Consider the following 110,405-nt stretch of genomic DNA (forward strand, 5'->3'; position numbering starts at 1 on the left):
CTGTGTGGCGTGGTCGCCGGCCCGCGTGCCGACTGTGAACCGGTTCGACTCCACCGCGATCCTCCCGCTCTGGACGACCAGGCACCGCGACGCCATACCGCTGCATTTCCAACGGAAATCCGCCAGGCCCTCTTGCGAGCACCGCCGAACCTGTGGTTAGGTTCGAACCGGTTCACAACCCGAACCGGTTCACACGGACGCAAGGAGGCGCAGTGGTCACCATCGGCGATGTGGCACGGGTCGCGGGGGTCTCCCGCAGCACGGTGTCGTACGCGCTGTCCGGCAAGCGCGCCATCTCCGACCAGGCGCGCCGGCGCGTGGAGGACGCTGTCCGCGAGCTCGGCTACACGCCGAACGCGGGCGCCCGGGCGCTGGCGACGTCGCAGACCATGGTGATCGGCCTGCTCGCCCGCTTCCTCGAGGACGAGTTCGCGCCCGCGATGCTGCAGTACATGCTGGGCGTCTCGAACACGGCCCGGGAGCTGGGCTACGACATCCTCCTGTCGACCGAGGAGGACGGCGCGCGCGCTCTGCGACGCATGAGCGACTCCCGGATGGTCGACGGCGTCGTCCTGCTCAACGTCGCCCACGAGGACGACCGCCTCCCCGTGCTGCGGGCCGCGCCTCAGCCGGGCGCGCTGGTCGGCCTGCCGGGCGACTGCACCGGGGTCGACGTCTTCGACCTCGACTTCGAGGAGGCCGGCCGGCTCATGGTCGACCACCTGTTCCGGCTCGGGCACCGGGAGCTGATCCTCGTGTCCCAGCCGGAGCACGTCGTCGAACGTGGCGGCGCCTACGTGTGGCGCCTGCAGAACGCCGCGCAGGAGGCGGCGCGGGCGCGCGGCGTCACCCTGCACGCGACGTTCGGCTCGTCCCGGCAGCCCGAGATCGGCCGCGACCTGGCCGCGGTCCTCGACGCGCACCCGGGTGCCACCGGGCTGATCCTCAACAACGAGGCCGCCGCGGCCGCGCTGCCCAGCCTGCTGCACGAGCGCGGGCTGTCCGCTCCGCGCGACCTGTCGGTGCTCGGGCGGTACTCGGAGGAGTTCGCCAGCACGTTCTCCCTGCACTACTCGGCCGTCGAGAGCGCGCCGGACCGGCTCGGCCGCATGGCCGTGCGCCAGCTCGTGCGCCGCATCGAGGGCGAGATCGCCCCCGACGACCCGTACGTCGTCCGCTTCGTCTCACCCGAGCTCGTCGACCGGGGCAGCACCGGCGCGCCGCCGGCGCGGGCACCCGGCTGACCCGGAGAGCTTTCCCCGTGAGCACGTCGAGAAGCTCGTGCCCGATTCGTGTTAACGCTCACACCTACTGCGCACCTGCACAACCCGGACCGCCCCACCGGTCCATGTTCAAGGAGGAACACCCATGTACCACCCGAAGCGCGGCATCGCCCGCCCGCTCACGGCCGGCCTCGCCACCCTCGCCGTCGCCGGCGGCCTCGCGGCCTGCTCGGCCGGCGGCGACACCTCCGGCGGTGACGCCGCCGGCGACACCTACACCTGGTGGGACCCCTACCCGCAGCACGAGGAGGGCTCCGACTGGGCCGGGCGCGTCCAGGCCTGCGGCGAGGAGGCCGGGGTCACGATCGAGCGCACCGCCTACGACACGACCGCCCTCACGAACCAGGCCCTGCTCGCGGCCCAGGAGGGCACCTCGCCCGACGTGATCCTGCTGGACAACCCCGCCGTCTCCACCCTGGCGGACACCGGCATGCTCACGACCGTCTCCGAGCTCGGCCTCGACACGTCCGCCATCGACGAGAACCTGCTGGCCGCGGGCGTCGTCGACGGCGAGGCGTACGGCATCCCGATCGGCGCCAACACGCTGTCGCTCTACTACAACGCCGAGATCCTCGACGACGCCGGCGTCGACCCGGCCTCGATCACGGACTGGGAGTCCCTCACCGCCGCGCTCGGCGAGGTGACCGACGCCGGGCACAAGGGCATCACCTTCGCCGGCATCGGCACCGAGGAGGGCTCCTTCCAGTTCCTGCCCTGGTTCTGGGGCGCGGGCGCCGACCTGCGCGACCTCGACTCCCCCGAGGCGGTCGAGGCGCTCGAGCTCTGGAAGGGCTGGCTCGACGACGGCTACGCGCCCGACTCGGTCATCAACAACTCGCAGAACACCGTGTGGGAGGAGTTCCTCACCGGCGACTTCGCGTTCGCGGAGAACGGCACGTGGCAGGTGAACAGCGCCGCCGAGGCGGACTTCGAGACCGGGCTCGTCCAGCTCCCCGCCCGCGACGGCGGCGTCGCGCCCGCCCCGACCGGCGGCGAGTTCATCATCGCCCCGGTCCAGGACGACGCCGACCGCTACGAGGTGACGCGCCAGATCGTCGAGTGCATGACCACGCCGGAGGGCCTGGTCGAGACCGCGAACACGTTCGCGTACTACATCCCGCCGACCGCCGAGGGTCAGGAGGCCCTGCTGGAGGAGAACCCGGACCTCGAGCCGTGGGTCGAGGCGGTGCGCAACGCGAAGGGCCGTACCAGCGACGACCTGGGCACCGACTACCCGAAGATCAGCGAGGCCCTCTGGACCGCCGTCCAGAACGCCCTGTCCGGCGTCGAGACGCCCGCCGACGCGCTCGCCAAGGCCCAGGCGGACGCCGAGGCCGCGACGAGCTGAGCGCACCGGCCCGCCGGACGCACGGATCCGCATCAGCGATCCGTGCGTCCGGCCCGCCGACGAGCCGACCGAACGCAACCGAGCGAGGAATCCCGTGATGACCACCACCGAGGCCCCGGCCCCGGCCGCGGCGGACGCACCCCCGGGCCGGCGGACGCGGCGCCGACGCGGACCGACTGCCCCTCAGTGGGCCGCCGTCGGTTTCGCCGCACCGCTGCTCGTGTACCTGACGCTCTTCTACGCCTACCCGCTGTGGCGGAACGTCGACCTGAGCGTGCACGACTACACGATCCGCGCGTTCGTGCAGGGCGACGCCGAGTTCGTCGGGTTCGACAAGTACGTCGAGGTGTTCACCTCGTCGACGTTCCCGACGGCCCTGTGGAACACCGCCGTCTTCACGTTCGCCTCGATCCTGTTCCAGTACGCGATCGGGCTGGCGCTCGCGGTGTTCTTCCGGTCGGGGTTCCGGCTGTCGCCGCTCCTGCGGGCGATGTTCCTGGTGCCGTGGCTGCTGCCGCTCATCGTCTCGGCGTCCACCTGGGCGTGGATGCTCAGCAGCGAGAACGGCATCGTCAACTCCGTGCTCGGCGCGTTCGGCGTGCCGCAGATCAACTGGCTGACGTCGCCCGGCACGGCCCTGCTCGCGGTCACCATCGCGAACATCTGGCTCGGCATCCCGTTCAACCTGGTCATCCTGCACTCGGGTCTGCAGAGCATCCCGGGTGAGGTCTACGAGGCGGCGTCGCTCGACGGCGCGGGCCCGTGGCGGCAGTTCTGGAGCGTCACGTTCCCCCTGCTGCGCCCGGTCTCGGCGATCACGCTGCTGCTCGGGCTGATCTACACGCTCAAGGTCGTGGACGTCATCTGGGTGATGACCACGGGCGGGCCGGGCGACTCCTCGACCACGCTCGCCATCTGGTCCTACCGCGAGGCGTTCGGCACCGGGCAGCCGGACTTCTCCCCCGCGGCGGCCGTCGGCAACGTGCTGATCGTCATCGCCCTCGTGTTCGGGTTCCTGCATCTCCAGCTCCAGCGCCGTCAGGAGGAGTCATGAGCCGTCGATCGTCGCGCAACCCCTGGTGGAAGACCGCGCTGGGCGTGTTCTTCACGGCCGTCATGCTCTTCCCCGTCTACTGGATGTTCAACGTCTCCCTGACGCGCACCGCGGACCTGCGGGCCGACCCGCCGCACTGGTTCCCCTGGGCGCCCACCACGGAGGGCTACGAGGCGGTGCTCGCCCAGCAGCTCCCCGCGCTCGGGACGAGCCTGCTGGTGGGCCTCGGCTGCGTGGTGCTGACCGTCGCGATCGCCGCACCGGCCGGGTACGCCGTCGCGCAGCTGCGGCTGCCCGGGCGCGGCACGCTCAACTTCCTGCTCCTGGTGGCCCAGATGATCCCCGCCGTGGTGATGGCGATGGGCTTCTACGCGGTGTACGTGCGGCTCGGGCTGCTCAACACCGTGGGCGGGCTGATCGTGGCCGACTCGACGATCGCCGTCCCGTTCGGCGTGCTCCTGTACACGGCGTTCATGGCGGGCATCCCGCGCGAGCTGCTGCAGGCCGCGCGGGTCGACGGCGCGAACACCTGGCGCACGTTCGTCTCGGTGGTGCTGCCGCTGAGCCGCAACGCGACCCTCACGGTCTCGCTGTTCGCGTTCCTGTGGGCGTGGTCGGACTTCATCTTCGCCTCCACGCTCGACCGCAACGGCGACCTCGTCCCGATCACGCTCGGGATCTACCAGTACATCGGCAACAACACGACGCAGTGGAACGCGATCATGGCGACCGCCGTCGTCGCGTCCGTGCCGGCGGCGGTCCTGCTCGTCGTCGCGCAGCGCTTCGTGACGGCGGGCGTGACCGCCGGCGCCGTCAAGGACTGAAAGGGCCAACGTGACCCATACCCAGGCGGCCTCCGCCGCACCCGCTCCCTCACCCGGGACCTCGCGCGACGGCGCCGCATCCGCGGGCGCCGTGGCCGACGACACCGGACGCCTCGCCCGCCCCGTCGCCCCGGCGACGTCCCGGCGCGGCGCGGGCCTCGGCGAGGTGCGGGTCGACGGCGGGTTCTGGACCAGCCTCCTGGAGGTCAACGCCGGCGCCACCCTGCGGCACTGCCGGGACTGGATGGAGCGGCTGGGCTGGATCGCGAACTTCGACCGCGTCGCCGCCGGGACCACCGCCGACGGCGAGCGTCCCGGCTGGCAGTTCTCCGACTCGGAGGTCTACAAGCTGCTGGAGGCCCTGGCCTGGGAGCACGGCCGCACGGGCGACGTCGGCGCGGACGCGGCGTTCGAGGAGCTCGCCGCCCGCGTCGTCGCCGCCCAGGACGACGACGGCTACCTCAACACCTGTTACGGCCACGCCGGGCAGCCTGGCCGGTACACCGACCTGTCCAGCGGCCACGAGCTGTACTGCACCGGCCACCTGCTCCAGGCCGCGGTGGCCCGGATCCGCACGACGACCGGCCCGTCCGCGACCGCCGACCCCCTCGTGACCGCGGCGATCCGCGCCGCCGACCACGTCTGCCGCGAGTTCGGCCCCGGCGCCCGCGAACAGATCTGCGGCCATCCCGAGATCGAGGTGGGCCTCGCCGAGCTCGGGCGCGCGCTCGGCGAGCCGCGGTACACCGCGCAGGCGACGCTCTTCGTGGAGCGCCGCGGTCACGGCACGCTCGCGCCGATCGCGCTGCTCGGCCCGCAGTACTTCCAGGACGACGTCCCGGTCCGCGACGCCGACGCCTGGCGCGGGCACGCCGTGCGCGCGCTCTACCTGGCGGCCGCCGCCGTCGACGTCGCGGTCGACACCGGCGACGACGAGCTGCTGGCCGCCGTCGAGCGCCAGTGGACCCGCTCCGTGGAGCGCCGCACCCATCTCACCGGCGGCATGGGCTCGCGCCACCAGGACGAGGGGTTCGGCGACGACTGGGAGCTGCCCGCCGACCGCGCCTACTGCGAGACCTGCGCCGGCATCGCGTCCGTCATGGTCTCCTGGCGCCTCCTCCTGGCCACCGACGACGTCCGCTACGCCGACCTCGTCGAGCGCACCCTCTACAACGTCGTCGCCACCTCCCCGCGCTCGGACGGCCGCGCCTTCTTCTACGCCAACCCGCTCCAGCAGCGCACGCCCGGCGGCGACCTCCTGCCCGACGAGGTCAACCCCCGCGCCGAGGGCGGCGTCCGCGCCCCCTGGTTCGACGTGTCCTGCTGCCCCACCAACGTCGCGCGCACACTCGCCTCGTGGCCCGCCTACACGGCGACGATCGACGGCGACGTCGTCACCCTCGCCCAGTACGCCCCCGGCGACCTCCGGATCGCCCTGGACGACGGCGGCGCCCTCGGCCTGCGGGTCACCACGCGCTACCCGCACCACGGCTACGTGCGCGCGGAGATCACCGAGGCCCCGGACCGGCCGGTCACGCTCCGCCTCCGCGTCCCGTCCTGGGCCGACGGCGCCACCGTCACCGCCCCGCGCGCCGCGGGCGCCGGCCACGGCGACCCGCACACCGTCCACCCCGGGTGGACCGAGGTGCGCCGCACGTTCACGCCGGGCGACGTCGTCGCCCTCGACCTGCCCACCGCGCCCCGGCTCACCTGGCCCGACCCGCGCGTGGACGCCCTGCGCGGCACCGTCGCCGTCGAGCGCGGCCCGCTCGTGCTCTGCGTCGAGTCGCACGACCTCCCGCCCGGCGCGGACCTCGCCGACCTGCGGCTGGACCCGTCGGTCCCGCCCGTGCCGCACGACGACGGCGCCCGGGTGCGCGCGCGTCTCGTACCGCCCCCGGCCACCCCCGCGGGCAGGCCACCCTTCACGAGCGCGCCGCCGGCCCCGCCGTCGGACACGACCGACGGTGGCACGACCGACAACGGCACGGCCGACGTCGTCCTCATCCCCTACCACCGCTGGGCCGAACGCGGGCCCGCGGCCATGCGGGTCTTCCTGCCGATCCGCTGAACGAACCACGCACCACGAGAAAAAGGGCTCGACGATGAGAACCATCTCGCACCGCTCCCCGCGGCGCACAGCCGCCGCACTCGCGGCGGCGCTGGCGCTCGCGGCGGGACTGACGGCCGGCGCCACCGCGGCGTCGGCGGACGACACGGAGGAGACAGTGCCCCACCTGCACTACACGATGGAGGGCGTCGGCGACGGGATCGTCCCCGACGTCTCCGGCAACGGCCTGGACGGCACGCTCGCGGGCGAGGCGTCCGTGATCGGCACCGACGACGGCGGCGCCGCCCTCGACCTGGCCGGCGGCCCCGGCGGCGGCCACGTGTCGATCCCGCGCGGCGCGCTGGAGGGCGCGACGGACCTGACGGTGTCGGCGCGGGTGCGCTGGGACGGCCAGGGCGGCGCGTGGCAGCGGGTCTTCGACCTCGGCTCGTCGACGGAGCGCTACGTGTTCAGCACGCCGTCGAACGGCGGGGGCGACCTGCGCACCGCCGTGACCACCCGCGGCGGAGGCGGTGAGGCCCAGGTCACCGGGTACGGACCGCTGCGGGCCGGTGAGTGGGCCACGCTCACCACCACGCTCGACACCGCGGCCGGCCGCCTCACGACCTACCTGAACGGCGTAGCGGTGGCGTCGGCGCCGACGGCGGTCACGGCGGGCGAGCTGCTCGACGCGGGTGCCGAGCGAGCCGGCTGGATCGGGAGGTCGTTCTACCCGGACCCGCTGCTCGACGGCGCGATCACCGACTTCCGGATCTACCGGAGCGCGCTGAGCGCCGACGAGGTCGCGGCGCTCGTGGGCGAGGTGCCCACCGCCGTCGGCCCCGTGGACGACACGTACGAGCTGCGGACCCTCGTGGGCGCCGCGCCCGACCTGCCCCAGGCGGTGCGCGCCGCGTTCTCCGACGGGTACGACCGGGACGTGCCGGTCGCGTGGGACGAGATCGACCCGGAGCGGTACGCGAAGCCCGGCACCTACACGGTGCAGGGCCGGGCGGCGGGGGCGACCGTCACGGCGGAGGTCACCGTCACGCGCGGCGAGCTGCGCGTGGACCTCGGCAGCGACACCGGCGCGTTCCACGGGGGCGCCTCGGGGACGCTGTACGGGCTGTACGGGCCGGGGGTGCCGTCGGACAACCTCATCGAGGGCATGAACCTGCGCACGGTGTCGACCAAGGCGCAGGACGGGCCGCAGCACCCGGGCGCCGACGCGCTGGAGGTGGTGCGGCCGCTGGCGGACGCGACCGACGGCGACGTCTACATCTACATGACGGACATCCACCGCGGCTTCCCGTACCAGTGGCCGGGTGAGACGCCGCAGGAGAAGATCGACACCTTCATCGGCAAGATGGCCGTCCAGGTGGACCAGGTGCTCAGCCTGCCGGAGGAGTACCAGGACAACGTCGTGTTCGTGCCGTTCAACGAGCCCGAGGGCAACATGTTCGGCACCGGCGAGTGGTCGTACGACCGCACGAGCTGGCTGAACGACCCGACGGACTACTTCGCGGCCTGGGACCGGGCGTACCGGACGATCACGGAGCGGATGCCGGACGCGCGCATCGCCGGGCCGAACACGAGCATCCTGTACCCGCAGGTCAAGGGCTTCCTGGAGCACGCCGTCGAGGCGGGGACCGTGCCGCAGGTCATCACGTGGCACGAGCTGTCGCACCCGCAGAAGATCCGCGACTCCGTGGCGGAGTACCGCTCCTGGGAGCGGGAGGTGTTCGCCGGCACCGCGTACGAGGGCACCGAGCTGCCGATCAACATCAACGAGTACGCGTTCAACTACCACACCTCGGTGCCCGGCCAGATGATCCAGTGGGTGTCGGCGATCGAGGACGCCAAGGTCGACGCGGACATCGCCTACTGGAACATCGACGGCAACCTGTCGGACTCCGCCGTCGAGGCGAACCGCGGCAACGGGCAGTGGTGGCTGCTCAACGCGTACGGGCAGATGACCGGCCACACCGTCGAGGTGACGCCGCCGTTCCCGGGCGAGAACTACACGCTGCAGGGCGTCGCCACGCTCGACGAGGAGCGGGCCGTGGCCCGCACGATCCTGGGCGGGGCCGACGGCCGCGCGCCCGTCGACCTGGTGAACGTGCCGCGGGACGTGTTCGGCGACGAGGTGCGCGCGTTCGTCCGGGAGATCCCGTGGACCGGGCAGCTCGGCGACTCGGCGCAGCCGCGGCACGTGGCCGAGCTGACGCTGCCCGTGTCGGACGACGGCACCGTGTCGGTCGAGTTCGACGGCGAGACGCTGCCCCTGCTGCGGGAGTCCTCGGCGTACGAGGTGGTCGTGACGCCCGCGGGCGCGGGCACGTCGTCGAGCGCGGCACCGACCCTGTGGGAGGGCAGCTACGAGGCCGAGGACGCCGCGCACACCGGCTCCGGGTACAGCAGGAACGGGCCCGAGGGGTCGCCGTCGGACGTCGGGAAGTTCTACACGTCCGGTGGCTTCGACGTGGGCGGCCTGCGCACCGGGTCCGACGTCGTCCTCGACTTCGAGGTCGACGTACCGGCCGACGGCACCTACGACCTGTCCGTCTTCGCGAACAGCCTGAACACGTACGACCTCGTGGCCGAGCAGGGACCGACCAACGTGTTCGTGCGGGTCGACGGCGCCGCCGAGCAGGAGCTGCACCTGCCGCTCGGGTACAAGTGGGTGGTCTGGGACCACGCGGACACGACGGTGGACCTCACCGCCGGCACCCACACGATCTCGCTGGCCGCGCGCAGCCTCGACGGCTCCCGCACGACCGTGGGTGACGCGATCGTCGACCGGATCACGCTGGCGCTGCCCAACCCGGACGCGGCGACGTCCGTGTACGAGGCGGAGCTCGCGAACCACGACGGCCGGGCGATCTACGACGCGCGCGCGATCGAGCGCGCGGCGGACCGGGCCGGGAGGCCGGGGCGGCACGGGTCCGGCGGCGCCGGATCGGTGTCCGGGTCCGGAGCGGTCGAACTCGGCGCGGGTGAGACGGCGACGTTCTGGGTGTACAGCGCGGTCGACGGCGAGGCGGCGCTCGGCGTCGACGTGCTCGGCGGCAAGGGCGCGGTGGCCGTGAACGGCCGGCAGGTGCTGTCCCTGGCCCGGACGCACGACGCCGCCGTGCACCTGCGCGGCGGCGTCAACAAGATCACGGTCACCGGCGCGGCACGCGGCCTCGTCCTCGACCGGATCACGGTGGCTCCCGGCGCGGGCCTGCTCGACGTCGTCGAGCACCAGGCGGAGGATGCCACGCTCGCCGGGTCGGTCGCGGTCGAGGAGCGTTCGCTGGCCGGCGGCGGGGCCGCCGTGGCGGGGATCGGCGGCGCGCCCGGCAACGGGAACACGCTCCGGTTCGACGTCACCGTGCCCGAGGACGGGACGTACGCGATGGTCGTCCGCTACTCCAACCCGGAGCAGTCGGAGGCGTCGCACTACAACCCGGACCCGCTCGCCCGCCGGGCGGACATCTCGGTCAACTCCGGGCCGGTCCAGCAGGTGCTGTTCCCGCACACGTTCCACGCGAACGCGTTCGCGGAGCTGACCATCGAGGTGGAGCTCGTGGCGGGCGAGAACACGGTGGTGTTCGCGTCGTCGGAGGCGCCGAACTTCGACGGCGAGACCTACGCGAGCGACACGTGGCCGGGCATCCTGCTGCGCTCGTCCCAGGCGCCGATCGTGGACACGATCCGGGTGTCCCCGCTGAGCCGGCCGGTCCCGCCGGCAGGCGGGCGCGGATAAGAATCGCTAAGGCTCCGCCCTGGGGCCGGGTGAATCCTCACCCGGCCCCCGGTCGGGCTGAGCCGGGTTCAGTAGGTTTTCGGATCCATTCAAGAGGGCTCGTGGGTCTGCGCGGCCCTGCTGAACAGCTCGCCAACAGCGCCGGCGGCACCTCAGGTGGCTGCGCCTCAGGCACTCAGGCGGAAGATGGGGAAGACGCGTCCCTCGGCCGTCTTCTCGTACTCGGCGAAGCCGCTCGAGAACGCCTTGAACCGTTCCCACATCGCGTCGCGCTCCTCGCCGGTCAGCTCGGAGACCTTGGCCGCCACGGTCTCGACGGGCTCGCCGGGGATCTCGATGTCGACCGGCTCGGCGGCCTCCTGGGCGCGGCGCAGGCCGTAGACCCACGCCGGGTGCTTGGGCGAGCCGCCCGCCGAGCCCACGACGTGCCACGCGCCGTCCTCCGGGATCGCCGCGAGCGGCGCGATGCGCTCGCCGCCCTCCTTCTTCGGCACGTGCACGAGCACGAGCGCCCTGCCGAAGCGGATCGGCTCGTTGACCTCGCCGCCGTTGGCACGGAAGGTGTCGATGATCTGCTGGTTGAAGTCCATGCCCGGGCAACGCGGCACGCACCCTGCAACATTCCGACCGGAACATCGCGGTCGTGGCATCCGGGCCGTGGCATCCGAACCATGGCATCCCGGGCCGCGGTCGCGGGAGGAGCTGCCCCAGGGACCGGACGGTCTACGCTGCTGAGCATGGACGTCGCCATCGCCGGAGGCCACGGGTTCATCGGGTCGGCGCTGATCGAGGACCTGGTCGACCGCGGACATCACGTGCGGCGACTCGTTCGCCGCGAATCCGTCGCCGGGCGCTCGCTGCCCGACGACGGCCCGGGCGCGGTCGCGGCCGACAGCTCGCACCCAGGCGCCGACCGTCCTCCGGACGGCGGCACAGGCGGCGCTCCCGCCCTCGGCGCCCCGGTCGACGCCGACGCGCGCGGCGCTGAGACCGTCCCAGCCCGCGGCACCGTGCGCGACGTCGTCTGGGACCCGCGGACCGGCGACCTCGACCCCGCCGCGCTGGAAGGGACCGACGCCGTCGTGAACCTCGCCGGGGCCGGCGTCGGCGACCGGCGCTGGACCGCGGCGTACCGGGCGACGATCCGGGCGTCGCGCACGTCGACCAGCGGCCTGATCGCGCGCACGATCGCGGCGCTCGACTCCCGCCCCGCGCTGGTGCAGGCCTCCGCCGTCGGCTGCTACGGCGACCGTGGCGACGAGGCCCTCACCGAGCGGTCGGGCCCCGGGCACGACTTCCTCGCCGGCGTGGTCCGCGACTGGGAGGCCGCCGCCACCCCCGCCGCCGACGCCGGCGCGCGCGTGGTGCTGCTGCGCAGCGGGATCGTGCTGGCCCCGCGCGGCGGCGCGCTCGGCCGGCTCCTCCCCCTTGTCCGCCTGGGTCTCGGCGGCCCGCTCGGCGGCGGCCGCCAGTGGTGGCCGTGGATCACGCTCCCGGACGAGCTCGCCGTCGTCCGCCGCGCGATCGGGGCCGACGACGGCGGCCCGGCGCTGAGCGGTCCCGTGAACGCCGTCGCGCCCGGACTCGTGACGAACGCCGGCCTGACCCGCGCGCTCGCGGCCGCGCTGCACCGCCCCGCCGTCGTCCCCGCTCCGGCCTTCGCGCTCCGGGCCGCCCTGGGCGGCTTCGCCGACGAGCTGCTCGCGTCCCGCCGACTCATCCCGGCGGCCCTCCAGGCCGCGGGCTTCACGTGGCGCCACGCCACCCCGGAGGCGGCGGCCTCCTGGATCGCCTCGGAGTTCAGACGGTCCTGACGTCATACTTCGGGATATGCCGGTCCACGGTCATGAGGGCCACATCCTCGACCTGGGCCTGTGCGACAAGCATCCGGTCGAACGGATCCCTGTGGACCCATGGCAGGTCTCGTAACCGATCGGCATGCTCGGCGGCGAATTCCAGTTCCAAGAATCCCTGGTCGCGTAGCGCGGGCACGATCTCGAACTCGAGTTCGAGCTTGCCGATCGACTGTTTGAGCGCGATCTCCGCGATGCTGATCGACGAGAAGGCAACCAGATCCGCCGGGTTCCCGAGAACTTCGCTGTGCCGTTCCGACAGGCGCTTGGGGTCGAGGAACCACCACAGCAGAATGTGTGTGTCCGCGAGTACTCTCATTCGCCGTACCAGTCGGCGAGCTCGGCATCGGTCATCTCGTCGAAGTCGTCCGCGATCCACCCCTTGCCCTCGAAGGCACCCGGCTTGCGCTCGGCCCGCTGCGGGGCGAGCGGCACGACACGCGCGACCGGCTTGCCGTGCCGTGTCAGCACGGTTTCGGTGCCCTCCTCCGCCAGCGCGACGACGCGCGAGAGGTGGGTCTTGGCCTCGTAGATCGTCATGGCGCGCATGGGATCAGTCTGTCTGGTCTGGTCTGGTCTGGTCAACAGTTCCATGCAGGCTCCTCCTCGGATCGAGATCCGCGAACGGACGGATCACTGCCCGATCCCACTCCGGCAACCGCACGACGCGCCACTCCACGCTCGTCCGAGCCGCTCTGCGCTTGACATGGAGCACTCTCCTGCTCTTGGTGGGCCGCGGAGCCGGCTCGACCGGTGGACGCGCGTCGTCGGTCGCGCCGCGGAATGCGAGGATCTCGCCATGCACATCGCCGCCGACTCCCCCGCGAGCGCCGACGTCCGGGCCCTGCTGGACGAGCATCTCTCGGACATGCACGCGACGTCGCCGCCCGAGAGCGTGCACGCGCTCGACCACTCCGCGCTGCTCGCGCCGTCCATCACCTTCTGGACGGCGCGGGACGAGACGACGGGGGCGCTGCTGGGCTGCGTCGCGCTGAGCGAGCTCACCCCCGCGCACGGCGAGGTCAAGTCCATGCGGACGGCGCCCCCGGCCCGCGGCCGTGGTGTCGGGGCCGCGCTGGTGCGGCACGTCCTGGCCGAGGCCCGGTCGCGCGGCTACGCCCGGCTGAGCCTGGAGACCGGGACCCAGGACTTCTTCGCGCCCGCGCGGCGCCTCTACGCGCGGCACGGCTTCACGGAGTGCGGCCCCTTCGCGGGCTACGGTCCGGACCCGCACAGCACCTTCATGACGCTGGTGCTCTGACCCCGACCTTCCGTTCGTATCTGGAATCGTATATGTTCCTGGGGTAGGCGACGATCCGCGAGCCGACACCGGAGTCGAGCGAGAAGGACAACCCCATGCAGTTCCACCACCACGGATACGTGACGTCCGACCCGCGGATCCAGCCCGCGGCCGGCACCGGCGCCGACCGGCCGGACGACCTGCCCGACGAGGTCGACGTCCTCGTCGTGGGCAGCGGCCCGGCCGGCATGATCGCCGCGGCGCAGCTCGCGCAGTTCCCCGAGATCACCACCCGGATCGTGGAGCGGCGCGGGAGCCGCCTCGAGATGGGCCAGGCCGACGGCATCCAGGCGCGCAGCGTCGAGACCTTCCAGGCGTTCGGCTTCGCCGAGCGGATCACCGCCGAGGCGTACCGCATCACCGAGATGGCGTTCTGGAAGCCGGATCCCGTCCGCCCGGAGAACATCGTGCGCACCGCCCGCGTGCCCGACGACCCGCACGGCATCACGGAGTTCCCCCACCTCATCGTGAACCAGGCGCGCGTCCTGGACTACTTCGCCGAGGTCGCGGCCCGCGCCCCCGCCCGCGTCGCGCCCGATTTCGGCTGGGAATTCGTGGACCTCGCGGTGGCCGACGACGCCGCCCCGCCCACGACCGCCGTCGGCCCCGGCCACCCCGTGACCGTCCGGCTCCGCCGCACCGCCGGTCCCGACGCCGGCACGGAGCGCACCGTCCGCGCGACGTTCGTCCTCGGGGCCGACGGCGCCCGCAGCGCGGTCCGGGAGTCGATCGGGCGCGAACTCACCGGCGACCAGGCCAACCACGCGTGGGGCGTGATCGACGTCCTCGCGGTGACCGACTTCCCCGACGTGCGCACCAAGTGCGCCATCCAGTCGCACGACGGCGGCAGCATCCTGCTCATCCCCCGCGAGGGCGGGTTCCTGTGCCGGTGGTACGTCGATCTCGGCGAGGTGTCCGACGACGACGCCCACGCCGTGCGATCCACCCCCGTCGCCGAGATCGTGGAGCACGCGAACCGCATCCTGCACCCCTACACGCTCGACGTGAAGGACGTGCCCTGGCACAGCGTCTACGAGGTGGGCCACCGCCTCACGGACAAGTTCGACGACGTGCCCGCCGAGCTCACCGGCACCCGTACGCCGCGCGTGTTCATCGCGGGCGACGCCTGCCACACCCACAGCGCGAAGGCCGGGCAGGGCATGAACGTGTCGATGCAGGACGGCTGGAACATCGCGTGGAAGCTCGGGCACGTGCTGACCGGGCGGGCGCCCGCCTCCCTGCTCGACACCTACTCGGCCGAGCGGCAGGTGGTGGCGCGCAACCTCATCGAGTTCGACCGCGAGTGGTCCACCCTCATGGCGACGAGGCCCGAGGACCTGCCCGATCCGTCGGTCCTCGAGGACTTCTACGTGCAGACCACGGAGTTCCTCTTCGGGTTCCGCACCGAGTACGGCGAGTCGATGATCGTGGGGCCGGCCACGCACCAGGGCCTGGCCAAGGGCTTCCCGCTCGGGAAGCGGTTCAAGTCCGCGCCCGTGACCCGGGTCGCCGACGGCAACCCCGTGCACCTGGGACACCACGCCCGCGCCGACGGCAGGTGGCGGATCTACGCGTTCGCGGACGACGGCACGGCCGGCGCCGGCGGAACGAGCGCCCCGGGGCTCGAGCGCTGGGCGCGGTGGCTGGCGACGTCGCCGGAGTCCCCCGTCGTGCGGTACACGCCCGAGGGCGCGGACCCGGACGCGGTGATCGAGGCCAAGGTGATCTACCAGCGCGACCACACCCGGGTGGAGGTGGGCGACGTGCCCGGCGCGTTCCTGCCGCGCGTGGGGCCGTTCGGGCTCGTCGACCACGAGAAGGCGTACGCCGCCGACCCGGCCGACGACATCTTCACCGCACGCGGCATCGACCGCGCCGGTGCCGTCGTCGTGGTCCGGCCCGATCAGTACGTCGCGGCGGTCCTCCCGCTCGACGCGACGGCGGACCTGGCCGGGTTCTTCGACCGCGTCCTGCTGCCGCCGGCCCCGGTCACGTCGTGAAGGCGGTCAGCCGCACCACCAGTTCGTCGCCGTCCTCCCTCAGGACGTCCACGTCGAGGTAGTGGGCGTCGCCGGCCTCCTGGGTCAGGTCGACCTGCACGCAGGCGATCGCCTCGACGCAGGGCTCGGCGGCGAGCTCGGGAGCGCCCGGGAGGTCCGCCAGCCAGGCGTCGAGAGCCTCGCGGGACGTGCGGATCTCGCCGCCGACGTACCAGTCCTGGAAGCCGCCGAGCTCGCAGGGCCCGCCCGTGGAGCCCTCGGGCAGCGCCTCCCGGCCCACCGCTGTCGCGATCTCCACGCAGTCCACGTGCTCCGGACGCCCGGCGTCGGCGAACCACCAGCCGGCCAGGGCGAGCAGTGCCCCGTAGAGCACGATCACGACCGCGACGACGATGCCGGCGATCAGCAGCCACAGGTGCCAGCCCCGCAGCCTCCTGGACGACGAGGTCTCACCGGGCGTCTCGGCGGCGGGCGTCGCGGACTCGGGGGTCGCGCTCTCGGTCGGCACGGTCGTCCTCCCTGGCTCGTCGGCGGGCATGCGCGTGGGCGGGCCCCATCATGCCGCGCCGGACGCCCAGAAGCCAGAAATCACCCGAATCCCCCGGTCGGTCCCGGCCTGCCGCCGAGCGATCACTCGTGCCGCGCCGCGGGGCGATCGGAGGGCTCCCGGGGGCGGCGGGCCGCCAGGGGGATCTCCCAGCGGTAGCGGAGGGAGAGCATCCGCAGCGCGAACACGAGGACCGCGATCCCCGGTCCGGTGCCCGCGTTCGTCCAGCCGAGCGACGCGGCGGCGCTCGTCAGGCCGGCGCCGAGCAGCGCCGCGATGGCGTACAGGCCGCGCGGGTGGAAGAGCTGCGGGTCCTCGTTGGCCACGACGTCGCGGATCACGCCGCCGCCGACGGCACTGATCATCCCGAGGATCGCGGCCGCCACGGGGTTGAGGCCTGCCTCCAGCGCGATGTGGGTGCCGCTGATGCAGAACAGCGCCATCCCGGCCGCGTCGAACGCGGTGAGGGCGTTGCGGTAGCGGTGCTCGCTGGCGGCGAACCGGTACACGAGCACGGTGGCGAGCACGGGCGGCAGGAGGTAGACGGGCGACGCGAACGCGTGCGGCACCCCCTGGCCGATGACGAGGTCGCGCAGGATCCCGCCGCCGAGGCCCACGCAGGTGCCGAGCATCAGCGAGCCGACGACGTCGAACCGCCGCCGGGCCGCCAGCAGCGAACCCGACATCGCGAAGAAGAAGACCCCCGCCAGGTCCATGGCGAGCTGTACCCAGGTCACCGCCGCTCTCCTCTCGGCCCTCTCGGCCCTCTCAACCCTCTCAGCACTCGAACGGCCGGCATCCACGGCCCCCACGATGCTAGGCGCCACGTCTCCGCGGCAGAACCCCGCGGCGGTGTCACGCTCGTCACCCGCCGCGCCGGTACGGCCGAGGCCGGGCAGATCGGCGCGGCCGGGCGAGCGGGACGTACGTAATTCACCCAATGGTGAGCCCCGCGCAGCATCCCTAGCCTTTCACTGACCGGCCAGTCACCTTTCCACCGGTGGCTGCCCGGCGGTCGTGGCCGTACCGCGGTGCGGCCGGCACAGTCCGGGTCCATACCTGCGAGGGAGCAATCCATGCGCGCCAAACCCCGAACCCGCGCGGTCGTCACCGTCGTCACCGCGCTGTCCGCCGTCGCGCTCGCCACCACCGGCGCCGTGGCCGCCGTCAGCTCCGCCGGGAGCGCGATCGACGCCGACGGCGAGACCGGGCTCGCGGCCGCCCAGCTCGTCTGGTCCGACGAGTTCGACGGCGCCGCCGGGTCCGCCCCGGACCCCGCCAACTGGAACCACGAGACCGGTGGCGGCGGCTGGGGCAACAACGAGCTCCAGGTCTACACGAACAGCCGCGCCAACTCGGCGCTGGACGGCAACGGCAATCTCGTCATCACCGCCCGCCAGGAGGGCGGCGGCTACACCTCGGCCCGCATGACCACCAAGGACAAGGTGGAGCCGCGCTACGGCCGCGTCGAGGCGCGCATCCAGATCCCCCGCGGTCAGGGCATCTGGCCTGCCTTCTGGATGCTGGGCGCGCAGTTCCCCGACACGCCGTGGCCGAACTCGGGTGAGATCGACATCATGGAGAACGTCGGCTACGAGCCGCACATCGTCCACGGCACCCTCCACGGCCCCGGCTACTCCGGTGGGGGCGGCGTCGGCGGCGCCTACCAGCACCCGCAGGGCTGGTCCTTCGCCGACACGTTCCACACGTTCGCCATCGACTGGTCCCCCGACCGGATCTCCTGGTCCGTCGACGGCAACACGTACATGACGCGCACGCCCGCGGACGTGCCCGGGACCTGGGTCTACAACCAGCCCTTCTTCATGATCCTCAACGTGGCCGTCGGCGGGAACTGGCCCGGCTACCCGGACGGGACCACCCAGTTCCCGCAGCAGATGCGCGTCGACTACGTGCGCGTCTACGACACCGCGGACGGCGGCGGTGGCGGCGGGACCGGCACGGTGACCGCGAGCAACGGCATGTGCCTCGACGTGGCGTGGGCCGACACCGCGAACGGCACACCCATCCAGCTCGCGCACTGCAACGGCAACGCCGCGCAGTCGTGGACGTTCGCCGCGGACGGCTCCGTGCGCGCGCTCGGCAAGTGCCTCGACGTGGCCGGCGGCGGCACCGCCCCGGGCACGCGGGTCCAGCTCTGGGACTGCAACGGCACCGGCGCGCAGCAGTGGGCCCGCGACGGCGGCGCCCTGCGCAACCCGCAGTCGAACCTGTGCCTGCAGCCCGTCGGCCGGGTGCAGAACGACGGCACGCACACGGAGATCGCCGGCTGCGACGGCAGCGCCGTCCAGTCCTGGACCACTCCCTGACCAGCCGCGCGTCTCTCACCCGGTCGGGTGCCCGGAAGGCCTACGATCGCGCACGTGGACCTTGTGGACCGCGTCGCGCCAGCGACCAATGTGCTCCGGCCGCGCCCCGGGCGGCATCGCCCCGCCCGGGGCGCGGTCGCCGCCGCGCTCGCCGCCCTCCTCGCGTGCGCCGCGTGCACCGGGACGCCCGGTTCCACGACCCCGGAGGGCTCCGCGGCGACGGGCTCGCCCGGGGCGCCGGGAGCCTCCGCGCCTGGGCCGTCGTCGCCCGGCACGTACGAGCGCGGGACGCAGCGCCACGAGAAGCCGGCGCGGTTCACGATCGTCGCCGCGGGAGACGTCCTGCCGCACGGCCCGCTGAACGACAGCGCGACGCGGGACGGCACCGTCGACTACACCCCGCTCCTGGCCGGGCTCGACCCGTGGGTGCGCCGGGCCGACCTGGCACTGTGCCATCTGGAGGCGCCGGTCGCTCCCCCGGGCACCACGCCGACGGGATACCCGGCCTTCGGAGCGCCGAAGCAGCTGATCAGGGACCTCGCGGAGCAGGGGTGGGACGGCTGCTCGACGGCGTCGAACCACTCGATGGACCGCGGCGTCGACGGCGTCGCCGCGACCCTGGCGGCCCTCGACAAGGCCGGCCTGGGCCACGCCGGTACCGCCCGTGAGCCGGAGGAGCGCACCCCGCAGCGCTACACGCTCGACCGCGCCGGGCGCTCGCTCACGGTCGCGCACCTGTCGGCCACGTACGGGCTCAACGGGTTCACGGTGCCGGAGGACCAGCCGTGGACGGTCGACCTGCTGGACGCGAAGCGCGTGATCCGCGAGGCGGCCGCGGCGCGCGCGGACGGCGCCGAACTCGTGGTCGTGAGCATGCACGCCGGCACGGAGTACGTCGCCGAGCCCACCGATGAGCAGAAGGCGTTCGCGCGCAAACTGGCGGCCTCGCGAAAGGTCGACCTGGTCATCGGGCACCACGCCCACATCCCCCAGCGCTTCGCACGGCTCGACGGCGGGCCCGGCGGCTCCGGGATGTGGGTGGCCTACGGCCTCGGGAACATGATCTCCAACCAGAGCGCGGAGTGCTGCGACGCGCGCACCACGAACGGCGTCCTGCTGACGGCGACCGTGACCCAGCCGGCGCCGGGCGCGGCCGCGCGCGTCACCGACGTCACGTGGACGGCCACCACGGTCGACCGGGCGGCGGGCCACCGGCTGCGGGCGCTCGTCGACGCGATCGACGACCCGGGCGCGGGGACCCTCTCCGTGACCGAGCTCCGTCACCGCAGGGACGCGGTCCGCGATGCCGTCGGCGACGCCGCCCCGGAGCGCACCGCGCCGCCCACGCCGACGGGCGGGGAGCCCCGCGTCTCGCGCTGACCCCTTTGCCGGGCATGGGCGACATTCCTTCGCATAAATCGCGTTAACATCTTTTATGTGGAATGAATGCCGCAAAGAGAGTGCGGCACAATTCCTTCGGCGTGCGTTTCCCCCGGGGCGTGTCAAACTCGCCTTTAAAAGCGAGATACGGATATCTGAAACCGGGGGTGGAAGATCATGGAAAAGCGCACCGAAACTCCCTCGCGGACCGCGCTCCCGCAGCTCGCCAAGATCCCGCTGTCGCGCCGGGGCGCCCTCGTTCTCGGCACTGCCGCGTCACTGGTCGTCGCGCACCCCCCGCAGGGTGCCGTCGCGGCCGGGTCGGGCGGCCAGGGCCTGGCCGCCGCCGACCGGTTCGACGACCTGCGGGGACGATGGCTGAACTTCCTCGTCGGCGGCGTGGGACTCGGTGTCGACTCCCCCGCCGTCGCCGACCGGAACCGCCGCCTGTCCGAGTACGCCGCGTGGGCCTACGACAACTCCGACCGCTTCCCGGACCCCGGCGACAGCATCTGGCCCGACCTGCCCCTGGGCGGCCCGGCGAACCTCACCACCACGTTCCGCCGGGTCCTCAAGATCGCCACCGCCTGGGCGACCCCCGGCACCGGTCAGCACGAGGACGACGCCGTCCGGCGGACGCTGCTCAGGTGGTACCGCTACCTGACGGAGCACTGGTACCACGCCGGTGCCGAACCGGCCGGGAACTGGTGGTTCTGGGAGATCGGCATCCCTCGTGTGCTCGGCGACCTCACGCTGATCCTCCAGGACCGCCTCCGGCAGCAGGACCTCGACCGGACGCTGGCCGCCATCCGCTCCTTCACCCCCGACCCGAACCGGATCGAGGCGAGCGGCGGCCCGGCCACGGGCGCGAACCGCGCCGACAAGGTGCTCAGCTGCCTGCTGCGCGGCATCGCCGGCCAGTCGGCCGACGACATGGCCCTCGCCCGCGACGCCCTCCTGGACACCCCCGGTGGCGGGGAGCACAGCCTGCTCTCCTACGCCACGTCCGGGGACGGCTTCTACGCCGACGGCTCCTACATCCACCACCTCGCCCTCCCGTACGCGGGCACCTACGGCAAGGCCGCGCTGGCCGCCGTCGCGCCGGCCGTGATGCTCCTGAACGGCACGCGGTGGAGCATCTCGGCCCGGTCCATGCGGCCGGTCCTGGAGAGCCCGCTGCTGACGTTCGCGCCGTTCATCTGGAACGGTCGCATGATGGAGACCGTGCGCGGCCGCGCCGTGGCCCGCGAGCACGAACGCGACTACCGGGACGCCTGGGGCACGGCGGAGGCCGTCATGCTGCTCGCCGAACACGTGGACGAGCCCTACCGGACCCGCTACCGGGAGCTCGCGAAGGGCTGGCTCGCGCGCTGCGCCGAGGAGTACAAGCCCACCACCGTGTCCGACCTGCGGCGTGCGGAGGAGCTCCTGGCCGACGACACCGTCGCGGCCGCGCCGGAACGTCCCGGGCACGTGCAGTTCGGCGTCCAGGAGCGGATGGTGCACCGCGGCCCGGGCTGGGCGTTCACCGTGGCGACGTCGTCGGACCGCATCGGCCGGTACGGCTGGGGCAACGGCGAGAACCGGTACGGCTGGCACCAGGGCGACGGCGCGTCGTACCTGTACCTCGACAACGACCAGGGGCAGTTCGCGGACGACTACTGGCCCACCGTCGACCCGTACCGGCTGCCCGGCACCACCGCCTCGCTCGCCGAGCGCGCGCCCGGCCCGGACTCCGGCACGCCCGTCCCGCCGGCGCCGAACCGCTGGGGCGGCGGCGTCGCCCTGTCGCGCCGCTGGGGCACCACCGGCATGGATCTGGTCAACGAGCTCGGCGACGTGCGCGGCAAGAAGTCGTGGTTCCTGCTCGACGACTCCGTCGTGGCGGTCGGCTCCGGCATCGTCGTCACGGGCCCCGGCGCCGAGACCACCGTCGAGAACCGGTCGTTCCCCGCGGGTGCCACGCCCGGTTTCGTCGTGGACGGGAGACCCGTCGGCTTCGGCGACCGCCGGAACCTGAACGCTCCCCGGTGGGCGCACCTGGACGGCGTCGCGGGCTACGTCTTCCTCGGCACCTACGCGGCGCGGGCCTCGGTCGCGGAGCGCACCGGCTCGTGGCACGACATCAACTCCGGCGGCGACACCGCCGGCTCCCGCACGCCCCGCACCCGCACCTACGCCACGCTGTCGCTGACGCATCCGAGCGGCACCGGCGGGGACACCTACGGGTACCTGATCCTGCCGGGGGCCTCGGCGTCGCACACCCGCGCACACGCGGAGAGCGGCGCCACGCAGGTGCTCCGCAAGGACCCGCGCGCCCACGTGGTCCGTGCCAGCCGCGGCCGTCGCTGGTACCTCTTCGCCCACCTGTTCGAGGGGGTCGACGACGGCCTGGTGCGCGCCGACGGCCCCTGCGCGGTCGTCGCCACGGGGACCGACGACGTCGCCCGTATCGCCGTGTCCGACCCGACGAAGTCGGACGCCCGCCTCTCGATCCGGCTCGTGCTCGGCGGCTGGTACCCCGCACTCGCCCGGGCCGACAGCAGGCTCACGGTCCGCGCCGGTCAGATCGTCGAGATCGAGGCGAACCTCCGCGGCGCCCGCGGGGCGTCCGCCGAGGCCGTGCTGACGACCTGAGCCCGGCGCCTTGTACGGTGCACCCATGCGACTGGCCGTGCTCGACATCGGATCCAACACCGGGCATCTCCTCGTGGTCGACGCCCACGGCGGGGCCGCCCCGCTGCCGGCGTCCTCGTACAAGGAGCCTCTGCGACTCGCGGAGCATCTCGACGAGGCGGGCGCCGTCACGCCGTCGGGCATCGACGCGCTGGCCGCGTTCACCGCGGAGTCGATGCGCATCGCCGAGGACCGCGGCTGCGCGGACCTGCTGGCGTTCGCGACGTCGGCGGTGCGCGACGCCGTGAACGCCGACGAGGTGCTCGACACCGTCGCCGAGCGCACCGGCACGCGGATCGAGGTGCTGCGGGGCGAGGACGAGGCGCGGCTGACGTTCCTCGCCGCACGCCGCTGGTTCGGCTGGTCGGCCGGGCGGCTGGCCGTGTTCGACATCGGCGGCGGGTCGCTCGAGATCGCCGCCGGCAAGGACGAGCTGCCCGACGTGGCCTGGTCGCTCCCCCTCGGCGCGGCCCGCCTGGCCCGCTCCCTGGAGGAGGCGAGCGGCGAGGGGGAACTGCGGGAGCTGCGCCGCAGGATCCGCGTCGACATCGCGCACGACGCCGGCAACCTGCTGCGCCAGGGTCATCCGGACCGGTCCGTGGCGACCTCCAAGACGTTCCGCTCCCTGGCGCGCATCTGCGGCGCGGCGCCCGCGGCGGAGGGGCCGCTCGCCCGCCGGGTCCTCCCGCTGGACGGTCTGCGCGAGTGGATCCCGAAGCTGGTCGGGATGACGCACAAGCAACTCGGCACGCTGCCGGGGGTGTCTCCCCGCCGCGCCCACCAGATCGTGCCGGGCGCGCTCGTCGCGGAGGCGTGCATGGACATCTTCGACCTGTCCGAGCTGGAGATCTGCCCGTGGGCGCTGCGCGAGGGCGTCATCCTCCAGCGGCTGGACACGATGCCCCACCTCGGCGCCGGGTGATCCGCGAGCCCTACCGGGCGAGCCGGCGGGCCTGCGCGTGCAGGCGCTCGGTCATCGCGGTGATCCAGCCGACGACGGCGGCACGCTGGTGCTCGTCGAACGCGTCGACCAGGGACGACGACGCGCGCTCCAGGGTCGCGACCGCGTCGGCGAGAACGGGGTCGCCCGGCGCTCCGGCGACCGAGATCAGCACGCGGCGCCCGTCCGTCGGGCACGGCTCCCGGCGCACGTGGCCGCCTTCGACCAGCCGATTCACCAGCCCCGTGACCGCCCCGGCGGTGAGCCCGGTCTGCCGGGCGAGCTCGCTCGCGGCCAGCGGGCCGCACCGTTCGATCACGCTCAGGGCCCTGTGGTCACCCGCGGACAGGCCACGCCGGACGCCGATCGCCTCGTGGAACAGCACGAAGGCGTCGGCCAGGTCGGACGCGAGGCGGGCGGGATCTGCCTGGTTCACGCCCTTCACCCTACGGGCGACGGCGGCCCGGGCGGGGCCGGTACTACCTACTGGCGCAAAGCCGTCACCACGATGAAGGCGGTCGACGTCACGCCGATGAGCAGGCACATCAGCGCCAGGAGGCCGAGCATCGCGGCGCCCGGCATCACCGGCTCCGACGGCTGCGAGCCCGCGGCGCGCAGCCGGGCGTCGAGCCTGCGGAAGCGGAGCGTGCCGATCCGCAGCAGGACCAGTCCGCCCACGAGCGCCACCAGGGGCAGCAGCAGGCCGAACACCGGATGGCTCTGGCCCAGGTAGCGCGCCGCGATGACGGTCCCGGCCGTGACCGCCAGGACGGTGCGCCGCCAGGACAGCTCCGCGCGCTCGGGCTGGAGTCCGGCGTCCCACGGCCCGCTCATGACGCGGGCCCGACGATCAGCGCGGCGCCGATCAGCACGGCCACGACGAACAGGCCGATCGCGGCCGGCAGCGCGGTGAACGGCGACGGCAGGGGGCGCTGGTGGCGCAGCGCCTGCTCGGTGCGCATCCAGCCGAACCACGCCTCCCAGACCAGGGCGATCCCCGTGGCGACGAGGATCAGGGACGCGATCAGGCGCAGTGTCGGATCCAGCGGCGTGGCCAGCGCCTCGAGCGCCACCGCGCCGGCGATGAACGCCAGCGCCGTGCGGATCCACGCGAGGAAGGTGCGCTCGTTGGCCAGCGAGAACCGCACGTCGGGCTCGTCGCCGTAGCGGTAGATGCGCCGGGGCAGGCGGCGGTCGGGCTTCACGGGACGTCCTTTCCGCCCGGGGTGACCAGCCCCGTCTCGTAGGCGAGCACGATCAGTGCCGCGCGGTCCCGGGCGTCGAGCTTGGCCAGCAGGCGCGACACGTACGTGCGCGCGGTGGCGGGTGACAGGTACAGCTCGCGGGCGATCTCGTCGTTCGTCAGTCCGCGCCCCACCTGCTCCAGCACCTCGCGCTCGCGCCGGGTCAGGCTCGCGACGCGCGCGGCCAGCCGCTCGTCCGCCGCGCCCGGCGAGTCGGCGACCGCGCGCATGACCGTGGCGGTCACGGCCGGTGACAACAGCGAGTCCCCGTCCGCCACGGTGCGGATCGCGGCCCGCAGCTCCGGCGGCGTCACGTCCTTGAGCAGGTAGCCCGACGCGCCCGCCCGGATCGCCGCGAACACGTGGTCGTCCTCGTCGAACGTCGTCAGCACGAGCACCCGCACGCCGTCCAGCTCCGGGTCGGCGACGATCTCGCGCGTGGCCGCGATGCCGTCGAGCTGCGGCATCCGCACGTCCATGAGCACGACGTCGGGCCGCAGCGACCGCACGAGCCGCAGGCCGGTGCGCCCGGCGGACGCCTCGCCCACCACCTCGATGTCGCCGTCGAGCTCCGCCAGCGGGCGCAGCCCGGCGCGCACGAGCTCCTGGTCGTCGACCAGCACGATCCGGATCATGGGTCCAGTGTCGCCGGTAGCTCGGCCACGACGGCGAACCCGCCGGCCGGTGCGTCGCCCGCGCGGAGGGTGCCACCGAGCAGATGGGCGCGCTCGCGCATCCCCGAGATCCCGGAACCCTCCGACGCCGCGCCCGCGCCGGCGCCGTCGTCGGACACCTCGATCCTCAGCCGGCCGCCGGCCGGGCTGCCGTCGTCGCGCGGACCGCTCGACCCGCCCGCCGCGTCGAGACGGCCCGGCGCGCCCGGCTCCGCGACCGTCACGGCGACACGCGCCCGCCGCGCGCCCGAATGCCGCAGCACGTTCGTGAGCGCCTCGGTCACGATCCGGGAGGCCGCGGCGTCCACCGCGGCGTCGATCGATCCGGGCGGCACGTCCACGTCGACGACGACGTCGAGCCCGGTGGAGCGCGCCGGGGCGACCAGGGCGTCGATCCCGGCCAGGCCGATCACGCCCGTCGTCGGCATCGTGTCGCCGCCGCGCAGCACCTTCACCGTGGCGCGCAGTTCGTGCAGTGTGTCCGACGCCGCGGACCGCACGCGCTCCAGCGCGCCGCGTGCGGCGTCGTCGTCCCGCCCGACCGCCTCGGCGGCGACGTTCGCGTGCAGCGCGACGACGGACAGGTTGTGCCCGACGGCGTCGTGCAGGTCGCGTGCGATCCGCAGGCGCTCGGCCTGCATCCGCCGCTCGGCGGCGCGTGCCTCCTGCGCGGCCGTGAGCGCGCGGATCTGTGCGGCGCGTTCCCGGGCCTCCCGCCCGAGCCGGACGGCGACCCCGAGCGCGACGGCGGCGGCGACGAGGGCCACGTTCGTGAGGAAGTCGTACACCGTCAGGTAGGCACTCGGTTCGGAGCCCGTGACCCGGAAGTACGTCGCGACGGCCAGGAGGACGACGCCGGCCGCGACCGCCCACCCCGTGCGGCGCAGCTCCGCCGCCGAGTACAGGGCGGCCACGGCGGGAAGCGCCATGCCGATCGGGACGAACCCGAGCGTGTAGTAGGCGAAGATCCCGAGCACGGTCAGCACCAGCATGAGGCGCGGGGCGCGCCGGCGCAGCAGCACGAGCGCCCCCAGCCCGGCCGCGAACGCGTAGGCGCCCGGCTCGGCGCTGCCCGCGTTCTCGGTGGCGGCCGCGATGACCACCGCGACGACGAGCGCCATCGCGAGCGCGAGCACGACGTCGGCCACCCATGCGCTGGGCCGCCCGCCACCGGCCGCGGCCTCGGCTGCGCTGTCTCCGGACACGCCCCCAGCGTAGGCGGAGGTGACCGTCGCCCGGGGGCGACAGCCGGCGTCGCCCGACGGCGGGGCCGGGAGACGCTTCGGGGCCGATGTGGCGGAGGCGGCCGGCGGGCGATCGTCGGGACATGACTTCCTACGACACACCTCAGCCCCAGCAGCCGGCCCGGCCGCAGCAGCCCGGGCGGATCCAGTGGCCGCTGATCGGCGGCCTCGCGTGCCTGGCGCTGCTGTGGCCGCTGACCGCGCTCACGGGCCTCGGCTCCGGCGCGCCGCGCGCGCTGGCGATCGTGGGGATCACCGGCGCCGTGTGGATCGGCGTGGTCGGGTTCGGCCGCGTCGCCCGCCCGGTGCTGACCCTCACCCTGACCGGCCTCGCCTTCGGCGTGCTCACCATCCTGCTGTCGCTCGTGTTCGCGGGGATCGACGGCGCCGGGCCGGGCGGCGCCGCGTGGACCGCCCTGCCTGCGCTCGCCATGGACGCGTTCTGGGGTTTCCTGGCCGGGCTGATCGCGCTGGGCATCCAGAGGGCCCGCGGGGACGCACGATGACGCGCGGCCGCGCCGTCCTCGCGGGCCTCACGTCGCTCGGCCTCGCACTGGCCGCGTCCGGATGCGGCGCTCTCGGCGGCTCCGCGACCCCCGTACGCGCCGTGGAGTTCGGCACCGAGCTCGCGATCCCGCCGCTCGCGGAGTCGACCGTCGTCGGCGGCGTGCGCACGTTCGAGCTCACCGCACGTCCCGGCACGCGCGAGTTCCTGCCCGGCGTCACCACGCCCACCTGGGGGTTCGACGGCCCGTACCTCGGCCCCACCCTGCGGGCCGAGCGTGGCGAGCGCGTCGCGGTCCGCGTCACCAACGAGCTCGACGAGACCACGAGCGTGCACTGGCACGGCATGCACCTGCCCCCGGCGATGGACGGCGGGCCGCACCAGCCGATCGCTCCGGGCGACACGTGGGAACCCACCTGGGAGATCGACCAGCCCGCGGCCACCCTCTGGTACCACCCGCACCCGCACGGCGCGACGGAGGAGCACGTCTACCGCGGCCTGGCGGGCCTGTTCCTCCTGGACGACGACGCCTCCCGCGCCGCCGACCTGCCGTCGCGGTACGGGGTCGACGACGTGCCCGTCGTCGTGCAGGACAAGGTGTTCGACGACGACGGCCGCCTGGAGCTGCGGCACGACGGCGGCGAGCCCGGAACGCTCGGCGACACCGTCATGACCAACGGGACCGTGGGCGCGTACCACGAGGTGACGACCGAGCGGGTGCGTCTGCGGCTGCTCAACGGCTCCACGGCGCGCACCTACTCCTTCGGCTTCGAGGATCGCTCCTTCGACCTGGTCGCGACCGACGGCGGATTGCTCGACGCGCCCGTGCGACTCGACGAGGTGCGCCTCGCGCCGGGTGAGCGGGCGGAGATCGTCGTCGCGTTCGAGCCCGGCGACGTTACGCGGCTGCGGTCCACCGAACCGGACCTCGGCGGCGTGGCGGCCTCGTTCGCGATGGGCGGCAACGACGCGTTCGACGTCCTGGAACTGCGGGCCGCGGACGATCTCGCGCCGTCGCCCGCCCCGGCGTGGGGACCGTCGTCCCATGCCGGCGAGGACGAACTGCGGGCCGAGGACGCGACCATGGGCCGGTCGTTCGAGCTGGCCGACCGCATGATCAACGGCGAGCGCATGGACATGTCGCGGATCGACGAGGTCGTCACGGTCGGCGACACGGAGGTGTGGGAGGTGCGGAACGCCCACCCGGTGCCGCACAGCTTCCACGTGCACGACGTGCAGTTCCGCATCCTGACGATCGACGGGCGGGAGCCGCCGCCCGGGCTCGCCGGGCCGAAGGACACGGTCTACCTCGAGCCGCGCAGGACGTACCGCCTCCTGATGCGGTTCGAGGACTACACCGACACGGAGATGCCGTACATGTACCACTGCCACATGCTGCTGCACGAGGACGAGGGGATGATGGGGCAGTTCCTCGTGGTGGAGCCGGGCGAAACCGCCTCTGACCACGTAGGACACTGAGCGACACTTGGCATCATTTTTCGGCCTTGCTCGGCCTCTCGTGTAACGCGTGTGTAACCGGCCGTCATAGCCCTGCGGGCCTGTGACCCGGCCATGTGTCCGGCCTCGGTGTCCCTGTCCTCCGTCGTCCGTTGGCGCGGGGCACGTCTCGGACATCGGTTCTGCCGGCAGGGCAACCCGTCCCGCCGTGACGTGCTCGACGGCGGGTGACTGGTCAACGTGGCGGGACGGGTTGCCCTGCCGGCGGGTTCGGTGTCAGGGTCCCGGTGAAGCCAACGGACGACGGAGGACAGGGACACCGTCCCTCGATCCTCTTGACTCCAGCAGGTGCCCGCCGGAGGCATCACGAAAGGCGACCTCGAACGCGTCGGGGTCGCCTTTGTCGTGTGGGCCGACGGTCTGGAGCGGACGGGTCGCCCGGACCGGGGGTGGGTCGGGTGTAGCCGCTACTCGTAAGGCCCTTCGACTGCAAGCGGGAAGCCGGACGGTAACACTGCGACCAGGCAGGCATGGTGTGCCCAGATGGTTTGGGTCGCCATGCTGTGGGTCCAGGACATGTCAAGGCGGAGGTGCCTCGGGTCGTCGGTAGTCGGTTCGCCACAGAAGGCGCAGAGGTACTCGTCGCTGTTGCTCACTGGCTGATGGTCTTACCTTGCGGATACTTCTGTCGCTCGCGCGGCAGCTCGACCCTGGGTCCGGTCCTTGGCGGCGTGGCCGGTAGGCCGTCAGGGGTGCGCGGTGGGGTGCGCGCAGGGCCGAAGGCCCGGAGCGCGGGGTCCCCGGAGCGCGGGGCCCCTGCCGGCCGGACGGCCCGCGCGCCGCCAGGCGCGCCTTGATCTCTTAGAGGTCAATTCGGCAGTGCCGCCCAGGTCAGACGCGCAAGAGGTCAGATCTGGGAATACGGCAGGATGGCAGCATGTGGGAACCGGACCAGGCACCGCGACTCGCGCGACGCTGCCTGAAAGACCTCGGGCGGCGCTGGCAACACGTGGAAGGCGTGGGTCGGCTGGCGGATCAGCTCGTCGCAGACGTGGGGCTTCCTGAAGACGTCCGTGCGGCAGCGTGGCTGCATGACATCGGCTATGCGCCGGATCTCGCGCTTACCGGTTTTCACCCACTTGACGGCGCGGTCTACCTCAGCGAATGCGGTGCTCCCGAGGAAGTCGTTGGGCTCGTCGCATGGCACACGGGCGCGGTATGGGAAGCCTCCGAGCGCGGGCTCTCGGACAGGTTGGCGAGGATGCCCGAACCTTCAGAGAAGTGGCTTGATGTGGTCACGCTGATTGACCTGGTGACAGGTCCAGATGGGGTCGCGACGACTCCCGACAGGCGCGTCGCGGAGATCCTTGGTCGCTACGACTCGTCCCATCCGGTGCATCGCGCCGTGAAGTTCTCCGGCCCGGAGCTGCTGGCGTCCGCTGCTCGTGCTCGTGCGGCGCTCGGTCTATCCGATGAATGGCCGCTCGGCTCCACTGAGCGCATGTCAGAAGCGGCTGGCCCCTCACCTGCACGCGGCGGTGCGGGGTGCGATCCCTCGGGCCACGATCAAGGCGGTTGCCGCCGGGACCTACTTCGCGGCCTGGTGGCCGCCGGTGGACGTGGAGGTGTACTCGCCCGGAGCGCACCCGCCGGGCCGTCGACGAGATGTTTCGTGTAACCCGTGTGGAACGCAAGCCCGATGGGGACACGAACGAGCAGGTCAGAGCCGCGTAATGGTATGTCCCACTGCCACATGCTGCTGCACGAGGACGAGGGGATGATGGGGCAGTTCCTGGTCGTGGAGCCGGGCGACGCCGGGAGGCCGGCCGTGACCGCGCCGCGCGGCCACGGCCACTGACCGGCGGATGTGTGCCACGTCACGCGGCGCGACGGTCACATCCGTGGGGTCCTGCGGCGTCGTCGGGGCAACGAAGCAGAGACCGAGCATGGGAGAAGCATCATGAGCACGAGGACCGAGGTGGTCGTGATCGGTGCCGGGTACTCCGGCGTTCTCGCCGCCAACCGGCTGACGCAGCGGGACGACGTCGACGTCACCCTCGTCAACCCGCGCGCCGAGTTCGTCGAGCGCATCCGCCTGCACCAGCTCGTCGCCGGGACCCACGACGCCGTCGTCGACCTCGCGGACGTCCTCGCCCCGCGGGTACGCCTGGTCGTCGACGCCGTGGAGCGCATCGACGTCCCCGGGCGGGCGCTGGATCTGGCGTCGGGCGGGCGGATCGGCTACGACCGGCTCGTCTACGCGGTCGGCAGCCGGGCCGCCACGCCGGAGGTTCCGGGGGCCGCCGAGCACGCGCACCCGATCGCGACCGTGGAGGACGCGCGCCGGCTGCGCTCGCTCCTCCACGGCGCCACGCCGGGAGCCCCGGTCGTCGTGGTCGGCGCGGGCCCGACCGGTGTCGAGACGGCCGCCGAGCTCGGCGAGCAGGGGCACGCCGTGACGCTGGTCTGCGGCAAGACCGTCGGGCCGTACCTGCACCCGCGGGTGCGGGACGTCGTGACCGACCGCCTCGACGGGTTCGGCGTGACCGTGCTCCAGGGTCCCGGAGCCACGGTGCGCGAGGTGACACCAGGCGGTGTCCACCTGGCCGACGGGCGGGACCTGACGAGCGCCCTGACGATCTGGACCGCGGGGTTCGGCGTGCCGGACCTCGCGCGGCGCAGCGGGCTGACCACGGACGACGTCGGGCGGCTGATCACGGACGAGACCCTGACCAGCGTGGACGACGACCGGATCGTGGCGGCCGGCGACTCCGCCGCGCCCTCGGGTACGCCCTTCCGGATGAGCTGCCAGGCGGCGCTGCCGCTCGGCGCGATCGCCGCGGACACGGTGCTGGCCCGGCTCGCCGGACGCGCGCCGCGGACGGCGAACGTCGTGTTCGCGGGGCAGTGCCTGAGCCTCGGCCGCACCGCCGGGCTGTTCCAGCTCGCGAGCCTCGACGACCGGTCCACCCGCAGGTTCCTCGGCGGCGGTCGGGCCGGCGCGTGGCTCAAGGAGTTCGTGTGCGCGTCCACGGTCAAGGAGCTCAGGCACGAGGCGCGCAGGCCCGGGCAGTCGAAGCTGCACCGGCTGGTCACCAAGGACGTGCGCAGCCGGTACCTGAGCCCGCGCGCCGAGGCGGGCCTGGTTTCCTGACAGGGACGGGCGGTCACCTCGACTCGAGCACCGCCCGGGCCGCGTTGTGGCCGCCCAGGCCGGAGACGGCGCCGCCGCGGCGGGCGCCCGAGCCGCACAGCAGGACGGCCGGGTGGTCCGTGGCCACGCCCCAGCGGTCCGCCGGGGCCGTGAGGTCGGCGCGGTCGTCGGCCCACGGCCAGGCGAGGTCGCCGTGGAAGATGTGTCCGCCCGGCATGTTCAGGTCCGCCTCGATGTCCTGGGGGATCTTCGCCTCGATGCAGGGCCTCCCGTCCGCGTCGCGGGCGACGACGGAGGCGATCGGATCGATCAGGTGCTCGTCCAGGGACGCGATCGCGCGGGCCACCGCTTCGGCCTTGCGCTCCGCCCGGGTGGCGGGGTCGTCGAACAGGGTGGCCGGCAGGTGCAGGCCGAAATAGGTGAGGGTGTGGGTGCCCTCGGGCACGTCGCCGAGGATCGTCGGGTCGGTCAGGGAGTGGCAGTACACCTCGCCGGGCATGCGGATGGGCACCTGCCCGGCCGCGGCCTGGGCGTAGGCGGTCTCCAGTTCGTCGTAGCCCTCGCCGAGGTGGAGGGTCCCGGCGAACGCGGTCCGCGGGTCGGCACCGGACCGGAGCCGGGGCAGCCGGTCCAGCAGGAGGTTCACCTTGAGCTGCGCCCCGACGGGCCGGGCCGCCGGGTCCGGCGTCTCGCCGAGCAGGCCCGCCAGCACCCAGGGCGCCACGTTCGCGAGCACGAACCGCGTCCGCAGCGTCCGCCCCGCGACCCGCACCTCGGCGCCGCCGTCCTCGGGGCGGATCGCCGTGACCTCGGCATCGGTCACCAGCACCGCTCCCGCCGCCGTGGCGGCCGTGGCCAGGGCTTCCGTGACCGCGCCCATGCCGCCCACCGGCACCTGCCACTCCCCCGTGCCGTTCCCGATCAGGTGGTAGAGGAAGCAGCGGTTCTGCACCAGCGAGCCGGCACGCAGGCTCGCGAACGTCCCGATGAGCGCGTCGGTCGCGACGACACCGCGCACCGTGTCGTCGGCGAACCGCCGCTCCACCGCCTCGCCCAGGGGACGCTCCACCAGGTCCCGCCAGATCCGGGCGTCCACCCGCGCGCGCAGCTCGCCCTCCCGGGGCAGCGGCGCGGTGAGGGTGGGCGCGACCACGCCGGCCAGGTCACCGACCGCCGCGTAGAACGCCCGCCACGCCTCGTACTCGGCGTCGGACCCGGTCACGGAACGGAACGAGGCGGCTGTCGCGGCGCCCTCCGGGCGCTCCACCAGAAGGCCGCCGGGCACGCCGTCGCGCATCACGGGCGTGTACGACGCCGTGACGCGCGGCGCCAGCCGCAGGTCGAGGCCGAGGTCGCGGACCACCTGGTCGGGCAGCAGGGAGACGAGGTACGAGTAGCGCGACAGCCGGGTGGGACGGCCGGGGAACGCCCGGGCGGAGACCGCGGCGCCGCCGGTGTGGTCGAGGCGTTCGAGCACCGCCACGGACAGGCCGGCGCGCGCCAGGTACGCGGCGGCGGTGAGGCCGTTGTGCCCGCCGCCGACGATGACGACGTCGTACTCGGAAGTGCTGACAGAGCTAGTCATATCGTCATTGTCGCGTATCACGGTCGTGGCTTGTCTCACGTGGATTCTGCGTGTACGCCATACTCATTACGTCAAAAATAATGATTGTCGCGCGTTGAGACTGTGAAGCCCCTGAATCATTCCGCGCGCCTAACGTGATATTCGGCGGCGCAGTGTTAATTGCCGTCGTTCCGATACACGAAGGAGATGCATCATGGATATCCTCTCGGGTCTCATCGATGCGATCATGGCCCTGCTCAACAGCCTGGGCCTGGGTCTGCCGCTGCCCGAGCTGCCGGGCCTCCCGCTCCCGGAGCTACCGGGCCTCCCGCTGCCGGAGCCGCCGCTGCCGCTCTGATCCATACCGGCGTCTCCACAGGCGTCGTAGGAAGACAGCGCCCCCGCGGGTGGTCACCCGCGGGGGCGCTGCGCTATTCGCGAGAAGCTCGAGATCAGCTCTCCGGCGGCGTCGTCATGCAGCCGTGCGCCGAGGCCTCGGCGTGACCGATCGTGATGTCGGCCAGACCGTCCAGCTTGACCACGACGGCGGTCACCGCGAGACCGATACCGGTCTCGGTCGGCACCTGCTTGTTGACCGTGATCTCACCACCGGGGATCTGGATCGAGACGTTCGGGTCGTCCACGAGAATGGTCTCGTTGCCGATCCGCAGCGTCAGGTCGACGTCACCCGACACCTTCTCGCACGAGGCCGTGGCGGTCGCCGTCAGGTCCTCGACGACGATCGCCGGCACGCCGAGCAGGTTGACCGAGGCTTCCTCGATCGTGGTCTCGGAGACCACCGTGCCCGCCGCGGTGTCGACGGTCACGCTCGGGCAGAGGACGCCGGCGTCGAGCAGGCTCGACTCCACCGACGCCGTGCAGCCCGCGTCCGCGACCAGGTCCTCGGACGTGGAGACCTCACCGGTGTCCGGCTGGGCCGGCAGAACGACCGCCCCGAGCAGGTCCACGGCAGCGCCGTAGGCCTGGCCGCTGTAGTAGGCGGCCTCCGCCGTGGCGTCGGTCTGGGCGGCCTGCGCCGTTGCCGGCACCGCGGCCCCTGCGACGAGCAGTGCCACGGCCGGCACCAGCTTGATCATTCGCATTCGATATTCCTCCCCATGGAGTTGCTTCCTGCGGACATGCGTCGTGGCGAACCGGGCTTGGGGGGAAACTGGGCAACACATCTTCGCCATGCACACCGCGACTGCCCCACTATCTTCTGACGCGTCATGTTTTTCGCGTATCGCCCGCATGAGTGGACAAACGTCGACACGCGTTGTTGCTGACCTATCCATTCACCGACGCTGGAACGACCATTGCCGCCGCAGCGATCAGGTTTTTCGCCCGGCGGCACCTCCCTCGCCAGGGGGCGCCGCCCGGTAGGTTGACCGCATGAACTTCGACGGCAGAGTGGCTCTCGTGACCGGCGCGGCCCATGGCATCGGCGCCGCGACCGCCCGGCGCCTGCACGACGACGGCGCGACGGTCGTCCTCGCCGACCGCGACGCGGACGCCGCGGGGGCCCTGGCCGGCGATCTCGGCCCGCGGGCCCGCGCGACCGCCTGCGACATCCACGACCGCGAGTCGGTGGACGCCGCCGTCGGCACCGCGCGGGCCGCCTTCGGCCGCCTCGACCTCCTCGTCACGGTCGCCGGCGGATCGATCCCGACGCCAGATCCGGAGCAGCTCACCGACGAGACATGGGAACAGCTCGTCGACCTCAATCTCACCGGCACGATGCGGTGCGTCCGCGCCGCGCTGCCGTCGCTGCGCGAGTCCCCGCGGCCCGCCGTCGTCATGGTCTCCTCGGTGAACGGCCTCGCGGCGTTCGGCGACGAGCCCTACTCGGCCGCCAAGGCGGGCCTGTCGGTTCTCGCGAAGAACTACGCCGTCCGGTACGGCCCGGACGGCATCCGCTTCAACGTGGTCGCGCCGGGCACCGTCCGCACCCGGGTCTGGGACAGCCAGGACGGGGCGCTCGAGCGCCTCACGCCCTTCTATCCCCTCGGCCGCGTCGGGGAACCCGAGGATATCGCGGCCGCCGTCGCCTTCCTCGCGTCGGACGACGCCGCCTGGATCACCGGCGTCACGCTCCCCGTCGACGGCGGCATCCTCGCGGGCCCGCTCCGGACGATGTTCCCGGAGCGGTGATCACCTCCGCTCGAACCGCACGGTCTTGTTGTCGGGGTCGTAGTCGTAGGAGCCGGTGAAGCCCCAATTGATCCAGCCGCCGTCGCCCTTGTTCTTCACGGTCCCCTCGTCCAGGGCGATGACGTCCATGCCATCCACCGTCGCCAGGTGCTCCCACCCCGTGGCGGCCCGGAACGAGAAGTTCTCGAAGTCCTTGACCACGAGGATGTTCTTGTCGGGGAACGCCTTGGAGTACTCGTCCAGCAGTGAATGGACCCGCTCGGCCCGGTCACCCGGCACGTCGCCGTCGTAATTCGTACCGGGGTAGGTGCCCTCGGTGTATTTCGGCGTCTCGTTGGAGTAGTACTCCGCGCCGAGATCGTGCTCGGAATCCGCGTTCGCCGTGGGCGGGTCGGAGAAGTCGTCGGAATAGTAGCCGTCGGGCTGCTCGAAGTCCTCGGCCCGGCACTGCGGCGCGGGCGACGTCTTCTGCTTGTTGCCGTCGACGTCGGTCACCTCGAACGAGGATTCCTTCAGGATCTTCTCCTCCTCGATCTCGGTGAACTCGAGCTTGAACAGGTCCAGGCCCTGCCAGGAGAGCCCGCCCTCGCCGCCCTCGGTGACCTTGCTCGCGTCGTACTCCAGCTCGCGGACGTTCGCGTGGTCCTCCGCGGCCTCGTAGAACTCCCCGCCGTCGGAGTCGTTCCCGTCGATCTCGACGTCGTCCTTGATCAGCCGTCCGTCGTCGTCCCGCGGGAAGACCTCGTCGATCTTCGGGCCGAGCTTCTCGCGCAGCTCGGGGTACTGGTTGAAGTCGATGATCAGCTGGCGCGTGGAGATCGTGCCCTCCTCCTCGGACTTCTTGTACCCGGCGCCCACGGAGAACCCGTACGGCAGCGCGACCTCGACGTCGATGCCGGCGTTGTACAACGTCCGCATCACCTGCTCGTCCATGGTGATGATCAGCTTGGAGAGCTTGCCCTCCTTGTCCCAGGCGACCGTCGTGCTCGTGGTGCCCTTCCACTCCATGCCCACCTTGCCCTTGCCGCCGGCACCGCCGCTGCTGGTGGTCTTGTCGCCGTTCTTGGTGAACGGCTGCTTGCCGCCGAGCTTGGCACCGATGAGGAACCCGCCGATGTCCGACGACGTGTAGGTGGCCGTCTGGCTCCCGTCGGAGAACAGCCGCTCCTCGACCTGGATCTCGCCCTCGTAGCCGCCCTCGACGCTGCCCTTCAGGCTGAACTGCCCGGCCTCGCCCTTCATGCTCAGGCCGCCCTTGAACTTGACCTTCCTGGTGTCGCTCTCGGCCTCGGCCAGTTCGTGGTGCTCCGGCTCCTGCTGGGCGAGCTCGTCGGCGCGCTCCTCGTCGCTGTGATCGCAGTGCACGGCGGGGATGGTGCCCGACGTCCAGCAGTACGGCCGGTTGCCGTTCACGCTGTTGTACCTCTTGTACCAGTCGATCCACTCCTGGGCCTTGCCCATGTCGGTGAACTCGTAGGTCTTGTCCTTCGAGTAGCCCGTGATACCCGCGACGTCGAAGCTCACGGGCGAGCCGCCGACGCCGTCGCCGCTTACGCCCGTGCCGAACTCCACCCCGCGCAGGATATGGATGCGGATGCGCCCGTCGCCCAGCTTCTCGATCAGCGTGCCGTTGCTGCCGCCCCAGCGGAAGAAAAGAAACGAGATCTTGGTCTCGTCCACCCGGCCGGTGGCCTCCACGACGCACGGGGGCTCCATCGACTTGTACGTCTCCGCGACGCAGTTGGCCAGCAGGCCCGACGCGCCCGCGCGCTCCCGCTCCGTGGCCGCGTTCTCGTACTTCTCCCACTCCTCCTCGCACCCCTTGGGCACCGGCCACTCCCGGCAGCCCACCTGCACCTTCGGCGGCGCGTCCGGATCGACCCCGTCACTGGCGGGCACCGCGTTCACGCAGTTCTCGTCGTTGGGGTCGTCGCTCGGCCCGCCGCGGCCGTCGGTCACGCAGTCGACGAAGTCCTGGATCTCGTCCGCCCGGTAGACCCGCTCGTCCTCCGCGCGATCCAGCCAGCCATCCGGCAGGTGCAGGAACAGGCAGCTGAAGGGCACCGGCTGCCATTCGCAGCCGATCTGCACGACGGACGACGTCCAGCCCTCGGTGACGTCGACCCGGTCGAAGGTGACGTCCTGCTCGCAGTCACCCTCGGGAGGGCTGTACTCGTCGCCGGGGCCGTCCTCCTCCCCGGGCGCGCCGGGCCCGCCGCCCGCCGCCGCGCCGCAGTCGTCCTGCCCGTTCTCCTTCACGATCGGGGACACGGCGCAGATCAACTGCTCGCTCACGTCGGCTCCGACGGGCGTGGCCGCGGCGAACACGATCCCCACGATCAGCAGCACCAGCCCGATCACGCCGACGTACTCCGGCAGCGCCTGCCCCGCGTCGCCGCGGCCTGTTCTGGTCACGACCCCCACGCTAGGGATCGTCCCCGCAGGTCACGACGGCCCAGCGACTCATCCTGGGGCCCATCGCGACCGGGCCCTGGGACCTACCCGCTCACGCGGAGCATCTCGTCGACCACGACACGCCAGGCGGCCGGCGGCGGGACCTGGTGGCCCACGCCCTCCAGCGGCACGAACCGTGCGCCGGGGACGGCCTCGGCGAGCGCCTGCCCGTGCGGCAGGAGGAAGAACGGGTCGGCGTCGCCGTGCAGGACCACGGTGGGCGCGCGGAGGTCGGCGAGGGTGCGGCCCGCCGCGAGTGGTTCGCCCTCTGCCAGGGTCCAGTGGTTGCCCGACGACGCCGGGTTCACCGACCGCGCCACCACCTGGCCGGCGATCCGCCGCGCGAACCCCTCGTCGAACCCGGCGGCGGCGTAGACACGCTCCTGCGCGACCAGGTGGTCGACGACGGCGCGGGCGTCGCTCCAGTCCGGATCGGGCGGCGGGTTCGTGAAGAGCTCCCTGACCTCGGGCGCGGACGGCGGCAGCCCGGCGTCGTCCACGGACTTCCCGGGCGCGAGCGGGACGGCAGCCGACGTCGAGACGAGCGTCAGCGAGGCGACCCGCTCCGGCCACTCCAGCGCGATCTCCTGCGCGATCCCACCGCCCGCGGAGATCCCGGCGAGGTGCGCCCGGTCGACGTCGTACGCGTCGAGCACCCGCAGCGCGTCCTCGGCCAGGTCCCTCCCGGTGTACGAGGGCTCGCCCGGCGGATCCGTCCGGGAGGCGCCGGTGTCCCGGTGGTCGTAGCGGATCACGAAGCGCCCGCCGGTCGCGAGGGCCCGGCAGAACCCGGCGTCCCACCAGTCCATCGCCGCGGACAGGCCGCTGATCAGCAGCAGCGCGGGGTCGGCGGGGTCGCCGAACGACTCGGCGCAGAGCTCACCGCCGTCGGCCAGGGGGACACGGCGCTCGGCGCCGCGGTTCTTCGTGCTGCCCGTGCTCGTCGTCTCCATGATCGTCTCCCGTTCTCGTCCCTGTGCCCGGCTGACCACTCCTTGGTACATGACGACGACTGGTAGTTCATAAACGACGACGCCGGCAGGCGCGCCGGGAGGCTTCCGCGGCCCGGGATCCCCTCGGTACAGTCGCTGGATGAAAAAGGACAATGAGGTCACTCCGGATACGGGCGAGGCACGCGTGGGCGGCGCGGTCCCCCGCTGGAGCATCATCGGCCCCGGCATCGTCGTCGCCGCCACCGGCATCGGCGCCGGTGACCTGGTCGCCACAATGGTGGCCGGCAGCCAGTACGGCTACGCGCTGCTGTGGGCGGCGATCGCGGGCGTGGTGATCAAGATCGTGCTGGTCGAGGGTGCCGGGCGGTGGACGCTCGCGACCGGCCGCACGATCTTCGACGGCTGGCGGCAGCTCGGGCTCTGGGCCACGATCTACTTCGGCATCTACATCGTGGTGTGGGGCTTCAGCTACGGCGCGGCCGCGATGTCCGCGACCGGCCTGGCGCTGAACGGTCTGATGCCCGGCGTCGAGCTGCGCTGGTGGGCGATGGCGGCCGGGGTCGCGGGCCTGCTGCTGGTCTGGTTCGGCAGGTACAAGCCGTTCGAGAACCTCATCGCGGTCCTGGTGGGCATCATGTTCGTGACGGTGGTCGGCTCGGCGGTGATGACCGTGCCGAATCTCGGCGGCATCGTGAGCGGGCTCGTGCCCCGGATCCCCGACGGCGGCGTCATCTACACGCTCGGCCTGGCGGGCGGCGTCGGGGGCACGATCACGCTGGCCGCCTACGGCTACTGGCTCGCGGAGAAGGGCTGGGCGACGCCCCGCTGGATGCGGGTCATGCGGATCGACAACGCGTGGGCGTACGTGATGTCCGGGATCTTCGTGATCGCGATGCTGATCGTCGGCGCCGAGCTGCTGTACGCCTCGGGGATCACGGTGGAGGACGGCGGCGCCGGCCTCGTCGACCTGTCCGGCGTCCTCGCGGACCGCTACGGCGACTTCATGGCCCCGGTGTTCCTGATCGGATTCGCGGCCTCCGCGTTCTCGTCGGTGCTCGGCGTCTGGCACGGTGTGTCACTGATGTTCGCCGACTTCGTGGCGACCTCGCGCGGCCTGCCCGCCGACGACCGTCGTCGTGGCGCCGGCGGCCTCTACTACCGCGCGTACATCCTGTGGCTGACGATCCCGCCGATGGCGCTGCTGTTCCTGGACCGGCCCATCGCGCTGGTCATCGCCTACGGCGCGCTCGGCTCGCTGTTCATGCCGTTCCTGGCGATCACGCTGCTGTTCCTCAACAACTCGTCGAGCGTGCCGCGCCTGTGGCGCAACCGCTGGTGGGTCAACGTGATCCTGGTGGCCGTGGCGGCGATGTTCCTCGTGCTCGGCTACGACCAGCTCGCCGGCGCGCTCGAGGCGGTGGTGCCGTTGCCGAGGCCAGGGTTCTGAGCCGGCGCCGGACGCCCCGGCACCCGGACCCGGACGTCCACGCCGGCGCGCACGTCGTCGGCGTCGGCGACGGTGACGCGCACGGAGTAGACGCCGGCCCGACGGTAGGTGTGCTCGCCCACCACCTCGTAGCGCAGTCCCTGCCCGCCTCGCTTCGCCCGCGCCACGGCGTCCTCCGGCTCGGACCCGTCGCCCCAGTCCACGGTGGCGGCGTAGTCCTCCGCGCCGGATCCCGCCCCGCCTGCGAAGCGGGCCAGCACCGACTCCAGCGGCTTCCCCGGCCGGACGGGCCGCACCCGCGCCGGCCGGACCTCCAGCCGCGGCACGGGGGCGGCGAGGGAGAGCTCGTCCACCCAGCCGCGCAGGTAGCCGTCCTGGGCGCCGGGCGTCGCGAACACGTCCCCGGTCGAGAGCGTCAGCAGCACCGTGTCCACGGTCTTGCCCACCGTCTCCTCCGGGAGCGCCACCGAGACGCGGTTCCAGGTGTCCGGTTCGAGGACGGCGCCCTGGGACAGCGCGTCGATCGGTGCCCCGTTCGACGCGACGGCGCCCGTGTCGGACAGCCGGGTCCCGTCGGTGAACAGCAGGTCCACGGCCGCGTACGGGCTGGCGTTCTGCACGTAGTCGCCGAAGGGGCCGCCGTCGCGCTGCGGGCGCAGCGTGTAGGAGAGCGTCTCGCCGCCCTGGACCGGCTCGTCGACGTCGAGCAGGACGTTCGACGCGTGCGCCCCCGCCTCGAGCGCGCGGGCCGAGTAGATGACTGCCTGGCTGCCGTCGCTCGCGTCGCCGCCCTGCACCTTGCTCTCGACGCCGCCGATGCCGCAGCAGTACTCGCCGAACCCGGTGTTCTCGAACGTCTCGTTGAACGGCGCCTGCGGCTGGCCGGGTTCGAACCCGGTGCGCACGAGCGTCCGCACCTGCTCGACGACGTCCACCTGCAGCTCCTGGTCCCGCAGCGCGACGCCGCCCGCCTCCAGGCGCACGGTCACGTCGTAGCTGCCGAGCGCCAGGTCGCGTCCGGCCCGGAGCGTGATCGGGACCTCGCCGGTACCGTCGTCCCCGATCTCGACCGGGGCCGAGGCCTCCAGCGGCGTCAGGCCGTCGGGAGCCTCGATCCGGTAGGTGACCGGCTCGGGCGCGGACGCCGAGCCGGCCCGCACCCCGAGCGTGACGGTCTGCGTGGGCCCGCCGGGCGACGCGGTGGTACGGCCCGACGAGAGGGAGGCCAGGTAGGGCTGCTCACCCTCGCGGTCCGACGGCGGGGCGTCGTCCGGTCCGGTGCCCCACTCCGTCGGGGTCGCCGACAGGTCGAACTCGACGGCCGTGTTCCTCGCGATCGCGGAGGCGGGCAGGTAGGTGCGCGTCGTCGCCTCGCCGTCGACCCGCAGGCCGGCGACGTACGGGGTGTCGACGCCGGCGCCCGGCGCGGAGAGCGTGAGCGTGACGCCGTTCGCGCGGCGGATCTCTGCCCGCTCGAACAGCGGCGCCGCCACGACGAGGTCGGCCCGGGACGGGTTCTGCGGGTACAGGCCGAGCGCGGCGAACACGAGCCAGGACGACATCTGGCCGAGGTCGTCGTTGCCCGGGATCCCGTCGGGGCCGTTCGGCACGCCGTCGGGGCTGACCAGCCAGAGCTGCTTGATCGTCTCCCGCACGGTCTCCTGCGTCCTCGCGGGCTCGCCCGCGTAGTTGTACAGCCAGGGCGTGGCGATCGAGGGCTCGTTGTCCATGTTGGCGTGGACGTTGCCGTCCCACGGGCCGGTGAGGCGCCAGCTGCCGTCGTCGGCGTGGAAGAACCCGTCGAGGCGGCGGACGGCGGTGTCCCGCCCGCCCATCGCGTCGAACAGGCCGGCCGGGTTGTGCTGCACCATCCACACGTACTGGGCCGCGGTGCCCTCGACGAACCCGCTAGACGACGCCGGGTCGAACCCGCCCGTCCACGTGCCGTCCGGCGTACGGCCCTGGAAGTAGCCGGCGGCTCCGGTCGCGTCAGGGCCGGTCGCGTCCGGGTTGAACTGGTTCTGCCAGGACTGGGCGCGCGCCATCAGCTCGGCGTGGTCGGCGTCGCGACCCAGGGCCTCGGCGAGGGTGGCCAGCCCGTAGTCGGCCGCCGCCATCTCCAGCGTCTCGTTCGGGCAGCCCCACGCGTTGCAGCCCTCGGGGTAGTAGCCGTGCTCCAGGAACTGGTCGAGCGAGGGCCGCTGCCCCTCGACGGCCACGTTCCAGCCCCGGCGCGACCGGTCGAGCTCGGTCGGCACCGTGGCGGCCCGGAACAGGGACTCGTACGCCCGCTCCACGGGGAAGTCGGTGCCGCCGAACGCGTGGATCGCGGCGACGGCGATCGCCGACGGGTCCCCCACCATGACGTGGGTCGCGCCGGAGTTGTGGGTCCAGCGGTCCCAGACGCCGCCGTTCTGCTCAGCCTGGTTGAGGAGCGACGCGGCGACGTCGGACCCCCGTCCGGGGTCCAGGAGCGTGAGGAGCTGGATCTGGGACCGGTAGACGTCCCACCCCGAGAACGTGGCGTACTGCGCCTCCTGGCCGTCGGGCACCCGGTGGGTGGCGAGGTCGAAGCCGGTGTACTCGCCGTTGACGTCGCTGGTCACGTTGGGGTGCAGCAGCGCGTGGTAGAGCGCGCTGTAGTAGGTGGTGAGCTCGTCCTCGGTGCCGCCGGCGACCCGGGCGCGGTTCAGCTCGGTGTTCCAGGCGTCCCGGGTCGCCGCGGCGACGCCGTCGTGCGCGGTGCCGTCGGGGATCTCGGCGGCGAGGTTCTCGGCGGCGTTGTCCGCGCTGACGTAGGAGATGCCGACGCGGACGCCGACGTCGGCCCCGTCGCCGTCGTCGGCGAACGACACGTACGCGCCGGAGCCCTTGCCGGCGGGCGGGAAGCCCGCGACGGGCTGACCGCCCCGCGACAGGCCGCCCTGGTATCCCGTGCCGCCCGCGGCGCGGGTGGTCCCGGGCCGCAGCTCGTCGTCCCGCCAGGTGCCCCAGGCCTCGAACGCGGTGTCGAAGACCGCCGTGAAGTGCACGGTGTAGTAGCTGCGCTGGAGGATGCCGTCGCCGGTGAACGGGCCGCAGAAGTTGCCGCTCGTCACCGAGCCGGAAATGGTCCGGGCGGCCGGGTCGATCGTGACGTCGGCGTCGCCGGAGCCGACGAGCGAGTCGGACGTGCGCACCAGCATCGTGGCGGGGTCGCCGGCCGGGTACGTGAAACGTCCCGACCCCGCGCGCGTCGTGGCGGCGAGCGAGACGTCGACGCCGCTGTCGAGCGCGACGTCGTACCGCCCGGGTTCGGCGCGCTCGGCGTCGTGCGAGAACGTGGACTCGTACGGGCGCTGCGCGGCGTCCGCCGCGGGCGGGGCGACGTCGAGCTCGCCCGCCACCGGGAAGAACGGCAGGTCGCCCGAGATCCCGGCGCAGCCGGCGCCGGAGACGTGGGTCAGGCCGAAGCCGCGGATCGTGTCGCGGTCGTACTGGTAGCCGCTGGGTGAGGCCGTGCGCAGCGTGCCGCGGCCGGCGTTCTCCCCCTCGGTGGGGCCGTCGTAGAAGCTCTGGTCCGGACCCCACGCCAGCATGCCGAACGGGGCGACGGCGGCCGGGTGGGTGTTGCCGGCGTTGGCCGTGCCGATGAACGGGTCGACGTGGGCGGCGGGGTCCTCGACCCAGGGCGGGGCGTCGCCGGGTACCGGTCCGGGCGCCGCGGCGGCACCGGGTGCGAGCGCCAGGACGACGGCGAGCGCGGCGGCGGACGGTACGACGGAGCGCAGGCGCATGAAACCCCCAGTGATCAGCGCGAGGGACCGTGCCCACGCGGCGGTGCGGGCGAAGCACGCCCATGCAACCGGACGACTGACACCGCTGTCAACAGGGGTGGGGGCGACATCGGGGAAGCTACGTAGGCAGTTCGTCCCGGCGCGGCAAGCGGGGGTTCACCGCCTCGCCACCCCCTCCCGTCAGCATGGACGCGCACGCCCAGCCCGATCTCGACACGATCTGGAGGAACGATGCCGTCCCACGACGTGCCCACCGCCGCCCCTGCCCGCGGGAACCGAGCCATGACCCGACGCCGGACCGCCGCGGTGACGGTGGCGGTCGCCGCCGCCGTCACGCTCGGCGGCCAGGCGATGACCGCCCAGGCCGCCGCCCCGCCGGACCGCGTGACCCTCAGCCCCACGGCGACCCCGTCCACCAGCCAGACCGTCACCTGGCGCACCGCCACGGACGCCCCGTCCCTCGTGCAGCACGAGCCCGTCGCCGGCGGCGGTCTCGTGACCACCGAGGGCCGCACCACGGGCCGGGCCGGCGGCAGCACCTACCACCGCGCCACGCTGGAGGGCCTCCGACCCGGCACCGCGTACCGCTACCGCGTCGGCGACGGCGACACCTGGAGCTCCTGGACCGAGTTCACCACCGCGAGCGCCGCCGGTGAGCCGTTCCGCTTCCTGTACTTCGGCGACGTGCAGAACGACATCACCGCGGGCGCGGCGCCCGTGATCCGGGCCGCGTACGACGCCGTCCCGGACGCCAAGGTGGCGGTGCACGCCGGCGACCTCATCAACGACGCGGACGACGACGGCCAGTGGGGCGAGTGGTTCGCCGCGCAGGGGTCGCGGTCGGCGTCGGTCAACCATGTCGCGGCGATCGGGAACCACGAGTACGACTCGTGGGACGTGTCGGGGTTCTGGAACCTGCAGTTCCCGGGGACGGGCAACGGCCCCGGTGACGACGACCTCGACGACACGGTCTGGTACACCGACTACCAGGGTGTGCGGTTCGTGGTGCTGAACAGCAACTACACGAACGCGCCCTGGTTCGACGTGCACGACTGGATGGAGGACCAGGAGGCCTGGCTGGAGGACGTGCTCGCGGACAATCCGAACCGGTGGACGGTGGTGGCCTTCCACCAGCCGGTGTTCGCGAACAGCTCGGGCCGTACGGGCGTGGTGGTGCGGGAGTACTGGCTCGACGTGCTGGAGGAGCACGACGTCGACCTCGTGCTGCAGGGCCACGACCACTCCTACGGCCGCGGGAACCTGCGGGCGAACCGCGTCGACGAGCACTCGCACACCGGCCCGGTCTACACGGTGGCGGTGACGGGCCCGAAGTTCTACGACCCGGTCACCACGGACTGGCGGCTCGGCGGCGCCGAGGTGCGGGCGCAGTACGGCGAGACGCAGACGTACCAGGTGGTGTCGGTGACGGACGACGAGCTCGCGTACGAGGCGCGCACGGCCGACGGGACCGTCGTGGACGGGTTCACGGTGGACAGGTCGGACGGCACGAAGGTGGTCACCGACCACTGACGGCGTCCGGTGGCCGTGTCGCCGTCGGCGACACGGCCACCGGACGCACGCGGCGTGACCAGGCCGTCGCGTGGCGGTCCGTTCGTGCGCGTGGTGGGATGGTGAGTGCCGGGCGGGGAACGTCGCCGTTCCACCTCGCCCGCCTCACGGAGGGAGCAGGCGACATGAGCGTCACCGATGTCCACGCGGAGCATTCGCTCGCCGAGCACACGCACGGGCCCGGCTGCGGGCACACGACGGTGCAGCACGGCGACCACGTCGACTACGTGCACGGCACGCACCACCACGCCGAGCACGGCGACCACTACGACGAGCACGAGTCCGTCGCCGAGCACGGCCCCGAGGCGCACACCCACGGCGGGGAGTGCGGCCACGAGACGGTCCAGCACGGCGACCACGTCGACTACCTCCACGACGGCCACAAGCACGCCGCCCACGGGGACCACTACGACGAGCACTGAGAGGTCCCGGCGGGATCATCCCTCCAGGTGGCCCCAGCGGGCGCGGAGTGCGTCCCAGCTGCCCGCGTCCACCTGGCGGCCCTGGTCGAGGACGATGACGTGGTCGGCCGCCCGCAGCGTCGTGGCGCGTGAGGACGAGCCCACGATCGTCGTGCCGGACGACCGCAGGGCCGCCCAGAGCGCCGCCTCGGTGGCGGCGTCCAGCGCGGAGGAGACGTCGTCGACGATCAGCAGGTCGGGCTCGGCCGCGAGCGCCCGGGCGAGGGCGAGGCGCTGCGTCTGACCTCCGGACAGCCGCAGGCCGCGATGCCCGACGACGGTGCCGTGCCCGCCGGCCTCGGCGACGTCCTCGTCGAGCTGGGCGGTGGTCAGGGGCGGCGCCACGGCGCGGTCGTGGTCGAGGTGGACGTTCTCGGCGATCGTGCCGGACACGATCCGCGGCAGCTGGCCGACGAACGCGGTTCTGGTCCCGGCCAGGCCGGCGAGGTCGGTCACGGGCGTGTCGTTCCACGTGACGGCCCCGTCCAGGCGGATGAGTCCGGCAAGCCCGGCCAGCAGCGACGACTTCCCCGCTCCGACACGTCCGACGACGAGAACCGTCCGGCCGGGCCGGAGGTCCAGGTGGACGTTGCGGACGCCGACGGTGCCGTCGTCGTGGACGGCGCTCACGCCGGACAGGCGGAGCCGGGCCAGCGGTCCGACCGGCGCGGTGACGGCCGGGGTCTCATGGGTTCCCCGGACGAGATCGACGTCGGCGGGGACCGCGGCGAGGTCGGTGGTCCCGGCGAGGCGGGCGGCGATCTCGGTCCAGCGGCGGGCGACCGGGATGCGGGTCAGGACGTTCCCGGCGGTGACGCCGGCCCATCCGTAGGCCCCGATCGCCGTGTAGACGACGAGCGTGGTGGTCAGCGACCAGGTGCCGGCCACGTGCAGCCACCACACGACGACGGTCGCGGACCTCGACACCAGCCAGGGCGCCTGCCAGACGAGGTAGGAGACCCGGTCCTCGCGCTGGGCGGCGTCGACCCGCCGGTCGTCCTGCCGGCGCAGGTGGGCGAGCGCGGCGTGGGTGGCACCGGAGAGCTTGATGGTGCGCACCGCCTCCAGCACCGATCCGAGGGCGCGCCCGAACGCCGCGCGGGCGTCGCCGGCGACGCGTGCGCTGTCCCCGACGAGCCCGGCGCCGAGGCCCGCGGACGCGGCCGAGATCGCGACGACGCCGGCGGCGATCGCGACGGCGAGCGGGCTGCCGGACACTCCTCCGAGCACGGCCAGGGTGGTGAGCCCGAACAGGAACTCGCGCGCGGTCCGGGACAGGACCAGGAGCCGGTACTCCTCGAGCGTGCGGGCGGTGACCTCGCCGGGGGACGGCCGCTCGACCGGGGCGTGACCGGTCTGGCCACGCAGGATCGACAACCTGACCCGGAGGCGGCCCTCCGTCCAGAGCATGGTCCGGGGGCGAGCCTCCAGGTAGTAGATCGCGGCGCTGAGCAGGGCGGCGGCGATCACCCCGGCCGCCGGCCACCACGGGTCGCCCCCGGCCATGAGCGCCGTGACGAGCGCGGCCCACACCCATCCGGCGGCCGCGCTGGCGGAGCCGGCGACGTCGTCGAGCCACATCAGCAGCTCGGCCGGGATCCACCAGCGAGGGCGGGCCAGGGCGGCTCGCGTCGCGGTCCTGCCGACCGGGACGCGCGCGGAGCCGGCGGCCGGCCGCGTCGTGTCGCGCGCCCGGGTGTGAGCGGCGCGGTGCACATGCGCGGCCGGGGCGGCGGCGTCGTGCCCCGTCGTGGCGGTGCCGTCGGCCGCCAGGAGGGCGGCGAACCGCCCGTCCCGGGCGGAGAGCTCGTCCCAGGTGCCGTGCTCCACGATCCGTCCGTGGTCGGTCACGGCCACCGTGTCGGCGCCTCGCGCCGTGGCGAGCCGGTGGGCGACGACGACGCCGGTGCGCCCGGCGAGCAGGCCGCGCGCGGCGCGCGTGACGGTCCGGGAGGTGTGCGGGTCCATGCGTGCGGTGGCCTCGTCGAGCACGACGACCCGGACGTCCCGCACCAGCAGCCGCGCGAACGCGACCAGTTGTTCCTCGCCGGCGCTGAGCATCACCCCGCGCGGCCCGAGGACCGTGTCCAGCCCGTCGGGGAGTCCGTCGACCCAGCCGGACAGGCCGAGCGCGCCGATGGCCGCCGTGACCCGCTCGTCGGCGACGTCGCCGAACAGCGTGATGTTCTGCCGCAGCGTCCCGGACAGGATCTCGGTGCGCTGACCGACGACCCCCACCGTGCCGCGCAGGTGCTCGACGTCCAGGTCCCGCACGTCGACGCCGTCGAGGAACACGCTCCCGGCCGGCGGCTCGACCGCCCGGGACAGCACCTTGGTCAGGGTGGTCTTGCCCGATCCCGTGCGGCCCACGAGGGCGACCGTGCTTCCGGCCGGGACGGACAGGCTGATCGGGCCGAGCGTGAACCCGGCGCCGTCCCCGGTCGGGTAGGTGAACGTCAGGTCCCGCAGGTCGATCCGCGCCCCGGCCCCGTCGTCGGCGTCGGGGAGCCGACCGCCGCGGGCCGGTTCCTGCTCGGCGGCGAGCATGTCCCGGACGCGGGCGAGGGTCCCGAGGCCCTCCTGGATCTGCGGCAGCAGGCTCGTCAGCATGTGCAGCCTGCGCACGAACGTCGAGACCAGGAGGAACAGCGTGACGAACCGCGCGACCTCCAGGCCCCCGCTGCGAACCGCCAGCACCCCGCCCAGCACGACCGCCGCCGTCAGGCCTGCCGTCACCAGGGACAACCGCAGGGAGAACCGTGCCGAGAGCATGGACGCGGTGAGCTGGGCGCGGATCGCGGCCGCGCCTGCTCGGGCGAACCGGCGCAGCACGAACGGCTGGCCGCCGACGCCGCGCATGTCGTCGCGCGCGGCCACGGCCTCCTCGAGCTGGGCGGCCGAGTCCGACCACGCCTTCTCCGCCGCCGTCGTCGCCGCCGTGATGCGCGCCCCGGTCCCCCGGACCGCCAGCATCGCGACCGCGCCGACGGCGGGGAACAGCCACCAGGCGGGCGCCCACATCACCCCCGCCGTCACCCACGACACCACGGCCCCGACCAGGCCGTAGAACGCCACCTCTCCGAGCCTGCGGAACACCGAGAACAGCGCGCGCGGATCGTCGTCGGTGCGTTCCAGCAGCGAGCCGATCGCCTGCTCCTCCAGGTCGGGGAGCTTCCGGCGCAGCGTGACCGCCAGGAGCTCGCCACGCAGTCTGGACTCGCCCCGGGCTGCCACCGCCCGCCACCATCCCGTGACGATCACGCCACCGGCGATCGTCGTCGCCGTCAGCCCCGTGAACAGCCAGAACAGCTCCAGCGACGGGCCCGCGACCAGGTCTCCGGTCACCACGGCGAGCCACGCGTCGATGCCCGCCATCACCATCGTCAACGGCACCACGGGCGCCAGGGCCCGCATCAGGTATCCCCGCCACGACCCGTCCTGCCGGCGGGCGGGCCGCGCCCTCTTCGAGTACCTCGGCAAACTCCGTCTCCTTGGTCGCGCGACGCCGTGAACGTTGGGGGGTACGAGGGGCGCCGCCCATTCCAGCGCGGATCTCCGCCGCTGACCAGGGCATTTCTGTGGCACGTCCGTGGCATCCATGTGGTACGCGCGTCCCTGGCGACCTGGGCCCACACCGGCGCGGTGCTCATCAAGGCGGATGAGCCCCAGCGCGTTCGTCAGGCGGCGTGTCGGGCGGGTGTGGGTGGTGGTGGCGCGACCGATTCGTACCGGAGGCCGGTCGGTGTAGTCGTGGTGACCCGGTGGCGTCCGGTGGCCGGGTCAGTGCCAGTGGTGGCTTTCCAGCCGGGTGCCTCTTTTGTCTGGTTGCAGGCCTCGCACAGGCCCTGTCCGTTGCCCAGGACCGTGGAGCCGCCCGCGCCAACCGGTACGACGTGGTCGAGGTGCTTGACCGGGGCGTCACACCAGGGCGTACGACAGATGCCCTGATCCCGCACGCGCAGCAGATCAGCCAGCCCGCCCGCGAAGAACCGCTGCCGGGAGGAAGCGGCCACCAGATCACCCGCCGGGTCTGCATAGACGGCCCGCAGCCAAGCAGCATCGGCATCCAGACCGGCGGCCACAACGTTGCGGGCCACCTGCGCGGGCACGGGACCGAAGCCACGCCCGGACTCGTCGGCCACAACGGCGGGCTCATGCCCAGCCGCGAGCAGCGTGCGGTCGGACACGATCAGGTTCACGGTGACGGGCACTTGATCGGCGATCTCTTGTCCGGTAACACGCTCGACGAGCGCGTCGGCCATGACCTGGCCGCGGGAACGACCCTCACCCTCACCGTCCTCGGCATCACCGGTGCCACCGGCGCGTGCGGCATCGGCCGCCTGCTTCAGGGCCGCGTACACACGCACACCCTCAGCCACCGGCAACAGCGCACCCAGACGCACCATCGCCTCCGGTGCGGGCCGGATCGAGACGTACCGGTCCTTGGCTGCCTTCGCGGCCCGGCGCACCACGGCGGCGGGATCGAGTTCGGCGGCACGCTTCCTGGCACGCGCCTCCAGCTCCCGCGTGCCCACACCCTCCAGCGTGGCCGGGTCGGCACACAGGTCCGCGTCCACGCAGGCACGGTCCTCCGCCTCGAGACACGCGGTCTCCCTGACCAGGATGATCGCCCGCTCCTGCGTGAGCCGTCCGGCACGTAGGGCAGCGAGAGTGTGGGGCATCTCGGTGTGCAGCATCTTGGCCGCCCCGATCAGGGTCCCCGCCCGGTGCGGAGACACGCGCAACGCCAGGGCGACCTCGCTACGCACCGAGCGGGCCGCCTCCCGCTCCGTCGACCGTATGGTGACGGGCACCGACCGGCCGGCGGGGTCTGCCTCGGCGGTCGCGACGGTCTGGTGGGCCTGGTCCCGGACGCTCTGATCCAACTCGACCATCAACTGCGCCTGCACCGCCGCGATCCCACCAGCCAGATCCTCCAACGCCCGCAACATCCCCACCTGATCACGCATCCCGCCGGGCTTGCCCGCAGCCAGCAGCCACTCATGCACCCCAACCACATCAGCCGCCGAGACATCAACGGGCGCCGAGACGCCAGCTGGCGAGAGGCCACCGGACGACACGGTGGCGTGCGCGGGAGTCGCGGCCTGCCCGGCCTCTTCCAGGGAGCCAGGCACAAACCTCACCGCGCGCCGTGTCGTCATGTCCCCATTCTCCCAGCAGAAACAAGCAAACACGAGCCGAAACCCCTATCCACCACCAATCTGTGGAAACATTTGTTCTGCACAGGGTTGCGGTCGGTCTCGCTCCGGCAGAACTCCATCGAGACGGTCCCGCGCTCCAGGGTTGGTGCGCCGATCACGCCCGCGGCCACCCGCTGTCGCTTCGACACGACGGACTCCCTCAGTGCCGGCACGAGGCCGTCCCATCGGAAGGCAGACAGCCGAACCACCCTGACCGAACCTGCCTGCCGAGTACTGTCATCGGAATGGGACGGATCGACTACATCGACGACCCCGATGCCCCGGCGATCAACAGCGTCGTGCCCTCCGTGGTCGCGATCGTGCGCGACGACGAGGGCCGAGTCCTGATGATCCACAAGACGGACAACGACCGGTGGGCCCTGCCTGGCGGTGGACACGAACCCGGAGAGAGCATCTCGGAGACCGTGATCCGCGAGGTCACGGAAGAGACGGGCTACGACGTCGCCGTCGAGACGCTCACCGGCACCTACACCAACCCGAACCACGTCATGGCCTACGACGACGGCGAGGTGCGCCAGCAGTTCTCCCTCGCGTTCCGGGCCCGGCTCCTCGGCGGCGAGCGACGCACCAGCAGCGAGAGTGACAAGGTCGAGTGGCTGCTACCCGGGCAGATCGACGACCTGAACCTTCACCCGTCGATGCAAATGCGAATCGCCCACGCTCTCCAGGAAACCGACCGGCCACATATCGGCTGACCCGAGCCGCGCCCGCGCGCTACCACGACGGCCACAGGTCCGGAGCGCGCCGCTCCACTCGTGCACCCGGGTACTCCTGGGTATGGCGCCGCCGCGCCTCTTCGAGCCCGTACCTCACCTGCTCGTCGAGGAGCACACGGGGCAGCTCGTCCGAGTGGTACACCACTGTCACCACATCGCCGGGCTCGAAACCTGGATAGCCCGTGGTGGCCAGGTACATCTCCTCGCCGAGGGGAGGGCCGGCCTCCAGGCGCACCGGGTTGTGGGCGCGAGCGGTCCCAGGATCGACGGTGACAACGTATTCCTGGATGTGTTCCTCCTCGCGGACCACGGCGCGGATCTCGGTGCCACGATCTCGAAGGACCTTCACGAGCCGAGCGTCCTCCTCCTGTTCCCGGTCTGCCTTCAGCGTCTGACCGGAGATCGTCAGCCAGAAGCCGGTCACGCCGAGCGCGCCGATCAGGAACAGCGTCCCGCACCCCATGCGCGGGGGCTCGTGCTTCGGTTCCCAGGACGTGGACATGCGCTGCCTCCCGACGACGACGTGGCTGATCGTCCAGGTGGGACGGTACTGGCGCCCGGCCGGGAGCGGTCTCGGACGCGAACACACGTATGGTCGCACTTGGGAAACCGTCATCGACATGAACACCTGGAGCTTCTGGTGGGACTGACCGGGTAGCGTCAGCCGCCACCTGCCGAAGGAGACACGCGTGCCGTTCACCGATTCGACCGAGCCCGTTCCCGCGGAGCTGAGAACCGAAGAGTTCGCCCTGCGTCCGATCGTCGCCGACGACGCGGAGCTGGACTATGCCGCCGTCATGGACTCGCGCGAGCACCTGCGGTTGTGGCGACAGTCGACGTGGCCCGAGGATGATTTCACCCTGGAGGCGAACCGGGAAGATCTCATCGACATGGAACAGCGCCATGCCGCGTGGCGCGCGTTCTCGTACACCGTGCTCGACCCGGCCGGCACCAGGTGCCTGGGCTGCGTCTACGTCTTCCCCACGAGCGCCACCTTCCTCGCGAGAGCCACGGTGATCTGGTCAGCGACCGGCGCTCGGTGCCTACGATGGGAGCCATGAGGCCCGCGTTCTCCACCGCCGTCGACGTCGAGCAGGCGCTGCGGGAGGCCGCCGACCCGCGCGAGAAGGCGAAGATCCGCGGCCGTGTCGCAGACGACGAACCCGTGATCGGCGTACGGATGGGCACGCTGTTCGACCTCGCGAAGCGCGCCACCGACCTGCCCGGAGCCGAACTCGACGCGCTGTTCGAGCACCCGGCGTACGAGCCGCGCCTGGCGGCGTTCTGCGTCCTCGACTTCCGCGCCCGGCGGAAGCTCTCCGACGACGAGCGAGCCGGTCTCGCGCGCACCTACCTCGACCGGCACGACGCCATCAGCACGTGGGACATGGTCGACCGCGCCGCCCCGCGTGTGCTCGGCATGCCGATCCTCGCCGGCGCCGTGGACGGCGGCGTTCTCGACGATCTCGCGCGCTCCGCGGACCCGCTCCGGCGCCGGTCGGCGATCACGGCGCCGCTCTGGTTCGTCAAGAAAGGATCCGACGCCGACGTCGAGCGCGGACTCGCCATCGCCGACTCGCTCGCCGAGGACACCCATCCGCGCGTCCGATCAGCGGTGAAGATCTACCGGGCACACGCGGCGAAGCGTCAGGCGAACGCCGGGTAGCCGACGACGGCGACCGACGGCGTCGCGGACGATCCTGCCGGTGCGGAGCGTCAGCGCTCGACCTCGAAGATCTGCTTCTGGATGCCGTTCCGGTAGGCCGCGTGCTCGACCAGCCGGAGCTTCTGGGCCGGCTTGTCGGCGTCGCTGAACAGCGGCTTCCCCTGTCCCAGGAGCACCGGGAAGACGAGCAGGTGGTACGCGTCGATCAGCCCGGCGTCGCCGAGCGCGCGGGTGAGGCTGACGCTGCCGTGCACCTGGATCTCGCCGATGTCGGACTCCTTGAGCTTCGCGACGTCGTCCAGCGAGCGCAGGATGGTGATGTCGCCCCAGTTGCCGACGAGGTCGTCCTCGGTGAGCGTCGTGGAGACGACGTACTTGGGCAGGGTGTTGTACCGCGGGAACTCGTCCATGGTCGGCCAGACCGGCGCGAACCCCTCATAGCTCACCCGGCCCAGGAGCAGCGCTCCGGCCTCCTCCTGCTCGCGGCCCTTGAGCTCGTAGGCATCCATGTCGGGTTCGACGGTCTTGAACGTCCACATCGTGTCGTGCAGCGCGGGGTCCCCGCCGGTCGGGTCGACCTTGCCGTCGAGCGAGACGAAGTGCGTGGCGACGATGGTGCTCATGACTCTTTCCTCCGGTCGTGGTGCTCGCGGCCGCCCGGTGCGGCGCGTCGTGGGTATGGACGAGAGACTCGCACAGGACTCATCGGTGGTCGACCGCCGCGGCGAGGCGCTCCGCGAGGGCGGCGACCGCCGCCCGCAGCTCGGGTCCGCCCTCCACGCGGTACGGGAACGGCACGCTCGCCAGCCACTCCTGCGCGTACATCTCCGGGTTGCGCGTGCTGCCCACGAGCACGCACCGGTCCCCCGCCGCCTCGAGCCTGCCCATCTGCGCCCCGACCCAGGGTTCGACGTCGGCGAGCGGGGCGTCGAACACGACGCGCGTGGCGTACCGCCACCCGGTGCCGAGGTGTTCCTCCAGGGCCGTCACGGGGTCGAGGTCCTCGGGCGGCTCGAACCTGCGCGTGGTCTGCTCGACGGCGAGGACCCGGTCGACGCGGTAGGTGCGCACCTCCCCGGCTCGGTGGGAGTGGCACAGGAGGTACCAGCGCCCGTAGCGGACGACGACGGCCCACGGGTCCACCTCGGCGACCCATTCGCTGCCGGACTCACCCCGGTAGGTGACCAGGGCGCGCCGCCGGGCGGCGATCGCCGTGACGAGCTCGCCGGTGATCGCCGTGTCGGGGCGGGCGGCGAACCGGTCGGGCGCGGCGGCCGCGTGCTCGCGCACCGCCGCCGCCTGGCGGCCGACGTCGCTCGGCAGCGCCCGGATCACCTTGTCGAGGGCGGTGTCCACCAAGCTGTCGCCGCCGTCGGACCCGCTGCCGGAACGGCCGTCGAGCACCGCCATGACCAGGCCCAGCGCCTCGGCCTGGGTGAAGGTGACCGGTGAGAGCCGCGCGTCGCGCCCGAGGCGGTAGCCGCCGTGCGGCCCCCGTTCCGACGAGACGGGGATCCCGGCCTCGCGCAGGATGCCGACGTACCGGCGCGCGGCGCGCTCGGTGACGCCGAGCCGCTCGCCGAGCTCGCCCGCCGTCGTGCCCGGGCGGGTCCGCAGGATCTCGAGCGCGCGGAGCGCGCGGGCGGTCGGGCCGGGATCGGACGACATCTCAGCAGCCTAGACGCCGTCCCGCTCAATCCGGAAGCAGAACGTCCGGAACTCGCCCTACGGTGGTGTTCACCGGCACCGCGCCGGGCCCATCACGACAGTCACAGCACACCGCACCCACGGGAGAGAACCATGGACATCCTGCTCATCGGCGGACTCTGGCTCGACGCCTCGGCCTGGGACGACGTCGTCCCCGAACTGGAGGCGCTCGGCCACCGGCCCGTGCCGGTCGCCCTCCCCGGCCAGGGTGACGGGTCGACATCGGCCACGCTGGACGACCAGGTCGCGGCCGTCCTCGCCGCGGTCGACGCGGCGCCGGACGCGCCCCTGGTCGTGGGACACTCCGCGGCCTGCACGCTGGCCTGGCTCGCCGCGGACGCGCGCCCCGGCAAGGTGGCCGGCGTCGTCCTCGTCGGCGGCTTCCCCTGGGACGACGGCAAGCTCTACGCCGACCTGTTCCCGGTCACGGACGGTGTCATGCCGTTCCCCGGCTGGGCCCCGTTCGAAGGGCCGGACTCCGCCGACCTGGACGAGGACGCCAGGGCCACCTTCGCGGCCTCGGCCGTCCCCGTCCCCGAGGGCGTGGCCCGCGCCGTCGTGCGGCTCGCGGACGAGCGCCGGTTCGACGTCCCGGTCACCGTCGTGTGCCCCGAGTTCACCGCGGCTCAGGCCCGGGCGTGGATCGACGCGGGCGACGTGCCGGAGCTCGCGCGCACCAAGCACGTCGACCTCGTCGACCTCGACTCGGGCCACTGGCCGATGTTCACGCGCCCGGCCGAGCTGGCCCGGGTCCTGAGCGGGGTGGCCGCCGACACGACCCCGGCATGAGTCAACCTCATGCTTGGACGCCGGCCCGGGGCCGCTCGCCGTCGGCCACGACCTTCTCCAGCGCCCGCTCCCGCCGCCTCAGCCAGATGCCCGCCACGAGCACGACGGCGATCGCCGCGTAGGCGATGGCCGCGAACGGGCTCGTGACCAGGTAGCTCAGGTCGCCCTGGCTGATCGCGAGGGAGCGGCGCAGCCGGTCCTCGGCCATCGGGCCGAGGATCATGCCCACCACCATCGGCGCCACCGGGTAGCCGTACCGGCGCATCATGAACCCGGCCAGGCCCACGAGGACCAGCAGCAGCACATCCACCGGCGAGAAGTTCAGCGCGTACGAGCCCAGCGCGCCGAACAGGAGGATGCCCGCGTACAGGTAGTGCCGCGGGATCTGCAGCACCTTCACCCACATCCCCACCAGCGGCAGGTTGAGCACGAGCAGCATCACGTTGCCGATGTACAGGCTCGCCACCAGCGCCCACACCAGGGCCGGCTCGTTCACCATGAGCAGCGGTCCGGGCTGGATCGCGTAGGACTGGAACGCGACGAGAATGATCGCCGCGGTCGCCGTCGTCGGCAGGCCGAGCGTGAGCAGCGGCACGAGCACGCCCGACGCCGCGGCGTTGTTCGCCGCCTCCGGGCCGGCGACGCCCTCGATCGCGCCCTTGCCGAACTGCTTGCGCCGCTCCTTGCCCGCGAGCCGCCGCTCGGCGGCGTACGAGAGGAAGGTCGCGACGTCGGCCCCGCCGGCCGGGATGGTGCCCACCGGGAACCCGATCCCGGCGCCGCGCAGCCACGGCTTCCAGGAGCGACGCCAGTCGTCGCGCCTCATCCAGCCGCGCCAGCCCTTCTCGACGGGGATGACCTCGATCGGCCCGTGCCGCATCCGCGACCCCACGTACAGGGCCTCCCCGACGGCGAACAGGCCGACGGCGACCACGACGACGTCGATCCCGTCGGCCAGGTTGGGCACGCCGAAGGTGAACCGCTGCTGTCCCGTCAGGGTGTCGGTGCCGACCAGCCCCAGGAACAGGCCGAGCGACAGCGACGCGAGCCCGCGCGGCACGGAGCTGCCGAGCAGCGCGCCGACCGTGATGAAGGCGACCACCATGAGCGCGAAGTAGTCGGGCTCGCCGAGCTGGACCGCCATCCGGGCGACGAAGGGCGCCACGAAGGTGAGCGCCACCGTGGCCAGCGACCCGGCGACGAACGAGCCGATCGCGGCCGTCGCGAGCGCCGCCGCCCCGCGTCCGGCGCGCGCCATCTTGTTGCCCTCGAGCGCGGTGACGATCGAGGCGGACTCGCCGGGCGTGTTGAGCAGGATCGACGTGGTGGAGCCGCCGTACATGCCGCCGTAGTAGATGCCGGCGAAGACGATGATCGCCGCCGTCGGCTCCATGCTGTAGGTCAGCGGGAGCAGCAGGGCGATCGTCATGGCCGGGCCGATGCCGGGCAGCACGCCGACGGCGGTCCCGATGAACACGCCGAACAGCGCGTACAGCAGGTAGACCGGGTGCAGGACGGTGGTGAAGCCGTCCATCAGGGCCTGGACGTTATCCACGGAGGAACGGCACCCCCTCCAGGAGCGGTCCGGCCGGCAGGGAGAGCCCCAGCAGCCCGCCGAAGATCACCTGCACGACCAGGCCGAGCACGAGGCCGATCAGGGCGGCGCGCCACCAGGGGCGCGCGCCCAGGACGACGGCCGCCGCCGCGAACAGGAGCGCGGCGGCGAACGGCCAGCCGATCACATTGATCGCGAACACGTGCACCACGAGGGCGGCGACGAGCAGGGCCACGGTGAGCCAGTCGGTGCGGACCGTGAGGTCGACGTCCTCGCCCTCCTCGGCCTCGCCCCGGCGCCCGCGCAGCACCAGCACGGCCAGCACCACGCCGATGCCGACGAGCATGGCGCCCACCAGGTAGGGGAAGGCGCGCGGGCCCAGCGTGTTGGTGGAGCCCGGGACGACGATGCCTCCCGCGGTGACCAGCACGTAGGCGCCCAGGACGGTCACGGCCACGGCGAGCACGAGCTCGCCCCAGCGCCGCCCCGGCGGCCGCGCGGGAGCCGCGTCCGCCGTGGTGGGCACCTCGGGCGCCTTGACGTCGGACCTCACCGGACCAGCCCGATGTCCTGCAGCGTGGTCCGGACCTCGGCGATGTTCTCCGTGAGATAGGTGTCGAACTCGTCGCCGGGAAGGAACGCGTCGGCCCAGCCGTACTCCTCGAGCGTGCCCGCCCAGGAGTCGGACTCCACGACGCCGGTCACCGCGGCGATCAGCGCCTCCCGGTCGGCCTCGTCGATGTCTCCGGGCGCGACGACGCCGCGCCAGTTGGTGAGGACGACGTCGTACCCGGACTCCGTGAGGGTCGGCGTGTCGGGGAGGGCGGCGACGCGCTCCTCGCCGGAGACGGCGAGCGCCTTCAGCTCGCCCGCCTCGACCTGCTCGGCGTACTCGGCGACGCCGGAGATGCCGGCGTCGACCTTGTTGCCGAGCAGCGCGGCGAGCGATTCGCCGCCGCCGGAGTAGGCGACGTAGTTGAGGTCGGCGGTGATCTCGTCCTCGGTCATGCCCGCGGCCTCGAGCAGCATGCCGGCGAGGATGTGGTCGGCGCCGCCGGCCGACCCGCCGGTGACGGTGACGTCCTTGCCGTTCTCCTCGATGTCGCGCACGAGGTCCTCGACGGTCTCGTAGGGAGACTCCTTCGGGACGACGATCACCTCCTGCTCCTCGGTGAGGCGGGCGATCGGCGTGGTGTCCTCGATCCGGGCCTGGGACTCGTTCGTCTCGACGGCGCCGACCATGACCAGGCCCATGACGAGCAGGGTGTTCGGGTCGGTCGCGTTGGCGATGTTCGCGAGGCCCACGGTGCCGCCGGCGCCGTCGACGTTCGTGACGGTGGCCCGGCCGACGAGGCCCTCGGCCTGCAGGTCGGCCTGCAGGGCGCGGCCGGTCTGGTCCCAGCCGCCGCCGGGTGCGGCGGGGACCACGATGCTCAGCTCGTCGATGGTGGCGTCGTCGCCGCCGGCGGTGTTGGCCTCCAGGCTGCCGCAGCCCGCGAGCGCCAGTGCCAGGGCGATTCCCGCGGGGGCGACCACGGTTCGGCTGATGCGCATTTCTCCTCCTTGAGCGGATGCCGTTGCGGCGTGAGCGTAGGGAGGGCCGCCGGCCGGGGTGGCGTTCTGGTCGCAACGAACGTTGTGGTCGTTTCGGTCACGCCTCGGTACCCCGCCGGCCGGGAACCGGTGCACACTGGCGTCGTGAGAAGGGCGATGACGCTCCGGGCGCAGCTGCTGGTGCTGCAGGTCGTCATCGTGCTCGCGGTCGTGTGCGTGACGGGGGTGGTCGCCTCGGCGCTGCAGGAGCGCCAGCTCCGCGAGGCGTACGTGGACCAGATGACCGGTGTCGCGCAGTCGGTGGCGCATCTGCCGGCCATCCGGGACGCGTTCGACGACGAGGACCCGTCGGCCACGATCCAGCCGATCGCCGAGGTGATCCGGGAGGCGTCGGGCGTGACCTACCTGGTGGTCACCGACGACCAGGGCGTGCGCTACTCCCATCCCAACCCGGAGCGGATCGGCGAGCGGGTCTCCACCGACCCGTCGGTGCCCCTGTCCGGGGAGGTGTGGACCGGCACGCAGACGGGCACGCTCGGCACGTCGTGGCGGGTCAAGGTGCCCGTCTTCGGGGACGCCGCCGACGACGCCTCCCCCGCCCCGGTCATCGGCACCGCCAGCGTGGGGATCCTCGAGTCCGAGCTGCGCGCCGACCTCACCGAGGACCGCTTCTGGTTGCTGGCGGCGCTCGCCGGCGCCGTGGTGGTCGGCGTGCTGTGCGCGGCGTGGGTGACCCGGCTGGTCCGCCGGCGGATCTACCAGCTCGAGCCGGAGGACATCGCGACCCTGCTGGAGACCCGCGGCCTGACCGACGCCCTGCGGTCCCAGTCGCACGAGTTCGCCAACACGCTGCACGTGATCTCGGGGCTGCTGGAGCTGGGCCGCACCGACGACGCGATCGCCTTCATCGAGCGGTCGGGCCACGGCGGGCTGCTCACCGCGTCCACGGTCGCCCCGGACGTGCGGTCGCCGGAGCTCGCGGCGCTGCTGCTGGTCAAGACCATCACGGCGCGCGAGCACGGCGTGACGCTCGACGTCGACGAGGCCTCCGCGCTCGACGCGCCGGGTGGCCCGGAAGCCTCCTCCCTGCACACGGACGTGCTCGTCGTGCTCGGGAACCTGATCGACAACGCCGTCGACGCCACCGGCCCGGAGGGCCGGGTGCGGGTCCTGGTGCACGACGACGGCCCGGTCCTGCGCCTCCAGGTGGACGACGACGGACCCGGCGTCCCCGAGCAACTGCGCCACCAGGTGTTCAAGGCCGGGTTCTCCACCAAGGTGACCGGCGACGGGGAGCACGGCCGGGGTATCGGGCTGGCGCTGGTGCGGCGCGTGGTGGACCGCCGGGGTGGTGAGGTGGTCATCGGGAGCGGAGGGCTCGGCGGGGCTCGGGTGACGGTCGAGCTGCCGGTGACGTCCTCTCCTGGCGGTTCTGAGTATGGCGGCTCCGGGCCTGCCTGCTCCGGGCATGGACGTTCTGCGGCCGAGGGCTCCCCTGCCGACGTCGCCCGGCGTGCCACCGTCGAGGTGCCGGCCGGCTCCACTGCGCCCGCCGGATTGCGGGAGGCTGCCCCGTGACCGCGCCCACCCGGACGCTCGTCGTCGAGGACGACCCCGCCGTCGCCCTCGTGCATCGCGGCTTCGTGGAGAGCCACCCCCGCTTCGTCGTCGTCGGCGAGGCGCGCAACGGCACCGACGCGCTGCGGCTTGCCGCCGCCCTGCGGCCCGACCTGGTGCTCCTGGACCTGCACCTGCCCGGCATGGGCGGCCTCGACGTGCTCCGAAGGCTGCGGCTGCTGCCCGGCGAGCCGATCGACGTCGTCGCCACCACGGCCGCCCGCGAGCTCGACAGCGTGCGCCAGGCCATGGCCGGCGGTGTGGTCGCCTACCTGGTCAAGCCGTTCACGTCCGCCGCCCTGCGCGAGCGGCTCGACGAGGTGTGGCAGCGGCGCGAGGACCTGCGCCGCGCCCGGGACACGCTCGACCAGGACGAGGTGGACCTGCTCCTCGCCGGCCCGCGGGCCGCCACGGCCGCGCCGCCCAAGGGACTGTCCGGGCGCAGCCGTGCGCTCGTCCAGGAGGCGCTCGCGCGCCTGTGCGGCGCGGCGGGTGCGGACGCGTCCGCGGCCGAGGTCGCCGAGACCGTCGGGATGTCCCGCGTCAGCGCCCGCCGCTACCTGGAGCACCTGGTCGCCGAGGGCCACGCCCGGGTGGCGCCCCGCTACGGCGCCACCGGCCGCCCGGAGAACCGCTACCGCCCGGCGTGATCGGCAGCCTGTCGGGTGGTCGGCTACCTGTCGGATGATCGGCCGCTCGGAGAGCCGATCATCCGACGTCGGGCCGACCACTCGACAAACCGCCGAACACACTCGACCGGACTTGTTTTCGGGTGCCCGAACTTTTAGGGTTTGGGTATGCACAATGTTCTCCGCCTCGCCGCCCCGCTCGCGCTCGTCGTGGGCCTGTCCGGCTGCGGCGCCGTGATCGAGGGCCGCGCCGCCGACGACGGCCGGCCGGTGGTGCTGACCACGTTCACCGTGCTCGCGGACATCGCGGAGAACGTGGCGGGCGACCACCTGCGCGTCGAGTCGATCACCAAGGCCGGCGCGGAGATCCACGGGTACGAGCCCACGCCGGGCGACATCGCGAAGGCGTCCGAGGCCGACCTGATCCTCGACAACGGGCTGAACCTGGAGGCGTGGTTCGGCCAGTTCGTGGAGACGGTCGACGTGCCGCACGTGGTCGTGTCCGACGGCGTCGAACCCATCGACATCGCGGCCGACGCCTACGCGGGCAAGCCGAACCCGCACGCGTGGATGAGCCCGCTGAACGTGCAGATCTACGTCGACAACATGGTCGACGCGTTCAGCGAGCTCGACCCGGAGCACGCGGCCGACTTCGAGGCCCAGGGCGCGGCGTACCAGGCCGAGCTGCAGGAGGTGCAGGACGAGCTCGTCGACGGGCTGTCGGCCCTGCCCGAGAACCAGCGTGCCCTGGCGACCTGCGAGGGCGCGTTCTCCTACCTGGCCCGCGACGCCGGCCTGACCGAGCGGTACATCTGGCCGGTGAACGCCGAGCAGCAGGCCACCCCGCAGCAGATCGCCGACATGATCGAGTTCGTCGAGGCCGACGACGTCCCGGCCGTGTTCTGCGAGTCGACCGTGTCGGACAAGCCGATGCAGCAGGTGGTCGAGGCGACCGGCGCCGCCTTCGGCGGGACGCTCTACGTCGACTCCCTCTCCGAGGCCGACGGTCCGGTGCCGACCTACCTCGACCTGATCCGCTACGACACCACGACCCTCCTCGACGCGCTGGGCGGAGGCGACGCGTGACCGGCACCATCGAGGTGGACGACGTCGTCGTCCGCTACGGCGAGGTGCTCGCCCTGGACGGGGTGTCCCTGAGCGTGCGCCCCGGGCGCGTGACCGGGCTGATCGGGATGAACGGGTCCGGCAAGTCGACCCTCTTCAAGACGATCATGGGCATCGTCCGCCCCGAGCAGGGGCGCGTCCTCGTCGACGGCGGCGAGCCCGCGGCGGCGCGGCGGCGCGGGCTGGTCGGCTACGTGCCGCAGAGCGAGGAGGTCGACTGGGCCTTCCCCGTCTCGGTGCGCGACGTCGTGATGATGGGGCGCTACGGGCGCCTCGGCCTCACCCGCCGGGCCCGCCCCGCCGACCATGCCGCCGTCGCCGACGCCCTGGAACGCGTGGAGCTGACCGGCTACGCCGACCGGCAGATCGGCCGGCTCTCCGGCGGGCAGCGCAAGCGCGCGTTCGTCGCCCGCGGCATCGCCCAGGACGCCCGCGTGCTCCTGCTGGACGAGCCGTTCGCCGGCGTCGACAAGCGGTCCGAGGCGACCATCGTCCGGCTGCTGCGGGAACTGGCCGACGACGGCCGGACCGTCCTGGTCTCCACCCACGACCTGCACGCCCTCCCCCGGCTGGCCGACGAGGCCGCGCTGCTGCTGCGCCGCGTCCTGTTCCACGGCGAGGTGCCCGAGGCGCTGCGCCCGGAGAACCTGGCCCGCACGTTCGGCCTCGAGGAGGGGGTGGCATGAGCCCCCTCGACCTGCTCCTGGAGCCCCTGCAGTACGACTTCATGGTCCGCGCGATCGTGACGACGGTCATCGCCGCCGTCGTCTGCGCGCTGCTGTCCTGCTGGCTCGTGCTGGTGGGCTGGTCGCTGATGGGCGACGCCGTCTCCCACGCCGTCCTGCCCGGCGTCGTCCTCGCCTACGTCCTCGGCGCCCCGTTCGCGGTCGGGGCGCTCGTGTTCGGGTTCCTCGCCGTCGCCCTCATCGGCGCGATCCGTGGCACGAGCCGCGTCAAGGAGGACGCCGCGATCGGGATCGTGTTCACCACCCTGTTCGCGCTCGGCCTCGTGCTGATCTCCGTGACGCCGAGCCAGACCGACCTGAACCACATCATCTTCGGCAACATCCTGGGCGTCTCCGAGGCGGACCTGGTCCAGATCGCCGTCCTGGCCGCCATCGCCTTCGCGGTGCTGGTCGTCAAGCGCCGCGACCTGACCCTGTACGCGTTCGACCCCATGCACGCCCACGCCATCGGGCTCTCGCCGCGGTTCCTCGGGGCACTGCTGCTGGGGCTCCTCGCACTGACCGCCGTGGTTGCCCTCCAGGTGGTCGGCGTGATCCTGGTCGTGGCGATGCTGATCATTCCCGGCGCCACCGCGTACCTGCTCACGGACCGGTTCGGGCGGATGCTCGTCATCGCGCCGGTGATGTCGGCCCTCTGCTCGGTGCTGGGGATCTACCTCAGCTACTGGCTCGACGCGGCGTCGGGCGGGCTCGTGGTGATCGTCCAGGGGGCGGCGTTCGCCGTCGTCTACCTGTTCGCGCCGCGCCACGGCCTGCTCGGCAAGCGGCTGACGGCGGGGAGGCGGCGCGCGGCGGCACGCCCGGGCGCCCTCTGAGCCCTGCCATCCCGCCACGGGGCAGCGGTCCGGCGCGAGCGGCGGGATCATGGACGCATGCTGCTCGCCGAGGTCGTCGACACGTCCGAAGCCGTCACCGCCACGCGCTCGCGTCTCGCCAAGCGTGCGGCGATCGCCGAGTGCCTGCGCCGGGGCGCCGCCGAGGCAGCGAGTCCCAGTGCCGACACCGGCCCCGACGCCACCGGCGCCGACGAGCTGGAGATCGCCGTCGCCTACCTGTCCGGCGAGCTGCGCCAGCGCCGCACCGGCCTGGGCTGGGCCACCCTGCGCGACCTCCCGCCGCCCGCCGCGTCCCCCACCCTCACGCTGCACGACGTCGACGCCGCCCTCGCGGCCCTCTCCCGGCTCGCGGGGGCGGGATCCGAGGCCGCCCGCGCCGCCGCGACGTCGGCCCTGTTCGCCGCGGCCACCCGCCGCGAGCAGGTCTTCCTCCGCGCCCTGATCATCGGGGAGCTCCGCCAGGGCGCGCTCGACTCGGTGGTCGTGGACGCCGTCGCCGAGGCGGCCGACCTCCCCGCGGACGCCGTCCGCCGCGCCGTCATGCTGCGCGGCGCCACCGGGCCGGTCGCGAGCGCCGCGCTCCTCTCCCCCGACCCGCTCGCGGCCCTCGCCGGCTTCTCCCTGGAGGTGGGCCGCCCCGTGCGGCCCATGCTCGCGCAGTCGGCTCCCGACGTCGCCGCCGCGCTCGACAAGCTGCCCTCGGGCGGCGCTCCCGGAACCGGCGGGGCCTGCGTCGACGTCAAGCTCGACGGCATCCGCATCCAGGTGCACAGGGCCGACGACGACGTCCGCGTCTTCACGCGCTCCCTGGACGACATCACCCGCCGCGTCCCGGAGATCGTCGCCGCGGTGCGCGACCTCCCGGAGGCGCGCCTGGTGCTGGACGGCGAGGCGATCGTGCTCGGGCCCGACGGCGCGCCGCGACCGTTCCAGGAGACGGCGTCGCGGTCGGCGACGCACGAGGCGAGAGGTGGCGCTGACGACGGGGCCGCCGGCGTGACAACCGACGGCCCGGGAGCGGAGCCCGCGCCCGAACTGGAGTCCGTGACGCTCACCCCGTTCTTCTTCGACGTCCTGCACGCGGGCGGCCACGATCTGATCGACACACCGCTGCGCGACCGGCTCGCCGTCCTCGACCGCATCGGCGGCCGGCACGCGGTCCGCCGCCTGATGGAGCCTGGTACCGGGCCCGAGCCTGACGCCGCCGACGCCGCCTCGGGGACCACGACGACCGCCGTCGTCGGCCCCGGTGCGGACGAGGGCAGCGCCGACGCCACCACCCACGACACCACCGCCCTCTTCACCGAGTTCTTCGAGCAGGCGGTTCGCGAGGGCCAGGAGGGCGTCGTCGTGAAGTCGCTCGACTCCCTCTACGCGGCGGGCCGCCGCGGCGCGGGCTGGATCAAGGTGAAGCCGCGCAAGACCCTCGACCTGGTGGTCCTCGCCGTCGAATGGGGCTCCGGCCGCCGCCAGGGCAAGCTCTCCAACATCCACCTGGGCGCCCGCCGGCCCAACCCGGACGGCACCGACGGCTTCGTGATGCTGGGCAAGACCTTCAAGGGAATGACCGATCGGATGCTCGAGTGGCAGACCGAGCGCTTCCTGGCCCTCGAGACCTCCCGCGAGGGCCACGTGGTGCACGTCCGCCCGGAACAGGTCGTGGAGATCGCCTTCGACGGCCTCCAGCGCTCCACCCGCTACCCCGGCGGCCTGGCCCTCCGCTTCGCCCGCGTCCTGCGCTACCGCGACGACAAGCGCGCATCCGAGGCCGACACGATCGACACGGTCCGCTCCCTCGCGGGGTGAGGACCGGCGGGGTAGGCGTCCGTCCCGAACACTCGGATCGGCCGCACCGTACTCGTACCGCGGGTACGCCGAGATCTACCAGGAGATCGCGGACGACCTGCGGGCGGCGGAGGATCTCTGACGCTCCGCCCGCCTGCCGGCCGCTAGTATCTCAAATGGTATACGATCGGATCGGCGAGGACGCCGAGCATGGGCAGCCGGGAACGTTGAACGGCTCCAGCGGTAGGACTACCCTTCAGCGCACGGCGCCGACGACGACGTCACTCCGCACGGAAGTCAGGAGAAGCCGATGACGGGCAGGCTCGCGACCCACGTCACACCGACCTTCCAGGCGTACCAGGCAGTGGTGGCGGGAGTGTTCCTCCCGCTCGACCTGTCGAGCAGCACGCCGGACTCCTTCCGCGGGGTCGTGCGCACGGTGACGGTCGACGGCGTGCACGTCAACGATCTGCACGGCGGCAGGCACGTCGTGGAGCGGACGCCTCGACAGGCGGCACAGGACGGCCTCCCCTCCTTCAAGGTGAGCCTCATGCTGGCGGGCAGCGGCCTGCTGGTACAGGACGGGCGCGAGACCGTCCTGCGGCCGGGCGACCTGGCCGTGTACGACACGCGGCGGCCCTACACGCTCGAGTTCGACCGCGAGTTCCGCTCTCTCGTGGTGATGTTCCCCCAGAACCGCATCGAGCTGCCCGCGAGCACGGTCGGGCAGCTCACCGCGGTCCGGCTGGGCGGAGACACCGGTGTGGCACCGATCGTGACCCCGTTCCTCACCCACCTGTGCGATCACCTCGAACAGCTCGAGCGAGCCCCGGGACCCCGGCTGATCCACAGCACGCTGGACCTGGTCTCGACGCTGTTCGCCGCCGAGCTCGGGCACTCGCCGCATCGCGACCCCCACGAGGAGCTGCTCGAGCGGATCCGGTCGTACATCGAGCAACATCTCGGATCCACCGACCTCACCCCGGCGACGATCGCCGCGGCCCACTTCATCTCGACCCGGCACCTGCACGCGCTGTTCCACGGCACGGGCTCGACCGTGGCCGGATGGATCCGGCAGCGCCGCCTCGAACGCTGTCGGCGGGACCTCCTCTCCCCCCGGCTCTCCGACGTCCCGGTCTCGGCGATCGCGGCGCGCTGGGGTTTCGTCGACGCCGCGCACTTCAGCCGGGCCTTCAAGGCGGAGCTCGGCGTGCCCCCGCGGGAGTACCGGGCGGCGCACTGACCCCGTTCACCCTGCGTCAACACCCGAGCACCCACGGTCATGACCGGTGGGACACCGCGTCCGATACTGGGCCGACCACCCGCTCGACCGAGGACCCCGATGACGCACCTCCCGGACACCACGCACACGCACGGCGCCCGAGTGACGACGCCTTCGCGCGCCGCCCATCCGCTCGATCCCCTGACCGGCGACGAGATCGCCACGGCCCGCTCGGTACTCGTCGCCGAGGGCCTGCTCGGCGGGGAGGTGCGGGTGGCGCAGCTGCTTCCGGTCGAGCCCTCGAAGGAGACCGTCGCCACGTGGCGTCCCGGCGCGGCCCTCGACCGCCGGGTGACGGTGACGCTCCTGGACCGCGGTACCGGCCGGGCGAGCGAGGCGATCGTGTCGGTGACGCACCGGCGGGTCGAGGAACACCGGGTGCTCGTGAACGACCGCCCGCCCTACGGCCAGCCGCAGTACCTGTTCGAGGAGTACGACGCCGCCGCCGAGATCGCGAAGGCCGCGCCCGGGTGGCGGGCGGCGATGCGCCGGCGCGGCCTCGAGGAGTACGTCGAGGACGCGTTCTGCGCTCCGCTCGCGCCCGGCTTCTTCGGCCGGGAGGACGAGGTGGGACGCCGCGTGATCCGGTCCCTGACCTTCCTGCGCACCCATCCGGACGACAGCCCGTGGGCCCACCCCGTCGAGGGCCTCGTCGTGCACGTCGACCTGACCGCGGGCACGGTGATCCGGGTCGAGGACGACGGCGACGTGCCCGTACCGATGGCGTCGGGCGACTACTCGCTCGGGGCGCACGGGCCCGCGCGCGAGACGCTCCGGCCCCTGGAGATCACGCAGCCGGAGGGACCGAGCTTCTCGGTCGACGGGTCCGAGGTGACCTGGGAGAACTGGCGCTTCCGCGTCGGCTTCAACGCCCGCGAGGGGCTCGTGCTCAACACCGTGACGTTCCGTGACGGCGCCGGTGACGACGCCGAGGAGCGGTCCGTGCTGTACCGCGGCAGCGTCCCCGAGATGGTCGTGCCCTACGGCGACACGTCCGGCACGCGCTTCTGGATCAGCTACTTCGACGCGGGCGAGTACCTGCTCGGCAAGAACGCCAACTCGCTCGCCCTCGGCTGCGACTGCCTCGGCGTCATCCACTACTTCGACGCCTTCGTCGCCGACGACCACGGCAACCCGGTGCGGATCCCGCAGGCCGTGTGCCTGCACGAGGAGGACCACGGCATTCTCTGGAAGCACACCGATCTCGCGGGGAACGCGGAGGTCCGCCGCAGCCGGCGTCTCGTGATCAGCTACTTCGCCACCATCGGCAACTACGACTACGGGTTCTTCTGGTACTTCTACCTCGACGGCACGATCCAGGTCGAGGCCAAGGCGACCGGCATCGTGTTCGCGGGTGCGGGCGTGCCGGGCACTGCGAACCCGCACGCCCCGGAGATCGCACCGGGCGTGTTCGCGCCCGTCCACCAGCACCTGTTCTGCGCGCGGCTCGACATGGCGGTCGACGGCGCGGACAACACCCTGCACGAGGTGGACCTCGCCGGGATTCCCACCGGCGAGGACAACCCGTACGGCAACGCGTTCACCTGGCACCGCCGGAAGCTCGCCCGCGAGTCGGACGCGGCGCGCCTCGCCGACCCGGCGTCCGGGCGGGTGTGGGAGGTCGCCAGCGCGCACCGCCGCAACCACGTGGGCCGGCCGACGGCGTACCACCTGCTGCCGCAGGGCGCGCCGGTGCTCATGGCGCAGCCGGACTCGACCGTGCACGCCCGGGCCACGTTCGCGACCCGGCATCTGTGGGCGACGGCGTTCGACGCCGACGAACGGTTCCCGGCGGGCCCGTACCCGAACGCGCACGCCGGTGGCGCCGGTCTGCCCGCCTGGACGAGCGCGGACCGCGACCTCGACGGGACCGATCTCGTGCTCTGGCACGTCTTCGGGCCCACCCACGTCCCACGGCCCGAGGACTGGCCGGTCATGCCCGTCGACCACTCGGGCTTCACCCTCAAGCCGTACGGCTTCCTGGACCGCAACCCGGCGCTGGACCTGCCCGACGGCGCGGCCGGTCACGGCTCGCCCGCGACAGGATGCTGCGGCGGCGGGGAAGCCTGCCGCTGCGGCCACTGACCTGACCCATCCCCGCGACAACAAGGTGAGACCTCCATGACCGAATCATTCATCCCCGTCGGCGCCCTGGGTGACGGGTTCGCGCCCGACGCGAACCTCCTCGAACCGGTCGCCGACCTCGACGACCTGCCGTTCGAGCTCGATCTCGGAGAGCGCCTGACGCTCACGATCGACGGGGGTGTCGCCCGGTGGGGCGGGCACTCGGACGTCCCCGTCCGGGTGACGTCCGTCCGCGACGGCGTCTACCTGATCGACGGGGTCGCCGGCGGGGTCTCGACGACGTTCGTGCTCGACACCGAGGCCGGACTGGTGACCCTCGTGGAGGGTGAGCTCCCCCCGGACGCGGTCCGCGCGGAGTCCGCGTGGACGCGGGTCCAGCGCGGGGACGACCCCACCGGCGTCACCGCCCGGATCCGGCACGGCCGCGTCGCCGGCTCGACGGCGCCCGTGCACGCCCCGACCACGGAGCTGGTCGGATTCCGCAACCGGTACACGTACTCGCCGCACGAGCGGTACGAGCACATCTACCTCACACCCGACCGCTACACGTGGCACTGCCTGACCGGCGTGGAGCAAGGGCTCGCGGACACCGACCGGTGCCACCACATCCGTATCCGCGACGGGCTCACGCTGTTCGTCTGGCGGGAGAAGATCGTGCCGACGCTCGGGCTGCTCCTCATCGACCTGTCGGCGATGCGGACCGACGGCAAGATCTTCGGCAACACCGGTTTCGACACCACGTCGACCGTGAACTTCCCGGTCGGCGCACGAGCCGAGGTCCTCGACACCACGGGCGTGCGCTGAACCGCGGGGAGGTTCCGGCCGCTCCCCCGGCCGGGGCCTCCCCGTCGGTCATTCGCGACCGGCCCTCATTCGTGACAGCAGCCGTGCGCCATGTACCCGGCCAGGCCGGCGGCGGCCGCCGCGGAGGACATCGTCGCGGCCGGTGACGCGGAGGTCCCCGAGATCGCGTCGTGCACGAGCTCGCCGCCGACGAACGTCATGCCGATCGGCAGGTCGACGATCTCCTCCGGCGCCGTCCGCGCCGTCTCCACGAGGTCGCCGTCGAGGACCACGAGATCTGCCGCCATGCCCGGGGTGAGCTTCCCCTTCCAGCGCTCCGCGTGGTCCTGCCAGGCGCCCGCCGTCGTGTACGTGGCGAGCGCCTCGTCCAGGCCGATGCGCTCCTCCTCGCCGAAGACCTCGCCCGTCACCAGGCTCTGCCGCGTCAGCATCGCGGTGAGCCCCTCGCGGAAGTCCGGGAACCCGACCACCGGGGCGTCGGACGAACTGCCGACGTGCACCCCCGTGTCGAGCGCGGTGCGGTACGGCCACTGGTAGTCGGCACGTTCCTTCCCGATGATGTCGACGAGCTGGTGGGACAGCGAACGCTTGATCTGCGGGTTGAAGCTCAGCCCGAAGCCCGACGCCGCCATGCGGCGCAGGTCGGTCAGGTCGGGGAGGTCCCCGTGGATCACGTAGTGCCGGAGCCCGCGGTCGCCGTGCTCGGCGGCGGCCGCCTGATAGGCGTCGAGGGCGGCCTTGATCATCAGGTCGCCCGTCGCGTGGGTGCCCACCTGGAAGCCCATCGCGTGCGCGGTGTGCACCCACTCGCGGAGGAGTGCGAGCTGCTCCTCCTCCGAGTCGCCGGGAAGGGTCATGCCGCCGGTGCCGCCGCCCACGTAGGGCTCGGAGACCCAGGCGGTGCGCGCCTGGGTCGGCACGCCGTCGCCGAAGATCTTCACCTGGCTCACGTTCAGCCAGGCCGGGTCGGTCCGGAGCCGGCGCGCTCGCGCCAGGGTCTCCCGGAGGTCCCCGGCACCGGAGGCCGCGAGCATGATGGTGAACCGCTGACGGATCTCGCCCGAGCAGAGCAGGTCGTGGTAGAGGGCGACCGAGTCCAGGTCGATGCCGGGCTCCGTGCAGGAGGTGATCCCGTACCGGTGCATCAGGTCGGCCGACAGCCGCAGCCCCTGGCGCTTCTCCTCCTCCGTGAAGTCGGGCAGCACCCTCGCGACGAGTTGTGCCGCGCCCTCCAGCAGCAGACCGGTCGGCTCGCCCGACCCGTCCTTGACGATCTCTCCGCCGAGCGGCGCCTCGGTGTCCCGGGTGATCCCCGCCAGCTCGAGTGCCTTCGAGTTCACCCAGACGGCGTGGTACGACCACTCCGCGAGATGCACCGGGTTTTCCGGCGAGACCTCGTCGATGTCGTGACGGGTCGGGTACCGCCCCTCGGCGAGGTAGCCCTGGTCCCACCCGCTCCCGCGGATCCACCCGCCGGGTTCCTTCGCGGCGACCGCCTCGGCGACGACGTCGCGGATGGCGGCGATCGAGTCGACGGCATCCCTGCTGAGGTCGAGGGTGAGCGGCGGCCGGCTCGTCCCGAAACCCATCGCGTGCAGGTGGGCGTCGTTGATGCCGGGGATCACGGTGCGGCCGGCGAGGTCGACCACCTCCGTGCGCGGGCCGGTGAACCGGCGCAGGTCACGCGCGCGCCCCACCGCCTGGACGACGCCGCCCCGCACGGCGATGGCCTCCGCCGGAGGCCCGGGCGCCCCGCCCGGCGTCAGGATGCTCCCGTTGTGCAGGAGCAGGTCGGCCTTCCGCCGCCCGTGCCCGTATCCACGCCCGGCGGCAACGGCGGCGCCGTCCGTGCCGAGCAGTCCCAGTGCGACACCGGCAGCCGCTCCCTGGAGGAACTGTCGGCGGCGGACGTGTTCTCGTCGTTCGGTCATCGGTCATCTCCCTGGTGACGTAGGAAACCGCCCATCGGCGGCATGCTGGAACGCGATGGTGGGCACGTCGACGACGTGGGCTCCGCCGTCGACGACGAGCACGGCGCCGGTGATGTACGACGACTCGCCGGATCCCAGGAACCGGACCGCCGAGGCGATCTCCGCGGGCTCGGCCGCCCGCCCGAGCGGCACGTCGCGCGTCACGGTCGCGTACCCCTCGGCCCGCGAGGAGAGACCTGCCTGCTCCGCGAGCTCGTCCATCTCGGCGTCGGCCATCGGGGTGCGCACCCAGCCGGGGCAGACGGCGTTGACCCGCACGCCCTGTGCCCCGTAGTCGCGGGCCAGCGTGCGGGTGAGCCCGATGAGTGCGTGCTTGCCGACCGTGTACCCGGCGACGCCCGGGCCCGCGAACAGGCCGGCGAGCGACGAGACGATCACGATCGTCCCCCGCGCCTCGACGAGCGCCGGCAGGCATTCCCGGGCCGTGGTGAATGCGGTCGTGAGGTTGGCGCGGAGCGCGGCTTCCCAGGCCGCGTCGTCGGTGTCCAGGACGGAGGCGAACCCGTGCCCGCCGGCGTTCGCGACGAGGACGTCGATCCGGCCGAAGTGCTCCTGCACGGTTCCGACGGCGGCCCGCGCCGACGCCGTGTCGGCGGCGTCGGCCACGACCGGCAAGGCTCCCACCGCCTCGGCGACCTGCTCCAGCGGCTCCCGCCGGCGGCCGAGCACGGCGACGTACGCGCCCTCCGCGGCGAACCGCTCGGCCACCGCAGCGCCGATCCCCGTCCCGCCGCCGGTGACCACGACGACCTTTCCGGCCACGTCCGCTCCTGCGAATCCCATCTCGTCCTCCCTTTGCTCAGGCCGGGAAACCCGACCTCGCGCCGTACCCGAAATCGCTCACGAGCGCGGTGCCGCTCACCGCCCTGGCCCAGGGCGAGCAGAGGAACGCGATGCTCGCCGCCACCTCGCCGGTGGTCTGCACCGGGTAGGGCAGGTCGTCGAACCCGCCCGCGACGCCGGGGTCGATCCCCAGGTCGGCCCTGCTCATCGGGGTGTCGACGATCGACGGGCACACCGCCACCACCCGGATCGGCGCCAGGTCCACGGAGGCGGCCCGCACCAGCTGCAGCACCGCGGCCTTGGACGCGCAGTAGGGAGCCATGCCCGGTGCCGCGACCAGGGCCGAGTCGCTGGCGACGAGCACGACCGACGGCGCCGGGGACCGGCGGAGCAGGGGCGCCGCAGCGCGCAGCAGCAGGAAGCTCCCGGTCACGTTGACGTCCATCACCTCGTGCCACTGCCGGGGCGTCACCTCGTCGAGGACGGTTCCGACAGGTCCAGAGATCCCGGCGCAGCCGACGACGACGTCCAGTCCGCCGAACCGGTGCCCGGCCTCCTCGACCGTCCGGGTGAGGGCGGCCTCGTCGGTCACGTCCACCGACGCGGCGAGCGCCCGGTCCGGGTCCAGATCGCCGACGTCGGGCGGGTTCCGGTCCAGGAGCACAAGACGGCAGCCCTCGGCGGCGAGTCTCGCGGCGGTCGCGCGGCCGATTCCGCCGGCCGCGCCCGTTACCAGCACGACGTGTCCTTCGAGCCCGAGCTCCATCGATCGTCTCCTCTCGCCTTCGGTCGAAGCCCATCCTGCGGGCCGACCGGACGGCGGGGCAGCACCCGCGGCCGTGGTCTGCGCGGGCGCAACAGCGCTGTGCGCTGTCCGGCAAGCCCGGTCGCGCGTGTGCCGCGCAGAATCCGAGACAGACCTCCCCCCAGCGGCAACCACCCAAGGCAAAGGAGCCGACGTGAGCACCACCGCTCAGCCCCCCACAGAGTCCACCGCCCTCCGACGCGACGCCCTCGGCGTGGCCGGCATCGTGTTCCTGGTGCTCGCCGCCGTCGCGCCGCTGACCGGCGTCGTCGTCGTGGCCTCGCTCGCGATCGCGCTCGGCAACGGAGGGGGGACGCCGATGTCGTTCCTCCTCGTCGCGGCGATCCTGCTGCTCTTCGCGGTGGGCTACGCCCAGATGTCGAAACAGCTCGTCAACGCCGGCGGCTTCTACGCGTTCGTGGTCAAGGGGCTCGGCCGCACCGGCGGCCTCGTCGCCGGGTTCATCGCGACGCTCGGCTACAACTTCTTCGTCGTCGGCACCATCGGCACCAGCGGGTTCTTCATGCAGGTGATCATCGCCGACCTCACCGGGTTCGACCTGCACTGGTACGTCTGGGGGCTGGCGTCGATCGTGGCCTGCTTCGTCCTGGCGCGCACCGGGATCGACTTCAGCTCGAGGGTGCTCGGCGTCGCGCTGGTACTCGAGGTGCTGATCCTCGTGGTGTTCGACATCTCGGTGCTCGTGCAGACCGGCTACGACGCCGGCGCGTTCAGCCCGGAGTCGGTGCTGTCCGGGTCGCTCCCGATCGGCCTGCTGCTCGCCGCCACCGGGTTCCTCGGGTTCGAGGCCACCGCCCTGTTCAGCGAGGAGGCGCGCGACCCGCTGCGCACGGTGCCCCGCGCCACCTACACCGCGATCACGGCCATCGGCCTCATCCTGGGCGTCACGGCATGGGCGGTGGTGAGCGCGACCGGCGTCGCGCAGGCGCAGCAGACCGCGCTCGATCACCTGGAGTCCGGTGACCTGATCTTCACGCTCGCCCAGACCTACCTCGGCGGGCCGCTCACGACCGTCATGATGGTGCTCCTCCTGGTGAGCCTCTTCGCGGCGATGCTCGCGTTCCACAACTCGGCGACCCGCTACCTCTACTCTCTCGGCCGCGCCCGGGTGCTGCCCCGCGCGCTCGCCCGCACCCGGCCCGGCGGCGCACCGCAGGCCGCCGGTCTCGTGCAGGCCGGTTTCGCCGCGGTCGTCGCCGGGTTGTTCCTGGTGGCCGGCGCCGACCCCATCGGGACGCTCGTGCCCGCCATGCTGGGATTCGGCACGCTCAGCGTGCTCGTGCTGCAGGGGCTGGCCGCGCTGTCGATCGTCGTGCACTTCCGGCGTGCCCGGGACCGGAGGACGTGGAGCACGCTCCTGGCGCCGGGTATCGGATTCCTCGGGCTGCTCACGATCGTCGTCATGGCCGTGGCGAACTTCGACATCGTCGCGGGCTCGGACGCCCTGGCCATCCGGCTCATGCCGCTGCTGCTCGTGCTGGCCCTCGTCGGCGGGCTCGGGTACGGCGCCTACCTACGCGGGAACCGCCCGGAGGTCTACCAGGGCCTGGACGAGGATCTCGAGCGGTTCAACGCGCACACCGGTACGCCCGCGACACCCACCACCCCCGTGTGACCGGCCGGGCGGGTGTGGTCGGTCGTCCGGCCACGCCCGCCCGCCCGCGGCTACCAGTCCAGCGCCAGACCGTCGACGTACGTCCTGAACCGGTCGGCGATGAGCTCGTGGTCGGCGGTGGAGTAGTGCCAGTGGCAGCCGAGGAGGTCCAGGCCGGTGCTGTCGAGGAACCAGTACCGGACCCGGCTGTCGCCCGCGTCGGCGCGCTCCCGCACCACCTGCTGCACGTCGTTCGCGAACGAGCCGGCGCCGACGGCCACGATCGTCGTGTCGGTGCCGTAGCGGGTGCGCAGCTTCCGCAGGAAGTCACCGTAGGCGCCGCGGTAGTCGGCGGCGAGCTCCTCCGGCGTCGTCCACTGCTCGCCGGGGTTCAGGTCGGTCGAGAAGTCGTTGGTGCCGAGGTAGACCACGACGAGCTGGGGCCGCCAGGTACCCGGGTTCCAGACGTCGCCGGGGTCGTGCAGCAGGGCCCGGTCGTAGTAGGTGCGGTAGTGGTTGCCCGGGTCGCCGCCGTCGTAGTTGCGCACCATCCCCTTGCCGGAGAACGCGTTGACCTGGTAGTCGGCCTCCAGCCGTCGAGCGGTCAGCGCGCCGTAGCTGAGGTCGGTGTTCGTGGTGCGGTTCACCTGATCGCCGGTGCACTCCCGGCCGGCGGACGTGTTGCCGTAGCCCACGGTCAGGGAGTCGCCGATGAACTCGATCTGCCGGGTGCGGGCAGCCGGCCGGGTGAGGACCTCGCCGCCCGGGGCGGCGACGAACCCGCCGAACTCACTGGCGGCCCACGGACTCTCGTTCCGCTTCACGAGACGCACGGTGTGCTCGGCGTCGCTCAGGCCCTCGACCCACCGGGTGGTCTCGCCGGGCGCCACGAAGGTGGCGACGGTGGCGCCGTCGATCTGGACGTCGTAGTCGGCGGCCGAGTCGTTCAGCACGATCCCCACCCCGGTGCCCCGGAACCTGCCCTCGAAGTAGACGCCCGGCCAGCTGTACCGGACGCCGTCGCCATCGGCCCTGACACGGCCGGCGGTGTGCACCCGGGACAGTACGCCGCCGGGACCCTCGTCCACCTTGACCAGTCGCCACTGCTGATTGGCGCCGCCGGTGTCGGTGTACTGGGAGATGCGGGCGCCGTCGGCGGTGGACCAGGCCCACAGGTCCAGGGCCTTGCCGCTCGCGCGGTTGAGGAGCTTGACGTACCCGCTGTCGGTGTCGACGACGCGGAACTGCTGGCTGGTGGCGCCGGTGCCGGTCCGCTGGACCACGTCGGCGCCGTCGGCGGTGGAACCGACGTCGACGACCTTGCCGCTGTGGCGGGCACGGAGCTGGTAGTAGCCGTCGCCGGCGGCGACGAACTGCCATTGCTGGTTGTCGCCGTCGGTGCGGGTCCATTGAATGACGGAGGCACCGTCCGCCGAGGACGCGCCGCTGACGTCGATCACCTTGCCGCTGTGCCGGGAGACGAGCACGTAGGAGGCGGCCGTGTCGATGGTGGCGGCCTGGGCCTCGCCGGCGAGCGGGATCGCGGTGACGGTGGCGGCGACGGTGGCCAGAGCCGCGGCGGCGGCATGCCACCTCCGTGCGGATCGCGCCCTGGTTCGCCGGCTCGTGGTAGCACTGTCGTCTCGCGCCGCTGGCAGCATTCTCATACCGGCTCCTGGCAGTTGGCGGGCATCGTCGACCTGCCCGCCGGATCTTGCTCCGCGGCGCGACGCGGAGTCAAGACCCGGGCGACGGCTTAACCGTTTCAGCCGTGGATGACCCGCGGGGCGGCGACGGACTTGAGTCCCTCGACGCCGAACTCGAGCCCGTACCCGGAGCTCTTGACCCCGCCGAACGGTGCCATCGGGTGCAGGCCGCCGTGGGAGTTGATCCATACGGTCCCCGCCTGGAGGCGGCCGGCGATCTCGCGCGCCTGGTCGCGGTCGCTCGACCAGACGGAGGCGCCGAGCCCGACGTCGAGCCGGTTCGCGCTCGCGACGGCGTCGTCGACGTCGTGGTACCGGATGACGGGCAGCGCCGGGCCGAACTGCTCCTCGTCGACGAGCGGCGCCCCGTCGTCGAGGTCCGCGACGATCGTGACCGGGTAGAACAGCTCGCCCAGCTCCGGTGCGGGCGCGCCGCCGGTGACGATGCGCCCGCCCCGGGCCCGCGCGTCCTCCACCAGGCGGCTCACGACGGCGAGCTGCTGCGGGTTCTGCAGCGGGCCCAGCACGTTGTTCTCGTCCAGGCCACGCCCCATCGGGGTCTGCGCGGCGACGACGGCGAGCTCGGTGACCACGTCCTCGTAGATCGCGTCGTGGACGTACAGGCGCTTCAGCGCCGCGCAGGTCTGGCCGGTGTTGATGAACGCGCCCCAGAACAGGTCCTCCGCGATCGCCTTCGGGTCGGCATCGGGCAGGACGATTCCCGCGTCGTTGCCGCCCAGCTCGAGCGTGAGGCGGGCGAGGTTGCCCGCGGACGCCTCCACGACCTTGCGTCCGGTCGCCGTCGACCCGGTGAACATCACCTTGTCGATCGCCGGGTGCGCGGCCAGCCGGGCCCCGATCTCGCGCCCGCCGGAGACGGCCACCAGGACGTCGTCGGGCAGCACGTCGCCAAGCACCGAGACCATCGCGAGCACGCTCAGCGGCGTGTGCTCGCTCGGCTTCACCACCACCGTGTTCCCCATCCGCAGGGACGGCGCGATCTGCCAGATGCCGATCATCAGCGGCCAGTTCCAGGGCCCGATCGCCCCGACGACGCCGACCGGCTGGTAGCTCAGTTCCGCGTACCCGGTCTCGTCGTCGACCAGAACCTCCGGGTCCAGGACGGTGTTCGCCGTGGCGCGCAGCCACGCGGCGCACGCGCCGAGCTCGAACCGGGCGTTCGGCCCGTTGAGCGGCTTGCCCTGCTCGCGCGAGAGGAGATGCGCGAGCGGTTCCGCGTTCGCCTCGATCGCCTCGGCGGCCGCGAGCAGGAGCTCGGAGCGGCGCCCGTGCCCGCACGCCGCCCACCCGGGCTGCGCGGCCGACGCGCGGGCCACCGCGCGGTCGAGGTCCGCGACCGTCTGAACGGGTACACGGCCGATCACCTCGCGCGTGGCGGCGTCGAGAATCTCGCGGCCCTCCCCCGCACGTGCCTGGACGCGGTCGAGCAACGCGCCCTCGTCGAGCGCTTGGACGGATCCGGACATCTTCGTCTCCCTCGTGCAGTCGTCGGAGGCCGCCTGCCTGTGGCGGCCTCTCCCGCCAGTCTTCGCGGGCGCGCCGGTCGTGGCTTGTCGCCCAGCGCACCGTCGATGTCCCAGTGGGCACAGTTTCGCGACGTCCGGGCACGGCCTTCGCTTCGCGGGCCGCGAACAACTCTCACCCTCGCGACCAGGCACAAAGCGGTCATCGGCCATCTAAGGTGGGTCCGTGCTGTACAAATGCGGGCTCGAGTTCGAGTATGTCCTGGTCGACTCTTCGCAAAGACTTCGCGACTTCACGAGCCTCGACTTCCGCGCGCTCGACGCCGCCCTGGCCGGCGGCGAGGGTGCGGACGACGCCTCGCTCACGCGGGGTGACCTGGGCATCAAGTCCGGCTACTGGTACCTCGAGGGCGACGAGCGGTTCGGCCCGGACGGCACGTTCCTGGATCTGCGGGTCAAGGGCGTGGAAATCCGCACGCCGATCGGCACGGACCTCGCCGGCACCGCCGACCAGCTCCTGCGCCTGCAGGGTCTGCTCGAGGAACGCCTGGCGCCGCTCGGTCTCGGCCTCGGGATCGTCGGCTTCCACCCCACGCTCACGGAGTACCGGATCGAGCCGCCGCTCAACGACTGGGAGCGCGCCATGCGCGCCGAGCACCATGAGTACGGGCACGCGAACGTCTCCAACGTGAGCTTCGGGCCCGACGTGAACCTCTCCTTCCCCGGCCTGGACGACGCCGGCGTCGTCGACCTGACGCGGAAGCTGACGCACTACAGCCCGTACCTCGTGCCGTTCAGCTTCAGCTCACCGTTCTTCGACGGCGGCCCGTGGGGCGGCCCGAGCCGGCGCACCCACGAGCGCACCTGGCGGCGGGTCGCGGCCCGCTGCTTCGTGGAGCGGGAACCGGATCCCGCGGTCTCGCCCGTCTGCCTCTACCGCCCGCGCGTGCCCGCCGAGCGCGGCCGGATCGAGTTCAAGGCGTACGACGCCTTCCTCGACCGCGCCCACCTCCTGGCCGGCGCCACCCTCGTGCTCGGCGTGTGCCTGTCCGGTGAACTCCCGGGACGCGACGACGTGCCGAGCCGGGAGCTGCACCAGCGCGCCGCGAGCGCCGCCTTCGGCGCCCCCGAGATCGCCGACGGCGCCGCCCGCGTCCTGGAGGCCGCCCGGAAGGCGCTCGCGATGCTCCCCGACGAGGCGGCCCTCCTGGCCCCGTTCGCCGATCTCCTCGACCGGCGCCGCACCCCCGCCGACGACCTGCTCGACGACCACGCCCGCACGGGCCTGATGTTCCGACCGGGAGGACTCCGATGACGACCGACCACGCCCAGCGCACGGGCAACTCGCCCACCGACAGGACCCCGCTGCCCGGCGATGTGGACGTGGCCATCTGCGGCGCGGGTCCGATCGGCGCCGCGACCGCCCACTTCCTCGCCCGTCGCCACCCCGGGCTGCGCGTCGCCCTCCTCACGGACCACGCCGCCGCCCCGCCGGACGGCTCCACGGCCGACGCCGACCCGGAGCACCACGCCACCTACCGCTACTCCGGCGGCAGCATCCGCTGGGCGTGGGACGACGCGGTCAAGCGCGAGATGACGAACGAGACGGCCGGGTTCGTCCGCGCGCTGCTGTCCGACGGCGTCGAGCTCGACGCGCTGGAGAACACCTACCACCTCCTGCACACCGGCGAGCTGATCCCGGCCCTGAACCTCTCCGCCGCCCGCCTGGTCGACCACCTCGTGGACACCGCGCGCGCCGACGGCGTCGCCTGGCACCCGGGGACGACGGTGACCGGCGTCCGGCCCGGGGACGACGGCGGTCATGTCGTCGAGACCTCGCGGGGCGACGTCCGCGCCCGCCAGGTGCTCGTGGCCCTCGGCGCCCGCACCCCGCAGCTCGTCCCCGCCCACGACACGGAGGCCGAGAAGCGCCAGCTCTTCGTGCTCGACCTCCCGGTGACCGACGCCCGCGAGCGCCTCCCCCACACGATCGTGCCGGTCGGGAAGGGCTTCGCCTATGTCTTGGTGAAGCGGACGGACGGCGGCGTCCGGGTGGTCGTGGGCCAGGAGGACATCGTGGAGGACGACGACACCGGCGGCCCGGTGGACTACTGGGAGGAACTGCTGGACAGCGGCGTGGGTGACGTGCTGCCGTGGCTGCGTGACGCCGGCGTGGAGCGGATCCTGTGGGGCGTCGACTCCGCGCACAAGAAGCTCGCGGTCACCGAGCCGACGCCGGGTCTGCTGGCGGCGAACTGCGGCAGTGCGGTGCGCTCGTCGGCGTGGATCGGCCGGACGCTGGCGGCGCGCCTGGCCGCCGGGCGCGGGTAGGTTCCCCGCGCCCGTCGCTCACTCGGCGAACACCTCGCGCAACGCGGCCTCCTGCTCGGCGTTGAGGTTGGTGAAGATCAGCTCGGGCGTCTCCTGGCCGGCCATCGCGTCGCGGACCTTGTCGACGACGGCGTCGGAGGACATGAGGAAGAGCGCGGAGGTGCCGGGCGTGATCTCGTCGCGCACGCGGTTGATGAACCCGTCGTCGATGCCGACGTCGGTGAGGGATCCGGCGAGCGCCCCCGTCGCGGCGCCGATCGCCGCGCCGAGCAGGGGCACGAAGAAGATGAGGCCGAACAGCATGCCCCAGAAGGTGCCGCCGAGCGCGCCGGCACCGGTCGTGGAGGCCAGCTGCCTGGTCTTCGGCTTCGTGGCGCCCTCCTCCCAGAAGACGACGGCCGCGTCGTGCACCGAGATGAGGTTCTGGCGGGCGAGCTGCGTGATGGTCTCCTCCGCCGTCCGCGCGCCCGCCGCTGTCCTGTACTTCCAGACGGTCAGCGTGGCTTGTGACATGGCGGGCTCCCTCGATGGGTCAGGCGGTCGAGAACGGTCCCATTCCAGTCCGACGACGGCGGGATGGCATCACCCGTTCCCGGTGAACGGTGGCGTGGCGGTCACGGGCAGGGTCGGCTGGATTCCTTCGTGCGGGACGACAGATCTCCCAAAAGATCACATGACCCGCCATGGACGGGTGAAACCATTCGGCGCCCGTCGGTATTTGTGATTTCGCCCGCTATCTTTCGCGGGATCGCACGGCGAATCCTAGTCTCGGAACAGCGCGGTCGTGCGGGGCACGGCGACCCGATTCGTCACGTCACCGAATTCCTCGACGGACCGCCTGAATTCGAGGGAGCCTGCCCGTGCATTCTTTCCTGAATTCCGCACCGCACCACGCCCGGGACGCCTCGCTTCCGGCGCGGGTGCTCGTCTCCGCCCCGCCGCGGACGTACGCCGCCTCCGCCGAGGGGACGCCGGTCCCCTTGGTCCCGCGCGTGTACGTGCCACGTTCCCGGTTCTGGCAGCACCTCGACGACGCGACCGACGGCGCCGTCACCCTCGTGGTCGCCCCTGTCGGCTCCGGCAAGACGATGGGCGTCGCCGGCTGGCTGCGGTACGGCCCTCGGCCCCGAGCCCACCGCACGACCTGGATCGCGGCGGGACCTGGCGGCGGGACCTGACTGGTCCCCGACCCGGCTCGCCCGAATCGTCGACAGCCCTTTCCCGCACGACGGCGAGGCCCCCGCCCGGCCGCTGGTCGTCGTCGACGACGCGCACGCCCTGCCGGCCGCGACGCTGCACTGGATCGACCACCGCCTCAACGCTGCCCCCGAGTCGCTCCGCCTGCTCCTGCTGAGCCGCTCGGACCTGCCGCTGACCCGGCTCGTCCCCGAGCTCCTGGGCAACTTCACGTTCCTGCGCGGCGACCTGCTCCGGCTGAGCGAGGCCGAGAGCGACGAACTCATCGCCGCCCACACCCACAGCACCGACCGGCAGGTGCTCGACGCGGTGGCTCGCCAGGCCGACGGCTGGTGCGCCCCCGCCGTGCTCGCCGCACGAGCGCTCGGGGCCGCGCGGGACCGCGAGACCGCGGCTCGCCGCCTGTCGGCCGGCACCGGGTCGGTCGCGACGCGCATCGCCACCGAGGTCTTCGCGACCCTGACCCCGCGCCAGCGCCACCTGCTCCTGTGCATCGCCGACGACGGCGTCGTCACCCCACCCACGGCCGCCCATCTGTCCCACGACCGGCACGCCGGTGAGATCCTCGCCGAGCTCGAGAGCACCGGCCTGCTGGCCATCCGGGAGAGTGCCGGCTGCCGCGTCCACCCGCACCTGGCCGAGATCGTCCGGCAACGGCTCGCGGCCGGCGGCGTCGACGCCGCGCGCGCCCGCGCCACCGTGATCCGCGCCGTCCGCCTCGACCTGGCACGCGGCCACCTGGACAAGGCGTTCTCGCGCCTCGTCCGCGTCGGCGCCCCCGAAGAGGCCGCCGACGTCCTCGCACGCGACGGCGTGCGCATGACGCTGAACGCGGCCGAGAGCGGCGCCGTGGACGAGTTCGTCCAGGCGCAGCCCGAGATCGTCGACGCCCGCCCCGACCTCTGGTTCGCCGTCGCGCTCGGCCGCTGGCTCCAGGACGACGTCGACGGCGCCCGCCACTGGGGCGATCGGTTCCTCGCGGCTCACCGCCCCGCGACCCGGACGCGGGGCCCCCGCGCCCGCCGCGCCCTCGACGCACGCACCGCCTGCGTCCGCCTCTGGCGCGCCGCGCTCGGCCGGGAGCCGATGTACGCCGCCGTCGGCCACGCCAAACGCGTCCTCGAGGCCTCCATGGCACGCCCGGCGGTGGGCGAGGCCAACGCCGACGTCCTGCCCGTGCTGGCCCACGAGCTCGGCGCGGCGCAGAACTGGCTCGGCGAGCTCACCGAGGCCGAGACGAGCCTCACCATGGCGGTCGGTCTCTCCCGCAGCCAGAACCTCCCGGCCCTCGGCGTCAGCTCCCTGAGCCATCTCGCCCTCACGCAGTACATGCAGGGCCGCGAGCGCACCTGCGTCGAGCTCGCCGACCAGGTGCTCACCGCGATCGGCACGCCCGACGGACCGCACGCCCGCATGGTCGCCGCGCGTGCCCGGCTCGCCAGGATCCTCGCCGTGATCCTGGACGTCCGGTGGGCGGCCGGACCGGTCGCCTTCCCCGCCGACGACGCCGCGTACCACGGCGCCGACCTCTGCTCACGGTTCTGGGCCCGGATCTGCGCGGCTCGCCACGCCGTCGCCACCGGCGAGGTGACCGAGGCGCAGCGGATCCTCGCCGCACCGGGCGACGGCCCCGAGACGACCGACGAACAGATGCCCGACCACGTGCGCGTCACCCTGCTCGTCGAGCGGGCGTTCGTCGCGTCACTCGCCGACGACCGCGAGACCCTCCGCGCCCAACGCACCGCGCTCGCCGCGCTCGGCGCGCTCGGCGAGTCCGCACTGGTCCGGGGCCTGTGCGCCGACCGGGACGGCGACCGCCGCGGCGCCGCCACCGCGTTCGAGGCCGCAGCGGCCGACGCCGCCTACTCCCAGCCCCCCACTCGCGCCATCGCCCTGGTCTGCGAGGCACAACTCCTCGACGCCCTCGGCGAGCCCGATCTCGCGCACGAGCGCCTCGCCGAGGCCGCCTCCGTCACCGAGACCCGGCGCAACGCCGCACCGTTCCTCGGCTGGACACGCCAGGGCACCCCGATCGAGCTGCTCCTGAAACGCCTCCTGGGCAGCCGCAACACCGCCTGGATCGGCGAGCTCGCCGCCACCGCCTCCGACCGGCCCGACACCGTCCGGCACTACTCCACCCTGACCGCGACACCGCGGGAACGCGAGCGCGCCGGCGACGTCCTCGGCCCGCCCGCCCTCAGCCCGCGCGAACGCGAGGTCCTCGACGAGCTGGCGCGCGGCGCCACCTACGCGGACATCGCGGCGACCCTCTTCGTCTCGGAGAACACCGTCAAGACGCACGTCTCCAGTCTCTACGGGAAGCTCGCGGCGTCACGCCGCAGCGAGGCACTCGCCGTCGCGCGCAGCCTCCACCTGCTCTGATCCCCGTGGGTGCCGCCATGGGCCGGCCCCTCCCGATCGCCCGCCGCCCACGTCAGACGATCTTCGGGAAGGCGATCAGGAAAGCCACCCCGACCAGGAACAGGACGCCCGCGCCGGTCAGGACCGCCCAGGAACGGCGCGACGAGCTGAACCGGGTGACCAGTGCGCCGAAGAACAGCACCAGCGCGAACAGGACGGTGAGCAGCGTGTAGTTGTCGCCGCGCCGGTTGTCCACCAGGGCCTGGGCGAAGTAGTCATCGGCGCGGGCGTCCGCCGCGGCCGCCTCGGCCTGGCCCGGCGGCACGTAGCTGTCCAGCGCGAACGGGCTGTTGGCGGCCTCCGGGTTCCGGAGCGGACGCGAAGCGATCCACTCGTCGAACGCCAAGGCGAAGTGGTCGGTGAAGCGCTCCCGGGCGAACGTCTCCAGAGCCTGGTCGCCGCCCGCCCGCGCCTCGAGCCAGATGCCGAAGACCTGTAGGTCCGCCGCCCGGGCGGCGTCCGCGGCGGCGGCCTGCCGCGACGCCTCGATCCGCTGCGTCGAGGCCCGGGAGAACGCGATCGACATCTCGCCGCTCCACTTGCTCGCCTCGAAGCCGCTCCACGCGGTCAGGACGGCGGTGACGGACAGCAGGATGACGGCGATCGTCTCCAGGGACGGGCGATCGCGCGTGCCGTCCGCGCCACCGGCACCGTTCTCGCCGTTCGAGGCGCCCCTGTCGCTCACGCCGTCAGCCCAGCAGCTTGGCCTTGGCCGCGGCGAACTCGGCGTCGTCCAGCACGTCCTGGGAGTGCAGCTCGCCGAGCTGGGTGAGCTGGGCGAGCAGCGCGTCGTTCGAGGCGGACGCCGACACGGGTTCCGGTGGCGGTGCCACCGCCTCCGGCGCCAGGGCCTGCTGCCGCTCCGCCTCGTACTGCGCGCCCTGGTACTGCGCTCCCGCGTACCGCTGCTCCGCCCGCTGTTCTGCCTGCCGTTCCGCGCGGCGCAGCTGGCGCCGCTGGATCGCGCCCGTGGTGGCCTGCGCGGTGCCCGCGATCACCGCGGTGCGCGCGGCCGTGCCGATGAGGCCGGGCCTGCCGAAACGTCGCAAGGGGGACATGTCAGTGCTCCGATCGGTGGTGGTGAGTGGGACGCTCAGCCCTGGGTGCCCGCGGAGGTCTCGTCCGCCTGAGCGACGATCTCGTTGACGATCACGGCGGGGACCCGCTCGTGCAGGATCACGTCGGCGTCCGCCGTGACCGCCGCCGACACGAGCTGCCGGGACCAGGTGTGCTCGATCGCCAGGACGAGAACGGACGTTCCCGGGTCGACCGCCGCCGCGATCTCCTGGAGGTCCTCCTCGCCGGTGAGGCCCGGCGCCGCGAGCTCCACGCCCACGACCTCGGCCTCGTCCCCGACGTCCTCGGCCTCCAGGACGACGAGCTCGCCGTCGTCTCCCCGGCGGACGACGGCGAGGTCCAGCAGGGTGACGGCGCCGCTCCCGGTCACGTCGCGCACGGCGCGGGTGACCGGCGGCGGGATGAGGGGGGTGTCGAAGGCCAGAGCGACGAGTTCGACGGGGCCGAACGACGGGTCCATGAGAACCTCCACGAGGAGCTGAGCAGACGGTGCGACCGGACGGGCGACGGGCGCCTCACCCGTTCCGCGCGGCACGGGCGACCGCGGTGCGCGCGACCCCGGAGACCAGGCCCAGGATCGCGAAGCCGATGATCACGTTGATGAGCGCGCTCGCGAGCTGGCTGGCGATGTCGGCGTCGGTGGCGAACGGCGTCACGCCGACGACGACGGTGGCGAGGCCGACGATCCAGCCGAAGAACGACAGGGCGCGCGGCGTGCTGAGCAGCAGCAGGTGCACGATCGCCACCGCGACCAGCGCGGCGACGGCGGCGGCGACCATGAGCCAGGTGGTGGAGACGTTGCCCCAGACACCGTCGCCCTCGGGCGCGAGGATGGGGATGCCGAACACGCCGCGGAACACGACCACGCCCACGAGGGCGATGAGCGCCGCGACCAAGGCCGTCGCGACGCCCCCGGCCCACAGGGTCCCGGCGTCCACACGGCGCGGTCCTTGGAGCGAGTCCTGCGGGTACTGTCCCTCGGCTGCCATGGGTTCGCCTCCGGTCTCCCGTCGCTCTCGGCTCTCTCGCAAGCGTGCGTCGCTCCCGGTCGTCTCGCAAGCGTGCCCGTCCGCCGGGGCGGAGGGCTCACCCGTTGCGGGTGAAGGCCACGCCGTCCAGGGTTCGCCGGCACCGGGCGCGTGGCGGGCTCTCACGCGACCGGCTCACGCCCGGGGTCCCGGGCGGCCGGCACGGGCCGGGCCAGGAGTTCGATCAGGGTGATGACCAGACCCGCGCCGATCGCGACGCCGACGACGAGGCCGGGCGTCGGGTTCGGCGCGAGCAGGACGACAAGGGCTGCGAGTGCGATGACCGCCGTGCGGACGACGCCGCGGTGCTCGCCGAGCCAGACGCCTGCCGGGCCGGTGGTCACGCCCTGCCCCTCTGCCCAGTCGCGGGTTCTGCCCATGCCCTTGCCGATCGCGGCCCGCAAACTCCGCGCCGATGCGCTGGACCCGCCGAGATAGGCGGCCAGCGCGACCACCAGCCCCAGCACCCCGACGGTGCGCAGCGTGCCGCGCAGGAACGTGACGAGCTGGTCGAACACCGCCTCGGCGGCGTCCAGCCGCGCCACCTGCCCGCTGAGCGCGTCGAGGTACAGGCCGCGGGTGATCGCGAGGGCGACGGCGAGCACCAGCATCGCCGCGACGAGCGCGAGCCCGGCGGCGACGAGGGCGCGCAGGCGGTGGGTAGCGGCGAGCACGCCCGCGGCCAGCAGGCCCAGTGCGATCCAGGGCAGCCAGGTCCCCAGCGCGACGACCTGGGCGTAGCGGTTCCGGATCTCGACGAGCTGCGTGCTCTCCACGATCGTGAAGGACGCGTCGATCGTGGGCAGGCGGGTCGCGAGCCCGAACCCGCGCTCGCCGAGCCGCTGCTTGAGGAGGTCGGTCATGGGGGCGAGCTGGATCGTGAGCTGGCCCTCCTCGCCGACCTGGACGATGTCGCCCCCTTCCCCTCGCATGACAGCGACGAACTGCTCGTGCGCGACCCGGTTGGCCTGGTCCCACGCGGACTCGAACTGGTCGCTCCGCACGACGCCGTCGGCCGTCCTGCGGACGAACGACTCGATCCCGCTGGTCAGGGGTGCCTCCAGCGCGGCGACGCCGTTCGTGACCCGCGGCGGGACGTCCCGGCCGGCGAGCCCGGCCGCGACGCCGTCGACCACCGCGCCGACGTCGATCCGCGACATCACGGCCTCGGTCAGCCGGCCCGACACGGCCGACTGCACCGTGGGGTCGTCCGCGAGCGGGGCGACCGTGGCGACGTAGCGGTCGGTGTCGGTCAGGGTGCGCTCCGCCCACGCCGCCACGACGCCGGCCGGCGCGAGCAGGGCGCCCAGAGTGATGAGGACGACGGCGGCCGCGGCGCGCCCGCGGTGCCGTGCCGGCCGGGCCGAGGTGTCGTCGAACGTGGCCTGCACCTCGTCGAGGCGCCGCCGGAGCCGGGCGTTCTCCCGTTCCAGCTCGGCGAGACGCGCGATGGCGTCGGAGGGCGCGGCGCCCTTCCCTGCCCCGGCGGACTCGTCGCTCATGGCGTGACGACCGCGACGCGCTCGGCCCACGCCGTCAGCCCGCCGATCTGCTTGCTCGAGTCGGACATCGGACTACCTCGCTTCCGAAGCGCTGACGGAACGAGCCAACCCGCCGGCGCGAGTGGTCGCCTCACCCTCTTCGGGTGACCGTGGCCCGCGACCCGTGTCCGCTAGATCGCGGACATCGACAGGGAGACGGCGAAGCCGACCGCCACCAGGGACCCCGTGGCCACGCCCTCGACCCGGTACGACTCGGGCAGCAGCGTGTTCGAGACCATCGCGAGCAGCGCCCCGGCGGCGAACCCCTGCGCGAGCGCCCCCGTGCGGCCGCTCGCCGGGTCGAGCAGGGCGTAGCCGAGCGCGGCGCTCAGGGCCGCGACGAGCACGACGACCGACCACATCCCGAGCACCCGCGATCGGGTCCAGCCGGCGGCACGGAGCCCGCTCGAGGAGGACAGCCCCTCGGGGAAGTTGCTGAGGATGATTCCCGCGAGCAGCGCGACACTGACGTCGCCCTGGAGCACCGTGAGGCCCAGGACGAACGACTCGGGGATCCCGTCGAGCACCGAACCGAAGACGATCGCGAGCGGGGCCCCGTCGGCCTGGGCCCCGCCCGCGTCCTTGCGCCCGCCGCCGCCCCTGCGGCTCAGCCACCAGTCGCCGGCCGTGAACGTCGCCGCTCCCAGCAGGGTGAGGAGCCCCACCTGGCCGACGGATGCGGTCTCGACCGCCTCGTCGATCAGCTCGAACGCGACCGACCCGATGAGCAGCCCGGCGCCGAGCGCCATGACGACCGCGATGAACCGGCGGCTCGGCGACCCTGCGTAGGCGACGAGCGCGCCGACCGCCAGCGCGGCGGCGCCCAGCGCGCCCCAGGCGAACGCCTCGAGCATCGGACCCGGCCGGTCAGGCCATCGCCTTCGTCTTGAGCCGCTCGAACTCGTCCGGCGTGATGGTGCCGGCGTCCAGGAGCGACTTGGCGCTCGCGATCTGGTCGGCCGGTGAGGCAGAGGCGACGTCGCGGATGTAGCTCTCGGTCTCGCGGCGCGCCTCGGCCACCGTCTCCACCTGCCGCTCCCCCATTCCCCGGCCGCGGGCGATCAGGTAGACGAGCGCGGTGAGGACCGGCAGGAAGATGAGGAAGAGGATCCACAGCGCCTTCCACCATCCCGAGAGTTCCTTGTCACGGAACAGGTCCGCGACGATCTGGAACAGCACCAGAAGGTATGCCACGAAGAAGAACGTCCAGATCATCAACCAGAAGAAGTCCCAGAAGTCCATGATCAGCCCTACTCTCTTCATCGGTACGGACCGGGACCTCGGGCCCCGCCCCGTCCGCCCGCCATGCAGGCGGCCGCCCGCCATGCTGACCACCGCGAACGGGGCGAGGGTTCCCCCGGAACGGGTGAGCCACCCGGGCGGCTCGCCCCGGGCGGGACAGTCAGAGGGCCGCCGCCGCGTCGCGGGCCTCGGCGTGGGCCTGGTCGCGGGCGCCGTCGGCGTCGGCCGTGGCGAGGTTGGGCTGGAAGCGGATGCTCGTGATGCCGTCGATGCCCGCCCAGCGCAGCCAGTCCTCGAAGAACGGCTGCTGGAAGTCGCTGCCGAACTCCGGGCCGCGTCCCGGTCCCCAGACCGCGCCGGTGTAGATGACGGCGGCCTTCTTGCCCCTGAGCAGGCCCTCGTAGCCGGTCACCGGATCGAAGCCGAACACCATGCCGGGCTGGGAGACGACGTCGATGAACTGCTTGAGGACGTAGGGCACGCCCGCGTTCCACATGGGCACGCTGAACAGGTACCGGTCGGCCGCGTCGAAGCGGGTGAAGGTCGCGCCGGCGGCCGCCCAGGCGGCGACACCCTCGCCGCTCGGCTCGGCACCGGCGAACACGTCCATCTTCGCCTTCGCCGCCGCGGGGCCGAACTCTGGCAGGGTGCCGTCCCACAGGTCGAAGTGCTCGATCTCGGCGTCGGGGTGCTTCTGCCCGTAGGCGTCCAGGAAGGTGGCGGCGATCTTCAGCGACTCCGACGCCTCGCCGCGAGGAGAGGCGCTGATGTGCAACAGTCGGGTCATGGTCGGCTCCGGTGTGTCAGGTGGACGGGAACGCGTAAGCGGAATAGGTTCCGCTTCATGAAGGAAGCTAACGGAACGGATTCCGCTTTGTCAACGGGTTCCCGCCTGCCCCTGCGCGCGCAGGCCCAGGCCGCGGGATCGCGTCGCGCGGACGCCGTCCGCAACCGGGGCAAGGTGCTCGACGCGGCCGAGCGGCTGTTCGCGCGCGACGGCGTGGAGCGGGTGACCATGCAGGCCGTGGCCAAGGAGGCGGGCGTGGGCGTGGGGACGCTCTATCGCGGCTTCACCGACAAGGCCGGCCTGGCGCTCGCGCTCCTGGACGAACGCGAGCGCCGGTTCCAGGAGCTGATGCTCTCCGGTCCGCCGCCGCTCGGCCCGGGGGCCGAGCCGGTCGAGCGGCTGACCGCGTTCGTCTCCGGTTACGTCGGTCTCGTCGCGGAGCAGCTCGAACTCGTCCTGCTGTCCCAGACGGCCGCGCCCGGCGCCCGCTTCCGCAGCGGCGCGCACGCGCTGTGGCGCACGCACTGCCGCCATCTCCTGGACCTGGCGGGCGCACCCTCCCCCGGCCTGCGGGCCGACGCCCTCCTGGCGGCGCTGTCGGGCGAGATGATCGCGTACTGGCTGACCGAGGAGGGCAAGGATCCCGCCGAGATCACCGGCGCGACGGCCGGCCTGGCCCGCGCGCTGGCCTCCGCCGGCTGACGCGCCGTCGCGGTCGGGATCACCGAGGCGAACGGATCTCCTGTGCTTTGGTCCGGATGCCCTGCCTGAGCACGTCCCAGGCGTCCTGGTCGCCCTTGAGGAGCGCCTCGGCCGTCTGCGTCATCTGCTCGAACGTGACGTGCGGCGGGATCGGCGGGACGTTGGGGTCGCAGCGCACGTCGAGCAGGGTGGGCCGGTCGTTCGACAGCGCCCGGTCCCAGGCCGGGCCGAGCCCGTCGGGCTCGTCGACGGCGATGCCCGTGAGCCCGATGGACTCGGCGAACCCGGCGTAGGAGACCTCCGGGATGTCCTGGCTCGCGGAGATCTTGGGCGTGCCGCCCATGGCCCGCAGTTCCCAGGTCACCTGGTTGAGGTCGTTGTTGTGCAGCACGACGACGACGAGCCGCGGGTCCTCCCACCGCTCCCAGTGGCGGCGTACGGAGATCAGCTCGGCCATGCCGTTCATCTGCATCGAGCCGTCGCCCTCGAAGACGATCGCCGGGCGGCCGGGAAGCGCGAACTTGGCCCCGATGCCGTACGGCACGCCGGGCCCCATGGTCGCGAGGGTGCCGGAGAGCGATCCGCGCACGTCGCCGCGGAACCGCAGGTTGCGCGCGTACCAGTTGGCGGCCGAGCCGCTGTCGGCGACGACGACGGCGTCCTCGGGGAGGCGCGGCGAGAGCTCGCTGAAGATCCGCATCGGGTTGATCGGGTCGGCCTCCATGTCCGCCTGGGCGTCCATGGTCTCCCACCACTCGGCGACCCACGACTCGATCGACTCCCGCCAGCCGCGGTCCGTCTTGCGCTCCAGGTGCGGCAGCAGCGCGCGGAGCGTCGCGGCGGCGTCGCCCACGAGATTGAGCTCGTAGGGGTAGCGCATGCCGATCATGGTGCCGTCGACGTCGACCTGCACCGCCCGGGCCTGCTCCAGGGGCGGCATGAACTGCGTGTAGGGGAAGCTCGACCCCACGGTGAGCAGGGTGTCGCAGTCGTTCATCAGGTCGTAGCTGGGGCGCGTGCCCAGCAGACCGATCGACCCCGTGACGAACGGCAGCTCGTCGCTGAGCACGTCCTTGCCCAGCAGCGCCTTGGCGACGCCCGCGCCGAGCACGTCCGCGACCTCGACCAGTTCGTCGCGCGCGCCGCGGGCGCCCTGGCCCACCAGCATCGCGACCTTGTCGCCCGCGTTGAGCAGGTCGGCCGCCCGCCGCACCGCGGCGTCGTCGGGCACGGTCGTCGGCCACTGGATGTCGCGGCTCGACGGCACCATCTTGAACTCGTGCGTCGGCGCGCTGTAGGGCAGTTCCTGCACGTCGGTGGGGATGATCACCGCCGTGGGCGCCCGGCGGGTCAGCGCGACCTTGAACGCCCGGTCGAGCACGTTCGGCAGTTGCTCGGGCACCGTCACCATCTGCACGTAGTCGCCGGCGACGTCCTTGAACAGGCTCAGCAGGTCGATCTCCTGCTGGTAGCTGCCACCCATGGCCGAGCGCGCGGTCTGGCCGACGACGGCGACCACCGGCACGTGGTCGAGCTTCGCGTCGTACAGGCCGGTGAGCAGATGGGTGGCGCCGGGCCCCGAGGTGGCCATGCACACGCCGACGCCGCCGCCGAACTTGGCGTAGCCGACGGCCTCGAACGCGCTCATCTCCTCGTGCCGGGACTGGATGAACGACGGGTGGCCGTCCGCGCGCTCGAAGGCGGCGAGGATGCCGTTGATGCCGTCGCCGGGATAGGCGAAGACGTGCTGGACGCCCCACTCTCGCAGTTGTCCGAGCAGGAAGTCGCCGACGGTCAGCGTGCTCATCATGTCCTCCTGTGCTTCCGCTTCTTCGGGCCTGGGATCGCGTGGACGGTACCCATCGCGATCCGGGCCAAACGGCCCCCGCCGCACGGCACCGGCGGCTCGCGTGCGCCCCGGGGGCGCGCGAGTCGCAAGCCGGGAGGAGGTGCGTTAGGTTCGAGAGCGAAGCACACCGGTGGCCCAGCCAACCGCCACCGTCGCTCTCGATCCGGGAGTTGGTCCTTGTGCCTGCTTCATCCCTCCTGGCCGACAGGTCCGAGCCCGCGCCGGCCGAGCGGAAGCGCCGTACCGCGCGCCTGCTCGAACAGGCCCGGTCCGTCGACGGCGCCGAGCGGCGGCGCCTGCTCGACGAGGTGATCCTCCTGAACATCCCCGTGGCGCTGTCGCTCGCGGCGCGCTACCGCAACCGTGGCCAGCCGCTCGAGGACCTCGAGCAGGTGGCCTGCCTCGCGCTCACCCACGCGGTCCGCGCCTTCCGGCCCGACCGCGGCGACGACCTGCTCGTCTTCGCGATGCCGTGCATCCTGGGCGAGCTCCGGCGTCACTTCCGCGACACCACCTGGACCGTGCGCCCGCCGCGGCGGGTGCAGGAACTGCGGCCACGGGTGTTCGCCGCCGAGGAGCGGCTGGCCCAGACGCTGCGGCGCCCGCCCCGGCCCCGCGACCTGGCCGACGACCTGGACTGCGAGCAGGACGAGATCCGCGAGGCGTGGCACTGCGGCGACTGCGCCTCGCCCGCGTCGCTGGACGAGCCGCTGCCCGGGCGCTCCGGCACCGTCGTCGACCAGCTCGCCGACGACGAGGCGGGGTACTCGCGCAGCGAGGCGATCGCGGTGCTCGCACCGGCCTGCCGCCGGCTCGGCCCGCGCGACCGGAAGATCCTGCGGATGCGGTACTACGAACAGCTGCGCCAGAACCAGATCGCCGAGCGCCTCGGCATCTCGCAGGTGCAGGTCTCCCGGCTGCTCCGGCGGATCCTGCGCGACCTGCGCCGGTCGATCACCGCGGGCGCGCCCCGCGACCCGGCCGGCACGTCCGCCGAGGCCGCGTCCGCCGAGCCCACGTCCGCTGTGCCCACGTCCGCCGAGGCCGCGTAGGGACGCCGCGTGGACGCGTCCCTCCTTGCCCGGCGGGCGGCCCGGGTCGATAGTGGCGGTGTGACCAGTCCCGGCCCCGGCCGCTTCACGTATCACGTCGCCGGCGACCGCTGGGACTGGGACGACGACGTCTACGCCATCCACGGCTACGCGCCGGGTGAGGTGCGGCCGACCACGGACCTCTTCCTCCGCCACAAGCACCGGGCGGACCGCAAGCGCGTCGAGGACACGTTCCAGCGGGTGATCCGCACGGGCGAGCCGTTCAACGTCTACTTCCGCATCGTCGCCCGCGGTACGGAGAAGAGGGTCGTCGTGGTGGGGGAAGGCGTGCGCGGCGACGACGGCCGGGTGATCCGGCTCGAGGGCTACTACCTCGACCTCACACCGGAGTTCGACGCCGAGAGCTCGGCGGCCGCCGACGCCGCGGTCGAGGCGTCGGCCAGCGGCCGCGCGACGATCGAGCAGGCCAAGGGCGTCCTCATGCTGGGCTACGGGCTCCACGAGGACGCCGCGTTCGCGATGCTCCGCTGGTGGTCACGCAACCGCAACCTGAAGGTTCGCGAGATCGCCGAGCGGCTGCTGACCGTCGCGCGCGAGGGCACCTTCAGTCACCCGGGCCTGCGGCGGCTGCTGGACACGCTCATCCATGACCTCACCCACGACAGGCCCGGGCGCCGGACCGACGAGCCCGGGCGCCAGGCGTGACTCACCCGCCCAGCCGCTCGCGCAGCAGCGCCTTCGCGTACTCGGCTCCCTTCCGGCTGTCGGCCTGGGCCTTGGCGAACAGGTCCGCGAGGGCCGTGTCGCCGGCGCTGTCGGCGTCCGCGCGGAACTGCTCCAGCCGCAAGGCGTTCTCGAGGCAGGACTGCAGGTACCACACGAGGTCGTAGGTCGCGTCGCGGGTGCCGGTGACATCGCCGGTCTCGGGCGTGATGGCGGTCATCGGGATCGCTCCTTCGGGTCGGGTGTCTCGGTCACTCTCCCCGGTACCCCGACGCCGCGTCCGTATCCGGGGTCGCCCGGAATCCGTTCGCGAGAATCCGTTCGCGAGAATCCGTTCGCGAGAATCCGTTCGCGGGGATCGGATCGCGGCGACTGGGTACCGCTACGGCATGAGCGTGGAAGATCGAGAACCCCAGTTCCCTCCGCAGCAGCAGGAGCCGCCAGGGCTCACCGACGAGATGCGCCCGGAGCCGGACCACGGCGAGCAGAGCTACGTGGGCCACGGACGCCTCGAGGGGCAGGTCGCCCTGATCACCGGCGGCGACTCCGGGATCGGCCGGGCGATCGCGCTGGCCTATGCGCGCGAGGGCGCGGACGTGGCGTTCACGTACCTGCCCGAGGAGAGCCCCGACGCCGAGGTCACCACCGCCCTGGTCCGGCAGGCCGGGCGGACGCCGCTCCCGCTCGAGCTGGACCTGATGGACCGGCGCGCCTGCGACGAGGCGGTGGACCGGACCACGAGGGAGCTCGGCAAACTCGACATCCTGGTCAACAACGCCGGGTACCAGATGGCCCGCGACGACTCCATCGAGGAGTTCACCGACGACCGGATCGACCGCACCTTCAAGACCAACCTGTACGCGCTGATGTGGCTGGTCCGGGCCGCGGTACCGCACCTGCGCAGGTCCCGGGGCTGCGTGATCAACAACACGTCCATCCAGGCCTTCTCGCCCTCGACCAGCCTCCTCGACTACGCGGCCACCAAGGCGGCGATCAACAACCTGACGGTGAACCTCGCCGCGGAACTCGGTCCGGAGGGTGTCCGTGTCAACGCGGTCGCGCCGGGTCCCATCTGGACGCCGCTCCAGCCGGCGACCCAGCCGGTCGGCAAGGTGCGGAACTTCGGGGCCGACACCCCGCTGGGCAGGGCCGGGCAGCCGGCGGAGGTGGCGCCGGCCTTCGTGTTCCTCGCCGCGCCGAGCGACTCCTCGTACGTCTCGGGCACGGTCCTGGGCGTCACCGGGGGCAAGGCGGTGTTCTGAGCCGTTCCGCGCCCGCCGGCGTCGCCGGCTCGCGGAACCGAACCGGTCTCGGGTACGTTTTCGAGCCATGGACCCCGACGCACATAGTCCCTGGCCGCTGTCACCCGAACGAGGAGGCCCCCTCCGGTGACAGCGGCATGGTTACTGGTTCTGCTCACCGTCGTCCTGATCGCGCTCAACGCCCTCTTCGTGGCGGCCGAGTTCGCGCTCGTCACGGTCGACCGCCCCACCATCTCCCGCGCCGCCGAGTCCGGCGACAGACGCGCGGCCTCCGTGGTCAAGGCACTCAGGTCTCTCTCCACGCAGCTCTCCGGCGCGCAGCTCGGCATCACGGTCACCAGCCTGATCGTCGGCTTCATCGCCGAGCCGTCGATCGCGACCCTGCTCGCGGTCCCGATCGAGGCCGCCGGGCTGCCCGCGGCCACCAGCCTCGGCATCGCGCTGACCACGGCGCTGATCGTCGCGACGGTCGCACAGATGGTCTTCGGTGAGCTGATCCCGAAGAACTGGGCCATCAGCGAGCCCGTGCGCATCGCCCGCGCCGTCGCCGGACCGCAGCGGCTCTTCACCGCCCTCACCCGGCCGCTGATCGTGGTGCTCAACGGCGCCTCCAACGCAATGGTCCGCGCGCTCGGCATCGAGCCGCGGGAGGAACTGGCGTCGGCACGTTCGGCCCAGGAGCTCGCCGCTCTGGCCACCCGGTCGGCCGCGCAGGGTCTCCTGGACCGCGGCGCGGCCGACCGGCTGGCGCAGGCGGCCGAGTTCGACCAGCTGACCGCGGCCGACGTGATGACTCCCCGCCCGCGGGTCCGGTTCGTCGAGTCCGGCACGACCGCCGCGAAGCTTCTCGCGCTGACCGCGCGCACCGGTCTGGCCCGGTTCCCCGTCGAGGGCGAGAGCGTGGACGACATCGTCGGCGTCGTCCACTTCAAGGCCGCGCTCGGCGTCCCCGCCGAGCGGCAGGACCAGGTGACGGCGACCGCGCTCATGGCGCCGATCGCCGCCGTACCCGCGACGATGACCCTCGACGACGTGCTCGGCGAGCTGCGCGGCGGCCTCCAGTTCGCGGTGGTCGTCGACGAGTACGGCGGCACCGACGGCATCGTCACGCTCGAGGACCTCGTCGAGGAGGTCGTGGGCGAGATCGACGACGAGCAGGACCGGCCGGTCGGCCGGATCAGGCGCCTGACCGACGGTTCGTGGAGCCTGCCGGGCCTCATGCGCCCGGACGAGGTGGGCGACACCACCGGGATCGAGCTTCCCGAGGCCGAGCACGCCGACACCGTCGGCGGCATGATCACCGAGCGGATCGGTCGCTTCGCCCGCACGGGCGACGCCGTCACGACCGACGCGCTCGACCGCGCCCGCCTCGACGACGACGGCCTGCCCACCCCCGTGCGGGCCCGGCTCGAGGTCACGGGCATCGACGGCCGCCGCGTGGCCCGCGTCCGCCTCACGGCCGAACCGGCCGGCGCCGGCGAGACGCCACGCCGGCGAGACGACAGCACGAAGGAGCACGGCAGTGAGTGACTGGGCGGGCATGACCACGGGCATCGCCCTGCTGCTCGGCAACGCGTTCTTCGTCGGCGCCGAGTTCGCGCTCATCTCCGCGCGGCGCAGCCAGATCGAACCGCGCGCCGCGACCGGAGGGCGGGGGGCGCGACTGACCCTGCGCGCCCTGGAGCGGGTGTCGCTGATGATGGCCGGGGCACAGCTCGGCATCACCATGTGCTCGCTCGGCCTCGGTGCGGTCGCCGAGCCCGCCGTCGCGCACGCCATCGAGCCGGGCCTGGAGGCCCTCGGCGTCCCGCACGCGCTCCTCCACCCGATCGCGGTGGTCATCGCGCTGACGATCGTGGTCGCCTGCCACATGACCATCGGCGAGATGGTGCCGAAGAACATCGCCATCGCGGGGCCCGAGCGCGCCGCGCTCGTCCTCGGCCCGCCCCTGTACGTCGTCGTCACCGTGTTCAAGCCGTTGCTGGTCGTCGTGAACTGGATCGCCAACCACGCGCTGCGGCTCATGAAGGTCGAGCCCAAGGACGAGGTCGCCTCGGCGTTCACCGCCGAGGAGGTCGCCGGGTTCATCGCCGAGTCCACGCGCGAGGGGCTGCTCGACGCCGAGGCGCACGCCCTGCTGTCCGGGGCGCTCGCCATCGGCGCCGACACCGTCGAGACGATCATGGTGCCGCGGGCCGCCCTGATCACCGCCGAGACGGAGACGTCCGTCGGCGAGTTCCAGCGGCTGTGCGTCGAGACGGGGCACTCGCGGTTCCCGGTCACCGACGACGGCGAGATCGCCGGCTACGTCCACATCAAGGACCTGCTCGACCACGACCCGGCGCGGCCCTTGCCGTCGCACGAGATCCGGCCCCTGGTCCGCCTTCCCCGCACGACGTCGCTCGACGAGGCACTGACCGAGATGCAGGTCGGCACCACGCACGTCGCCCTGGTCACCGACGAGGACGATCAGGTGCTCGGCGCCGCGATGCTCGGCGACGTGGTCAACCGCGTGACGGGCGAGCGCGTCGCCGTCTGACGTCCGCCGGGCGGCCGGACGCACGGCTCGGCGCCCGGCGGACCTCCGGCCGACCTGCGCCGTGAACAGGCACAACGCTCGGATAAATGAGTATGCATCGGCTCATGTCGGACAAACTCGTTGTCAGATCCCTTTCGGTCTGGTAGTAGTCGTTGTCGGGAAACTGCTCAGGAAAGACCAACGTGGGGGTTGGCGATGTCCGAAGCACTTTCGCACCATCTTGTGATCACCCGCCTGCAACGACGCTGGCTGGGTATCGCGACCGCCATCGGCTTCGCGGCATCGCTGCTGATCGCGGTCGCCCCGCAGGAGTCCGCCGCGGCGGCGGCTCCGGTACCGCAGGCCACGGCAGGCGAGGGGCCGGCCGAACGGCCGATGCCCGCGGGCGTGCGGAGATCCACGGCCCTGCCGGAGGACGAACGCCCGCCGGTCGTCCCGGAGGCCGTGCCCGCCGGCGGCGAGCCCGCCGAGGTCTCCACGAGCGAGTGGCGCGCCCTCACGTCCGCCGCCGGGACCCTGGACGCGGCCGGCGGGTTCACCGGCATCGACCTGCGCCCGGGCTTCCTGCTCGGCGACACGTCCCTGGTCCTCTACTTCGACGAGGGCGACGTCGATCCCGACTGGACGGCCGCCGTCGTACGGCTCTACGAGGAGGACGACCAGACCGAGCAGGAGTCGGTGCGGCTGACCCGCGAGGAGCTCGAGGGCCCGCGATTCTGCGGCAGCGCGGACTTCTGCCGGTCCTTCGGGAGCGAGGACGGCTGGGAGCTGGACCGCGGCACGGACTACTTCGTGACGGTGGCGGCGGTGCTCCCGGACGGCGAGGAGGTCGTCTCCGACCCCTCGGACGCCGCCCGGCCGCGCGCGACGATCCTGCCGCCGAGCATCCCGGACGACCAGGCCGCGGGCTGCGGGTGCGAGAACGCCCTGGCGCCGACCGCCGTCGGGCAGGCGAAGCGCGGGGTGGGCGTCAACACGGGCACCGGCGCGTTCGTGCGGGTCGAGCGGGACCTGCAGATGGCGTCGTTCGGCATCCCGTTCAGCAGCGCGCGCACCTACTCCTCGGCGAACAACCGCCAGGGCCCGTTCGGCGTGGGCTGGGCGTGGTCCTACGACATGCGCGTCACCCCGACGGACGACGGCGTCATCGTGCGCGCCGAGGACGGCGCGGAGGCGGTCTACACCGCGGACGGCGACGGGTACGACCGCCCGCCGGGCGTGCGCTCGAACCTGAGGCGGGACGGCGACGGCTGGGAACTGGTCACGCCGCAGCAGGTGAGGTACGAGTTCGGGCCGGGAGGCCGGCTCACCGCCGTGCTGAGCCCGCGGGACAAGGGCGTGCGCCTGGCCTACGACCAGGAATGGCACGGGCACGACGCCATCGAGATCACCGACGCCTCGGGACGCACCGCCGTGGCTCTGCTCACCGGCGGGCTGATCACGCGGCTCGTCCTCCCGGACCGCCGCCAGGTGCGCTTCGAGTACACCGACGGCCTGCTCACCGAGGTGAAGGACGCGCGCAGGAACGTCTGGCGCTACCGGTACGACGCCGAGGGCAGGCTCGCCCAGGTCGTCGACCCGCACGACGTGGTCATGCTGCACAACGAGTACGGCCCCGACGACCGGGTGGTCAGCCAGCGCGACGGCGTCGGCGCGGAGACGACGTTCGAGTGGGACGCCGGGAAGCAGGAGGCGCGCACCACCGACGCGGACGACGTCTCGATCTACGACGGCTACCACGACAACGTGCTGATCTACAGCCAGCGCAGCACGGGCGACGCCGACAACCACCGCTACAACGGCCGCCTGGACCGCAACCTGGTGGTCAACGGGAACCAGTACCAGCACGTCGTCCGGTACGACGAACGGGGCAACCCGGTGCAGGCGGTGGCGCCGCAGGGCTTCGACGAGGAGACGAAGTACGACGACCGGAACAACCCGATCGAGTACACCGACGCCGACGGGAACGTCTGGAAGAACACCTACAACGAGTTCAACGAGCTCGTCCGCAGCGTCGACGCCGAGGGCCACGACATCGAGCACACCTACGACGACCGCGGCCTGCGTACGTCCACGACCGACCAGCGGGGCAAGGTCACGCGGTACGAGTACCTGCCGGACTCCGACGAGAACGCCGGGCTGCTGTCCGCCGTCGTCTCGCCGGAGGGGCGCCGCACCGAGTACCGCTACGACACGACGGGCCGGCAGGTCGCCGTGACGGACCCGCGCGGCACCGCCGACCCCCGCGAGCGCCGGCACTACACGACGGAGACCCGGTACGACGATCAGGACCGCGCGATCCGCATCGACGAGCCCGGCAAGCGCCGCGGCTGGCGCAGCGTCTACGACGACGTCGGCCGCCTGGTCAAGGACGTCACACCCGAGGGCACGGTCACCGAGTACGACTACCTCGACAACGGCCTGCAGTCGCGGGTCGAGGCGAGTGGCCGGGTGGTGACCTATGCCTACACGGACGCCGGGCGGCGCACGTCCGAGAGCGTCCGGATGAAGGACGCGGACGACCTCACGACGTCGTACACGTACGACGCGAAAGGCCTGGTCAAGACGGTGACCTCGCCGCGCGGCAACATGCCCGGCGCGGACCCGGCGGACTTCACCACCGAGTACTTCTACGACGCGAACGACAACCTGCTCCGGATGCGCATGCCGTACCCGGGCGGCGGGCACGTGGACCGGGACATCGACGTCGACGCGCTGGACCGCACGACGGCGTCGATCGACGAGCTCAACAAGACCTCCAGCTTCGAACGGAGCAACACCGGCCAGGTCGACTCGGTCACCGACACGATGGGCCGGACCCTCACGATGGGGTACGACCGGAACGGCCGGCAGACGGAGCGCACGGACGCGGGCGGCAAGACCACCCGCACCGAGTACGACGAGGCGGGCAACAAGATCAAGGAGACCTCGCCGACCGGCGGTGTGACGACGTACGAGTACACGGACGACGGCCTGCTCGCCGCAGTGACGGAGCCGCGCGGCAACGTGGAGGGCGCCGACAAGGCCCGGTTCACGACGCGGTACGAGTACGACCTCGCGGGGAACCGGATCCGGGAGATCGACCCGCTCGGCAACACGACCTCGACGAGGTACGACGCGAACAACCGGCCCACGAAGATCACCGACGCGCGCGGCGGGACGACCTACGTCTCCTACCGCGACGACGACCAGGTCAGCCACGTCCGGCAGCCCGACGCCCCGGACCTGCCGCCGTTCTCCCGCGCCTTCGCGACGGTGTTCACCTACGACCGCGACGGCCGCGTGGTCGACGTGCGCGACCCGCAGTCCGGGCACACGCGCGTCACGTACGACGACGCCGGCCGCCCCGTGACCACCACCGACCCGCTCGGCCGCACCACGCACACGACGTACGACGCCGAGTCGAACCCGGTCGCGACCATCACCCTCGACCGGCACGAGCACCTGCGGCACCTGACGGAGGAGGAGCGCGCGCGGCGGACCATCACCTCGGAGTACGACCTGCGCGGCCGCCTGACGAGCCAGCAGGTCGGCTCGACGGGGCCGGAGTACACCTACGGCTACGACGCCAAGGACCGCACGACGTCGTACGGCGACCCGCTGGGCGTACGCACGGTGACGTACGACGACGAGGACCAGATCACGAGGGTGGTGCGCGAGGAGCCCAACCAGGCCGACGAGGTCTTCACCTACGGGTACGACGAGCGGGGGAACATCACCACGCGGAACTACCCGGACGGCACGAGGGTCACGTCCACGTACGACGACGACTCGCGGATCACCTCGACGACGGCGGTCGGCGGATCGGCGGGTGGCGACGGCGCCCGCTGGGAGTACGAGTACGACGTCGCCGGACGGCGGACGGCGACCACGCTGCCGGCGGCGACGGGCCTGACCGAGGAGCGGGAGTACGACGACGCGGGCCGGCTCACCGCGATCGGCACCGAGCGCACCGGCGACCCGGTGGACGGCGTGCAGGACCCGGTGTCCGCGTTCGATCTGACCCTCGACGAGGTGGGCAACCCCACGCTCGTGAAGACCACCCGGGGCGGGGTGACGGAGTCGGTCGCGTACGCGTACGACGAGGCGAACCGGGTGACCGACGCGTGCTACGCCGCCCAGGAGTGCGACCGCCGGACGAAGGCCGCCGGCCGGATCTCCTACGAGTACGACCTGCTCGGCAACCGGACGAAGCAGGTGCGGACGGGCTCGGCCGGCAACGATCGGACCTGGTACACCTACGACGCCGCGAGCCAGCTCGTCAAGGAGCTCCAGGTCGGCAAGAAGGGGATCGAACGCACGGTCTACGAGTACGACGTGCTCGGCAACCAGACACGGGCGGGCGACGACCGGCTCGAGTACCACCTCGACAACACCCTGGCGCAGGCGACGGTCGACGGCGTCACCACGCGGTACGCGTACGACGCGTCGCGCATGCGGATCGATGCCGCGACCGGCGTGGGGGCGGGCAGCCAGACGCGCCACTGGGCGTGGGACGTCAACGGGTCGCTGGAGAACATCGCCGTCGACACGGTGACCGACTCGAGCGGAGTGGTGACGCACCGCCAGGCGTTCGCCTACGGCCCTACGGACGAGCCCCTGGCGCTCCTGGAGGCGCAGGGCGGGGCCCACGCGTACACCCACGACTGGCTCGGCGGCGTGGCGACCATGCTGGCTCCCGACGGGCAGGTCGAGGAGGGCTACGACTACGACCCGTTCGGCAACCCCCGCGAGGGCGCGACGCTCGCGGAAGCCGTCGTCGAGAAGGCGGCCGGCGCGCACGCCGGGCCCACCGCCGAGCCCGCCGCGAACGCCGAGCCGGCGGCCGGCCTCACGAACCCGATGCGGTTCGCGGGGGCGTACCAGGACTCGACCACCGGCGAGGGCAACTACGCCCTGCGGGCCCGGAACTACGACCCCGGCACCGGACGGTTCTCGTCCGTGGACCCGGCCGGCGCGCAGCCGCTGGGCTCCTCACCGTACGTGTACGCGAGCAACAATCCGCTCGTCTTCACGGACCCCACGGGCGAGCGGGAGCTGGAAGGACCCACGGGTGGTGGCACCACGGAAAGCCCCACCGGCGGGGACACCACCTCCAATCCCCACGACCCCGGCGCCGAGGTGGAGGGGCCGAGCGAAGAGGACATCGCGAAGGCGCAGCAGATCCAGTCGAAGTCGATGCTGGACGTCATCCTGGAGGCCGGCGGGCAGGTCCTCATGGAGTTCCTGGGCATCAACGACCTCATGAACTGCCTCGACGGCGACCTGGGCGCGTGCGTGATGCTGATCGTCGGCTCGCTGCCGTGGGGGAAGATCTTCAAGGCGGCGAAGATCGGCGAGGCCGTCTACAAGGCCGGCAAGGCGGTACTCGCCTTCTCGGGCGAGCTCAAGTGGGCGAAGAAGATCCTGACCGGCGCCAAGAAGGCGAAACAGGCAGCGGAGGCCGCCAAGGCGGCGGCAGCCAAGGCGGCGCGGGAGGCAGCCGAGAAGGCCGCCAAGGCGAAGGCGGCCGCGGCCGCCAAGGCCAGGAAGATCGCGGAGGAGGCCAAGGCGCGAGCGAGGGCCGAGGCGTCCCGGAAGAAGGCCCAGACCTCGAGTGCGGGCGATTCGGCCAAGGCCTGCAACAGCTTCCTGCCAGGCACCATGGTGCTGCTCGCCGACGGCACGCGAAAGCCGATCGAGGACCTCCAACCTGGTGACGAGGTGCTGGCCGCGGGTGAGAGGACCGGTGACGGGGCGGGCGGTCGCCTCGTGACCGCGCACATCACGGGCGGTGGCGAGAAGACCCTGGTCACCGTGACGATCCAGGACGACGACGGCGACAAGCAGAGGATCGTCGCCACCGACGGGCATCCGTTCTGGAATCCCGAGAAGGAGATCTGGATCGACGCCGTCGACCTCCGGTCCGGTGACTGGCTCAGGACGAGTGCGGGCACCTGGGTCCAGGTCGCGGGTATCGAGGTCGAGCGCGACCGCGCGGTGGTCCACAACCTCACGGTCGACCGCGACCACACGTACTTCGTCGCGGCGGGCAGGGACGACGCCGCCGTCCTGGTCCACAACGCGAAATGCAGCGGCGAGAACCTGAGGCGCAACCTGGGAACCTCCGATCTGCCCTCGGACGTCTCTCCGCAGGCTCACCACATCGTTCCGTGCTCGTGCAGCAAGCGCGCTCCGCGGGCGGCCGCGATAATGAGCCAGCACGGTATCGACCTGAACTCCGCGGTGAACGGGGTCTGGATGACACGTCGGGCACATCAGCGCACGTTCACGAACGACTACTACGACTACATCGACGAACAGGTGGCCAGCGCCCATGCCGCCGGCGGCAGGCAGGGCGTGCTGGACTTCCTCGCGCGCACGAAGTCCGAACTCGCGGGGGTGTCCCAGGCGTCCCTGGACGAGGGATGGGCGTGGGACTAGTGGGTCACGATCGGACGGCCGTCTTCGGTGTGGAGAAGATGGTGAACGAGTACGGGGTGGTCTACGCGGAGCAGAGCGAGTTCCCGGGGCCGCCGGCGTGGGAACACGACTGGAGCACCCCGTACCCGCCGTTCGACCACCCGGTCCCGCTCGATCACGACCCCGGTGAGGCCGGCGGGCTTCCGGACTTCGCCCGGTGTCCTCAGGTCTGGCACTACGCGTGCAGCGCGCGGGCGGTCGCGCTGCTCGAGCAGGTCTGCCCGCGCGACATCAACGTCTTCGGTCACGGCATCGTCGGTGACGTCGAGCTGTCGTTCGTCCAGGTGGTCGGTGTCGCCCCGAGGATCGATCGCGAGAGATCGGTCATCGATCGCTTTCCGACCTATGAGCTCGTGCAATGGCCGGCATTCCACGAGGACGACCTCCGGGCTCTCGGCGATCGCCTGTTCACGCTGCCAGGGCCGCAGTTCGCAGAGGTGTTCGCCGGTCAGGCGGTTCGCGACGCCCTCGTCGAGGCGGGGTTGACCGGGCTGAGGTTCGTCCGGACGTAGCACTCGCCACAGGCCGGGTCGCCGGCGACGACGACGGCCGCGTGGGTGAGCCGCACGTATCGCGTGCGGCCGGCTGAACGAGTGCGGAGGGACATCGTTGTTCCTTATCTCTTCAGCGAGAGTGCGTTGGCCAGACCCTATCAGATGTCATATGTGTTCTAAATATCGGGTCAGCCGGCCGAGGCGATCCTCAGCGGAGCGGCGGAGTCACGCGGGATCGCCAGGCGGAGCCCTGACTCGCGCGGGCGGACGTGCGGGCCGGCGGGCGTCGCCCAGGACCCGGCCGCGACGGTCGCCGCGATCTCCGCCTCGTCCACGACGACGCCGAGGCCCGGCTCGTCGCCCAGGACGATGCCGCCGTCCTCGAAGGACTGGTCCACCCGCAGGCCGACGGGGAACGACAGGTCCTGCACCTCGCTCACCAGGTGGTTGGGCACCGCCGCGGCCGCGTGCGCCAGCAGGTTGCCGTTGTACGCGACCGGGCTGACGGGCAGGTCGTGCGCGTGGGCGAAGGCCGCCACGCGCAGAAAGTGCGTGGGACCCCAGACGCTCCCGGTCTGCACCACGTCGACCGCCCCGGCAGCGACGAGCGGCCGGAACTGCTCGAGGCCGGTGAGATTCTCGCCGGTGGCGATCGCGGTCGACGTCGACCGCGCCATGGCCAGGTGGCCCTCGACGTCCCAACGGCGCACCGGCTCCTCGATCCAGGTGAGCTCGACCTGCGCCTCGACCCGCGCCAGCAGGCGCCGCGCCTGGTGCCTCCCCCAGCTCTCGTTGACGTCGTACATCAGCGCCGGCTCGTCGCTGTGCCGGCTCATCACCTCGCGGACCGCGCCCAGGCGGGCCACGTCGCGGCGCAGGTCCAGCCCGCCCTTCACCTTGGCGCCGGTGAACCCGCGCTCGGCGAACCGCGAGTACAGCTCGACCAGCCCGTCGCCGTCCAGGCCGTACTCCAGCCCAGAGGCGTACCCGGCCACGAACCGGTCCCGCGCGCCCAGCAGGCGCCACAGCGGCTCCCCCGCCATCTTCGCCTTGAGATCCCACAGCGCCGTGTCGAGCGCGCCGATCGTGGCGAAGGTGGACCCGGCGTGGCCGGCCTTGAAGACCCAGGAGAGCATGCGGTCGTACAGCGCCGAGACCGCGCGGGGATCCTCCCCCTCGATCGCCGGGAAGACGCGGTCGATCGCGTCGTGCGCACCGAGGCCGACGCCGGTCAGGCCTCCGTCCGTCTCGACCAGGACGACGGGGACCTCGGTCACGCCGCTGCGCACGACGCCGTTGACGTCACCGACGGGCCGGCCCCACCGGTGCTCGGTGAGCAGGCTCCGATATCCCGTGATCTTCATGGACGACGACTCCCTCGTTGACCGGACCGGCCCGTCGCTCCCGAGGGCGACGGGGTCGGGCTCACCGAGCCCGCTCTACAGCGCGCTTCGTGGGCGGTCGGTGCACAGGGCTGCCATCACCGTGACGTCAACACCACCAGCTGAGGTAACTTATCATACGAATGACATCTCAGCGCGAGGGGCGACGGCGGGCCCAGCTCCGAGCGATGTGCGCACGCATCAGGTCCGCGGACGCCTCCGTGTCGCCGCCCATGACGGCCTCGAAGATGTGGCGGTGCTCCTCGTGCGTCAGCTCGTTGTGCCCCTTCGGCGGAGCGCCGGTGTACTCGGCCACGAGGCGGGCCTTGCCCTGGATGCTGGAGATGATCGCCCGCGCGAACTCGTTCCCGGAGATGCGGTGCACCAGGGCATGGAAGGCGATGTCCTCCTCGGCGTACCGGTCGGGGTCGTCGACCGCGGCGTCGAGCTCGTCGAACTGACGGGACAGCGCGGCGCGGGCCTCGTCGGTGATCTGCCGGGCCGCCGACGACGCCATCAGCCCTTCGAGCGCCGTGCGGATGCCGATCAGCTGGTCCATGAACAGCAGGCTGTCCTCGCGCCGGAAGATCGCCTCCAGGACCATGGGATCGAGCAGCCGCCAGGAGTCCCGGTCGAGCACCACCGTGCCCCATCCCTGCCGGGCGGCGACCAGCCCTTTCTCGGCGAGCGCCGTGAGCGCCTCGCGGATCACGGTGCGGCTCACGGCGAACGTCTCGCACAGCGCGGCGGTGGTGGGCAGCGCGGTACCGGGCGCGTACTTCCCGGTGACGACGTCCTGCACCAGTTCGCGGATGACCGCCTCGGCGAGCGCCGGCCTGTTGCGTGTCACCGGTGCGCTCGTCGGTACCTGCTGGACCACGTGTCTCTCCTCCTCCGACGCGGGATCTCGAAGGACCGCACGGGCGGCCATCGTATCTCCCGGAAACGTTTCGGCCATTGCGCATACATCATATGTATGACTATGCTCGCCGGCGGGCAAGGAAGCCCCACGCCTCAGCAGAAAGCGAGGGCACGATGACACCGACGTCACGACCACGAATTCCGGGGTCCCAGGATCGATCGAGGAGAGCCGGAGCCATGGCCGCCCTGAGCATCGCAGCGGTGATCGTCTCGACACTGGTTCCCGGTCAGGCGGCGACGGCCGCACCACCGGTCAAGGACCGCACCTACTTCGCCACGGCGGACGGCGCGGCCGTCGGGGAGTGCGAGGCGAAGCACGCCTGCTCGATCGAGCGGGCGCAGGAGCTCGTCCGGGAGGAGGCCCGCAAGGGCAGGGACGTCACCGTCCAGCTCGCGGACGGCGTCCACCGGATCTCCGAGCCGCTCGTGTTCGGCCCGCAGGACGGCGGCCAGGACGGAGGCACTGTGCGGTGGACAGCCATGCCCGGCGCCCGGCCCGTGATCTCCGGCGCCACCGAGATCTCCGGCTGGTCCATGCACGACGAGGAGGCCGGCATCTACGTCGCGGACACTCCGCCCGGGGTCGACAGCCGTCAGCTCTACGTGAACGGGATCATCGCGCCGCGCGCCTCCCTGCGACTGGCCAACTCCGACGTCACGCCCACCCCGACCGGCCTGACGATCAACAATCCGCAGCTGGGCTACCTCGGCGGCCTGCCGGACCAGGGGCGGATCGAGTTCGAGTCGCTCGGGGACTTCAGCGATCGCTACTCCCCCGTCGAGTCGATCGACGGCTCCACGATCACCATGGCGCAGCCCGCCTGGGACAACAACACCTGGGGATGGGACACCGTGCAGCACTCGTTCCTGGCGGCGCCCACGTGGTTCCTGGAGAACTCCCTGGCGTTCCTCGACGAGGTCGGCGAGTGGTACCTCGACCCGTCCGCGGGGAAGCTGTACTACAAACCGGGTGACGGCGTCGACCCGGACGAGCTGGACGTCGAGCTCCCGCGGCTGGAGTCGCTGGTCAGCATCGGCGGCACGTACGACGAACCGGTCACGGGCCTCGTGTTCGACGGCCTCGAGTTCACCGGCACCTCGTGGCTGGGCCCCTCCACCCACGGCTACGCGAACCAGCAGAACGGCGCGTTCGTCAAGGACGACTACGACTACCGTCCGGCCGACGCCTTCACCAGTTGCTCGCGGGGCTGCGAGATGTTCGAGCGGGCCCGCGGCGACACCTGGTACCAGGAGCCCGCGGCCGTGCAGATCTCCGCGGCGCACGACATCTCCGTGACGAACAACCTCTTCACGAACCTCGGGCAGACCGCCCTCGGCATCGGCAACGACGCCAACGCGCACCTCTCGGGCGTCGGCCTGGGTGCCAGCGGCATCGACGTGGTGGGGAACATCTTCACCGAGGTCGGCGGGCACGGGATCGCGGTCGGCGGCGTGCTCCCGGACGCGCACCACCCGAGCGACCCGCGGATGACCAACCGGGACATCCGCATCGAGAACAACACGATCAACCGGGTCGCGGTCGAGTACAAGGACAACTCCGGCATCCTCAGCACGTACGCGACGAACGTCCAGATCGTGCACAACGAGGTCGCCAACGTCGCCTACGACGGCATCGACACGGGCTACGGCTGGGGCGCCAACGACGCGGGTGGCTCGGCCGAGTACGACCGCCGCGGCTACTACCGCTGGAATCCCCGGTACACGACCCCGACCACCCTCCGGGACAACCTCGTGGCGGGCAATCTCGTGCACCACACCAAGGCGAGGTTCGCCGACGGCGGGAACCTCTACAACCTCGCGGCCAGCCCCGGCACGGTGGTGGAGCGAAACTTCGTGTTCAACGTCTCCGGCGTCGGCCTGTATCTCGATGAGGGCACGCGGTACACGACGTACCGGCACAACGTGCTCCAGGGCACCAACCCGTGGATCTTCACCAATGCCTACAGCGACGGCAACAACACCAGCGACAACCTGGTCCAAGAGAACTGGTACAACTCCGGCGGCGCTCAGATCCCGAACGCGGAGCAGCGCAACAACCGGCTCATCGGCAACGTCTCGGTCTCGGGCACCAACTGGCCGCAGGCGGCACGCGACGTCATGTGCGATGCCGGCGTCGCGCCGCAGTACCGCACGGCGTTGAACGCCAACCTGTTCGGCCTCGCCCAGTGCCCGGTCCAGGCGCCGGTCGGCGGCTCGTACGGGACGACGTCCTCCGCGAACCAGACCTACTTCGGGCAGCAGGGCGCCGCCTTCGGCATTGCGGCCGCGGGCGCGGACGTGTGGGGAGCCGGCGGCCAGCGGGACGACCAGTACGCGGCGGTCTACCGGGCGGGCTCCTTCTCGGCCGGGTCGAGCGTGTCCGTCCGCGTGGACACGGTCAACGACACCCACGCCTGGGCCAAGAGCGGCGTCATGGTCCGCAACGAGATCGCGCGGCCCGGAAGCTCCGCCGGGTACGCGATCGCGGCGGTGACGCCACGCAACGGCGTCGCCTTCCAGTGGGACGCGAACGGCGACGGCTACCTGGACAGTTCCGCCCAGGCGAGCGTCGACATCCATCGCCCCGTCTGGGTCAAGCTGGATCGCGTGGGCGATCGGGTGTCCGCGTCGTGGTCCTACGACGGCGTCAACTACCGGCGGATCGGTTCGCCGGTGACGCTCCCGGGAGCGGCCGCGGTCCAGGACGGCGGCGTCTTCACGACCTCGCACGACGCGTCCACGGCCGCGACCAACGTGTTCAGCGGCTTCCACCTGGCGGGACCTGCCGGCTCCGCCCCGCGGTAGACCCCGGTCCGGCCGTCGACCGCGTCGTCGTCGGCCTCCGCGCGGGAGCGCGCCGGCCGGACCGACGGGCGGGGGCGCGTCCGTCCGGGCCGGGGGCAGGA

91 protein-coding genes are annotated in these 110,405 nt (G+C 72.6%); 50 read left to right on the top strand and 41 right to left on the bottom strand.

Annotated elements, in window-relative coordinates; translation table 11 throughout:
• The first annotated feature begins 212 nt into the window (after nucleotides 1–212).
• From IIE03_RS08630 to IIE03_RS08655, 6 genes are all read left to right on the top strand, one after another.
• Complete coding sequence (locus IIE03_RS08630) at nucleotides 213–1,244, top strand: LacI family DNA-binding transcriptional regulator (protein WP_192862342.1); 1,032 nt, start codon at nucleotides 213–215, stop codon at nucleotides 1,242–1,244.
• Nucleotides 1,245–1,368: 124 nt separating this feature from the next.
• Nucleotides 1,369–2,631: a sugar ABC transporter substrate-binding protein gene (locus tag IIE03_RS08635; RefSeq protein WP_192862343.1), complete on the top strand. Its 1,263-nt coding sequence runs from the start codon at nucleotides 1,369–1,371 to the stop codon at nucleotides 2,629–2,631.
• Between the two features lie 97 nt (nucleotides 2,632–2,728).
• Entirely contained in the window at nucleotides 2,729–3,685 is a 957-nt protein-coding gene (locus IIE03_RS08640) for a carbohydrate ABC transporter permease (RefSeq protein WP_192862344.1), read from the top strand.
• Nucleotides 3,682–4,509 (top strand): carbohydrate ABC transporter permease, encoded by an 828-nt coding sequence (locus IIE03_RS08645; protein WP_192862345.1) that lies wholly within the window; start codon nucleotides 3,682–3,684, stop codon nucleotides 4,507–4,509. The genes IIE03_RS08640 and IIE03_RS08645 overlap by 4 nt, the downstream gene beginning before the upstream one ends.
• A gap of 10 nt (nucleotides 4,510–4,519) precedes the next feature.
• On the top strand, nucleotides 4,520–6,580 hold the full coding sequence (locus tag IIE03_RS08650; protein ID WP_318842880.1) for a glycoside hydrolase family 127 protein: 2,061 nt from the start codon (nucleotides 4,520–4,522) through the stop codon (nucleotides 6,578–6,580).
• 34 nt (nucleotides 6,581–6,614) lie between these two features.
• Nucleotides 6,615–10,310: a LamG-like jellyroll fold domain-containing protein gene (locus IIE03_RS08655; RefSeq protein ID WP_192862346.1), complete on the top strand. Its 3,696-nt coding sequence runs from the start codon at nucleotides 6,615–6,617 to the stop codon at nucleotides 10,308–10,310.
• Between the two features lie 167 nt (nucleotides 10,311–10,477).
• Here IIE03_RS08655 and IIE03_RS08660 read toward each other — a convergent pair whose 3' ends face one another.
• Entirely contained in the window at nucleotides 10,478–10,900 is a 423-nt protein-coding gene (locus IIE03_RS08660) for a nitroreductase/quinone reductase family protein (RefSeq protein WP_192862347.1), read from the bottom strand.
• 147 nt (nucleotides 10,901–11,047) lie between these two features.
• Between IIE03_RS08660 and IIE03_RS08665 the strand changes: the two genes are divergently transcribed.
• The gene (locus IIE03_RS08665) at nucleotides 11,048–12,124 is read left to right on the top strand and encodes a TIGR01777 family oxidoreductase (protein ID WP_192862348.1); all 1,077 of its coding nucleotides are present in this window, start codon (nucleotides 11,048–11,050) and stop codon (nucleotides 12,122–12,124) included.
• On the opposite strand, the gene IIE03_RS08670 is transcribed toward IIE03_RS08665, so the two are convergent.
• Both IIE03_RS08670 and IIE03_RS08675 read right to left on the bottom strand, forming a co-directional pair.
• Nucleotides 12,111–12,482, bottom strand: a complete 372-nt coding sequence (locus IIE03_RS08670; RefSeq protein WP_192862349.1) for a type II toxin-antitoxin system VapC family toxin — start codon at nucleotides 12,480–12,482, stop codon at nucleotides 12,111–12,113. The two genes, IIE03_RS08665 and IIE03_RS08670, sit on opposite strands and share 14 nt — an antisense overlap.
• Nucleotides 12,479–12,712, bottom strand: a complete 234-nt coding sequence (locus IIE03_RS08675; protein ID WP_225997468.1) for a type II toxin-antitoxin system Phd/YefM family antitoxin — start codon at nucleotides 12,710–12,712, stop codon at nucleotides 12,479–12,481. Before IIE03_RS08675 ends, IIE03_RS08670 begins: the two co-directional genes overlap by 4 nt.
• A 250-nt stretch (nucleotides 12,713–12,962) precedes the next feature.
• On the opposite strand from IIE03_RS08675, the gene IIE03_RS08680 reads away from it, so the two are divergent.
• Both IIE03_RS08680 and IIE03_RS08685 read left to right on the top strand, forming a co-directional pair.
• Nucleotides 12,963–13,424, top strand: a complete 462-nt coding sequence (locus IIE03_RS08680) for a GNAT family N-acetyltransferase (RefSeq protein WP_192862350.1) — start codon at nucleotides 12,963–12,965, stop codon at nucleotides 13,422–13,424.
• Nucleotides 13,425–13,519: 95 nt separating this feature from the next.
• Nucleotides 13,520–15,463 carry an FAD-binding monooxygenase gene (locus IIE03_RS08685; RefSeq protein WP_192862351.1) on the top strand — a complete coding sequence of 648 codons (1,944 nt, stop codon included), beginning with the start codon at nucleotides 13,520–13,522 and terminating at the stop codon, nucleotides 15,461–15,463.
• Here IIE03_RS08685 and IIE03_RS08690 read toward each other — a convergent pair.
• Both IIE03_RS08690 and IIE03_RS08695 read right to left on the bottom strand, forming a co-directional pair.
• Nucleotides 15,453–15,971: a hypothetical protein gene (locus IIE03_RS08690; RefSeq protein WP_192862352.1), complete on the bottom strand. Its 519-nt coding sequence runs from the start codon at nucleotides 15,969–15,971 to the stop codon at nucleotides 15,453–15,455. The two genes, IIE03_RS08685 and IIE03_RS08690, sit on opposite strands and share 11 nt — an antisense overlap.
• A gap of 122 nt (nucleotides 15,972–16,093) precedes the next feature.
• Nucleotides 16,094–16,747 carry a trimeric intracellular cation channel family protein gene (locus tag IIE03_RS08695; protein ID WP_318842881.1) on the bottom strand — a complete coding sequence of 218 codons (654 nt, stop codon included), beginning with the start codon at nucleotides 16,745–16,747 and terminating at the stop codon, nucleotides 16,094–16,096.
• Between the two features lie 339 nt (nucleotides 16,748–17,086).
• Between IIE03_RS08695 and IIE03_RS08700 the strand changes: the two genes are divergently transcribed.
• The 4 genes from IIE03_RS08700 to IIE03_RS08715 all read left to right on the top strand — a co-directional run bounded on the left by IIE03_RS08700 (nucleotide 17,087) and on the right by IIE03_RS08715 (nucleotide 23,315).
• The gene (locus IIE03_RS08700) at nucleotides 17,087–18,337 is read left to right on the top strand and encodes a glycoside hydrolase family 16 protein (protein WP_192862353.1); all 1,251 of its coding nucleotides are present in this window, start codon (nucleotides 17,087–17,089) and stop codon (nucleotides 18,335–18,337) included.
• A gap of 54 nt (nucleotides 18,338–18,391) precedes the next feature.
• Nucleotides 18,392–19,717 (top strand): CapA family protein, encoded by a 1,326-nt coding sequence (locus IIE03_RS08705; RefSeq protein WP_318842882.1) that lies wholly within the window; start codon nucleotides 18,392–18,394, stop codon nucleotides 19,715–19,717.
• A 177-nt stretch (nucleotides 19,718–19,894) separates the two neighbouring features.
• The gene (locus IIE03_RS08710) at nucleotides 19,895–22,354 is read left to right on the top strand and encodes a polysaccharide lyase 8 family protein (RefSeq protein ID WP_192862354.1); all 2,460 of its coding nucleotides are present in this window, start codon (nucleotides 19,895–19,897) and stop codon (nucleotides 22,352–22,354) included.
• A gap of 25 nt (nucleotides 22,355–22,379) precedes the next feature.
• Nucleotides 22,380–23,315 (top strand): Ppx/GppA family phosphatase, encoded by a 936-nt coding sequence (locus IIE03_RS08715; protein ID WP_192862355.1) that lies wholly within the window; start codon nucleotides 22,380–22,382, stop codon nucleotides 23,313–23,315.
• Between the two features lie 10 nt (nucleotides 23,316–23,325).
• Here the strand turns inward: IIE03_RS08715 and IIE03_RS08720 are convergent, their stop codons facing one another.
• The 5 genes from IIE03_RS08720 to IIE03_RS26685 are packed head-to-tail and all read right to left on the bottom strand — an operon-like array spanning nucleotide 23,326 to nucleotide 26,456.
• Nucleotides 23,326–23,769, bottom strand: coding sequence for a MarR family winged helix-turn-helix transcriptional regulator (locus IIE03_RS08720; RefSeq protein WP_192862356.1), 444 nt, complete (start codon nucleotides 23,767–23,769; stop codon nucleotides 23,326–23,328).
• A gap of 47 nt (nucleotides 23,770–23,816) precedes the next feature.
• Complete coding sequence (locus tag IIE03_RS08725; RefSeq protein WP_192862357.1) at nucleotides 23,817–24,167, bottom strand: DUF202 domain-containing protein; 351 nt, start codon at nucleotides 24,165–24,167, stop codon at nucleotides 23,817–23,819.
• The gene (locus IIE03_RS08730; protein WP_192862358.1) at nucleotides 24,164–24,538 is read right to left on the bottom strand and encodes a YidH family protein; all 375 of its coding nucleotides are present in this window, start codon (nucleotides 24,536–24,538) and stop codon (nucleotides 24,164–24,166) included. The genes IIE03_RS08725 and IIE03_RS08730 overlap by 4 nt, the downstream gene beginning before the upstream one ends.
• Entirely contained in the window at nucleotides 24,535–25,212 is a 678-nt protein-coding gene (locus IIE03_RS08735) for a response regulator (protein WP_192862359.1), read from the bottom strand. Before IIE03_RS08735 ends, IIE03_RS08730 begins: the two co-directional genes overlap by 4 nt.
• Nucleotides 25,209–26,456 (bottom strand): sensor histidine kinase, encoded by a 1,248-nt coding sequence (locus IIE03_RS26685; RefSeq protein WP_318842883.1) that lies wholly within the window; start codon nucleotides 26,454–26,456, stop codon nucleotides 25,209–25,211. The genes IIE03_RS08735 and IIE03_RS26685 overlap by 4 nt, the downstream gene beginning before the upstream one ends.
• A 122-nt stretch (nucleotides 26,457–26,578) precedes the next feature.
• Here IIE03_RS26685 and IIE03_RS08745 point away from each other — a divergent pair, with 122 nt between their 5' ends.
• The 5 genes from IIE03_RS08745 to IIE03_RS08765 all read left to right on the top strand — a co-directional run bounded on the left by IIE03_RS08745 (nucleotide 26,579) and on the right by IIE03_RS08765 (nucleotide 31,612).
• Nucleotides 26,579–27,001, top strand: a complete 423-nt coding sequence (locus tag IIE03_RS08745) for a hypothetical protein (protein WP_192862360.1) — start codon at nucleotides 26,579–26,581, stop codon at nucleotides 26,999–27,001.
• Nucleotides 26,998–28,479, top strand: a complete 1,482-nt coding sequence (locus tag IIE03_RS08750; RefSeq protein WP_192862361.1) for a multicopper oxidase family protein — start codon at nucleotides 26,998–27,000, stop codon at nucleotides 28,477–28,479. The genes IIE03_RS08745 and IIE03_RS08750 overlap by 4 nt, the downstream gene beginning before the upstream one ends.
• Before the next feature lie 916 nt (nucleotides 28,480–29,395).
• Nucleotides 29,396–30,136: an HD domain-containing protein gene (locus tag IIE03_RS08755; RefSeq protein ID WP_225997469.1), complete on the top strand. Its 741-nt coding sequence runs from the start codon at nucleotides 29,396–29,398 to the stop codon at nucleotides 30,134–30,136.
• Between the two features lie 60 nt (nucleotides 30,137–30,196).
• Nucleotides 30,197–30,316 carry a multicopper oxidase domain-containing protein gene (locus tag IIE03_RS08760; protein ID WP_225997470.1) on the top strand — a complete coding sequence of 40 codons (120 nt, stop codon included), beginning with the start codon at nucleotides 30,197–30,199 and terminating at the stop codon, nucleotides 30,314–30,316.
• Nucleotides 30,317–30,418: 102 nt separating this feature from the next.
• On the top strand, nucleotides 30,419–31,612 hold the full coding sequence (locus IIE03_RS08765; RefSeq protein ID WP_192862362.1) for an NAD(P)/FAD-dependent oxidoreductase: 1,194 nt from the start codon (nucleotides 30,419–30,421) through the stop codon (nucleotides 31,610–31,612).
• A gap of 13 nt (nucleotides 31,613–31,625) precedes the next feature.
• On the opposite strand, the gene IIE03_RS08770 is transcribed toward IIE03_RS08765, so the two are convergent.
• The gene (locus IIE03_RS08770) at nucleotides 31,626–33,197 is read right to left on the bottom strand and encodes a phytoene desaturase family protein (protein WP_192862363.1); all 1,572 of its coding nucleotides are present in this window, start codon (nucleotides 33,195–33,197) and stop codon (nucleotides 31,626–31,628) included.
• Between the two features lie 193 nt (nucleotides 33,198–33,390).
• Between IIE03_RS08770 and IIE03_RS08775 the strand changes: the two genes are divergently transcribed.
• Complete coding sequence (locus IIE03_RS08775; RefSeq protein WP_192862364.1) at nucleotides 33,391–33,534, top strand: hypothetical protein; 144 nt, start codon at nucleotides 33,391–33,393, stop codon at nucleotides 33,532–33,534.
• Between the two features lie 94 nt (nucleotides 33,535–33,628).
• On the opposite strand, the gene IIE03_RS08780 is transcribed toward IIE03_RS08775, so the two are convergent.
• Nucleotides 33,629–34,279 (bottom strand): choice-of-anchor P family protein, encoded by a 651-nt coding sequence (locus IIE03_RS08780; RefSeq protein WP_192862365.1) that lies wholly within the window; start codon nucleotides 34,277–34,279, stop codon nucleotides 33,629–33,631.
• 289 nt (nucleotides 34,280–34,568) lie between these two features.
• Here IIE03_RS08780 and IIE03_RS08785 point away from each other — a divergent pair, with 289 nt between their 5' ends.
• The gene (locus IIE03_RS08785; protein ID WP_192862366.1) at nucleotides 34,569–35,327 is read left to right on the top strand and encodes an SDR family NAD(P)-dependent oxidoreductase; all 759 of its coding nucleotides are present in this window, start codon (nucleotides 34,569–34,571) and stop codon (nucleotides 35,325–35,327) included.
• On the opposite strand, the gene IIE03_RS08790 is transcribed toward IIE03_RS08785, so the two are convergent.
• Together IIE03_RS08790 and IIE03_RS08795 are read right to left on the bottom strand one after the other, a co-directional pair.
• Entirely contained in the window at nucleotides 35,328–37,742 is a 2,415-nt protein-coding gene (locus tag IIE03_RS08790) for a hypothetical protein (RefSeq protein WP_192862367.1), read from the bottom strand.
• 83 nt (nucleotides 37,743–37,825) lie between these two features.
• The gene (locus tag IIE03_RS08795) at nucleotides 37,826–38,734 is read right to left on the bottom strand and encodes an alpha/beta fold hydrolase (protein ID WP_192862368.1); all 909 of its coding nucleotides are present in this window, start codon (nucleotides 38,732–38,734) and stop codon (nucleotides 37,826–37,828) included.
• A gap of 139 nt (nucleotides 38,735–38,873) precedes the next feature.
• Between IIE03_RS08795 and IIE03_RS08800 the strand changes: the two genes are divergently transcribed.
• Complete coding sequence (locus tag IIE03_RS08800) at nucleotides 38,874–40,181, top strand: Nramp family divalent metal transporter (protein WP_192862369.1); 1,308 nt, start codon at nucleotides 38,874–38,876, stop codon at nucleotides 40,179–40,181.
• Here IIE03_RS08800 and IIE03_RS08805 read toward each other — a convergent pair.
• Complete coding sequence (locus IIE03_RS08805) at nucleotides 40,121–43,957, bottom strand: GH92 family glycosyl hydrolase (protein ID WP_192862370.1); 3,837 nt, start codon at nucleotides 43,955–43,957, stop codon at nucleotides 40,121–40,123. The genes IIE03_RS08800 and IIE03_RS08805 overlap by 61 nt on opposite strands.
• Before the next feature lie 282 nt (nucleotides 43,958–44,239).
• Between IIE03_RS08805 and IIE03_RS08810 the strand changes: the two genes are divergently transcribed.
• The gene (locus IIE03_RS08810; protein ID WP_192862371.1) at nucleotides 44,240–45,487 is read left to right on the top strand and encodes a purple acid phosphatase family protein; all 1,248 of its coding nucleotides are present in this window, start codon (nucleotides 44,240–44,242) and stop codon (nucleotides 45,485–45,487) included.
• 164 nt (nucleotides 45,488–45,651) lie between these two features.
• A complete protein-coding gene (locus IIE03_RS08815) occupies nucleotides 45,652–45,948 on the top strand; it encodes a hypothetical protein (RefSeq protein WP_192862372.1) in 297 nt (98 codons plus the stop codon).
• 15 nt (nucleotides 45,949–45,963) lie between these two features.
• Here the strand turns inward: IIE03_RS08815 and IIE03_RS08820 are convergent, their stop codons facing one another.
• Nucleotides 45,964–49,467 (bottom strand): ATP-binding cassette domain-containing protein, encoded by a 3,504-nt coding sequence (locus tag IIE03_RS08820; RefSeq protein ID WP_192862373.1) that lies wholly within the window; start codon nucleotides 49,465–49,467, stop codon nucleotides 45,964–45,966.
• 197 nt (nucleotides 49,468–49,664) lie between these two features.
• Nucleotides 49,665–51,149 carry an HNH endonuclease gene (locus tag IIE03_RS08825; protein WP_192862374.1) on the bottom strand — a complete coding sequence of 495 codons (1,485 nt, stop codon included), beginning with the start codon at nucleotides 51,147–51,149 and terminating at the stop codon, nucleotides 49,665–49,667.
• 284 nt (nucleotides 51,150–51,433) lie between these two features.
• Here IIE03_RS08825 and IIE03_RS08830 point away from each other — a divergent pair, with 284 nt between their 5' ends.
• Nucleotides 51,434–51,904, top strand: a complete 471-nt coding sequence (locus IIE03_RS08830; RefSeq protein WP_192862375.1) for an NUDIX hydrolase — start codon at nucleotides 51,434–51,436, stop codon at nucleotides 51,902–51,904.
• Between the two features lie 19 nt (nucleotides 51,905–51,923).
• Here IIE03_RS08830 and IIE03_RS08835 read toward each other — a convergent pair whose 3' ends face one another.
• The gene (locus IIE03_RS08835) at nucleotides 51,924–52,427 is read right to left on the bottom strand and encodes a hypothetical protein (protein WP_192862376.1); all 504 of its coding nucleotides are present in this window, start codon (nucleotides 52,425–52,427) and stop codon (nucleotides 51,924–51,926) included.
• A 187-nt stretch (nucleotides 52,428–52,614) separates the two neighbouring features.
• Between IIE03_RS08835 and IIE03_RS08840 the strand changes: the two genes are divergently transcribed.
• Nucleotides 52,615–52,986: a hypothetical protein gene (locus IIE03_RS08840; protein WP_192862377.1), complete on the top strand. Its 372-nt coding sequence runs from the start codon at nucleotides 52,615–52,617 to the stop codon at nucleotides 52,984–52,986.
• Nucleotides 52,983–53,591, top strand: a complete 609-nt coding sequence (locus IIE03_RS08845; RefSeq protein WP_192862378.1) for a DNA alkylation repair protein — start codon at nucleotides 52,983–52,985, stop codon at nucleotides 53,589–53,591. Before IIE03_RS08840 ends, IIE03_RS08845 begins: the two co-directional genes overlap by 4 nt.
• 50 nt (nucleotides 53,592–53,641) lie before the next feature.
• On the opposite strand, the gene IIE03_RS08850 is transcribed toward IIE03_RS08845, so the two are convergent.
• Together IIE03_RS08850 and IIE03_RS08855 are read right to left on the bottom strand one after the other, a co-directional pair.
• A complete protein-coding gene (locus IIE03_RS08850; protein ID WP_192862379.1) occupies nucleotides 53,642–54,214 on the bottom strand; it encodes a dihydrofolate reductase family protein in 573 nt (190 codons plus the stop codon).
• A gap of 79 nt (nucleotides 54,215–54,293) precedes the next feature.
• The gene (locus tag IIE03_RS08855; protein ID WP_192862380.1) at nucleotides 54,294–55,259 is read right to left on the bottom strand and encodes a helix-turn-helix transcriptional regulator; all 966 of its coding nucleotides are present in this window, start codon (nucleotides 55,257–55,259) and stop codon (nucleotides 54,294–54,296) included.
• Between the two features lie 132 nt (nucleotides 55,260–55,391).
• Here IIE03_RS08855 and IIE03_RS08860 point away from each other — a divergent pair, with 132 nt between their 5' ends.
• Nucleotides 55,392–56,087 carry an alpha/beta fold hydrolase gene (locus tag IIE03_RS08860; protein ID WP_192862381.1) on the top strand — a complete coding sequence of 232 codons (696 nt, stop codon included), beginning with the start codon at nucleotides 55,392–55,394 and terminating at the stop codon, nucleotides 56,085–56,087.
• Nucleotides 56,088–56,094: 7 nt separating this feature from the next.
• On the opposite strand, the gene IIE03_RS08865 is transcribed toward IIE03_RS08860, so the two are convergent.
• The 3 genes from IIE03_RS08865 to IIE03_RS08875 are packed head-to-tail and all read right to left on the bottom strand — an operon-like array spanning nucleotide 56,095 to nucleotide 59,196.
• Nucleotides 56,095–57,642 (bottom strand): tripartite tricarboxylate transporter permease, encoded by a 1,548-nt coding sequence (locus IIE03_RS08865; RefSeq protein WP_192862382.1) that lies wholly within the window; start codon nucleotides 57,640–57,642, stop codon nucleotides 56,095–56,097.
• Nucleotides 57,635–58,195, bottom strand: coding sequence for a tripartite tricarboxylate transporter TctB family protein (locus tag IIE03_RS08870; RefSeq protein ID WP_318842884.1), 561 nt, complete (start codon nucleotides 58,193–58,195; stop codon nucleotides 57,635–57,637). Before IIE03_RS08870 ends, IIE03_RS08865 begins: the two co-directional genes overlap by 8 nt.
• Complete coding sequence (locus IIE03_RS08875) at nucleotides 58,192–59,196, bottom strand: Bug family tripartite tricarboxylate transporter substrate binding protein (RefSeq protein WP_192862383.1); 1,005 nt, start codon at nucleotides 59,194–59,196, stop codon at nucleotides 58,192–58,194. The genes IIE03_RS08870 and IIE03_RS08875 overlap by 4 nt, the downstream gene beginning before the upstream one ends.
• Before the next feature lie 144 nt (nucleotides 59,197–59,340).
• Here IIE03_RS08875 and IIE03_RS08880 point away from each other — a divergent pair, with 144 nt between their 5' ends.
• The 9 genes from IIE03_RS08880 (at nucleotide 59,341) to IIE03_RS08920 (ending at nucleotide 70,105) form a co-directional block, all read left to right on the top strand.
• On the top strand, nucleotides 59,341–60,774 hold the full coding sequence (locus IIE03_RS08880) for a sensor histidine kinase (protein WP_318842885.1): 1,434 nt from the start codon (nucleotides 59,341–59,343) through the stop codon (nucleotides 60,772–60,774).
• Nucleotides 60,771–61,463: a response regulator gene (locus IIE03_RS08885; protein ID WP_192862384.1), complete on the top strand. Its 693-nt coding sequence runs from the start codon at nucleotides 60,771–60,773 to the stop codon at nucleotides 61,461–61,463. The genes IIE03_RS08880 and IIE03_RS08885 overlap by 4 nt, the downstream gene beginning before the upstream one ends.
• A 147-nt stretch (nucleotides 61,464–61,610) precedes the next feature.
• Nucleotides 61,611–62,528 carry a metal ABC transporter substrate-binding protein gene (locus IIE03_RS08890; protein ID WP_192862385.1) on the top strand — a complete coding sequence of 306 codons (918 nt, stop codon included), beginning with the start codon at nucleotides 61,611–61,613 and terminating at the stop codon, nucleotides 62,526–62,528.
• Nucleotides 62,525–63,253: a metal ABC transporter ATP-binding protein gene (locus IIE03_RS08895; protein ID WP_192862386.1), complete on the top strand. Its 729-nt coding sequence runs from the start codon at nucleotides 62,525–62,527 to the stop codon at nucleotides 63,251–63,253. Before IIE03_RS08890 ends, IIE03_RS08895 begins: the two co-directional genes overlap by 4 nt.
• A complete protein-coding gene (locus IIE03_RS08900; protein ID WP_192862387.1) occupies nucleotides 63,250–64,128 on the top strand; it encodes a metal ABC transporter permease in 879 nt (292 codons plus the stop codon). The genes IIE03_RS08895 and IIE03_RS08900 overlap by 4 nt, the downstream gene beginning before the upstream one ends.
• Nucleotides 64,129–64,185: 57 nt before the next feature.
• The gene (locus IIE03_RS08905; RefSeq protein ID WP_192862388.1) at nucleotides 64,186–65,955 is read left to right on the top strand and encodes an ATP-dependent DNA ligase; all 1,770 of its coding nucleotides are present in this window, start codon (nucleotides 64,186–64,188) and stop codon (nucleotides 65,953–65,955) included.
• Between the two features lie 289 nt (nucleotides 65,956–66,244).
• Nucleotides 66,245–67,177 (top strand): AraC-like ligand-binding domain-containing protein, encoded by a 933-nt coding sequence (locus tag IIE03_RS08910; protein ID WP_192862389.1) that lies wholly within the window; start codon nucleotides 66,245–66,247, stop codon nucleotides 67,175–67,177.
• A gap of 99 nt (nucleotides 67,178–67,276) precedes the next feature.
• Nucleotides 67,277–69,301: a primary-amine oxidase gene (locus tag IIE03_RS08915; protein ID WP_192862390.1), complete on the top strand. Its 2,025-nt coding sequence runs from the start codon at nucleotides 67,277–67,279 to the stop codon at nucleotides 69,299–69,301.
• Between the two features lie 36 nt (nucleotides 69,302–69,337).
• Nucleotides 69,338–70,105 (top strand): MoaF C-terminal domain-containing protein, encoded by a 768-nt coding sequence (locus IIE03_RS08920; RefSeq protein ID WP_192862391.1) that lies wholly within the window; start codon nucleotides 69,338–69,340, stop codon nucleotides 70,103–70,105.
• A gap of 65 nt (nucleotides 70,106–70,170) precedes the next feature.
• Here the strand turns inward: IIE03_RS08920 and IIE03_RS08925 are convergent, their stop codons facing one another.
• Genes IIE03_RS08925 through IIE03_RS08935 form a run of 3 tightly spaced genes read right to left on the bottom strand, consistent with a single transcriptional unit; the run spans nucleotide 70,171 to nucleotide 73,645 of the window.
• Entirely contained in the window at nucleotides 70,171–72,036 is a 1,866-nt protein-coding gene (locus IIE03_RS08925) for an amidohydrolase (protein ID WP_192862392.1), read from the bottom strand.
• 3 nt (nucleotides 72,037–72,039) lie between these two features.
• Complete coding sequence (locus tag IIE03_RS08930; protein ID WP_192862393.1) at nucleotides 72,040–72,879, bottom strand: SDR family NAD(P)-dependent oxidoreductase; 840 nt, start codon at nucleotides 72,877–72,879, stop codon at nucleotides 72,040–72,042.
• Nucleotides 72,880–72,895: 16 nt separating this feature from the next.
• Nucleotides 72,896–73,645 (bottom strand): SDR family NAD(P)-dependent oxidoreductase, encoded by a 750-nt coding sequence (locus tag IIE03_RS08935; RefSeq protein ID WP_192862394.1) that lies wholly within the window; start codon nucleotides 73,643–73,645, stop codon nucleotides 72,896–72,898.
• 193 nt (nucleotides 73,646–73,838) lie between these two features.
• Here IIE03_RS08935 and IIE03_RS08940 point away from each other — a divergent pair, with 193 nt between their 5' ends.
• Complete coding sequence (locus tag IIE03_RS08940) at nucleotides 73,839–75,320, top strand: APC family permease (RefSeq protein WP_192862395.1); 1,482 nt, start codon at nucleotides 73,839–73,841, stop codon at nucleotides 75,318–75,320.
• A 50-nt stretch (nucleotides 75,321–75,370) separates the two neighbouring features.
• On the opposite strand, the gene IIE03_RS08945 is transcribed toward IIE03_RS08940, so the two are convergent.
• Together IIE03_RS08945 and IIE03_RS08950 are read right to left on the bottom strand one after the other, a co-directional pair.
• Nucleotides 75,371–76,966: an RICIN domain-containing protein gene (locus IIE03_RS08945; RefSeq protein WP_225997471.1), complete on the bottom strand. Its 1,596-nt coding sequence runs from the start codon at nucleotides 76,964–76,966 to the stop codon at nucleotides 75,371–75,373.
• A gap of 98 nt (nucleotides 76,967–77,064) precedes the next feature.
• Nucleotides 77,065–78,492, bottom strand: coding sequence for an aldehyde dehydrogenase family protein (locus tag IIE03_RS08950; protein WP_192862396.1), 1,428 nt, complete (start codon nucleotides 78,490–78,492; stop codon nucleotides 77,065–77,067).
• A 223-nt stretch (nucleotides 78,493–78,715) separates the two neighbouring features.
• Here IIE03_RS08950 and IIE03_RS08955 point away from each other — a divergent pair, with 223 nt between their 5' ends.
• Both IIE03_RS08955 and IIE03_RS08960 read left to right on the top strand, forming a co-directional pair.
• Nucleotides 78,716–79,804, top strand: coding sequence for a glutamate-cysteine ligase family protein (locus tag IIE03_RS08955; RefSeq protein ID WP_192862397.1), 1,089 nt, complete (start codon nucleotides 78,716–78,718; stop codon nucleotides 79,802–79,804).
• Entirely contained in the window at nucleotides 79,801–80,820 is a 1,020-nt protein-coding gene (locus IIE03_RS08960) for an NAD(P)/FAD-dependent oxidoreductase (RefSeq protein ID WP_192862398.1), read from the top strand. Before IIE03_RS08955 ends, IIE03_RS08960 begins: the two co-directional genes overlap by 4 nt.
• Before the next feature lie 18 nt (nucleotides 80,821–80,838).
• Here the strand turns inward: IIE03_RS08960 and IIE03_RS08965 are convergent, their stop codons facing one another.
• Nucleotides 80,839–81,333, bottom strand: coding sequence for a DUF1269 domain-containing protein (locus tag IIE03_RS08965; RefSeq protein ID WP_192862399.1), 495 nt, complete (start codon nucleotides 81,331–81,333; stop codon nucleotides 80,839–80,841).
• 347 nt (nucleotides 81,334–81,680) lie between these two features.
• Here IIE03_RS08965 and IIE03_RS08970 point away from each other — a divergent pair, with 347 nt between their 5' ends.
• Both IIE03_RS08970 and IIE03_RS26690 read left to right on the top strand, forming a co-directional pair.
• On the top strand, nucleotides 81,681–81,998 hold the full coding sequence (locus IIE03_RS08970; protein WP_192862400.1) for a hypothetical protein: 318 nt from the start codon (nucleotides 81,681–81,683) through the stop codon (nucleotides 81,996–81,998).
• Nucleotides 81,999–82,326: 328 nt separating this feature from the next.
• On the top strand, nucleotides 82,327–84,399 hold the full coding sequence (locus tag IIE03_RS26690; RefSeq protein ID WP_192862401.1) for a LuxR C-terminal-related transcriptional regulator: 2,073 nt from the start codon (nucleotides 82,327–82,329) through the stop codon (nucleotides 84,397–84,399).
• Between the two features lie 52 nt (nucleotides 84,400–84,451).
• On the opposite strand, the gene IIE03_RS08980 is transcribed toward IIE03_RS26690, so the two are convergent.
• The 8 genes from IIE03_RS08980 to IIE03_RS09015 form a co-directional block, all read right to left on the bottom strand.
• Entirely contained in the window at nucleotides 84,452–85,123 is a 672-nt protein-coding gene (locus IIE03_RS08980) for a hypothetical protein (RefSeq protein ID WP_318842886.1), read from the bottom strand.
• A 4-nt stretch (nucleotides 85,124–85,127) separates the two neighbouring features.
• Entirely contained in the window at nucleotides 85,128–85,496 is a 369-nt protein-coding gene (locus IIE03_RS08985; RefSeq protein WP_192862402.1) for an SHOCT domain-containing protein, read from the bottom strand.
• A 35-nt stretch (nucleotides 85,497–85,531) separates the two neighbouring features.
• Entirely contained in the window at nucleotides 85,532–85,975 is a 444-nt protein-coding gene (locus tag IIE03_RS08990) for a DUF6325 family protein (RefSeq protein WP_192862403.1), read from the bottom strand.
• Nucleotides 85,976–86,030: 55 nt separating this feature from the next.
• On the bottom strand, nucleotides 86,031–86,504 hold the full coding sequence (locus IIE03_RS08995) for a DUF6069 family protein (protein ID WP_192862404.1): 474 nt from the start codon (nucleotides 86,502–86,504) through the stop codon (nucleotides 86,031–86,033).
• Nucleotides 86,505–86,665: 161 nt separating this feature from the next.
• Complete coding sequence (locus tag IIE03_RS09000) at nucleotides 86,666–88,045, bottom strand: hypothetical protein (protein ID WP_192862405.1); 1,380 nt, start codon at nucleotides 88,043–88,045, stop codon at nucleotides 86,666–86,668.
• Nucleotides 88,046–88,215: 170 nt separating this feature from the next.
• Nucleotides 88,216–88,938 (bottom strand): ZIP family metal transporter, encoded by a 723-nt coding sequence (locus tag IIE03_RS09005; RefSeq protein ID WP_192862406.1) that lies wholly within the window; start codon nucleotides 88,936–88,938, stop codon nucleotides 88,216–88,218.
• A 13-nt stretch (nucleotides 88,939–88,951) separates the two neighbouring features.
• Entirely contained in the window at nucleotides 88,952–89,326 is a 375-nt protein-coding gene (locus IIE03_RS09010; protein WP_192862437.1) for an SHOCT domain-containing protein, read from the bottom strand.
• Nucleotides 89,327–89,486: 160 nt separating this feature from the next.
• Entirely contained in the window at nucleotides 89,487–90,113 is a 627-nt protein-coding gene (locus IIE03_RS09015; protein WP_192862407.1) for an FMN-dependent NADH-azoreductase, read from the bottom strand.
• Between the two features lie 87 nt (nucleotides 90,114–90,200).
• Here IIE03_RS09015 and IIE03_RS09020 point away from each other — a divergent pair, with 87 nt between their 5' ends.
• A complete protein-coding gene (locus IIE03_RS09020; RefSeq protein ID WP_225997472.1) occupies nucleotides 90,201–90,815 on the top strand; it encodes a TetR/AcrR family transcriptional regulator in 615 nt (204 codons plus the stop codon).
• Between the two features lie 19 nt (nucleotides 90,816–90,834).
• On the opposite strand, the gene IIE03_RS09025 is transcribed toward IIE03_RS09020, so the two are convergent.
• Nucleotides 90,835–92,622 (bottom strand): thiamine pyrophosphate-requiring protein, encoded by a 1,788-nt coding sequence (locus IIE03_RS09025; RefSeq protein ID WP_192862409.1) that lies wholly within the window; start codon nucleotides 92,620–92,622, stop codon nucleotides 90,835–90,837.
• Nucleotides 92,623–92,843: 221 nt separating this feature from the next.
• Here IIE03_RS09025 and IIE03_RS09030 point away from each other — a divergent pair, with 221 nt between their 5' ends.
• On the top strand, nucleotides 92,844–93,716 hold the full coding sequence (locus IIE03_RS09030) for a sigma-70 family RNA polymerase sigma factor (RefSeq protein WP_192862410.1): 873 nt from the start codon (nucleotides 92,844–92,846) through the stop codon (nucleotides 93,714–93,716).
• Nucleotides 93,717–93,776: 60 nt separating this feature from the next.
• Entirely contained in the window at nucleotides 93,777–94,421 is a 645-nt protein-coding gene (locus IIE03_RS09035; RefSeq protein ID WP_192862411.1) for a PAS and ANTAR domain-containing protein, read from the top strand.
• Nucleotide 94,422: 1 nt separating this feature from the next.
• Here the strand turns inward: IIE03_RS09035 and IIE03_RS09040 are convergent, their stop codons facing one another.
• Nucleotides 94,423–94,659 carry a hypothetical protein gene (locus tag IIE03_RS09040; protein ID WP_192862412.1) on the bottom strand — a complete coding sequence of 79 codons (237 nt, stop codon included), beginning with the start codon at nucleotides 94,657–94,659 and terminating at the stop codon, nucleotides 94,423–94,425.
• Nucleotides 94,660–94,828: 169 nt separating this feature from the next.
• On the opposite strand from IIE03_RS09040, the gene IIE03_RS09045 reads away from it, so the two are divergent.
• The 5 genes from IIE03_RS09045 (at nucleotide 94,829) to IIE03_RS09065 (ending at nucleotide 105,214) form a co-directional block, all read left to right on the top strand.
• On the top strand, nucleotides 94,829–95,701 hold the full coding sequence (locus tag IIE03_RS09045; protein ID WP_192862413.1) for an SDR family oxidoreductase: 873 nt from the start codon (nucleotides 94,829–94,831) through the stop codon (nucleotides 95,699–95,701).
• A 126-nt stretch (nucleotides 95,702–95,827) separates the two neighbouring features.
• Nucleotides 95,828–97,231, top strand: coding sequence for a hemolysin family protein (locus IIE03_RS09050; protein ID WP_192862414.1), 1,404 nt, complete (start codon nucleotides 95,828–95,830; stop codon nucleotides 97,229–97,231).
• The gene (locus IIE03_RS09055; protein WP_318842887.1) at nucleotides 97,224–98,240 is read left to right on the top strand and encodes a hemolysin family protein; all 1,017 of its coding nucleotides are present in this window, start codon (nucleotides 97,224–97,226) and stop codon (nucleotides 98,238–98,240) included. The genes IIE03_RS09050 and IIE03_RS09055 overlap by 8 nt, the downstream gene beginning before the upstream one ends.
• A 195-nt stretch (nucleotides 98,241–98,435) precedes the next feature.
• The gene (locus IIE03_RS09060) at nucleotides 98,436–104,663 is read left to right on the top strand and encodes a polymorphic toxin-type HINT domain-containing protein (protein ID WP_192862415.1); all 6,228 of its coding nucleotides are present in this window, start codon (nucleotides 98,436–98,438) and stop codon (nucleotides 104,661–104,663) included.
• Between the two features lie 41 nt (nucleotides 104,664–104,704).
• Complete coding sequence (locus tag IIE03_RS09065) at nucleotides 104,705–105,214, top strand: hypothetical protein (RefSeq protein ID WP_192862416.1); 510 nt, start codon at nucleotides 104,705–104,707, stop codon at nucleotides 105,212–105,214.
• A 170-nt stretch (nucleotides 105,215–105,384) separates the two neighbouring features.
• Here the strand turns inward: IIE03_RS09065 and IIE03_RS09070 are convergent, their stop codons facing one another.
• Nucleotides 105,385–106,560 carry a mandelate racemase/muconate lactonizing enzyme family protein gene (locus IIE03_RS09070; RefSeq protein ID WP_192862417.1) on the bottom strand — a complete coding sequence of 392 codons (1,176 nt, stop codon included), beginning with the start codon at nucleotides 106,558–106,560 and terminating at the stop codon, nucleotides 105,385–105,387.
• Between the two features lie 169 nt (nucleotides 106,561–106,729).
• Entirely contained in the window at nucleotides 106,730–107,428 is a 699-nt protein-coding gene (locus tag IIE03_RS09075; protein ID WP_318842888.1) for a FadR/GntR family transcriptional regulator, read from the bottom strand.
• Between the two features lie 248 nt (nucleotides 107,429–107,676).
• Here IIE03_RS09075 and IIE03_RS09080 point away from each other — a divergent pair, with 248 nt between their 5' ends.
• Nucleotides 107,677–110,304 carry a right-handed parallel beta-helix repeat-containing protein gene (locus IIE03_RS09080; RefSeq protein ID WP_192862419.1) on the top strand — a complete coding sequence of 876 codons (2,628 nt, stop codon included), beginning with the start codon at nucleotides 107,677–107,679 and terminating at the stop codon, nucleotides 110,302–110,304.
• The last annotated feature ends 101 nt before the right edge of the window (nucleotides 110,305–110,405 follow it).

Source organism: Myceligenerans pegani (assembly GCF_014892515.1).
Classification (GTDB): Bacteria; Actinomycetota; Actinomycetes; order Actinomycetales; family Cellulomonadaceae; genus Myceligenerans; species Myceligenerans pegani.

Excerpts from the sequence above, each read along its gene's own strand:
- IIE03_RS08635 (WP_192862343.1), top strand. The coding sequence starts at position 1,369 with ATGTACCACCCGAAGCGCGGCATCGCCCGCCCGCTCACGGCCGGCCTC.
- IIE03_RS08640 (WP_192862344.1), top strand. The coding sequence starts at position 2,729 with ATGACCACCACCGAGGCCCCGGCCCCGGCCGCGGCGGACGCACCCCCG.
- IIE03_RS08645 (WP_192862345.1), top strand. The coding sequence starts at position 3,682 with ATGAGCCGTCGATCGTCGCGCAACCCCTGGTGGAAGACCGCGCTGGGC.
- IIE03_RS08655 (WP_192862346.1), top strand. The coding sequence starts at position 6,615 with ATGAGAACCATCTCGCACCGCTCCCCGCGGCGCACAGCCGCCGCACTC.
- IIE03_RS08660 (WP_192862347.1), bottom strand. The coding sequence starts at position 10,900 with ATGGACTTCAACCAGCAGATCATCGACACCTTCCGTGCCAACGGCGGC.
- IIE03_RS08665 (WP_192862348.1), top strand. The coding sequence starts at position 11,048 with ATGGACGTCGCCATCGCCGGAGGCCACGGGTTCATCGGGTCGGCGCTG.
- IIE03_RS08670 (WP_192862349.1), bottom strand. The coding sequence starts at position 12,482 with ATGAGAGTACTCGCGGACACACACATTCTGCTGTGGTGGTTCCTCGAC.
- IIE03_RS08675 (WP_225997468.1), bottom strand. The coding sequence starts at position 12,712 with ATGCGCGCCATGACGATCTACGAGGCCAAGACCCACCTCTCGCGCGTC.
- IIE03_RS08680 (WP_192862350.1), top strand. The coding sequence starts at position 12,963 with ATGCACATCGCCGCCGACTCCCCCGCGAGCGCCGACGTCCGGGCCCTG.
- IIE03_RS08685 (WP_192862351.1), top strand. The coding sequence starts at position 13,520 with ATGCAGTTCCACCACCACGGATACGTGACGTCCGACCCGCGGATCCAG.
- IIE03_RS08700 (WP_192862353.1), top strand. The coding sequence starts at position 17,087 with ATGCGCGCCAAACCCCGAACCCGCGCGGTCGTCACCGTCGTCACCGCG.
- IIE03_RS08710 (WP_192862354.1), top strand. The coding sequence starts at position 19,895 with ATGGAAAAGCGCACCGAAACTCCCTCGCGGACCGCGCTCCCGCAGCTC.
- IIE03_RS08715 (WP_192862355.1), top strand. The coding sequence starts at position 22,380 with ATGCGACTGGCCGTGCTCGACATCGGATCCAACACCGGGCATCTCCTC.
- IIE03_RS08725 (WP_192862357.1), bottom strand. The coding sequence starts at position 24,167 with ATGAGCGGGCCGTGGGACGCCGGACTCCAGCCCGAGCGCGCGGAGCTG.
- IIE03_RS08735 (WP_192862359.1), bottom strand. The coding sequence starts at position 25,212 with ATGATCCGGATCGTGCTGGTCGACGACCAGGAGCTCGTGCGCGCCGGG.
- IIE03_RS08745 (WP_192862360.1), top strand. The coding sequence starts at position 26,579 with ATGACTTCCTACGACACACCTCAGCCCCAGCAGCCGGCCCGGCCGCAG.
- IIE03_RS08750 (WP_192862361.1), top strand. The coding sequence starts at position 26,998 with ATGACGCGCGGCCGCGCCGTCCTCGCGGGCCTCACGTCGCTCGGCCTC.
- IIE03_RS08755 (WP_225997469.1), top strand. The coding sequence starts at position 29,396 with ATGTGGGAACCGGACCAGGCACCGCGACTCGCGCGACGCTGCCTGAAA.
- IIE03_RS08760 (WP_225997470.1), top strand. The coding sequence starts at position 30,197 with ATGTCCCACTGCCACATGCTGCTGCACGAGGACGAGGGGATGATGGGG.
- IIE03_RS08765 (WP_192862362.1), top strand. The coding sequence starts at position 30,419 with ATGAGCACGAGGACCGAGGTGGTCGTGATCGGTGCCGGGTACTCCGGC.
- IIE03_RS08770 (WP_192862363.1), bottom strand. The coding sequence starts at position 33,197 with ATGACTAGCTCTGTCAGCACTTCCGAGTACGACGTCGTCATCGTCGGC.
- IIE03_RS08775 (WP_192862364.1), top strand. The coding sequence starts at position 33,391 with ATGGATATCCTCTCGGGTCTCATCGATGCGATCATGGCCCTGCTCAAC.
- IIE03_RS08780 (WP_192862365.1), bottom strand. The coding sequence starts at position 34,279 with ATGCGAATGATCAAGCTGGTGCCGGCCGTGGCACTGCTCGTCGCAGGG.
- IIE03_RS08785 (WP_192862366.1), top strand. The coding sequence starts at position 34,569 with ATGAACTTCGACGGCAGAGTGGCTCTCGTGACCGGCGCGGCCCATGGC.
- IIE03_RS08795 (WP_192862368.1), bottom strand. The coding sequence starts at position 38,734 with ATGGAGACGACGAGCACGGGCAGCACGAAGAACCGCGGCGCCGAGCGC.
- IIE03_RS08800 (WP_192862369.1), top strand. The coding sequence starts at position 38,874 with ATGAAAAAGGACAATGAGGTCACTCCGGATACGGGCGAGGCACGCGTG.
- IIE03_RS08805 (WP_192862370.1), bottom strand. The coding sequence starts at position 43,957 with ATGCGCCTGCGCTCCGTCGTACCGTCCGCCGCCGCGCTCGCCGTCGTC.
- IIE03_RS08810 (WP_192862371.1), top strand. The coding sequence starts at position 44,240 with ATGACCCGACGCCGGACCGCCGCGGTGACGGTGGCGGTCGCCGCCGCC.
- IIE03_RS08815 (WP_192862372.1), top strand. The coding sequence starts at position 45,652 with ATGAGCGTCACCGATGTCCACGCGGAGCATTCGCTCGCCGAGCACACG.
- IIE03_RS08825 (WP_192862374.1), bottom strand. The coding sequence starts at position 51,149 with ATGACGACACGGCGCGCGGTGAGGTTTGTGCCTGGCTCCCTGGAAGAG.
- IIE03_RS08830 (WP_192862375.1), top strand. The coding sequence starts at position 51,434 with ATGGGACGGATCGACTACATCGACGACCCCGATGCCCCGGCGATCAAC.
- IIE03_RS08835 (WP_192862376.1), bottom strand. The coding sequence starts at position 52,427 with ATGTCCACGTCCTGGGAACCGAAGCACGAGCCCCCGCGCATGGGGTGC.
- IIE03_RS08845 (WP_192862378.1), top strand. The coding sequence starts at position 52,983 with ATGAGGCCCGCGTTCTCCACCGCCGTCGACGTCGAGCAGGCGCTGCGG.
- IIE03_RS08850 (WP_192862379.1), bottom strand. The coding sequence starts at position 54,214 with ATGAGCACCATCGTCGCCACGCACTTCGTCTCGCTCGACGGCAAGGTC.
- IIE03_RS08855 (WP_192862380.1), bottom strand. The coding sequence starts at position 55,259 with ATGTCGTCCGATCCCGGCCCGACCGCCCGCGCGCTCCGCGCGCTCGAG.
- IIE03_RS08860 (WP_192862381.1), top strand. The coding sequence starts at position 55,392 with ATGGACATCCTGCTCATCGGCGGACTCTGGCTCGACGCCTCGGCCTGG.
- IIE03_RS08875 (WP_192862383.1), bottom strand. The coding sequence starts at position 59,196 with ATGCGCATCAGCCGAACCGTGGTCGCCCCCGCGGGAATCGCCCTGGCA.
- IIE03_RS08890 (WP_192862385.1), top strand. The coding sequence starts at position 61,611 with ATGCACAATGTTCTCCGCCTCGCCGCCCCGCTCGCGCTCGTCGTGGGC.
- IIE03_RS08900 (WP_192862387.1), top strand. The coding sequence starts at position 63,250 with ATGAGCCCCCTCGACCTGCTCCTGGAGCCCCTGCAGTACGACTTCATG.
- IIE03_RS08905 (WP_192862388.1), top strand. The coding sequence starts at position 64,186 with ATGCTGCTCGCCGAGGTCGTCGACACGTCCGAAGCCGTCACCGCCACG.
- IIE03_RS08910 (WP_192862389.1), top strand. The coding sequence starts at position 66,245 with ATGACGGGCAGGCTCGCGACCCACGTCACACCGACCTTCCAGGCGTAC.
- IIE03_RS08915 (WP_192862390.1), top strand. The coding sequence starts at position 67,277 with ATGACGCACCTCCCGGACACCACGCACACGCACGGCGCCCGAGTGACG.
- IIE03_RS08920 (WP_192862391.1), top strand. The coding sequence starts at position 69,338 with ATGACCGAATCATTCATCCCCGTCGGCGCCCTGGGTGACGGGTTCGCG.
- IIE03_RS08925 (WP_192862392.1), bottom strand. The coding sequence starts at position 72,036 with ATGACCGAACGACGAGAACACGTCCGCCGCCGACAGTTCCTCCAGGGA.
- IIE03_RS08930 (WP_192862393.1), bottom strand. The coding sequence starts at position 72,879 with ATGGGATTCGCAGGAGCGGACGTGGCCGGAAAGGTCGTCGTGGTCACC.
- IIE03_RS08935 (WP_192862394.1), bottom strand. The coding sequence starts at position 73,645 with ATGGAGCTCGGGCTCGAAGGACACGTCGTGCTGGTAACGGGCGCGGCC.
- IIE03_RS08945 (WP_225997471.1), bottom strand. The coding sequence starts at position 76,966 with ATGAGAATGCTGCCAGCGGCGCGAGACGACAGTGCTACCACGAGCCGG.
- IIE03_RS08950 (WP_192862396.1), bottom strand. The coding sequence starts at position 78,492 with ATGTCCGGATCCGTCCAAGCGCTCGACGAGGGCGCGTTGCTCGACCGC.
- IIE03_RS08960 (WP_192862398.1), top strand. The coding sequence starts at position 79,801 with ATGACGACCGACCACGCCCAGCGCACGGGCAACTCGCCCACCGACAGG.
- IIE03_RS08965 (WP_192862399.1), bottom strand. The coding sequence starts at position 81,333 with ATGTCACAAGCCACGCTGACCGTCTGGAAGTACAGGACAGCGGCGGGC.
- IIE03_RS08985 (WP_192862402.1), bottom strand. The coding sequence starts at position 85,496 with ATGTCCCCCTTGCGACGTTTCGGCAGGCCCGGCCTCATCGGCACGGCC.
- IIE03_RS08990 (WP_192862403.1), bottom strand. The coding sequence starts at position 85,975 with ATGGACCCGTCGTTCGGCCCCGTCGAACTCGTCGCTCTGGCCTTCGAC.
- IIE03_RS08995 (WP_192862404.1), bottom strand. The coding sequence starts at position 86,504 with ATGGCAGCCGAGGGACAGTACCCGCAGGACTCGCTCCAAGGACCGCGC.
- IIE03_RS09000 (WP_192862405.1), bottom strand. The coding sequence starts at position 88,045 with ATGAGCGACGAGTCCGCCGGGGCAGGGAAGGGCGCCGCGCCCTCCGAC.
- IIE03_RS09005 (WP_192862406.1), bottom strand. The coding sequence starts at position 88,938 with ATGCTCGAGGCGTTCGCCTGGGGCGCGCTGGGCGCCGCCGCGCTGGCG.
- IIE03_RS09010 (WP_192862437.1), bottom strand. The coding sequence starts at position 89,326 with ATGGACTTCTGGGACTTCTTCTGGTTGATGATCTGGACGTTCTTCTTC.
- IIE03_RS09015 (WP_192862407.1), bottom strand. The coding sequence starts at position 90,113 with ATGACCCGACTGTTGCACATCAGCGCCTCTCCTCGCGGCGAGGCGTCG.
- IIE03_RS09025 (WP_192862409.1), bottom strand. The coding sequence starts at position 92,622 with ATGAGCACGCTGACCGTCGGCGACTTCCTGCTCGGACAACTGCGAGAG.
- IIE03_RS09040 (WP_192862412.1), bottom strand. The coding sequence starts at position 94,659 with ATGACCGCCATCACGCCCGAGACCGGCGATGTCACCGGCACCCGCGAC.
- IIE03_RS09045 (WP_192862413.1), top strand. The coding sequence starts at position 94,829 with ATGAGCGTGGAAGATCGAGAACCCCAGTTCCCTCCGCAGCAGCAGGAG.
- IIE03_RS09060 (WP_192862415.1), top strand. The coding sequence starts at position 98,436 with ATGTCCGAAGCACTTTCGCACCATCTTGTGATCACCCGCCTGCAACGA.
- IIE03_RS09070 (WP_192862417.1), bottom strand. The coding sequence starts at position 106,560 with ATGAAGATCACGGGATATCGGAGCCTGCTCACCGAGCACCGGTGGGGC.
- IIE03_RS09080 (WP_192862419.1), top strand. The coding sequence starts at position 107,677 with ATGGCCGCCCTGAGCATCGCAGCGGTGATCGTCTCGACACTGGTTCCC.